Below are 115,343 nucleotides of genomic sequence, written 5' to 3' on the forward strand. Positions count from 1 at the left end.
GATTTTCAAGGTACGTAAGAGATTACGATCACTAAGGGCATCCAAACCTGAAGACGGTTCATCAAGAATAAAATAGGGACTAGGGCTAAGAAGCTCGATACCAATAGAGACACGACGTTTTTGCCCACCAGAAAGCTCTGAAATCTTCTTATTGGCAAATTCTGTCAACCCTAAATCGTCCATGATGCCTGCAATGCGATGCTTTTTAGTCAGCTTACCACCCCCTTTCAGATGGTGGTCCGCATAAAAATCAAAGGTCTCAGATACCTTAAGGTACTCACGTAGGAGATTTTGTTGGGGCACATAGGACCAAGAGCGTGAACCAGCAGTCACAGGTTTGCCATTTTCTAAAATACGAAATTGTTGGCAAGTCGGTTTGAGCTGACCCAAAAGAATCTCTGTCAAAGTTGTTTTCCCTGAACCAGAGGCACCCAAGATACCGACAACTTGACCAGTCTCCATAGTAACATCCAAATCTGTAAAGAGCTGGTTATCATTTCCCTTATATTTGAAACAGATATGTTCAAATGTTAATTGATTGGTTTCCATTAATATCTCCTAAGACATAAGTAACATCAAAGCCACAATTAGAATGGCTCCGATAATAAGAACGATGACATTGATATTGAAGAAGAGAATCAAGCTTAGTAGAATCACAAAAGCGAAGGCCGCAAAGAGGTAATTTTTAAGAGGCGACTCTTTAGTCTGAGTCACCGCAACAGGTTCAAAAGGGATTTCCTTTTTAGCTGATAGATTGCTAGCATCAGTGGTCGTCACCTTCTCAACTTCCAAGGCCTTTCTCTGAGCCTGTCTAAGTTTTCGGTCATATTGTAACTTCTCATGGTCTGAGAAAAAGATTGAGCGAATCGTGTAGAGCTCACTGCGCAAACGCTCACCTTCTTTATCCAAGGTACCATTTGTCCAGAGCTCCTCCAGCTCCTCACGTAAAAAGGAAAGAGCCACGAAACAATCTTGAGCCGACATCTCTGGAGAGATGCGGTTACTGACCTCTCTTAAATAGGTCACTTCCTGTCCTGTCTCTGTATCAATTGCTTTGTAGTAGTCTATCATGAGATGAATTTAGCAAAAATAGCTTGAAGTTCTGACAAATCTTCCTTAACCACTTCTTGGGTTTGGTTGACTTGTGCATTGACTGAAAAGCGTGCCACAACAGTATTACTTCGAGGATCCGATACTGTCACGGTAACAATTTGTTCTGAGTCAAAGGCATAGGTGACTTGTGCCAAGAGCTCGCCTTTCTGACGAGGTTGTGGCACTTGCCCTTCCACTTGTCCCAAAATCTTCACAGCAAATGGATTCTCGTAATTTCCTTCTGTGATACGAAGCTTGAACTTGCTCTGTCCATCCACGACCGCAAAGAGATCCTTAGTAACAGCCAAAGGCAAGACCGAGTTACGTGGAACCACGACACTATTATAGTAGTCACCCACAAAGCTGTAGTTCTTATTTGGATTTTTCTTGAAGAGCAGACCGATTCCCTGAGAGGTCACATCCTTAACAACTACTCTATCTGTCTCAGTTGTCTTACCATCCTGATGTTCAGAGAAGCTAACCTCATTATTGACGATAAGGTCAGCCAAAATAGAAGCTCCCTGTGCCACGATAGTGTCTGGATTAAGGTCAAACTTAGGTTCCAAACCACTCATCAAGCGAATCATTTGACGAATCATTGGCATACGTGTTGACCCACCCACAAGGAGAATATGATCAATCTCTTCCCATTTTAAGCCAGATGCTTGAAGAGTAGACTGCACCTTGATTTCAGTATCTTTGAGGAGGTCCAAGGTAATTTCATTGAAAATCGCTTGAGTAATCAAGACACCGTAACCTTGACCATTGACATAGTGCTCATAGAGAGCTTGGTCATTCACAGACAGACTAGTCTTAATCTGCTCAGCCTTATATTGAAGTTGAATTTTTTCCTTCTCGGAAAGGTTAGTCATATTGACCCCTTGTTTTTCCAACTCCTGCATGATGTAGCCCACAAGACGCTTATCAAAGTCAATCCCACCAAGACGTGAATTCCCATCAGTTGCCAAAATATCATAGGCATGATCAGCCACGCGCATGATGGTAACGTCAAAAGTTCCTCCACCTAGGTCGAAGACCAAGACATTTCCTTGAGCATTTTTAGTGTGGGCATAGGCAATAGCCGCAGCTGTAGGCTCATTGATAATACGCAAGACATTAAATCCTGCGATACGACCAGCATTCTTAGTTGCTGCACGTTGATCTGACGTAAAGTAGGCAGGCACTGTGATAACAGCATCCTTGATACCATCTGCTTGCCCCATCTCCTGACCAACTACATAAGCGCGTTTACGAAATTCGTTCAAAACCAAGGCAGAAAGAATAATAGAATTGACACGTGTGTGGTCTGGTGTATCACTGGCAATTGGACGCCCAATATCACGTTTAAAGTCAAATTTAAAATTTTCTGTACTTCCGATTTCTGTCCCACGCTCAATGGCTTCCTTACCAAAAGACACATGGTTTTGTCCACCAATATTTGAGAAATAAACCGCTGAACGTAAGACCTGATCGTCATTCGTCCCCATCGGAATAATCTCTGGCATATCTTCACGAACAACAGCCATAACGGAATTCGTTGTTCCTAAATCAATACCAATCGCTTTTTTTCTCATAACAATTTCCCTTCCAGCCTCATTTTGAGTTTACTTGACTATCGCTCCAAGCAGGCATCTGCTTAGATTGTCTCCATTCATCGCTGTCACATAAAACTCCAAAAGAGTAAAGTTATTCCAGTCTAGTTTTTTCACTATACTATAGTATCACAAATAAAGAGACTATAAAACAGGAAAAAAGGGGGTAGGACCGAACAACTTTTTACAAATTGTTCCTTGTCCCACTCCCTTGAGTGTCAATCAATCTGATAGATTGGATGAACTTATAAATACAGAGGATATGATCTTCCTCATTGTCATGTTTAGAGCAACTTCTCTCCTAACTTAATCAATCGAACTCTCACCAACATAAATGATTTCTAAATTCCCCAAGGAAACATCCCCTTTGATGTAGAAGTCCTTGCTAGTCAAGTTGCTAGGATTTTCCTCATGCTGTACAGCTGAGAGAGAATTATCCACATTCACATGTACTCGCCAATCACTAGGCACATAGAGACTAAGACTTCCAAGAGAAACGTCCACATCAAACTGGGCAGATGGCCCCTCAATACGGCAATTATCAAAATAGACGGAAGCCTGTCCTAAACTAACATCTGCACTCCCATGCGTAAATTGCTGGTCATTAAGATACTTGGTCACTGATGAAAAAGTGACATCAATATCATTTCCTCCATTATTAGCGTCTGAACCAGTTACACCCAATCCAAAACGATTCTTTGTTTTACCAGAAGAATTGAAGAGAATGTTCAAGCCAATAACTGCAAGAACAGAAGAAAAAATAACGACCGAATTAGATACTGGAAGAAAATGGAACTGTCCATTGAGTGAAAAAAGAGCCACAATACCATAGGCGAAACCAAGACCAAAATGTCGCTTCAAAAGACTAGAAAGAGATAAAATAGCTAATAAGACCACCCAGGCCAACATCCAAATACTAATTTCCCATTTTATAAAGTAGTCTTGTACAATTACCAAAGCTGCCAAAAGGATCAAGAGGATCCCAATTAATTTCTTTCTCATTATCTTACCTCATTTCGTTTAGTCGTTCTTTTAAAACTTGATAGTAGCGTCTTGATACATGGACCTGCTTGTGGGTCTGATAGAAATTCACCGTGCTGGTCCCTGAAAAAGACTTCTCCAAAGAATAAATCTGCTTAGCATTAACAATCGTCGATTTGGAAATCCGACAAAAGGCAATCGGAAGCAACTCTTCCAATTCGTAGAGTTTTTGCTTCACCTCATAAGCCTCATCCTTAGTATGACCATAAATTTTCTCCCCGTCTGTTTCAAAAAAGAGAATATCTGCCAAATCTAGAAAATATTCACTGCGATCCTTGTAAAAGGCTAAGGGAACTAACTTTTGCTTTAGAATAGACTCTTGGAGCTGGGCTAATTCCTGTGTTAACCGAGGAGCTCGAATCAAGATTTCAGGCTCATCCATGGATGGGTCTAATTCGATTCTAACTTTCATAAGACTCCTTTCCTGTCCTTTTGATGGTTCCATTATAACAACTGATTTACACAAAACAAGGTCTTTTAGGTAAGTGGCACGGTTTAGCCCCTAAGAGGTAAAAACAGACAAACAAAAGAACCTGGCAATTACCAGGCTCTCATTTTTAGTGTGGAGGTCTAGCCTCCTATTTGTAATCTGTTCAATGCTAACTAACTGAGAAAGTAACTGTTATTTCACAGTATCTTCACGACTCACTTTTTGTGATTCACCAGCCTTACCATTGATACGGTAGTCGCTGTAGTTAGAACCACTACTGCTAGAGTCACTATCGTCACCAACATATTCCACATTACATGACCAAGAGATTTTATCCTTGATATCTCCTGATGACTTGAATTTCGAATCATAACCATAATAGAAATCATAAACTGCTGTGAAGGTCACCTTGAAGGTCTTCTCACCAGTCTGAACGACTTCTGTGACGTCAACGTCTGAGAAAGAAATACTATCAGTAGCACGGTTTTTAGCACCCGTAGTGTTTCTATCAATATCAGCCGTTACATCCTTGTACATGGTATCATCAGTACCATTAAGAAAAATGTCGGATACACCATCTGGTGTCGTGTTGTGATTAGAAGCGTAGCTGCCAAATTTACCGTAGGCAGCAGTCAAGAGACGATCTGCCGTATCACGATCAAGAACACCATCAGCATCTAGAGTAACCGTTTGACCTTCAGAGATTTTCTTAATAGACAATGTCTCTGTCTTGATAGAGCTACCATCTTCGAAATTCTTCTTGACATAAACGGCTGATGATCCAGCTACTGCTACCTTGTTAACATCTAGTTTCCCTGAGTTAAGGGTTCCAACCTTGGTACCACCAACGTAGAGGTCTCCATCCTTAAGATTAGACTTAACAGTAAAGCTGAGATACTCTACAGAAAGATTGACTTCTGTTTTAGAGGTCACATTTTCCTCAGATGAGACAGTGATATCTTGATCATTAACCTTACCAGAAGCCACAAAATTGTAGGTCCCTGGATAGAGATGATTCAATTTAGCCGTGTAGTTATTACCATCTGTAGTAGCGTAAGAAACCCCGTTAATAGTCACATTCAAATCAGCTGTATTAACGGTCAAATCAACCGTTCCAGGATCTACCACGACTCTCCACTTAGGAAAAATAAGGAACTGACGTCCAACCTTTTGCATACGTTCGCCAGACATGAGTTGGCTCTTGCTATAGGCTTGTGTACTTTTAGTGTCTGTGTACTTGACTTCGGATGTTTTAATTTCCTTTTTAGTATCAGACCATACTTGGTATTCCAAGCTATCTTTAAAGCTCTTCTTAGCTGCTGCTTCATAACGCTCTGCTACTTGGCCACGTGAGTAGTAGTAAGAACCAAAGCCGTAACCAGCAAGTGCCAAGACTGCTGCAACAACACCAGCAATAATCAGGATTTTCTTCCCTTTAGCCATAGCTGGCTTGGCTGGTTTCGCAGCCTTACCATCTGAGATAAACTGATGGATAGTTGATACATCATAACCTGAAGACTTACCAAGTAGGAATTCCTCAGGAAGAGGCTGACGTCCAACATAGGTTTTAAAAGCCTTCATCCAGATAGCTTGTGCTTCTTTAGAAGCAGCCTCTGAATTTTCTTCAGCTTGACCTTGATTAGCTTGAGATACTGGTGCAAGCTCCTCAGTTTCTAAAGGAGTCGTTTCCTCTTCGTCACTCAGCGGTACATCTTCAAACACTTCCTCGGCAACGTCATACTCATCAACTTCTTCTGTTGATTCAGAAGGAGTGGCTTCTTTGTCCAAGCCCATTGCCGCAATGCCTTTAATAGCCTTTAAGTCAAAGTCTGCTTTCTGGCCTTCTTCAATCTCCAAAGCATGGGGCGGACGACCAACTGCCTTTTCAAATAAATCAATCCACTTTTCTTTTGTTGCCATAAAGACTCCTATAAACTTACTTTTTCAAAAAATGCTAGAGGTTTACTTAGATTAGAATAGAAGACCTACTGTAAATGACGACATGATAGCAAATACGATTGCAAACAAGATTGACAAAATCACACCATTCAAAAGTGCTGCCAAAATCATTTGATAGAATTTATCAGCCTTCCACGCTGTTGTTACAGGAACAATTGTAAAGAGATTAGCAATTGCAAATAAGAAGTAAACAACATAGAACAAGAATCCTGGGAAGGCAACAAGTCCAATAGCTCCCAACAAGATTGTTACAAGCAAGATTGGCAAGGCCAATGATGTCAAGCGACCAAAACGGTCAAAGCTATTCAAGAAAGTAGTCTCAGGATCACGGAAGATGGCCTTACGTGTTACAAATCCTGCCAAGATAAAGGCAAAGATAAAGAGGAAGGCAGCTAGGATACTTGCAAAGAAAGCTCCAAAACCAATGCTAGATGTATGACTTGAAAATGAAGATGAGTAACTATCTGTTCCGTAAGAACCAAACATACTAGACAATGCGTTTGTTGTTGATACAACTGGGCTAACAAATTTACGTGCCACAGCGCTCAAGATTGCAAAGAAGGCAAGTCCAGTGAAGAGTGACAAGAAGATATAGTTAAGCCAACCATTGTGTTTCCCATAATCTGTCATGTCAGCTGGACGACGCCATGCATTAAGCAACCATGTCCAGTAGTTTTTGAAAGTTGTCGCAAATGCTGATGGTTGTGCTGGAACAACTACGGCTTGGCCATTGATAAATTGAACGTTTTGACCTGGTTGAAGAGGTTGAGCGTTAGCAAAAGCTGCTTGTTGACCAGCTTGAGCATTGGCAAAACCAGCTTGTGGTTGCGCCGCTTGATTTGGTACTCCTTGTACTGGAGCAGTTTGAGCGCCCGCAAAGGTTGATTGAGGTTGTGCTGCCTGAGCATTTGCAAAAGGAGCTTGCGATTGCGCGTCTTGTGCACTCGCAAAAGTCGGCTGTGGTTGCGCTTCTTGGGCACCAGCGAAAGTTGGCTGTGGTTGCGCTTCTTGGGCACTCGCGAAAGTCGGTTGTGGTTGCGCTTCTTGGGCACTCGCGAAAGTCGGTTGTGGTTGCGCTGGTGCTTCTTGTGTTGGAGCAGTTTCTACTGCTGGTGCATCATCTTGGAACTCACCAGCTGCAAGTGCTGCTGCAATTTCTTCTTCAGTCGCTGAACGACCATTGATGGCTTCAAAAAAATCTAACCAATCTGCTTTAGTCATAACAATCTCCTTAAAAATACATAGAATGACTTCATTTTATCACAAATAAAGCCATTAATAAATGTCATTTTTATTAGAAAAAGGTTCGGAGCAAGCTGTCCAAACCTTTATATCTTCTTATCTGTTTCTTTGTAGAGATTTTTGAATCTGACGATCCAGCTCTCGTTTAATGTGTGGTTCTGGTGCAAATCGCTCTTCCCAGTCACTTGGTTTAAGAATTTTGTGGGTCACGGGATCAAAGTGAGCCTTGCCATCGGGGAAAATTTTCCCCATATTAGCCTCATGAACCGTATCAAAGAAAGGTTTAGGATCCACCCCCATAAGAACAAATGAACCATAGGTCAAGTAAAGCAAGTCAGTCAAAGCATCCACCTGACCAACCATCGTTGACTCTGAGTGCTCTTTAGAACTAACTTTGAGGGCCGCCTTATCAAGAGCAGCATGCAAATCCAGAACAGCCTGACCAAAGACACGCTTGTCCCCACCTGATGAAGCATAAAGAAATTCGACGATTTCTTCCAACTTGAAGTCCGCACGGTGACTAGCTTCCTCAATACCGTAAACACGAGGCATGTCGTTAGTTGAGCCATCCATCAAATGGTGGAAATCCTTAACCTTGTTGAAGTTGTCATCATCACTGGTAAATGAATTTTCTGTCTCAAAATGAATCAAACCGTAGTGTGACAAGGCTTTGGCAATCCCATTCTGGTTATTAGTATCAGTGACATGGGTAGCCTGGTCTTTCAGTTCGTCTTCACCATTACCCATGGCAACACCAATGCCGACACCAGACAGCATTTCTAGGTCATTTTCCGAATCTCCGAAGGCCATAACCTCACTGAGTTCGAAACCAAAAACCTCACCTAGATGAGCGATACCTTTCAACTTAGATTGGTCCGCTGAAATAATATCGGCTGAATAAGGGCTTGAACGGGTAATCTTCACATGAGGAAACTTTTCTTCAATATCTTCTGTTTCCCCCACCGTCGCTACCATAACCACCTGATAAATAGGCTCACGCATGATAGTCTTAAGAGTCTCAATACTTTGTGGCTTGAAACGACGAATCAAAGACTTGAAACTACGTTCCACCAGCTTAGCCCAGGACTTAGGGACAATACGGCTGACGATTTGTCCAAACTTACTCGTTCCCATACTAATAATATTGGAACCAACAAGACCTGTGCTAGTCCCTAGAGAAATCTCTCTACGGTGCTTGGTGGCATAGCGAATCAAGTTGTAGACTGTTGATTTAGGGAGCTGATTTTGATACAGGACCTTGTCATGAGTCAAAATATATTGACCATTATAAGTGACTGCAAAATCCAGACCCAGATTGTCCATGAAAGGCTGAACAAATCCTGGACCACGACCTGTTGCCAAACCAACCAAGATACCATCTTCCTTCATTTGACTGATAGCTTTTTGGGTTGAACTTGACACACGTTTTCGGTCATTTAGAAAAGTCCCATCAATATCAAAAAAGACTGCTTTAATGGCCACAGAACTCCCCTCCTTCTAACATATTATGCTAAAATAAATTATAACATATAATATAATGGTGAGTAATATAAATGAAAAAAAAAATCCTAGTCCTTCACACTGGAGGAACAATTTCCATGTCAGCGGATAATGATGGCAAGGTCAGTCAAAACGCTGATAATCCCATGAACCATGTGGGGCTTGATTTAGACAATTTAGAACTAACCGTTCTCGATTTTCTTAATATCCCTAGCCCCCATATCACACCCTACCACATGCTGGATATTTACAAAAAAATCAAGGAAACAGCTGGGCAATATGATGGTGTGGTCATCACCCACGGAACAGATACTCTGGAAGAGACAGCCTACTTCCTAGACACCATGGCCGTCCCTGAGATTCCAATCGTCCTAACCGGTGCCATGCGTTCGTCAAACGAACTAGGAAGCGACGGAGTCTATAACTATCTCTCAGCCCTACGTGTTGCTAGCGACGACAAGGCCGCTGACAAAGGAATCCTGGTCGTGATGAATGATGAAATCCATGCAGCCAAGTATGTGACTAAGACCCATACCACAAACGTGGCAACCTTCCACACACCAACTCATGGTCCACTAGGAATCATCATGAAGCATGACATCCTCTGGTTCAAAACTGCTGAGCCTCGGGTTCGCTTTAATTTGGAACAAATCACAGGAACAGTCCCAATCATCAAGGCCTATGCTGGGATGGGTATCGGAGATGGAATCATCAGTCTCCTAGACCCTGAGAAGATTGACGGTGTAGTTATCGAGGCACTAGGTGCTGGAAACCTCCCACCATTAGCCGCAAGAGAAATCACAAAACTGATGGAAAAAGGTGTTCCTGTTGTGCTCGTTTCCCGCTGCTTCAACGGTATCGCCGAACCTGTCTACGCCTATGAAGGAGGCGGGGTCAAACTCCAAGAAGCTGGCGTTATGTTTGTTAAAGAACTCAACGCACCAAAGGCTCGCCTCAAACTCCTCATCGCACTTAGTGCAGGACTCAAAGGCCAAGAATTGAAAAACTATATCGAGGGATAAGACATGAAACTTAGTATTGAAGCAACCGATAAATTGAAAAATAAAGATTTCCACTATGAGCTGACAGTCTCAAAAACATATATCGCCATAGTCTGTGGTACCGTGCTAGCCAGTGTAGCCCTGGTCGCATGGTTGAAGAAAAAATAAAAAAGCTTGAAGCATGGTCACTAGAGAAGTGACTGAACTGCTTCAGGCTTTTTAGTTTTCTTCGTCAGGTCTATATTCAAGAATATCTCCTGGTTGGCAATCTAACTCCTTACAAATAGCATCCAGAGTTGTAAAACGGATTGCCTTGGCCTTGCCTGTCTTAAGAACCGAGAGATTGGCTGGGGTAATACCAATACGTTCTGCCAGCTCACCCGAGCGCATCTTCTTCTTGGCAAGTTCAACGTCCAAATTGACAATAATCATAAGCCCCTCCTAAATCGTGTACTCATTTTCCTCAGCAATGGCATTAGCCTTAGTCAAAATCATAGCAACAGCATAGAGAACAAAGCTAACTAGCAAATAACTGATATTAAAGAAACTATAACTATGGTTGCCTGTCCCAAATGTAAAGATACCATTATGGATAAAGGCCCCAAGAACTAGCAAATGTGCTGACCAACGAACCAACTTAGCATTTTTAGCGATAAAAATATCAGAACGATAAAGATTAATCAGAAAGGCACGTAGACACAACAAGAAGCCTATGTTGACTGACATACGAAGGAAATCAATGGTTGCTGTAAAAAGCGTCAGACTAGTGCTAGTACTTTTCACGGTAACTCCCGAACCAAGAAGCATACGCAAACCTTGGTGTAAGAGTCCTTCATGACCAGTCAGGATAAAGGCATCAGTAAGAATGGTGATTACAAGACTTAAAAAGCCCACAAAAAGGAGAACATTGACGAATAGGAGAACACTACGCAGACGTTTTTGTTCTTGCGTTTCCTGGCGACTTTTGGCACTTTTGGCAGATCTCCAACCATAATAACTAGAACCAGCTAAGGCTAGGACGATTAAAACATAGAATAAGATAGTTTTCATGTGTTACCTCAATTGTAAATACATTTTGATTTTTTTGGAGAATAGACTAGAAAAAGCCAAGGTGCCTCTAGGAGCCCTTGACCTCGTTCTAAATCATTAGCTAACTATTAACAGTATCAATTATATCGAATATCAATATAAAATACTAGTTTTTAGATAAGATTTTACTACTTTTCAAATAAGAATTATTCAATTATTTGACCGCTGTTTGTCCCTTACGAAGACGAATCGCATCACAAGCTAGAGAGACCAAGAAGAGCCAGACTGATGTACTAAAATCCATTACAAGGTGATTAGTCATTCCCAACTGCAGGAAGATATTCAAGGCTGATGGCACAAAGGTTAAGAGGGCAACCTTTTTCAAGAAAAGAGAGAAATCTTCTGTCCAAAGTGCCTTCCAAGTAAAGGATTTAAGTTCTTTACGAAGGAACCAAATCAAGGCAAGATAGAAGGCAAATTGTAGCTCTGCGACCAGCCAGTAACCCCAACCAGAAAGGTAATGAACCTCTGCACCTGGGAAAAGGCTAGCCACATCCACAAAAGGAAGGATAGGTAAAGCAAGCATTGCAAGACCGTAGATTGCCATAAGAAGAATAAGAAGAGCGTTGATGATTAATTTAAGTGTTTTCATGATAAGTATTTCCTTTGTTAAATAGTTTTTAGTATATAATTTCTCTGATACTGTCAATAAAGTTCATTCTATCACGATCTGCTAAACTGCCCATAATTAAAGGCAAAGCAAGTGTAGATAAGGCACCGATAATACTTAGAATTAATCCTACTATAAATAAAAAGTACTCAGGTATAAGAAAGCGTCTAATTTGAGATAATACTGAAGAACTTTTTTTACTCTCCATAATAGTACCTCAACCCACTAATACTCAAGTCTACTGTAAAAATATAAAGAAGCAATATACAAAATTGCATAGTAGACTACAAATAATAACATAATAAGTAATATACTACTATTAAAAGACATATGACCTAACACATTAACATAACCGTTCGGAAACACATATTTTAGCGAAGCAAGTTGTGGAGCTATAAAAGAAAAAAGTGCAAAAATAATTCCTACAAGCATAGTGAATCCATTTGTCAAGATAATTGATGCCAGACTGGCAACTAATAAACACAACAAAAACACCAAAATAGTCCCTAAAATACTAATTACCGTATACTGTACATCATCAATTTTGGAAGGCCAAAACCTACCTGATGTATATGGTTTATGAACCAAATAAACATAATAAGTAAACAATGATGAAAAGAAAGTTATTACTATATACAATATTTGAAACAATAAAATCGCTCCTAACTTTGCATTTAAAATAACTTTTCTACTAATATCTTTGTAAAGATACATAATACCACTTGTAATTTCATCCCTAAAAATCGTACTTACAATATAAATAAAAACTACTAATGGCAAGGTCATTTGGTACTGAGTAAATAAAACTGCACTAAAAAACTCTAAAAAGCTTAGTGACCCTACTGGGGCGCTCAATTGCATAAAATTGGTATTAAATAATCCTACAACAATTAATAGCATTGGGAAAAAGCTAAAAGCTAACGCAATTTTTGATTCTTTTTTCTTCAACAATGCTTTAAAAAAAGGTAATGTTAAGTAATTCATTCCTATTCCTCCACAAATAATCTTTCTAAACTATCCTTTTTAGATAAAACATTATTAATTAGCTTAGCAACTGCAAGTTGTTCCAAGATACTATTTAATGCTTCATTATTTACAGAATTATCAATTTCAATATTATTTTCACTATACTTTAAGCTATATTTTTTCACAAGATTCTCTATCAAATGATTATCTTCATCTCTGAAAATCTCATTCAGCTCTATTATAATACTATTTTGCTCCGTACTGATTTTATCATCAATTATCCCTGATTCAATGAAAAGATAACGTGTACACAAGTCTTCTAATTCTGCTAACTGATGACTAGATATTATCATTGATGTTTTATTAACTTTTGACCATTGTTTTAAAATTTCCAATAAATTTTTAACACCGATAGGATCTAAACCCACAAAAGGCTCATCTAACAACACAAATTGAGGTTCCGTAACAAGAGCCAATGCTAAAGCAGTTCTTTGTTTCATACCAAAAGAAAAATCTATAGGTTTTCTATCTTTAGCTTCCCAAAGTCCGACTAATTTCAGTATTTTTTCGATATTATCTTGATACTGTTCTTTCTTATGAATTTTAAGATATAACTTTAAGTTTTCTTCAACACTAATTTGTGGAAAGAATACAGGTTCTATCATGATTCCAAAATCTTTAAGAATATTATCTTCTTTAAAAATGTCCCTACCATTAAAAAAAACATTCCCTTCTGTAGGATTTTGAGATTTTGCTAATATTTTGAGCAAAGTACTCTTCCCTGAACCATTTTTACCTACTAAACCTATAATATCTCCCTCTTCAATCGTAAAAGTAGCATTTTCTAAAGAATAAAAAGCATTACCCTTATATTTTTTTCCTAACCCTTTAACTTCAATTATTGCCATTTTTCTTCACCATACGTTCCATAACTTTTATACTAATATACTCTACCAAGAAATAAAGTAAGGCTACAAATACAATTTGAGAAGGCTCAATTAAACTATTATTTATCTTGATATACATTTCTCCACTTGTTATTGTATTTTTTTGAATAAAACTAGTCCAGACACTAGAACCTTTTAAAAATAGCCCTATAATAATGTAAGCAATTAAAGAGATTGCTGGAAAAATTCATCAATATCTTGCTTTTGGGCTAGGAAGTTAAGCAGTTCTGTGCTAAACTGAGTCATAGGAATAAATCTCTTTCTAGTAATGTGTTGCAACTCTACTATAACGGATTTATTCCTTTTTGTGTTTACACAACTTATTTTACACTATCATTTCTCTTTTTCGCGAATAAGATTGTCTTTATCGAAAACTTATTATCGTTTATCGATAATTATATATTACACTCTTTATTTCTCCTTGTCAACAACTTTTATCGTTTTTCGATATTTTTTATCTAAGATTCAAAAAAATAGAAAAACCAGCTAAGAAAATCTTAACTGGTTACCTTACTTATGTTAATCACCTAGACTGGTCATACTTCCGTCTAGACTTGTTATGATTTTAAGAAGAGGGGTTCTACGTTATGAAAAAAAGGAAAAAGGGATTTTGGAAAATGAGGGATGAAAGTTGTAGAATATGGGTAAATTTAGCCTCTTCCTGGCATCAATATTAGTTTTGATAAACCTTAAAGTCTTGAGGATGCTTTTGGAAATTTGGGTTGTATGTTACTTTAATTTTTACTGTCATTGTTGTTTCCTCCTTTTTAGGAATGGTTTGGCCTAGCCAAAACGTTTTATTATCAAAACCTATCTCGTTTTGATGGTTTTATTATAGGATCTCTAACTTAAAGAAAGCTTGTAATAAGCTTGAAGGAAACTTAAAACTCTCAGTGAGTTCACTGAGAGTGCTTGTGTTTATATCATGGATAAAATAAGATAAAACCTGCAAAATAAAATATAAGACCTATCAGTAGAAGAAAGAAGGGATGAAAGATAGCAAAAAAATCGAGTTTTAACCGCTTCTTTTTCATGGGTTTCCTCCTCAGTCAAACTCAGCTTGCCTTCTCAAATGAGCTCCAAGCACCTGCCAATCAGGATTCTCGCGCCAGTTAGGGTCAGACACAATTTGGCTGGCCACGCGCCTTGCTTCTTCTAAGATATTGTAGTCTTCCACAATATCAGCCACTTGAAATTCAGGAATTCCTGACTGACGTGTCCCAAAGATCTCTCCTGAACCACGCATTTTAAGGTCCTCTTCTGCTAGAACAAAACCATCCGTAGTCTCACACATGGCTTGCATGCGTTTTTTCCCGGTATCATTTTTAGGATTAGCCACCAATACACAGTAAGATTGCTTGTCGCCACGACCTACACGGCCTCGAAGCTGGTGAAGCTGGCTAAGTCCAAAACGATCCGCATCCATAATGACCATAACCGTAGCATTTGGCACGTTAACCCCCACTTCGATAACTGTGGTTGATACTAAAATTTGAGATTTTTTATCCTTGAAATCTTGCATAATCTGGTCTTTTTCATCATTTTTCATGCGACCGTGCATCAGAGCCACTGTAGCTGAATCCCCAAAGAAATCTGTGAGTTCCTGATGAAGGGCCACCGCATTTTTCAAATCGAGAGCCTCAGACTCTTCAATCAAAGGTGAAATAAAATAGACCTGAGCATCTTTTTCCAACTCTCCCTTGATCCAAGTCAGTACGGTATCTAGTTGCTCATGTTTAACCCAACGGGTAATAATGGGCTTACGTCCTGCTGGCATCTGGTCAATGATTGACACATCCATCTCCCCAAAGGCAGTGATCGCCAAGGTCCTAGGAATAGGGGTCGCTGTCATCATAAGGACATCAGGATTATCACCTTTCTCACGGAAAATACGACGTTGATTAACCCCAAAACGGTGCTGTTCATCAGTAATTACTAGCCCAAGCCTGTGATAAGTCACAGCATCCTGAATCAGTGAGTGAGTCCCCACGATCATCTGAGCCTCCCCAGATTCGATTTTGGAAAGAGCTACTTTTTTGTCCGCCGCCTTCATCCCAGAAGTTAGGAGCACTACCTCTAGCTCAGGAAAAAGCCCCTGCAAACTCTGATAATGCTGCTCTGCTAAGATTTCCGTCGGTACCATGAGGGCAGACTGCAATCCTGCCGTATAAGCCCCATACATAGCCAGGCTAGCGATAACTGTTTTCCCTGAACCCACATCTCCTTGCAAAAGACGGTTCATATGAGCTCCAGATTTCATATCAGCTAGGATTTCCGATAAACTGCGCTGTTGGGCCTCTGTCAAGGGAAATGGTAATTCTGCAATTTTGGCCTTAATTTTGGCTTCATCGTAAGCAATTGCTAGACCATTGGTTTCGGACTTATTCTCAGCCTTCAGCACCTGTAAATTCATCTGGAAATAAAAGAGCTCCTCAAACTTGGTCCTACGTAAAGCCTGCTTATATTCAGCCAAATCTTTCGGAAAATGCATAGCACGCACAGCCTCTTGGCGTCCCATAAGACGATACTTGTCCATAAGCACCTGTGGGAGACTCTCCTCCAACAAATTAAGAGCCCCACTATCAAAAGCTGCCTTTATTGCCTTTATCAGCTGGGCCTGACTAACACCCTGGGCCACATGATAGACCGGCTGCATATCGTCCTCAACTTGAGCCAATACTTTCATACCAGTCACAGCCGACTTCTTCTGGTCCCATTTGCCAAAAATAGCCACTTCTGCCCCCATCTCAATCTTGTCCACAAGATAAGGCTGGTTGAAGAAACTAATGGCAATCACTGCCTCTCCTTGCTTGATTTTAAAACTCAGACGATTACGTTTAAAGCCATAATATTGCACATTGGCAGGGGTCACCACCGTTCCCGTAATAACAGCCTTTTCGCCATCCATCAGTTCAAAGATAGACTTACTCTTAAAATCTTCATATCGGAAAGGAAAATAAAGCAAGAGGTCCCCAACCGTGTGCAAATCTAATTTGGTAAATTTTTCAGCGGACTTAGGACCAAAGCCTTTCAAATCCGCAATCGGTGAATCTAGTTGAATCATATCCTCTATCATTTCTATCGTGTTCTTCTCCTCGTGAAAGAGGAAGCCTTATCAGCTATTATAACACATGAAAATGGACTTCACTAAAATCAAAAAATCCAGTATCAAACTGGATTTCTCTTTATTTATATTAGTCATAGCTACGAGGTACACGATCACTAAGCAAACAAAGGACCTCATAGTTGATAGTGCCGCGTTTTTCAGCCACCTCTGTCGCAGTGATACTTGCTCCCCCATTTTCACCCATAAGAGTGACAGGAGTTCCTAGGGGATAAACCTTAGGAAGGCGAACAGTGATCTGGTCCATAGACACACGCCCAACAATTGGACAAAGCTGTCCATCCACAATAACGTGGAAACCTTGTAAATCTCTGGTCCAACCATCCGCATAGCCAATCGGAATGGTTCCAATAACCTCATCAGCTGTCGTCGTATACGTTGCACCATAACCCACATCTTGACCTGCTGGCAGAGTCTTAACATGAACAAGTGCTGTCTCCAAACTTAAAGCAGGACGAATGTTATATGGAAGGTCTAAAACACTGCCACTAGGATTGAGACCATAGATGACGACACCCAGACGTACCGCATTAAAGACTGTTTCTGCATGCCAGATACTTGTCGCAGAGTTGCTAGCATGTACCAAGCGAGGGCGGTCCACCAAGTTATTAACCAAATCCGTGAAGAAGGCCAATTGACGCTTGAATTTACTATCATCTGCTTCATCAGCTGTTGCAAAATGGGTAAAAATACCTTCGACATCCGCACCAAGTGCCTTCAGACCAGCAATCAAACTATCTGCATCTCCTTGGCTACGCACCCCAATGCGTCCCATGCCTGAATCAATCTTAATATGACAGGTCAAACCAGTCAAATCAAGCCCTTGATCCTTAGCCATTTTCAACCACTCAAGCGAAGCTACCGTCAGAGTGATGTTTTCTTGAATAGCCAAAGGAACCTCGTCTGGCAAGACGACTCCTAAAATGAGTATCGGTTGCTCCAAGCCAGCTTGACGAAGTTCAAGCGCCTCGTCTAGGTTGGAAACACAAAAACCATCCACCTGCTTAGATACATGCTTGGCCACTTCGACAGTGCCATGACCATAAGCATTGGCCTTAACAACTGCAAAAGTCTTTACCTGTTTAGGGATGTGACTAACCACTTGTTCAATATTTTCTGAAATTGCTGATAGATCAACCTTTGCCAAGGTTGGTCGATGTAAACTTGAGATCATAAGCTATCCTCTTCCAACATCTATCTCTTAGTTTTTTTCTAAAATGACACTTGCCTGAACAAAATCACCGCTATGGGAAATCGAGATAAAGACATTGCCTTCAAAAGGCGACTGGGTCACCACTGGAGCTCCCTTGTCATTGGTCAAAATTTCAATATCCTTAAAGCCGACTGCTCCAATACCTGTACCCCAGGCCTTTGAAAATGCTTCCTTACCAGCCCAGCGACCTGCTAAATAGGACATCTGACGATTGCCAGAAAGGGATTCAAAACGCTCCCACTCTTTTGGTGTCAATACCTTTTTTGCAAAGCGTGGATTGCGGTCATAAGCCTTTTTAACTGCTGAAATTTCCTGCAAGTCTATACCATGTCCAAAAATCATAATTGTTACGAAAGTCGATTGTGGATTTCACGAATAAGGCTATCTGTCTTATCCCAACCAAGACATGGATCTGTGATTGATTTACCGTAAACTTCAGGTGTGTCTTGACGACCATCCTCAAGGTAAGACTCAATCATAAAGCCACGCACGGCATCCGCGATACGCTCATCCCACTCACGGTTAAGAAGGACTTCACGTACAATACGAACTTGCTCCATGAAGTTTTTACCAGAGTTATCGTGGTTAGTATCAACAAGGATAAATGGATTTTTTAAACCAAGGGCACTGTATTTGTCCAAAGCCTTAACCAAGTCCTCATAGTGGTAGTTGACAATGCTCTGACCATTTTCATTGTTGGCACCACGCAAGATAGCGTGAGCGAGTGGGTTACCATCTGTTTTAACTTCAGCGCCATTGTATAGGAAATGCTGTTGGTTCTGCGCAGCATAGATACCATTAAACATGACATTCAAATTTCCTGACGTTGGATTCTTCAAACCAATTGGCACATCAATACCTGAAGCTACAAAGCGGTGTTCTTGGTCCTCAACCGAACGTGCTCCAACAGCGTGGTAGCTAAGTAGGTCATCAAAGAAGGAAAGATTTGACGGATAAAGCATCTCGTCAGCGATTGGAAGGCCTGTTTCAGTAATAATACGTGACTGAAGGTGGCGAACCGCCTTAACCCCAGCAAGAAGGTCTACATCACCCTCTGCATCTGGTTGGTGGATAAGCCCCTTATAACCATCCCCATTAGTACGAGGTTTAGCTGTATAAACACGCATAACAATAAAGATTTTATCTTTCACTTCTTCCTGAAGTTTGGCCAAACGGTGAGCATAGTCAAGAACGGCTTCTTCATTATCAGATGAACATGGGCCAATAACCAAGAGAATACGTTTGTCCTCACCCTTGATAATTTTTGCCAAAGCCTCATCATTAGCCTGTTTAGTTACTAGTGCGTCTCCCGTAAGAGCATGCAATTTCCTTACTTCCGCTACATCAATCAGCGGACTATTTTGATGAATTCCCATCTTTTTCCCTCTCTTTGTGAAAAGAGAGCGAACCGCTTGGTCATCCAAACGGTTCACTCCCCATATATGGTTTCTGTTACCTTATTATTTTGACAAAGTATCGTGGATTTCACGAATCAATTCTTCTGTCTTATCCCAACCAAGACATGGGTCAGTGATTGATTTACCATAGACATCTGGCGCATCTTGACGGCCATCTTCAAGGTAAGATTCAATCATGAAACCACGTGCAACTTTGTTGATTTTTTCATTCCAGTCACGGTTAATCAAGGTTTGACGAACGATACGGATTTGTTCCAAGTAACGTTTACCTGAGTTATCATGGTTTGTATCAATAACGATGAATGGATTTTCAAGGCCCATTTGTTCATAGTGTTCGATGGTTTCAAGAACATCATCATAGTAGAAGTTAGGCACGTTTTTACCATATTCATTCGTTGAACCACGAAGAATAACGTGTGCCAATGGGTTACCTGATGTTTCAACTTCTTCACCGTTAAAGAGGAAGTTTTGTTTGTTTTGTGCAGCGTAGATACCATTAAACATAACGTTAAGGTTCCCTGATGTTGGGTTCTTCATACCAGTTGGAACATCAATACCTGATGCAACAAAACGGTGTTGTTGGTCTTCTACAGAACGTGCACCGATGGCAATATATGACACAAGGTCATCTACCAAAGGAAGGTTTTCTGGGTAAAGCATTTCATCAGCAGTTGTGATACCAGTTTCAGTGATAACACGGTAGTGAAGATTACGCACAGCCTTGATACCATTGATTAGGTTTGGTTTACCTTCAGCATCAGGTTGGTGGACAAGCCCTTTATAACCATCACCATTTGTACGAGGTTTAGCTGTATAAACACGCATAACCATAAAGACTTTATCTTTAACTTCTTCTTGAAGTTTAGCCAAACGGTGAGCATAGTCAAGAACTGCATCCTCATTATCAGATGAACATGGACCAATAACCAAAAGCGTACGGTCATCTTCACCCTTGATGATTGCTTCAAGCTCTTTATCACGAGCTTGTTTCTTGGCAAGGGCTTCACCTGTCAATGTAGTTGATTCTTTAACTGCATCAAAATCAATTTTTTCACTTACTGCTTTAAAAACCATAATAATTACCTATTTCTTTTTTCCTAAAATTGTTTACGACCGTGACAATTTTTAAATTTCTTACCAGAGCCACATGGACAGAAGTCATTACGACCAACCTTACTAAAGTCAATTTCTTGACCATTAGCATCTGCTTGGTGAGCCTGGATATTGCCTGTTGCTGTTGTTGAAACACGTTCATTCACATTTTCACGAGATTGTTCATGAATTTGTGCTTTCATCATTGTACGTGTCACATCATATTCAATTGCCCCAATCATATCTTGGAACATCTTGAACCCTTCAGATTGATACTCAACGATTGGGTTGTTTTGGGCATAACCACGCAAACCAACGGCATTACGTAATTGATCAAGGGCATCGATGTGATCCGTCCACTTGTTGTCAACAACCATCAAAATCAAGACTTTTTGGAATTCACGGATAGCTTCCTCTGAACGCAATTTCTTGATTTGACGATCATAAACATCAGCTGCTAACTCATTCAAGTAAACTTTAATAGCGTCATAATTAACACTACGTTTCGTTACCTCTCCCACTTCTCGTAAATCTTCAAGTGAGATGGCATTCTCAGGAACCAAGGCCTGACGAGCAAAGTTCAAAATACCTTTAAGAGCTTCCTCTTGATCATTGCGGCTGTGACCATCTACTGTACGGTTAATCGTACGCTTAATCATAGCCTTAATCTCAGGTTCAAGGTCACGTTCCGCTGTGATAACATCATAACGCTCAGCGTAGATGATTTCACGTTGTTCACGCATAACATCATCGTACTGAAGGACTTGTTTACGAGTATCGTAGTTATTTCCTTCGACACGTTTTTGAGCCGCTTCCACTTGACGAGTCAACATGCGTGATTTGATAACGATATCTTCATCATCAGCGTTCAAACGTTCCAAGACTTGCTTGATACGATCAGAACCGAAACGACGCATCAATTCGTCTTCAAGTGAAAGGTAGAATTGAGATTCTCCTGGGTCCCCTTGACGTCCCGCACGACCACGCAACTGGTTATCGATACGACGGCTTTCGTGACGCTCTGTACCAATGACACAAAGGCCACCAAGGTCAAGAACACCTTCACCAAGTTTAATGTCGGTACCACGACCGGCCATGTTGGTCGCAATCGTAACGGCACCACGTTGACCCGCATTCATGATAATATGCGCTTCTTTTTCGTGGTTCTTAGCATTAAGTACTTCATGAGGAATACCTGCTTCAACCAACATCTTAGAAATCAAGTCAGATGTTTCAACGGCAACCGTACCAACAAGGACTGGCTGTCCCTTTTCATAACGACGTTTAACATCTTGTACCACAGCGCGGAATTTAGCATCCAAGGTTGGGTAAAGAAGGTCGTCGTGGTCAATACGTTGAATTGGACGGTTAGTTGGAATCGGAATGATTCGCATGTTATAGATTTCACGGAATTCATCTTCCTCAGTCTTACCAGTACCAGTCATCCCTGACAATTTCTTGTACATACGGAACATATTTTGGTAAGTGATTGAGGCAGATGTCTTCGTTTCTTCTTGAACCGGTACACCTTCTTTTGCTTCAATGGCTTGGTGGAGTCCATCTGAGAAACGACGACCTTCCATGGTACGACCTGTAAATTGGTCGACGATAAGAATTTCTTGCTCAGGACTTACCACATAGTCGATATCATGCAACATGATGTAGTTGGCACGAAGGGCATTGTCAATATAGTGAGTCAAGGCAACGTTGTCAATATCATACAAGTTGTCCAAGTTGAAGAATTCTTCAGCCTTGTCAATACCTGAGTCATTCAAACCAATTGTTTTTGTTGGAATATCAATGGCATAATCATCCTCTGTCAAGGTCTTAACAAAGGCATCTGCACGATGATACAACTGGTTAGTTTCTGAACTTACAGGACCTGATACAATCAATGGTGTACGAGCTTCATCGATAAGAACCGAGTCAACCTCATCGACCAAGGCATAGTTCAATGGACGTTGTACCATGTTTTCCTTACGAACAACCATGTTATCACGAAGATAGTCGAAACCTACCTCTGAGTTGGTTGAGTAAGTGATGTCACAGTTATAAGCTTCACGTTTTTCAGCTGGTGATTTGGCTGAAAGGTTAATCCCTACTGACAAACCAAGCCAACTATAAAGCTCACCCATTTCAGTCGCATCACGCTCTGAAAGGTATTCGTTAACGGTGATAACGTGTACACCTTCACCTGAAATAGCATTTAGGTAAACAGGCATTGTCGCAGTCAGGGTTTTCCCTTCCCCTGTACGCATCTCTGGGACGTCACCATGGTGAAGAACGATACCACCCATGATTTGCACACGATATGGGAAAAGTCCAAGGACACGTTTTGCCCCTTCACGAACAACTGCAAATGCCTCTGGCAAGAGTTGGTCTAGGCTTTCTCCGTTTTGATATCGTTTTTTAAATTCTTCTGTTTTTGCCTGAAGTTCTTCATCTGAAAGAGCCGCCATTGCATCAGCATAGCTCTCGACTTTCTTGGCAGTTTTTTCTAGTTTCTTAATTTCGCCTTTATCATTTTCAATGACTTTGCGTAATATATTTGCCATCTTTTTTCCTTTCGACAGTCTTTATCTCCATATTTTACCACAAAAGCCCCCTTTAAACAAGAAATCACTCAAGGATTGACAAAGAAAAAAGCCCTAGTTTAAGGGCTTTCACAATGGATTCGCAAATAAACTAAAACTTTTTTATTAGATTCACTGAAAATATCGACAATAATACTTTATGCCTACTTCTCAGAGTTTTCTTGGCTCTCTAGGATATCCTCAAAATCATGCAAAAGATTTTCAAAAGCCTGCTCAAAGAAGGCATGGTCGGTGCTACTATAAGCCTTCATTATCATAGGACTTGCTTCAAAATCAACGTAGAATTGATAGTCCAAGACACCATTTTTCCAGTAAAATTTGATGCTAGGGGAAGCTGTTTTTTCACCACACATACCAGGAATTGCCCGTTGTAAGCCATAAATGTGGTCGCCATAGTCTTTCAGACGATAATAAGCTCCTTCAAAATAATATGATTTGTTGATTTCAATACGCTCAAATAGGGCCGCTAAAACTTTTTCATTACTCATACTTAAGCCTCGTTAGGGTGACTGACAATCATCTCCAATTGTCCATCAATTTCCCAATCTGTCACATCATTTGGAAGAATGAAGTGATCACCTTTCTTTAGACAATAAATGCGTGAATCGATAGTCATGGTCCCATTGCCAGAAAGTACGGAACAAAGCAAATAGGGAGCTGCTTGCTTGAAGTCAACCAAGCCACTGAGTTTCCATTTATACACAGTGAAAAAGGAGTTTGATGTCAAACAAGTCGACTCTAATTGCAAGGTCTTAACAGTTGCTGGGACACTATTTTCTGGATTCCCTAGATTCAAGACATCAAGAGACTGTTGAATATGAAGTTCACGTTTATTTCCCTGATCATCCCTACGATCAAAATCATATACACGATAAGTGGTATCGCTAGATTGTTGAGTCTCTAAGATAAGGATACCTGGACCAATAGCATGCATGGTGCCACTTGGTACAAAGAAAAAGTCACCTTTCTTAACAGGAGTTTTCGCCAAAAGTCCATCCCAATCACCTGCTTCAATCAAGGATGCCAGCTCTTCCTTTGTCTTAGCCTTGTGACCATAAATAATTTCTGCACCCTCTTCAGCATCAATAATATACCAACATTCTGTCTTTCCTAGCTCACCTTCGTGCTCTAGCCCATAGGCATCATCAGGGTGTACCTGCACTGAAAGCCAGTCATTAGCATCCAAAATCTTGGTCAACAAAGGAAAAACACTAGTCTTGGGGTTCCCAAAAAGTTCTGGATTATCCTTGTAAAGCTCTGCCAGGTGGAAACCAGCATATTTTCCATTTTTGACATAGGATACACCATTAGGATGGGCAGAAATTGCCCAATATTCACCAGTGTGTTCACTGGGAATATCGTAACCAAACTCTGTCTTGAGGCGATTACCTCCCCAGATTTTCTCATGCATTGGTGAATCTAAAAATAAAGGTTCCATTACTTCCTCCTGTATAGAGCAAAACGCCTTAAGATTATCTCTTAAAGCGATTTTACATATTTTGTTTATTTGTTTGCATGCTTGTCAGCTACATCTTTAGCAAGTGCGAAGTTACCAAGCGTCGCAGAGCCATTACCTGAAACAGCAGGTGTCACAATATATTCATTTACATCTGGTACTGGAAGGTAACCATTCAAAAGAGCTGTGAATTTTTCACGAACACGACGAAGCATGTGTTCTTGCCCCATAACACCGCCACCAAAGACGATAACTTCAGGACGGTAAAGGACTGTTGCTTGGACAGCCGCTTGAGCAATGTAGTAAGCTTGAACATCCCAAACTTCAGAGTGCTGATCAATCAATTCACCACGAATACCTGTACGGGCTTCAAGCGATGGTCCAGCAGCCAAACCTTCCAAACATCCACGGTGGAATGGACAAGTACCGTTAAATTCATTGGAAACATCATTTGGGTGAAGCGGTACATATACGTGACCAGCTTCAGTATGACCCATACCACCAATGAATTCACCATTTTGAATAGCTCCAGCTCCGATACCTGTTCCGATAGTGTAGTAAACAAGGCTCTTAACACCTTTACGAACAAGTGTCTCACCATAAGCAGATGAGTTAACATCAGTCGTAAAGTAGAAAGGCACAATAAACTCTTTAGCAATCAAACCAAGAAGGTCGACATTTGACCAATGTGGTTTTGGTGTTGAAGTCACAAAACCATATGTTTCAGAGTTTGGATCAACATCAATTGGACCGAATGAACCAATAGCAATTCCAGCCAATTGGTCTTCATAACGTTTGAAAAATTCGATCGTACGATCAATTGTTTCATAAGGTGTAGTTGTTGGGAATTGAGTTTTTTCAACGACTTGGAATTTCTCATCACCGACAGCACAAACAAATTTTGTACCACCAGCTTCCAAGCTTCCGTATAGTTTAGCCATAGGTAAAGCTATCTCCTTTTATGATCAATAATAACTATTTATACTAATATAAAGAAAAGCTAGGCAAAAGACAATCTAAATGAGACCTTGTTTGAGGAGGTACAGACTACTCTGCTTCATACTTTTCTTTATGAGCCATTTAACTAAAAAAGCCGAATTGGCTTCGACTTTTTTAGCTTATTATTTAACTGCGATGAAGTTTGCACCTTCAGCAACTGAACCAGTCGCTACTGATGAAACATCTTCGAAGTCTGCAGTGTTTGTAACGATAACCATAGTTGTATCGTCAAGACCTGCTTCAGTGATTACTGAGCTATCGAAGGTAGCCAAGACATCACCTTTTTTAATGCGTTGATTTGCTTGAACTTTAGCATCAAATCCTTTACCGTCAAGTGAGACAGTGTCGATACCGATGTGGATAAGCACTTCAGCACCTTTATCAGATTTAAGACCGTAAGCGTGACCTGTTGGGAAGGCGATTTGCACTTCACCATCAAATGGTGCGACTACTTGGTTACCTGAAGGTTTGATAGCGGCACCCTTACCCATAGCTCCTGAAGAGAAGACTGGGTCATTAACATTTTCCAAAGCTACAACTTCACCTTTAAGTGGTGCAGCGATTGTTTCAGCTTGCAATGCAACTGGAGCTGATTCTGCAGATGCAATATCTTCAGCAACAACTTCTTTTTGAGCTTCAACTTCTTCCTCTTTGTAACCGAAGATCCAAGTAAGAGCGAAACCAAGAGCAAGTGTTACAAGTACCATAAGAACATATTTAAGTACTTGACCGTTAAGGTAAAGAAGTGTACCAGGAACGATTGTTACACCAAATCCTGTACCAGCAAGGTTAAGGATTGATGCCAACCAACCACCAGCAGCACCGGCGATAAGACCCATGATAAATGGTTTACCGAAACGAAGGTTAACCCCGAAGATAGCTGGTTCAGTGATACCAAGTACCGCTGAAAGAGTTGCAGGGAAAGCAAGTGCTTTCAATTTAGCATCTTTAGTTTTTACACCAACTGCAAGTGTCGCACCAGCTTGTGCAGTCATAGCAGCTGTGATGATTGCGTTAAGTGGGTCTTTACCAGTATTTGCAATAAGGTTAGCTTCAAGCAAGTTGAAGACGTGGTGAACCCCTGTAACGACGATAACTTGGTGAACACCACCAATAACAAGACCAGCAAGACCAAATGGCAAGTTAAGAATCCATTCTGTAGCAGCAAGAACATAGCTTTCAACAGTATGGAAGACAGGACCAATAATAAAGAGGGCCAAAGCTGACATTACAGCGAAGACGATAAGTGGACGCAAGAGTAGGTCAAGAACGTCTGGAACCCATTTACGAACCCATTGCTCAAACTTAGCACCTAGCAAACCTACGAAGAAGGCTGGAAGGACTGAGTTTTGGTAACCTACTACAGGAATAAAATCAAAGAAGTAGATTGGTTTAGCTGCACCTGACGCAACATCCCAAGCATTTGGAAGGGCGTTATTAACCATCATCAAACCAAGAACTAAACCAAGAAGTGGTGAACCACCAAAGACGTTAAAGGCTGACCAACAAATCAAGGCTGGGAAGAAGGCGAAGGCTGTATCTGTCAATACAACTGTGTAAGTATAGAAGTCTGTAGCAGCAAAAGCTTTAGATGTTGTACCGAACAAACCAAGAACTGTATCGTTATTGATTGCTCCACGGATACCCATGAAAAGACCAGTCGCTACGATAGCTGGAAGCAATGGAACGAAAACGTCACCGAATGAACGGATAGCACGTTGGAACCAGTTCCCTTGCTTAGCAGCTTCTGCTTTTTGCTCGTCTTTAGATGCTGTTGGAAGACCTTGAGCAACGACTTCGTCGTAAATCTTGTTAACAGTACCTGTACCAAAAATGATTTGGTATTGACCTGAGTTAAAGAAAGCACCTTGAACTTTTTCAATGTTCTCAGCCTTTTCTTTATTGATTTTGTTTTCATCTTTGACCATCACACGTAGACGAGTCGCACAGTGAGCAACACTGTTGACGTTTTCACGTCCACCAAGGGCATCGATGACTTCTTTTGCAATTTGTTTGTTATCCATTTGCAAAATTCTCCTTAATAAAATTTGGTATGAAAGCGTTTAGCTTTTCTTTACGATAACTATTTTAGCATCTTTCTGCCATATGTCAACCGTTTAGCATATTTTTTTATTTTTTGTTATAAATCGTTGATTTTTATAGGTAAAACGTTTACTATATTATTAACAAATAGATTAGGAGATTACTAAATATGAATCTACCAACAGAAGTTCGTTACCGTCCATACGCAGATTGGACAGACGAAGAAAAAACAAAGATTAGAGAAAATGTCGCTAAATCACCTTGGCGTGCAAGTTACCATATCGAACCAGAAACAGGGCTTCTTAATGATCCAAACGGTTTTTCTTACTTTAATGGTAAGTTCCAACTTTTCTACCAAAGTTGGCCATTTGGAGCTGCTCATGGTTTGAAACAATGGGTGCATACTGAAACTGAAGATTTGGTTCACTTTACAGAAACTGGTGTCAAACTCTTGCCAGACCATGAAAATGATAGCCACGGTGCCTACTCAGGTTCTGCTTATCAAATCGGTGATAAACTCTTTATCTTCTATACTGGGAACGTTCGTGATGAAAACTGGATTCGTGACCCACGTCAAATCGGCGCTTGGATGGATAAAGACGGCAAAATCGAAAAATTCGACAAGGTTCTTATCAAACAACCTGCTGACGCTACTGGGCACTTCCGTGACCCTCAAATCTTCGATTACAAGGGACAATTCTACGCTATCGTAGGTGCTCAAAACCACGATAAACAAGGTTATATCAAACTTTACAAGGCAGTAGACAATGATGTCGAAAACTGGGTTGAGGTTGGTAATCTTGACTTTGGTGGCACTGGGTCAGAGTACATGATTGAGTGTCCTAACCTTGTCTTTGTAGATGGCAAACCTGTTCTTCTTTATAGCCCACAAGGTCTCGATAAAGCTGAACTTGACTACGGTAACATCTACCCTAACACTTATAAGATTTTCCAAGATTTCGACACAGAAAAACCTGCCCTCGTTGATGGCACACCAATTATCAACTTGGACTACGGATTTGAAGCATATGCAACTCAAGGCTTTAATACTCCAGATGGTCGTGCCCTTATTGTCAGCTGGATCGGTCTTCCAGATGTGGACTATCCAACTGACAAATACGACTACCAAGGGGCTATGAGCTTGGTTAAAGAATTGTCTATTAAAGATGGCAAACTCTACCAATATCCAGTCGAAGCCATTACAAGCTTACGTGCTAGCCAAGAAGATTTCTCTGAAAAAACGGCAACAACTAACACTTACGAGCTTGAACTTAACTTTGAAGCTAACACTCAAACAGAACTTGTCCTCTTCGCAGACCAAGAAGGGAATGGCTTGTCACTTACAGTTGATACTGAAAACGGAAAAGTTATCCTTGACCGTTCTAAAGCTGGTGAACAATATGCTACTGACTTTGGCACAAGCCGTGAATGCGCTCTTGATGCCGGTCAAGCTGCAACAGCAAACATCTTTGTAGATAACTCAATCGTTGAAATTTTCTTCAACAAAGGTGAGAAAGTCTTCACTAGTCGTGTCTTCCCAAGTGCAGAGCAAACTGGTATCAAAGTAACGTCAGGAAACGTTTCTGGACACTACTTCAACTTGAAATACTAAGGTGATTTATGGTCGCAAAGCTTACTGACGTTGCCGAACTGGCTGGTGTGAGCCCAACCACAGTTTCTCGCGTCATAAACAAAAAGGGCTACCTCTCACAGAAGACCATTGACAAAGTTCACGCTGCTATGCAAGAACTCAACTATAAACCTAATAATTTAGCTCGAGGTCTTCAAGGAAAGTCGGCCAAACTCGTTGGCTTGATTTTCCCAAATATTTCCAATGTATTTTATGCCGAACTTATTGAACGTCTTGAGGATGAACTCTTTAAGCAAGGCTATAAAACCATTATTTGTAACAGTGAGCATGATCCTAACAAGGAGAGGGACTATTTGGAAATGCTTGCCGCCAACCAATGTGACGGCATCATCTCATCTAGTCACAATCTTGGTATTGAGGATTATGAGAAGGTTGAAGCTCCCATCGTTGCCTTCGACCGTAATCTCGCCCCAAAGATTCCTATTGTTTCGTCTGACAACTTTGAAGGTGGCAAGTTAGCCGCAAGAGCTATGGTCAAGGCTGGCTGTCAACGCATTGTCATGATTACAGGCTATGATAATTCGGATTCTCCAACAGAACTTCGTCAACTAGGTTTTAATTATGAATTGGACAAGAAAGGTATTATTTGTCCTGTTCCAAACGATTTGTCTCTCATGCGACGAGAATTAGAAATCAAATCTATTATCTCTCGTGAAAAACCAGATGGCATCTTTGTTTCGGACGATTTAACAGCTATCTTGGTTATGAAGATAGCTAGACAATTGGGACTTTCTATCCCAGATGACCTAAAAATCATCGGTTATGACGGTACCGCCTTTATCCGTCACTTCTACCCAGAGCTAGCAACCATCCAACAACCTTTAGATGAAATCGCTAAGCTTTGTGTCGAAATTCTTCTCAAGAAAATTAAAGGCAAAACAGTTAATCGTGATTACGTGCTTCCAGTAAATTTGATTGCCGGTGGTAGTATATAAATAAAAGTCGCAAGAAATCTCCGCTTGCGACTTTTTTTCTTGTTAAATTTGTAGAAAAAAGAAGTTGAAATAGTGTTCAACTTCTTTTGCTTATGCTTCATCTGTCACGAACTGACTAAGTACACCGTTAATGAACTTAGCAGATGTTTCATCAGAATATTTTTTAGCGATTTCAATGATTTCGTTGATAGCCACACGTCCTGGTGTTTCTTCAAATGACGTGATTTCATAAAGTCCTAAACGAAGGAGGGTACGATCTGTCACAATCAAACGTGAGAGACTCCAACCTTCTTTCAATTTTTCTTCAATTTGACTATCAAGTTGAGCCAACTCTTCACGGACGCCTGTTACTAGACTAAGGAGAAAGGCTGGTACATCAACTTCAGTTTCTTCGTCAATTGGCTTGTCATAAGTGTAAGCGAAATGTGCTTGTTCCAGAGCTTCACCACCAAATTCAAGGGCAAAAAGCGTTTGAAAAGCACGCTCACGAAGGTCACGACGTGAATCTTTAAAGATATTAGTCATTCAAAAAATCCTCGTTAAACAATTCAGCCAAGTCTGGTTTTTGTGACTTTTCAGTAACAATAGATTCAACGTGAACGTTGACTTCTGAAATTGCCACTTCTGCCATATCATAGACAGCTGCTTTAACAGCTTTTTGAATTTCAATTGAAACCGCTGGTACGTTAACCCCATACTGAAGTGAAACGTAGATATCAGCATTTACAGTACCATCTTCTTCTGTTCGGAGGTAAACACCACGTCCCAAGCTTGTTTTGCTGAGACTATCCGTAACATTTTTATTTTGAAGGGCGTAAACACCTTCCACTTTAGTTGCAGCGATACCTGTAATCACTTCGAGCACGCGAGGGGCAATTACAATTTCACCGATATTTTCTGTAGTCATCGCATGTTTCCTTTCCGTTAGTTTGGAAAATAAAGCCTTCAAACCAGTGGTTTGAAAGACTTAGTTGGGCTTAGGCACGTGATACGTAAGTACCTTCAGCTGTGTTGATAACCAATTTTTGACCAGCTTCGATAAAGTCTGGAACGTTAACCACAAGACCAGTTTCAAGTGTTGCAGGTTTACCTGAACCTGTAACTGTTGCACCCTTGATTGATGGTTGTGTTTCAGTAACAGTCAATTCAACAGTTGTTGGTACTTGCACACCGATAACTTCTGTTCCGTAGAATTGGATTTTTACTTCTGAGTTTTCAAGGATAAATTTCAATTCTTCTTGAACGTTGGCTACTGGAATTTCATATTGGTCATATGTTTCAGTGTTCATGAAGTATGCAGTATCATCCATTTGGTACAAGTATTGTGCTGGTACTGTTTCGATGATTGCTTGTTCAAATTTTTCTTCTGGACGGTAGCTAGTATCAAAAGTTGAACCTGAGCGAACATCACGCAATTTCATACGCATGATTGTATTACCTTTACCAGGTTTGTGGTGGCTAGCTTCAAGAACTTTGATCAATTTGCCATCGTTAGTTACGAAAGTCATACCCGCACGGAGTTTACTTGCTTCAATCATTATTAAATACCTCTTTGTAAAAAATTATTATCAGTTTATTCTACCATAAATGACAGCATGGCTCAAATGTTTTATAGATTCAAGCCCAATCCTCAAGCTTTTTTCAAAGAACAAGCTAGTCATTCATTCCTAAGTGAACCTCTGGAACATCATGTTGCAAATAAGAAACACCCTTTTGTTCCATCAACTCAATCGCAAATGGGTGCGGTCTATAATTGGCCTTGTAAGTAATCTTTACGATACCAGCTTGCAAGAGGGCTTTGGTGCAGTTGATACAAGGAAAATGAGTCACATAAATCTCTGTATTTTTGGTAGAAATCCCCTCTTTGGCACATTGGATAAGGGCATTCATCTCTGCGTGTACCGTACGAATACAATGACCATCTTCCATGTAGTGACCTACTTCGTTACAGTTATCAGTCTCAGAAACCCCGCCGTTATAACCTGTAGCGATAATACGCTTGTCCTTGACTAAAACAGCCCCAACAAAGGCACGATCACACGTAGAACGCTTAGAAATCAGCTCTGCATTAGCCATAAAATAATCTTGCCAAGATAAACGGTTTGGCATAAAGTATTCCTCCAAATCTTAGAGAACAATCAATTCCTTAGGCGCAAGGGTAATCAATTCACAACCATTTTCTGTGATAATGATGTCGTCTTCGATACGGACACCATATTTATCAGCCAAATAAACACCTGGCTCGTCCGTCAAGACCATACCAGCTTCGATGGTTTCATCAGAATTACCAAAGTAAGGAATCTCGTGAATGTCAAGACCAATACCGTGTCCGATACCGTGTGTAAAGTAGTCACCGTACCCCGCTTCGACAATAACATCACGCGCAACCTTATCATAGTCACGACGTGTCATGCCAGCCTTAGCCGCATCAATCAAAGCCTGATTAGAACGTAGAACGATATCATAAATTTCACGCTCCTCATCAGTAGTGTCACCAATATGGATAGTACGAGTCATATCGCTAACGTAGTGGTTGTAGTAGCATCCAAAGTCCATAGTCAAGGTCTCACCAGATTGGATAACCTTTTCTGAAGCAACCCCGTGAGGCATAGCTGAACGGTAACCTGAAGCAATGATAGACTCAAAGGAAATCCCTGAAGCTCCGTACTCACGCATACGGAAATCTAGGAAGTTTGCCACTTGTAGCTCTGTTGTTTGACCTGGTTTAATGAAATCAAGCACATCTGTAAAGGCACGGTCTGAGATAGAACAAGCCTTACGGATAGTTGCCAATTCTTTTTCGTCCTTGATCATACGCAACTCTTCCATGAAGTTGCTTTGTGGTGACAAAGTGTAGCCTTCAAAAATCGCTTGAAGACCTTGGTAGTAAGCAAATGACACCTGATTATCAAAACCGATTGTTTCAAGGTTATCAGCCTCGATAATTTTAACAATATCCTTAAGTGGATCCTTACTTTCGATAATATCAAAGCCATGCACAGATTGTTTGGCAATGAGGGTATAACGTGAATCCGTTAAGAAGAGGCGACGATTCTTAGTAATGAAGACAGTCGCATTTGTCCCCCAGAAATCTGTTAAATAATAGATATTTTTTTGTCCTGTCACCAACAAGGCATCAAGGCCTGATTGGGCAAGTTTGGCATCAAATCGTTCAAGTCTACGTTGCATTATGAATTACTCCTTTGGTATTTTAGGTTAATTATACCAAATTTTCAGACTTTAAAGGATTAAATTGACATTTTAGAGTGTTTTTTTGATGTCATAAAGAAAAAGCCAGATGAAACTCTGACTTTATTAGCATTATACAAAGGCTCGCTTTTCGTAGATAGTTGGTAATCATATTTGATAAATTCTTTTATTTCTCGACGTAGAAAGTAGTCTGTTAGATAAATTTCCCTAAAAGACTTATAAGCAGGTCTGTTAGATTCCTAAAAACTTGCTTAATTTGAAACATTAGGCTATTAACAGACTGGTCTGTATGATTAACTGTATTCTCGCCACCATCCTTGATAGTATCCTCAGAGGGGGATTCAGGTAAGGGATTTTCCGCCTTCTCTACTACCTCTGTTCCCTCTGGTGTCTCTGTTTTCTCAGTTTCTTCCTTGAAAACAGCCTGATAAATAGCTTGGGCATCCGGGGCACTGCCAAGATAGCCTGAAACCAATTGACCATTTTTGAGACGAATCACACTTGGAGTCCCTGGAATACCTAGCTTATCAAATAGTATTTTACGAGACTCACGGTCCAACTGATCCGAATCTGTATTGTAATAAAGAAGCTGACCATCAATCAGGGTATTGAAATCCTTCAAAACCGGAGAATTTTGACGACAATAATAGCAGGTTGGCCGGCCAACATAAAGGATATGGTCCCCACCATCTTCAGTCAACATATTTGTGACATCACTGTAAGAGACTTGCTTCAGGTTTTCAAGATTCTTTTCATAAGTTTCAACCGAAACCTCTTCGGACCTCACTTCTGTCTCAGCCACTCCTGTCTGTGATGACGGAAGAAGATAATTTTCCTTTGCCTCACTATTAGATTCAGCCTTCTCAACCACTTGTTCGGAGGCTGTTTCGGAAGAATTCTGTACATTATCTACCTGACTATTCTCAACAAAATTATTGGATAATTCGATTGTAGATTCCTTAACATCTAACTCGTCCGCTGCTCCACTAAGCACTGCTAACTGGCAAGTACCTAAAACAAAACTCGCCATCAAAATAAATTGTATTTTCTTCATGTGTTCTCCTTATTTGTTTACTGTGTGACATCTTACTTTTTACCCATTAACAATAGCAAGGGTACCATAACACTAATCACCATGTTTCTCTCCTTTTTCTATTTATATTAATACTTTAGCCACTAAGTCCAAGCTATGTCTTCATTATAAGAGCTTAACGAAATAAAAAATAGTGACATAAATGTCACCATTCCATAAGATTAAAGACAAAAAGAAAAGGCTAAGCAAGCAAGCTCAACCTGAGACTATAGCAATCAACAGAGAAAATCATTTCTCCTTGTCCCTACCCGCTACCATAAGCGCAAACAAAGAAAAAGCTAGCGAAAGTGTTGACCAGACGAGACAATGGTCAATAAAGGCATCGCCTTCGGTGAAACTTAGCGTAGCATTTATCATCACAATAAATAGCCAGACGATCACGATAACAATGCTTAAACTTCTAATAAGATTATTCTTCTGTTTATCCATATTTCTCTTTCCCATACTTGGTGCTCATGGTAACTTTTAATCACCATAAGGGTATTTTCTTTTCAACCACCATTTGTTCCAACCCAATCGTTCAGGTAAGGTTTGAGGTCTAGATACAAAATCACCCCCTGTGACATTTTCTAACGTTTCAGCAGTGAGCTCTTCGCCATATACCTTAGTTCGCATTCTTATTTCTCCTTTCTTTTCAAAAATAAATACAGCAATAACCACTTGGACTATTCAAAAAACTAGTCGTCTTGGTAACCTAGTGGGTTTGGGTATAAGGCCATTATAAGTTCTCTCTTTTCAAAAAAATAGTGACATAAATGTCACTATCACTGAATACAAAAATCCAGGCCTTTATAAGACCTGTTCCAAAACTTGTTTATTTCTACGGTGTTTCAGAATAAGAGAAAAAATAACCTCAAAAAGGAGAAAAGTAAAATAAAGTCCTAAAACGTAAAGCAAAGTTTCCCATTTATCTGTTGCTGATTGAAAATGGCCGTGATAATCCACTGTACGGATGCTAATCAAAAGACAAACATCTAGAAATAGGGCTAGAAGAATACCATTGAAGCCTATAAAAAAACGCTTTTTAACCATAGTCTGACTCCTGTATGTTTTTTTCTTAACAAGAGAATACCAAACTCAACTTAAACCAGCCTAAAGCAAAAAAAAGACTCAAAGAGCCTTTTTCCTTTATATCAATTTTTCTTTCAGATATTGTCCTGTGTAGCTTTCTGGAACAGCTGCTACCTCTTCTGGAGTCCCTGTAGCTACGATGGTACCTCCACCGACACCGCCTTCAGGACCCAAATCAATGATATGGTCTGCGGTCTTGATAACATCCAGATTGTGCTCAATCACGAGAACAGTGTTGCCATCATCCGCAAAACGCTGAAGCACCTTCAAAAGACGTGCAATGTCATCTGTATGGAGACCAGTCGTCGGTTCATCCAGAATGTAGAAGGACTTCCCAGTAGAGCGTTTGTGCAACTCACTAGCCAGTTTCATACGTTGTGCTTCACCACCTGAGAGGGTTGTTGCTGGTTGTCCCAAGGTCACATACCCAAGCCCCACATCCTTGATCGTCTGCACCTTACGAGCAATCTTAGGAATAGCCGCAAAGAAGTCAACTGCGTCATCAACTGTCATATCCAGAATCTCCGCGATATTTTTCCCTTTATAACGAACCTCTAGGGTCTCAGAATTATAGCGTGTGCCATGACAAACCTCACAAGGGACATAAACATCAGGCAAAAAGTGCATCTCAATCTTGATAATACCATCACCAGAGCAGGCTTCACAACGGCCACCCTTGACATTGAAAGAGAAACGCCCCTTCTTGTAACCTCGAATCTTGGCTTCATTGGTTTGGGCAAAAAGATCACGAATATCGTCAAAGACGCCTGTGTAAGTCGCTGGATTAGAACGAGGTGTACGCCCAATTGGACTTTGGTCAATATCAATCAAACGCTCGATATGCTCGATTCCTGTCACTGATTTGTGTTTACCTGGCTTCTCACTATTGCGATTGAGCTCTTGGGCAATTTTTTTCTTGAGAATTCCGTTAACCAAAGTTGATTTTCCTGAACCAGAAACACCTGTGACTGCAATCAACTTTCCAAGTGGAAACTTAACAGACACATTCTTAAGGTTATTTTCGCTAGCTCCTGTAACCTCGATAAAACGACCATTACCTACACGACGTTCCGTCGGTACAGGAATTGATTTGGCACCTGACAGATATTGCCCAGTGATTGACTTCTTGTTCTTAGCCACTTCCTCTGGGGTTCCAGAGGCCATGATTTGACCACCAAAAGCACCAGCACCAGGTCCCACATCGATAAGCCAGTCAGCCTCACGCATGGTATCTTCATCATGCTCCACCACAATCAAGGTGTTGCCCAGGTCACGCATCTTTTTAAGACTTGAAATCAAGCGATCATTGTCACGCTGATGAAGCCCAATAGAAGGCTCATCCAAAACATATAGGACTCCAGAAAGGTTAGAGCCAATCTGTGTCGCCAAACGGATACGCTGACTCTCACCACCTGAAAGAGTTCCAGCCATACGAGAGAGAGTCAAATAATTAAGGCCGACATTATTTAAGAAAGTCAAGCGATCCTTGATTTCCTTAACAATTGGACGAGCGATCACTCCCTCGTTTTCACCTAATTCAAGGTTATCGATTTCCTTAAGATGATCTGAAATAGACAAATCAGAGATTTGACCAATATTGAGACCATTCTCACCACCAACACGAACTGAGAGTGCTGCTTCGTTAAGACGATAGCCATGACAAGTTGGACATGACAGCTCATTCATATAACCTCGCATGACATTGCGAGTGAAATCACTATTGGTCTCGTGATAGCGACGATTGATATTAGTCACAACCCCTTCAAAAGGAATGTCAATATCACGCACCCCACCAAAATCATTAACATAATGGAAATGGAATTCACGATCCCCAGATCCGTAGAGAATCAAATCTTGTTCTTCTTTTTTAAGATCTTCAAATGGCGTATCCATATCCACGCCGAACTGCTCCATAGCCTGCTCAAGCATGGCTGGATAATAGTTGGACGAAATAGGATTCCAAGGCGCCAGAGCACCTTCACGTAAGGTCTTACTAGCATCAGGGATAACCAAATCCATATCAACTTCTAGTTTATTACCCAAACCATCACAGGTCGGACAAGAGCCAAATGGCGCATTGAATGAAAAGAGACGAGGCTCCAACTCTGGCACTGTGAAGCCACAAACCGGACAAGAATAATGTTCTGAGTAAAGCAGCTCATTATCATCCATAGTATCCACAATCAAGTAGCCATCTGCTAAACGTAGGGCCGCCTCAACCGAATCAAAGAGACGACTACGGATACCATCCTTATTCACCAAGCGGTCCACAACCACTTCGATATTATGCATCTTAGACTTAGACAACTCTGGCACTTCTGTGACATCGTAAATCTCACCATCTACACGAACACGAACATAACCGTCCTTTTGTACACGCTCAAAAACGGCCTTGTGTTGCCCTTTTCTACGACGAACAATCGGCGCTAAAATTTGCATACGTGTACGCTCAGGAAGAGCTAGAACCTCGTCCACAATCTGTTCCACAGAGGACGACTGAATGGCTCCATGACCATTAGGACAATAAGGGACACCCACACGCGCATACAGAAGACGAAGATAGTCATTAATCTCTGTTGCCGTTCCGACCGTCGAACGAGGGTTTTTGCTTGTTGTTTTCTGGTCAATGGAGATAGCAGGACTCAAACCATCAATCGAGTCCACATCAGGTTTCTCCATATTTCCCAAAAACTGGCGGGCATAAGCCGAGAGACTTTCAACATAACGACGTTGCCCCTCTGCATAGATGGTATCAAAGGCCAAAGAAGACTTACCAGAACCTGACAAGCCCGTCACCACCACCAGTTTATCACGCGGAATCTCCACATCGATATTTTTTAAATTGTGAGCTCTTGCTCCATGAATCACTAACTTATCTTGCATTTTTTTAAGAGGCCCTAGCCCAAAAGCTACTGCCGCTCCTTTCTACAGACGGATGGAAAATCCATCCCGACTTTCTCTCATAATTATAACAAAATTTCAATTTATCCAGCCCAAAAATGTTTCAAATGTAGTATAATGGTGGAGTGTCTAAAAAAGGCAAGGAACATCATCCCAAGCCTCTTTTGACAGCACTAAAAAAGCTAAGAGCAGTGTTAATTAGACTTAAAAGCGATTGTAAAAATCCTTTTATAATCAAGATGCCAGCGCTTACTTAATGACAAAGGAGGGGTTCCCATTGAAACAAATGTTCTTATCCACCGGAAAAGAATTCAAAGAAATTGAAACATTCGAGCCTGGTGCTTGGATTCATTTGGTGAACCCTTCCCAAGAAGAAGCCATGAAGGTCGCAGAACGGTTTAACATTGATATTCAAGACCTCCGCGCCCCTCTGGACGTGGAAGAAACTTCACGTATCGATGTCGAAGATGACTACACCCTGATTCTGGTCGACGTTCCAACCCAAGAAGAGCGTAATAACAAAAGTTACTACGTCACTATCCCATTAGGTATCATCGTTACCGATGAGGTAGTCGTTACTACCTGTCTTGAGGACATCAGCCTTATGGATAACTTCCTCAACCACCGTGTGCGTAACTTCTACACCTTCATGAAGACCCGTTTTGTCTTTCAGATTCTCTATCGCAACGCTCAACTTTACCTAACCGCCCTACGTTCTATCGACCGCCAGAGCGATAAATTGGAAGCTCAGTTGGAAAATGCGACTAAAAACGAGCACTTGATTGACATGATGGAATTGGAAAAATCCATTGTCTATCTTAAAGCATCACTTAAGATGAATGAGCGTATTGTCAAAAAGCTAACAGGTAACGCCTCTAGCTTGAAGAAATATATCGAGGACGAGGATCTCTTGGAAGATACGCTGGTTGAAACCCAACAGGCCATTGAGATGGCAGGCATCTATGAAAACGTCTTGAATGCCATGGCTGAAACCTCTGCCTCTATCATCGGCAATAACCAGAACACAATCATGAAAACACTCGCTCTCATGACTATGGCTCTGGATATCCCAACCGTTATCTTCTCCGCCTACGGTATGAACTTTAAAAACAATTCTATGCCACTAAACGATTTAGATAACGCCTTTTGGGTCATCTTCTTCATGGCAGTCTTCGGGTCATCCTGCGTTGTTATCTACTTTATCAGGAAAAAATGGTTCTAATATAGAGCCTCTTCTTTTCCCTAAACTACAAAACTAAAAAAATAATACTATTTATCGAAAGGTCATCTCATGGACATCCAAAAACTCACCAAGAAAAACCAAGAATTTATCCACATCGCAACTAACCAACTCATCAAAGATGGTAAATCAGACCAAGAAATCAAAGACATTCTTGGCAATGTCATTCCTGAACTTATCGAAAATCAGAAAAAAGGAATTACAGGACGTGGACTCCTTGGTGCTCCAACTGTTTGGGCAGCTAGTTTCTCTCCTGAAAAACACCAAAAACCTGAAACTGGTAAGCCTAACAAAGAAGTGCCAGAAACAGATAAAACTCCTTGGAAGATGTGGCTTGATACCTCACTCTTCCTTCTAGCCATCGTTGCTATCATGAACGCTATCTTTGGTTTCTCAGGTACACAAACTAGCTACGGCCTCACAACCCTTCTTTCAGTGTCATTCATTGGAGGCCTTGCTATGTATACCCCTTATCACTACATCTACCGTCACAATAACAAACCAAAAGAAGAACGTCCAAAATGGTGGTTCAGCATGACCGTCATCACACTCTCTTTTATTGCATGGTTTGCTCTCTTTAGTCTTACAGCCCTTCTTCCAAGCTACCTCAACCCTGGTCTTTCACCAATTGTAATCCTTATCATTGGTGTCATCGCTGGTGTTGCCAAATACTTCTTCAAACGTCATTACAACGTCCAAAGTACTTACGCACCTGCATCTTAATCAACCTCAAGCACCCATAAGGGTGCTTTTTTACGTCAGAAATCTTGACACAGTTGGCTATTCTATACTAAAATGTTAAAGTTAATAGACAAAAGAAAGAATTCCAATAGATGCGTATCAAATTCCCTCTACTAATCATTGCTTGCTGCCTACTACTTATGGCTTGTGGCCACAAGAATACTCAGAAAAACTATCAAGCTTACTATAGTTTTAACAATGTGACGACTTCCACTCAGGAAAAACAGCTAGCAAAAGCCTTAAAAAGCAAGGGTATTCCGACAAAAGACTGGGACAATCTAGCCCCTTATATTAGTCGTTACAATCAGGAAAATACAAATCTCCAACCTGTTGTCAAAAAATGGACCCAAAGTAAAATCGGCAAGGATCAAAATCAATTCGTCACCTTCCTTAATGAAAAAACTTTCGAAGATAACAAATCACATTTTACTGATGACTTAAACTGCCGACGAACATCGTTCCTCCTTCTTCATGACCTTATTACAAGCTCAGAGGACCTCACCAAATTGGACCTCCCCTCTCAAAACGAATTTATAGATCTTAAGTCACGCCACAAAGAGCTAACTTCCAAGGATCAAGCTCTCTATAGTCTCCTCTTTGGAGATAATATCAGCTACCAGTCTACGGATGACCTCCTTAAAGCTTGGAAAAAAGCTGGACTCAAGTTTCCAGAAAAGGTTAAACTCCTCTCAGTCTTTCAAAATAGCCCTGGTGATGTCAGCAATTTCCACACGGCTATAACTTACGAAAAAGATGGCAGTATCTATGTCTTTGAAAAACAGGACCCAACACTTCCTTATAGGTGGAGCCGCTTCAATAATTGGGCAGATATCAAAACACATTGGTTATCAAACCGCTTCAAGGTCTTCAAAGATAATGTCGATATCCTCGTTAACGACCAAAAATTTGATGATTTCTTAGAAAACACACTCTATATACCACAAAACAACCAACTAGCTCCTCAAGATAAATGAGAAGACCAGTTGGTTTTTCTTTTTCCCTAAAGTATAAAATAACACTCAACACACAAGCCTAAAAAGAAAAAAGCCCATAAAATCAAGCCAGAAAAAAACACCCTCAGTCGAGGGCATTATTTTTAGTCTTCGTTTACGTAAGGCATAAGTGCCATAACGCGAGCGCGTTTAATCGCTGTTGTTACTTTACGTTGGTTTTTAGCTGAAGTTCCTGTTACACGACGTGGAAGAATTTTACCACGTTCTGAAACGAAACGGCTAAGAAGCTCAGTATCTTTGTAATCAACATATTCGATTTTGTTAGCTGCGATGTAATCAACTTTTTTACGGCGTTTGAATCCGCCACGACGTTGTTGAGCCATGTTTATTTCTCCTTTATATATTTAATTCGTTTTGTCCATTCTTAGAATGGGAGATCGTCATCTGAAATATCCATTGGATTTGAATTACCAAATGGACTCTCGTCACGACCGAAGTTTGGTGTAGATTGTGCAGGTTGTGATCCACCAAATGAACCACCAGTTGAAGCTCCTCCACCGAATGAATTTGAATTATCAAATCCTCCAGCGTTGTAAGAACCACCACTGTGACCTTCACGTGCCGCACGGCTTTCCAACATTTGGAAATTATCAGCGACAACTTCAGTTACGTAAACACGTTGACCTTGTTGATTTTCATAGTTACGAGTCTGAATACGACCTGTAATTCCAATCAATGCGCCTTTCTTAGCCCAGTTAGCCAAATTTTCAGCTTGCTGGCGCCAGATAACACAGTTAATAAAGTCAGTTTCACGTTCACCATTAGCACCCTTGAAGTTACGGTTAACCGCAAGGCTGAATGTTGCAACAGCAACGTTACTTGGTGTATAACGAAGTTCCGCATCACGGGTCATGCGACCAACGAGTACGACATTATTAATCATAATTTACCTTCTTACGCGTCAAGTTTAACGATCATGTGACGAAGAATGTCACCGTTGATTTTTGAAAGACGGTCAAACTCGTTAAGAGCAAAATCGTTATCAGATTCAACGTTAACAACGTGGTAAAGTCCTTCACGGAAATCTTGGATTTCGTATGCAAGACGACGTTTTTCCCAATCTTTTGATTCAACAACAGTTGCACCGTTGTCAGTCAAGATAGAATCGAAACGTGCTACCAAAGCGTTTTTAGCTTCTTCTTCAATGTTTGGACGAATGATATAAAGAATTTCGTATTTAGCCATTGATATTTTCCTCCTCTTTTGGTCTAATGACTCATGGTCTTTCGCCACGAGTAAGTGAGGTGCACTCACAAGATATAATTCTACCAAAGTTTGAGGGATAATGCAAGGAAAAAGTAAAGAGTTAGAAATTTTCCCTCATAAAAAAATTAAGCCCTATGCGTCATCTTTTCTCCGGTCAAACTTCATGCTAAAATAAGAGAATGCTTTATCATAAAAAGAAATTAGGAGAAAAACTAGGACTTCCAACCTTTAACCACTACTATAATATTCCTATTACTTCCCTAGAATATAACCTTAAAAACTTAGGTCCGAGTGATACCTATATTATCACTTTTAAACAGGACAATAACCTCTTTGTTGTTGACATAAGACATTCGCTTGGACATACCAGTCATTTTGATACCGTCTCCCTCTTTGAACAAGACAAGGTCTTATCAGGCATCGCTGCTGTCCCTTTGGCCTCTGTTCATAGCATACAAATCTTGTCTTTTCCAGACAAGTTACACTCTCTGGACCCTAGTCAGCGTCTAAAAAATCTCGTCGCTCTTTACTACAAGGATGCAGAAATCATGCGTTACCTCAAGACGACTAAAAATATCGGTGATCAGGTGGCAAGATATCAATTAGAGGCTGATCGACTAGAAAGACAGGATAAGAGTTTTGACTTCTTCAAGTACGCCAGTCGTAGCAAAATACGAGAAGAAAACGGTCTTTCGGAAGTATCCAGCAAGGACTACGACTTCATTCCTGATTTTCATCCCTTCTTAACCTCACCAAGAAGCCAACAGGTTCTAAGCGTACCAGTAACCTACTGTGATGACAAAACGAAACAGACCGCTAAAATAGACATCATGGGGTGGTATATCAAGGACCAACAACTTAAGATTCGTTGGAAACCCAAGTACATGCGCAAACGTCGATGGCGCTCATCACGTATCTCAATTGATATCGTGACCGACAACTACTTCTTCCAAGGACAAATCTATAGAGACAGTAGCGCCCCCATATTTCTGAACAACCTAAGCTTTGATAGCAAGATTCCTAAGAGCTTCCTGCCGCATCTTAAAAATCAATACCAAATCTTTATGGCTCTAGTCGAAGAACAAAAAAGACTGGCTCTCCTACGAAAGGTCCAGTTAAACAATAAGGATTAAGTAACTTTCAGCAAAATTCAACATATCAAAAAGCTCATTCTTACACGCTAGAATGAGCTTTTAAGATTCTTCAATTGTCATTAGAACATCCTTTTGGAATTTTGTAAAAAATATTTTCATAAGGAGGAGTCATTGTGTGTCACCATTTTTATACCTAGCAATCATAGATTACCTCCATCAACTTACAAATAACTTTTTTGTATTGTAAATTTTCTATTACATTGGTATCACTCCCTAAGCTATTTTATGCAATAACTTGAAGTGTCTCCATTTTTATAACGTCCTAAATTCATCATCATAGTAATCACCTCTGATTCGTATGATTTGAGACCTATCTCCCCATTGACCACTCAATGAGATTTACTTGTCGCCGTTCTTATAACGACTTACATCAAACATCAACATAAGCGTCACCTCGGTACTTTGTTACAAGATTTAAGCATTTAACTTTTGTCGATAGTTTACTCATTTGGCATCGGTATCACTCCTTAAGCTATTTTACGCAACAGCTTAAGTGTCTCCGTTTTTATACCTACTAACATTTCTCATGAGCTTTACCTCACTTTTTGACGTTAATCTTGAGTTTAGCTTTCGATTTCTGGTGGTATCACTCCCTTGTAGCTATTTTATGCAACATTTTTAATCGCCGTTTTTATACCTACTAACATTTCTCATGAGCTTTACCTCACTTTTTGACGTTAATCTTGAGTTTAGCTTTCGATTTCTGGTGGTATCACTCCCTTGTAGCTATTTTATGCAACATTTTTAATCGCCGTTTTTATACCTACTGATATATTTCATGAACTCACCTCGTTCATCTTAAGAATATAGGATTTACGTTTCGTGTGGCATGGGTATCACTCCCTTGTAGCTATTTTATGCGACTGAATTAATCTCCGTTCTTGTAACGTCCTACTGTCATGCGGTCACGCTCCTCAGAGATGATTGATAAAGTTATTTGTTTTGCCTACTGTTTTGTTTAGAGATCTCAGTCTCCGTTTTTGTACCTTGAAATATTGACTCTCACCATGGCTTTTACCTCCTTGATGAATCCTTATCTTCTTTACACTCTTAGTATAATGTAAACGCTTACTTTTGTCAATCTTTTTAACAGAAAAACGCATAATTTTTTGAAAAAAGATTTCTTTGCTACAATAGAGACATGTTAGATTTAAAAGAATACGGCATTGTCATGTGGGATGCTGAGAAAATCGCCTCTTTTCGTCGTACCCTCCTGGACTGGTACGATCGAGAGAAACGAGACCTACCGTGGCGAAGAACTAAAAATCCCTACTATATCTGGGTCAGTGAAATCATGCTACAACAAACCCAGGTTCAGACTGTCATTCCCTATTACGAGCGCTTTTTAAACTGGTTTCCAACAGTTAAAGATTTGGCTGAAGCTCCAGAAGAGAAGCTTCTCAAAGCTTGGGAAGGGTTAGGTTACTATTCACGTGTCCGAAACATGCAAAAGGCTGCTAAACAAATCATGGATGACTTTGATGGTCAGTTTCCAGATACTTATGACAATATTGCCAAACTCAAGGGCATCGGGCCCTATACTGCTGGTGCTATTTCTAGCATCGCCTTTGGGCTCCCAGAACCCGCTGTTGATGGTAATGTTATGCGAGTCATGGCTCGTCTCTTTGAGGTTAATTACGATATTGGAGACGCCAAAAATCGTAAGATTTTCCAAGCGATTATGGACATTTTGATTGACCCTGACCGTCCAGGGGACTTTAATCAGGCGCTTATGGACCTTGGGACCGATATCGAATCGGCTAAAAATCCAAGACCAGACGAAAGCCCTATTCGCTTTTTCTGTGCAGCCTATCTCAATGGAACTTATGACAAGTACCCTATCAAATTGCCTAAGAAGAAGCCTAAACCTATGCAAATTCAAGCTTTTATTATCAGAAATGCAAAGGGTGAATTTCTGCTCGAAAAAAATATCGAGGGACGTCTGCTAGGTGGTTTCTGGTCCTTCCCTATCATGGAAACGGACTTTATTGGTCAACAACTCAGCCTTTTTGAAAAGGATGATTATATTCTCGAGACAGTCTCTCAAAAGGCTATTTTTGAAGAAAATTATGCCCTTAATCCAGAGTGGACGAACAATGATTTTACACCTGTAAAACATACCTTCAGCCACCAAAAATGGACCATCGAGATGGTAGAAGGTAGCGTCAATGACGACAAACTCACTACCGATAAGGAGTTATGCTGGGTAGCGGCTGAGGACTTCGACCAGTTCCCAATGGCCACACCACAAAAGAAAATGATTAAAACTTATGAAGACAGCAAAAAAGGATAGCATTGAGTGCTACCCTTTTTGTTATACGTCACGTTTAGCGTGCTTCCGGCCACGCAAAGCAAGGTATACCTTTGAAAGAACTACTCCCAAAAAGATATAAAACAACTCCAAATAAGTCACATTTTTTGACATCAAAAATTCAATCATAGTACGACACTCCTTTTTATTAAGAACTCCTGTCGCTGTTCTCAGTTATGGTTCTATTATAGGTAATACGGCCAATAAAAAATAGTGACATAAATGTCACTATGACGAAAACAAAAAAGCCGAAACGTTTCAGTTTCAGCTTGTTAATCATTAGTCTACTTTGTAGAAGAAATAACTATCGTCTGTGGTGCCATAAAGTGACTACCCACCCCAGATACGATCCTTACTTTTATCTGACTGATCATCGGCTTTCTCATTTGGCGATGACATTACAGAACCAGTCAAAGATACTCCTTTGGGTAAAAATGCTAATGTTCCACCACTAGGACCAACTTCTTTTGGCACAAGTCCTGCTTTAAAAAAGCCATCAGTAATTTTACCATATTCAATTGCTACCTTTGCCGTATACAATCCTATAAATTGGAATTAATTTACTTCATTGTCTCTTTCTTTTTTCTACATTTGTACACAATAAAATGGACTATACAAAATATAACGAACATAGACGTGAAATTTATCCAGATGTCCATATACGCGGACTGAGCTAAATTTTCTCTAAAGCTCGTAGACCATACATAAAAAAATGCAAGCAAAACTGTCGGTATGTACGAAACTGCATATCTTAGAACCATAGGCTTTATAATCAGCTCTGTAACAAGAGCATATGCCACTACACCTATTAAAACTATGATTGCTCTGTCTATTTCGTGCCAGTTTCCGCTCGGATCCTCATATATTCCGTTATATAAATACAAAATGCTGTTTAGCACCGTTACAAATGTATATAAAACCGTATATGCGAAAATCAAATTCTTATATTTATCCTTTTTCATTGCACTACTACTCCAGAAATTCAAATTTGTTTATCTAATTATAAAATAAAGGTTAACGACTAATCAATTTAATTATATAACTAAAATTAGAAATGTTTATTCCAAATTTATTTGAGAGCTGTTCTAAGTTATTCCTTCCTTTCTAAGTTCATAGATTAGAACTTGTAACTTGCTCTTCGGATGAAAGCCTCTGCTACCGGCCAAGGCTTAAAAAACCACCGAATAGTTCCACTTCAGCACCACCTTTGCTAGCTGACCCGACTAGCAAGTCTCATTAGTATATTAGCTACTGGTCGGGAACCCCTATCTAATATAACACTTTAGGGGGACTTTTTTGATACATCGTTAAAAACTTTTCGGAACCACTAGCATATCTGGTGTTTTTCAATAGGCAAAAAAGCCGGACCTCAGTCCAGCTTTTTTGCCTATTTCTACTTGGTCATAAAGTAGGTGATAATCACCAACACTGCTACGATAGCCAGAACAACGGCCAGAAATCCTAGCATGTAGCGCAAGAGAAAATAGGTAAATGGAAAATTTTCTTTCATGTTTTACTTTGCCTCATACCATGTGCGGCCGTCATTCTCATCTGCGATGAGAGGGACAGCGAGTTCGACTGCAGCTTCCATAGTTTCTTTAACCAAGGCTTTCATCGCTACAAGTTCGTCGTTTGGCACCTCAAGGACGATTTCATCGTGCACCTGTAGGAGCATCTTAGTTTTATAGCCACCTTCTACCAGAGCCTTGTCTAGGTTAATCATAGCAATCTTGAGGATATCAGCAGCACTTCCTTGGATAGGAGAGTTGATAGCTGTACGCTCTGCGAAGTTGCGGACGTTAAAGTTACGAGAATTAATATCTGGCAACTCACGACGGCGGTGGAAGAGAGTTTCTACGTAGCCCTTATCCTTGGCTTCACGAACCACATTATCCATATAGGCCTTGATACCAGGATAACGTTCAAAGTAGGTGTCGATATACTCCTTGGCCTTCTTACGGCTAATGCCAAGGTTGTTAGAAAGACCAAAATCAGAAATGCCATAAACAATCCCGAAGTTAACAGCCTTTGCATTACGACGGTCGTTAGGTGTGACATCCTCTGGCTTTTCAATGCCAAAGACACGCATGGCTGTAGAGGTATGGATATCTGCCCCCTCTTTAAAGGCTGCAATCAAATGCTCATCTCCCGAAATATGAGCCAGCACGCGCAACTCAATCTGTGAGTAATCCGAGCTTAAAAGCACTGCGTCCTCAGTCGATGGGACAAAGGCCTTACGGATGAGACGACCTTGCTCCAAGCGAACAGGAATATTTTGCAAGTTGGGATCCACTGATGACAAACGACCTGTCTGAGTTAAATCTTGCACATAACGGGTATGGATTTTACCATCCTCAAGGATATAATCCTGAAGCCCCAAGACATAGGTAGACTGAAGCTTAGTGATTTGGCGGTACTCCAAAATCTTAGCTACAATTGGAGCAATTGGTGCTAATCGTTCAAGGACATCCACAGCTGTTGAGTAACCTGTCTTGGTTTTCTTAGTGTATTCCAAAGGTAGACCCATCTTTTCAAAGAGGATAACACCCAACTGTTTAGGCGAGTTAATATTGAACTCCTCGCCCGCCATTTCGTAGATTTCTTGGGTCAATTTATCAATGACTACTTGGTTTTCCACTGCCATCTCGTTAAGGGTTTGTCCCTTAACCTTAATACCAGCGATTTCCATCTTAGCTAACACATTTGCCAGTGGTAACTCCATGTCAAAGAGAAGCTCTGATTGACCGTGTTCAGCCAATTTTTCAAGCATAACCGGTTTAGCAACCTGAAGGACCTTGACTTTTTTAGCTAGGTGGCTGAGTAAGACATCTTTTTCAGGAACCGCACGCTTAGCCCCCTTGCCATAGACCACTTCATCTGTTTCTAACGGTAGGTCCGTATAGAGACGGGCAATGGTTGACAATTCATTGTCTTCAACGGTTGAGAGCAGATACTTGGCCAGACGTGCATCAAAATTAGCCGTAGGCAAGTCAATACCTAGATGGCTCAAAAGGACCTTACTTCGCTTGAAATCGTAGATATTAACAGCTTTTGAAAGAGCTGCCTGGAAGGCTTCTGATTTGAGTAGGTCTGTATATGTAGACGCATAAATCTGCTTGTCATTCCCCCAAGCAAAACCGATGATAGGTTCTATGTGATAATTGTCACCGAGGATTTCAAAATAGAAGAAATCGTCAGAGCTAAAGTGAGCTTCTGTCACTTGACTAGGCTCTGCATAGGCCACATCAAAATCCTGCGGAACAGCCTCTCCACCAAGGGCATTTTTGAACTGAACAAAGCCCATCTCGTCATAAAAGGCTGCCAATTTTTCAAGGTCAGGTCCCGTAAAGGCCGTATCATCTAAGCCAATTTCAATAGGAGACTGGGTATCAATGGTCGCCAGAGTTTTAGAAAGGAAGGCTTGCTCCTTATCATTGATGAGATTTTCCTTCATTTTGGACTTCTTCATCTCATCAATATGCTCATAGATACCTTCAAGGGAACCGTGTTCCAAGAGGAGCTTGAGACCAGTCTTTTCACCAATCTTAGTAACTCCTGGAATATTATCGGACTTATCACCCATGAGAGACTTAAGGTCGATGAATTGCGCGGGGGTAATACCCATTTTCTCCATGAGGTAGTCAGGTGTGAAGGCCTCAAACTCAGCCACACCTTTCTTCGAAATCTCAACGACTGTGTTTTCGTCAGTCAGCTGAATCAAGTCTTTATCCCCAGAGACAACAGTAATGTGATAGTCCTCACTGGTATTTTCAGCCATCTTAGCCAAGGTACCGATAATGTCATCTGCCTCGTACTGAGCTAGGTCGTAATAGGCGATACCACGTGCAGCCAACATCTCACGGATATAAGGGAACTGCTCACGGAATTCCTCTGGTGTCTTGGCACGACCAGCCTTGTAGTCTGCGAACATCTCTGTACGGAAAGTTGTTTTACCAGCATCAAAGGCTACCAAGACATGAGTCGGTTGGATACGCTCAAGCAGGTTGTCCAACATGAGGTGGAAGCCATAAATGGCATTGGTATGAAGGCCATTATTGTTACGAAAACGGTCAATTTGATTATAAAGTGCGAAAAAGGCACGAAAGGCAACGGATGAACCGTCAATTAGGAGTAATTTTTTCTGATTAGTCATAGGTTTATTATAGCATAGATGAGAGCATTGGTTTTAATTGAAAATCTCTTATTTTAGGGAGACTCTTTTGTAAAAATAACTAGTCAACATCTGATGACAAGAGTCCGCTCATAAAACGACCTCAGGCATTTCCCACCTCCACGCCCCATAGGCAAATGTGCTATAATAGAAGCTATGAACACAAAGATTTTAGACCAATTAGAATTTAACAAGGTCAAGGACCAGTTCACAGAATACCTGCAGACTGAACAGGCTCAGGCGGAGTTACGTGACTTGGTACCTATGACCAATCCAGAAAGAATTCAAAATCAATTTACAGAAATTCAAGAAATGGCTGAGATTTTCGTAGAGCACCATGGCTTTGCCATTGGTAGCTTGCGAGATATTTCTGAGCCTTTGCGTCGCTTGGAATTGGATGCTGACCTCAACATTCAGGAGCTTATTGCCATCAAGAAGGTGCTGCAAGCTTCAGCTGACCTTGGTCGCTTCTACGCTGACCTTGAAAATGTTGAGCTCGTCGCTCTTAAACGTCTTTTCGAAAAGATTGAGGCCTTCCCAAGTCTACAAGGCAGCCTTCAAAGTATCAATGATGGTGGTTTCATTGAACATTTTGCTAGCCCTGAGTTGCAGAATATCCGTCGTCAACTCAAATCTTGCGATGATGCCATTCGCCAGACCTTGCAAGACATTCTCAAGAAATCTGGTCACATGTTGGCTGAGAGTTTGATTGCTAGTCGTAATGGTCGTTCAGTGCTGCCTGTCAAAAATACCTACCGTAACCGTATTGCTGGGGTTGTGCATGACATCTCAAGCTCTGGAAACACAGTGTATATCGAGCCACGCGCCGTTATCCAACTTAACGAAGAAATTACACAATTACGTGCAGACGAACGCCATGAGATGGCCCGTATCCTGCATGAATTGTCTGATCAACTCCGTCCACAAGCTGCTGCTATCGCTAACAACGCTTGGATTTTGGGTCACATGGACTTTATTCGAGGAAAATACCTCTATCTCCAGGATAAAAAGGCAGTTATTCCAAAGATTAGTGACAACCAAACACTCCAACTCCTTAACGTTCGTCACCCTCTTTTGGTCAATCCAGTAGCCAACGATTTACGCTTTGATGAGGACCTCACAGCTATTGTCATCACCGGGCCCAATACCGGTGGTAAAACGGTCATGCTTAAAACTCTGGGATTAGCTCAACTGATGGCTCAATCTGGTCTTCCAATTTTGGCTGATAAGGGTAGTCGTGTAGCCATTTTCCAAGAGATTTTTGCGGACATCGGGGATGAACAGTCTATTGAACAGAGTTTGTCAACTTTCTCTAGTCACATGACCCACATTGTTGAGATTCTGGACGCTGCCGACAGCAACAGTCTTATCTTGGTCGATGAGCTTGGGGCTGGTACTGACCCTCAGGAAGGGGCTAGTCTAGCCATGGCAATCCTAGAGCACCTCCGTTTGAGTCAGATTAAGACCATGGCTACTACTCACTATCCTGAGCTTAAGGCCTATGGGATTGAGACGCAACATGTGGAAAATGCCAGCATGGAGTTTGACACAGCGACTTTAAGTCCTACCTATCGTTTTATGCAGGGAGTTCCTGGTCGCTCTAACGCCTTTGAGATTGCTCGCCGCCTCGGTTTGAATGAGATTATTGTCAAGGAAGCGGAAAACCTAACGGATACTGATAGTGATGTCAACCGTATCATCGAGCAACTTGAAGCCCAAACTGTGGAAACACAAAAACGTCTGGAGCACATCAAGAACGTTGAGCAGGAGAACCTTAAATTCAACCGTGCGGTCAAGAAACTCTATAATGAATTCTCCCATGAGTACGACAAGGAACTCGAAAAGGCTCAAAAAGAAATTCAAGAGATGGTGGATACAGCTTTGGCTGAGAGCGATAGTATTCTCAAAAATCTTCACGATAAGAGTCAACTCAAACCTCATGAAGTTATCGACGCCAAAGGAAAACTCAAGAAACTTGCCCCACAAGTGGACCTCTCTAAGAATAAAGTCCTTCGTAAGGCCAAGAAAGAAAAGGCTGCGCGTGCCCCTCATGTCGGAGATGATATCATCGTTACCGCCTATGGTCAACGTGGTACGCTTACCAGTCAAGCCAAAAATGGTAACTGGGAAGCCCAGGTAGGTCTCATCAAGATGACACTCAAGGCGGATGAATTCACTCTTGTTCGTGCCCAAGCAGAAGCCCAACAACCTAAGAAGAAACAGATTAACGTGGTTAAAAAAGCCAAAAAGTCATCTGGCGGTCCTCGTGCCCGTCTAGACCTTCGTGGGAAACGTTACGAAGAAGCCATGCAAGAGCTTGATGCCTTTATTGACCAAGCCCTACTTAATAACATGAGTCAGGTGGACATCATCCACGGTATTGGTACAGGTGTCATCCGTGATGCCGTTACCAAATATCTCCGCCGTCATCGCCATGTTAAAAGTTTTGAATATGCCCCACAGAGTGCTGGTGGTTCCGGATGTACCATTGCAACCTTAGGGTAAATATAGTTAAGAAAGACTGAGACCTTGTGTCCGGTCTTTTTCATATCCTACCAAAACAAAGAACAAAAAAGTCTCCCTTAATCAAGGAAGACTTCTATTTTCTATATCACACTTGTCCACAAATGCTGGATAATCTGACTAACTGGAAAATAGCCATTAATCAAGATACGTAAAACCCAGCTCGATGACAAGAGCGTTTGAATGTTATTCATGGGAACAGTCGCAAGAATATTCCCCAACATAGTCAAAGGCACAAGACTCACTAAGGTGGCCAAGACCCCGCCCACCACTTGGTAACATCTCTGATCAAGTCGCTCAATTCTCACAAAATGGAAGAAAATACCAAGAAAGCGTAAGCCATAATAGGCTATACAGTAGATAGCAAAATAAGCAACGCCCGCATAATAGACACGGTCAAGTGAAAAGATGTTCTGATCTTTAAAGAAAGCTATACTAGCATCTTTGGTTGGATTGGTATAAGGTACCCAAAGATTGATAGCCTCTCCTAGCGACCGGTAGAAATAGGCCGCCACACACATGGCGATAATGACTGAAACCAAGTAATAAGCTTGCATAAAGAGGCCTCGACGGTAGCCAATGTAGAAATTCCAAGCCATAATGGCTAAGACAAGGAGTCCAATCATGCGTCATCCTCATCGTCATTTGTAGCTGTCGCCTTAACCTTGAGTTGCTCAAGTTGCTTAGCTCTCAACGTTTCCAACTCTTTTTCCATATCTTCAACTTGAATTTCGCGTTCCAACTGAGTCGACAAAGAATTGATAGCCATTAGGATAGCGATTGTTTCATTGTCAGCATTTTTCATCTGCTCTTTGATAATTTTATATTTCTCGTGGGTAACACGCTCAACCTCTTCCATGAAAAGGTTGTCCTTATCAGTTGTTAGCGTGAGGTTCTTCTCTCCAAAATGAAATTTGTAACGGTTCTTATTTGCCATTTGCTTGTTAGCTGCCAATCAATGGTGGTCGCGGATTCGCCACCGCAGCTTCTCCTTATTTTATTGCTTTTATATCGCCATTTGTTAGCAAGATTCAGACACTTACTCTGAGGCGTGTTCGATACTTAAATGCCAACCCATTTTCTCTAATTGTGGAAAAAAGAGCATGGTTAGGCATTCTCTTTCTAATCATTATATCCTAAATTTTAACTTTCGTAAATTTTAGACTTTGCACTTCTCTAGAAAAATAATTTTCAGGGATTTCGAGTCTGTAAAATATCTACCAATTCTCCTTTTTTGTGCTAAAATAGATTTCATGGGCACAATCGTATTAAAAATGACAGCAGAGCAGATTTCGACACTCCAAAAGGACCTGGCAAACTATGCAACTGCGACTAAAAATCCTTATGCAAGTTTTTCAGCCAAGGTCGATGGAATAAGTGTCATCGCCTATACTTCAGGAAAGGTAACTTTCCAAGGAGCTAAGCCAGAAGTCTTGGCTAGCCGTTTTGGATACCAAGCTGAACCTAAGCATTCACCTGATGGGCAAAACCTAGCCCTAATTGGATCAGACGAAGTCGGAAATGGCTCCTATTTTGGTGGTCTAGCTGTTGTAGCTAGTCTAGTTACCCCGGCTGACCATGTCTTTTTGAAATCTCTTGGGGTCGATGATTCTAAAAATCTTAATGATATCAAGATTCGTCAGATTGCACCTATATTGGAGGAGAAAATTCCTCACAAGGCACTCCTTCTTTCGCCTAGAAAGTACAATGAAGTGGTTGGAGACGGTAAGAGTCATAATGCTGTGTCCGTTAAAGTAGCTCTCCACAATCAGGCTATCTTTCTATTGTTACAATCAGGTGCTAAACCAGATAAGATTGTCATTGATGCCTTCACCAGTGAGAAAAATTATCAAAAATACCTCAGGAATGAAGGCAATCGCTTTGACTTTCCTATTACTTTAGAAGAAAAGGCTGAAGGGAAATACTTAGCTGTCGCGGTGAGCTCTATCATCGCTCGCAATCTCTTCCTGGAAAATTTGGACAAACTCAGCCAAGAGGTTGGCTACACCCTTCCTTCAGGTGCTGGTGCTAAATCTGACCAGGTGGCAACTAAGCTTCTTCAAGCCTACGGAGATCAGGCTCTCCAAGCTACTGCTAAATATCATTTCGCCAATACCAAAAAAGCCTACCAACGCTTAAAATAACCCTGAAAGGCCTTAACTATGAAAAACAAATGGACCCAATACTTCCTCATTTTACTTCGTGAATGGGGACTCTTTATCCTCTTTATCACATTTTTCCTTTTGACTCGCCTCTTCCTTTGGCTCCCTGTCCAAGTTGACGGCCACTCAATGGATCCTACTCTAGCCAATAATCAACGTGTTATCGTTTTGAAACACACATCCATTGAACGCTTCGATATTGTCGTTGCCAAGGAAGTCGAAGACGGTAAGACGAAACAAATCGTCAAACGTATCATCGGTATGCCAGGTGATACCATTACCTATCAAAACGATAAACTTACTGTCAACGGTAAAGAAGTCAAGGAAGAATACCTCAAAGAATTCCAAACTGCCTTTGCCAAGGATAAGCTACAAAAAGAATATGCTTACAACGATGACAAGAGCAAGAGTAGCTACTTCCAACAACTAGCTAAGGATGCCAAGGCTTTTACAACCAATGCTGACGGCAACACGACCTTCTCTGTCACTGTTCCTGAAGGCAAATATTTCCTACTTGGAGACAACCGTATTGTTTCCAAAGATAGTCGAGTAGTTGGTTACTTTGACAAGAGTGCTCTTGTAGGGGAAGTTAAATTCCGCTTCTGGCCACTCTGGCCACTTAATAAAATTGGTACTGTTGAGGACAACTAAAAACACTGAATAAGATAAGGTTGGGGAAACCCAGCCTTATTATGTATCTAGGAAAAACACATGCAAGAATTTTATTTTTCAGGAACTATCGAACGCGTCATTTTCGAAAACGCTAGTAATTTTTTCCGTATTCTACTCTTAGAAATTGACGAAACAGACAGTGATTTTGAGGACTATGAAATCATTGTTACAGGAACCATGGGAGATGTCATGGAAGGTGAAGATTATACCTTCTGGGGTCAGCTAACCAATCATCCCAAATATGGTGAACAACTCCAAATGACGCGCTACGAACGGTCAAAACCTTCTGCCAGCGGTCTTATCAAGTATTTCGCCAGCGACAATTTTAAGGGGATTGGTAAGAAAACAGCTGAGCGTATTGTCGAGATTTATGGTGAAGACCCTATTGACAAGATTCTCGAGGATCCTAGCAAGTTAGAACAGATTCCTAACCTTTCAAAGGTAAACCGAGAAGCCTTCGTTGCAAAGTTAAAAATTAACTATGGAACCGAGCAAATCTTGTCCAAACTTTCCAGCTATGGACTCACACCAAAAGCTGCCTCACAAATTTTCAACCAATATAAGGAAGAATCGCTCAATCTTATCGAAGAACACCCTTATCTCTTGGTAGAGGAAGTTCAAGGAATCGGATTTAAAATAGCTGACCAACTAGCCGAACGCCTAGGGATTGCTAGTGATGCTCCTGAGCGTTTACGAGCTGCCTTGATTCATTGTCTGCTAGAAGCCAGTATGGAAGAAGGCGACACCTATATCGAAGCCAAAGCCTTGCTTGAACGAACTATCATCCTTTTGGAAAGTGCTCGTCAGATTGAACTTGACCCCGCCTTAGTCGCGAAGGAATTAACCAATCTCATCCAAGAGGATAAAGTGCAAAATATAGAAACTAAAATCTTTGATAATACCCTTTATTTTGCGGAACAGGGCATCTATACCCACCTAACTCGTATCATGAAAGACCAACCTGACATCAGTGCAGAGGACAAAATCCAAGCAAGTCTTGAAGAGGTGGAAGAGGAACTTGGTATTACTTATGATAAGGTTCAAAAAGATGCCATTATCAACGCCCTACAAAGCAAGGTCTTCATCCTGACAGGTGGTCCCGGGACAGGTAAAACCACCGTTATTAACGGAATCATTAAAACTTATACCGACCTTCATGGTCTAGATCTCAAAAAGTCTGATTTGCCTATTATTTTAGCGGCACCAACAGGACGGGCTGCTCGTCGGATGAACGAACTCACCCAACTCCCTAGCGCCACTATCCATAGACATTTGGGCCTCAATAGCGAGGACGATTTCAAGACCTTGGAGGACTATCTCGATTGCGACTTGATTATCATCGATGAGTTTTCTATGGTTGATACTTGGTTGGCTAATCAACTTTTTGAAAGTATCTCTGATTCAACCCAAGTCATCATTGTGGGTGACCAAGACCAACTGCCTTCCGTAGGCCCTGGCCAGGTCTTGGCTGACCTTTTGCAGATTGATGACTTGCCTAAGGTTTCTCTGACCAAAATTTTCAGACAATCCGAGGACTCCACCATCGTTACCTTAGCTAGCCAGATGCGCCAAGGTCAACTACCTGCTGATTTCACAGAGAAAAAGGCTGACCGCTCTTACTTTGAGGCCAATGCCAACCATATTCCACAGATGGTTCCTAAAATTGTCTCTGCCGCTATAAAGAGCGGGATTGCTGCTCAGGATGTGCAGATTTTAGCCCCCATGTACCGAGGACAGGCTGGAATTAACAATCTCAATACCATTATGCAGGACCTACTTAATCCTCAAGAAAAGGCCAATCAGTTTGCCTTTAATGATATTTTCTTCCGTAAGAACGACAAAATTCTCCATCTGGTCAACGATACCGAACTCAATGTCTTCAATGGCGATATCGGAATCATTACTGATCTCATCCCTGATAAATATACTGAAAGCAAGCAGGACGAAATTTACATGTCCTTTGATGGCAATGAGGTTATCTATCCTCGTAACGAATGGAATAAGATTACTCTGGCCTATGCCATGTCAATCCACAAATCTCAAGGGAGTGAGTTCCCAGTCGTTATCCTTCCCATCACACGACAAAGTGGACGTATGCTACAACGCAACCTCATCTACACCGCTATCACACGCGCCAAGAGTAAACTAGTCATGTTAGGGGAAATCGCAGCCTTTGATTATGCCGTTCGCAACGAGGGAGCTAAACGAAATACTTATCTCATCCAACGTTTTGAACAAACTTATACACAAGCTGTTGATAAGTCTGTCGAAAAGATTGTTAAAAACGAGGCAACAGAGGCACCCGATCAAACAAAAACGAAAAACAACGATCCCTCAGAAACCCTTGAAAACAAAGACTTTTCGGAAAATATCAATCTATCCCAAGATCTTGTTAACACTTATTCACAACCTGTGGATAAGTCTGTTAACAAACCTGTGCAAACAGAAGAAAACTATCGCTTAACTGAAGAAAATTGGGCAACTATAGATCCAATGATTGGGCTCAGTGAAGACGATATTGCTGCCTTTTTTAACAATAACTAAAAAAGACTTGGAAAGCGACTCACTAAGAGCAACTCCAAGTCTTTTCATTTGCTAAAATACGAAACGAATCAGGGCCATAGATATTATACCGACGATTACTGCATAGAGCAGATTTTTGCTCTTAAAGGCTACAATTACCGTTGGCACAGTAGCCAGGATTTCCATCCACTTAAACTGTGGCAAGTGACCAATCTTCTCAGTCGTGAGACTAGAGAGAATCAGAGCAAAGAGGATAGAAACTGGTAAGTAGTGCAAAAATCGAACAACGATATCTGGTAGCCCCTTGTATTTCACTAAAACAAAGGGAAGCACACGAGGAACCCAGCTGACCAAAAAACCAAGTAGAATAGCAACGAGAATAAACTTATTGACGGCCATCACACATCACCCCCACACTACATCCAACCAAAGTAGCCACTAAAACAGCCAAAGATTCCGACAAGATGACACTAAAGCTCAGATAAGCCACAGCAATAGATAGTAAAATCAAGAGGAGCTTACGCACGCCTTCCCCTAACAAGGCATCAATCTGACTACTCAACAAACCAATAAACATGGCAATCAAAGCAAAATCCAAACCAAATAGCTCAGGATTAGGAATCATGGAACCAATCAAACAACCAATAACTGATGATACAATCCAAACCAAATAGCTGAAAATATTGTTACCATGCATCCAGTTAGCAGGAATATCTTTATGATGCACATATTCTCCCAACAAGACACCATAACTTTCATCCGTAATCAGACTACCAATTCCCAGCTGATTCCAGAGACTTGTTTTTGTAAAAATCGTCGTTGCATGTAAACTCATCAACATGTTACGCAAATTAACCAAGAAAACAGTCAAGGTTAACTCACCTAGACCAGCTCCTGCAACTACTAAGGCACACATGGCAAACTGGGCCGAGCCACCATAGACCAAGGCACACATGAGGCCAACCTCAAGGGCTGATAGACCCGAAGCAGCTGCTACAACACCAAAGGCTAGGCCAATAGCTACATAGCCTAAAGCTGTCGGTACCGCGGCTTTTACACCTAAACGAAAGTCAGACACACTCAATTCCTTTCTAAAGGAACCTCTTACCAAACTAGTAAGAGGCTCTTCTTATTCTTCAAATCCTGCAAAGGCTAGACTTGGTTTTGCATTCAAGTCCAACTCAGCAAAATGTTTTTGATCACATTCAATAGCGGCTGCTAGAGCAATCATACCAGCATTGTCACCACAGAGACGTAAAGGCGGAATAACCACATCTACATCTGTGATTTCTTCAGCCAAACGTTCACGTAATCCTTGATTAGCTGCCACACCACCTGCAACAACAAGTGTCTTGACAGGATAACGCTCCAAGGCTTTCTTAGTCTTAGCTAGGAGAATATCCAACACAGCAGCTTGGAAAGAAGCACAAAGGTCTTCTTTGACTAGAACTTCTCCCTTCTGTTCTGCATTGTGATGCAAATTGATGAAAGCTGACTTCAGGCCTGAAAATGAAAACTCCAAGTGGTCTTCCTTAATCATAGCGCGTGGAAAATCATAAACATCTTTCCCTTTATGAGCTAACTCATCAATTTCACGCCCAGCTGGGTAGGTCAAACCCATCACACGCCCGACCTTGTCATAGGCTTCACCAACTGCATCATCACGTGTCTCACCAACAATCTTGTAATTCCCCGGTTCTGACACATAAACCAACTCTGTGTGTCCCCCAGACACCAAAAGTGCTAAGAGGGGATATTCCAATTCTTTAACCTCACGCGCTGCCATAAGATGCCCAGCCATATGGTTAACTGGAATCAAAGGCAATCCGTGTGCCCAAGCGAAGGCCTTAGCCGCTGCCATCCCGACCAAGAGCGCCCCGACCAAACCAGGACCATAGGTTACCGCTACAGCATCTAGTTGTTCAGCAGTAATTCCCGCCTCAGAAAGGGCATCTTTAATGCAAAGAGTCACCACTTCCACATGATGACGACTAGCCACCTCAGGAACAACACCACCAAACCGTTTATGGCTTTCCACCTGACTGGCAATAATATTACTTAAAAGTTCTTTCTCATTTTTCAAAACGGCAACTGAAGTCTCATCACATGAACTCTCCACTGCCAAAATATATCTATCTGCCATTAGACTTCCTCTCGCCTCATGATAACTGCATCTTCTTGAGGCTCATGATAATAATTTTTCCGAATCCCTAGACTTTCAAAACCAAATTTTCTATAAAGTGTCTGAGCGACTTGATTTGAAGCCCTCACTTCTAGAAATATAGGCTCACTACGCTCTTCCAAATGCTTCATCAGCTGACTAGCATAACCACGCCCCTGATAAGCTTTTAAAACGGCGATATTGGTCACCTCGAGCTCACCCACCAAATTTTGAAGGGCTAAAAAACCAACAACTTCTTCCTGATCATAAACATAGAAATACTCCGTCGTATCCAAAGCCAAGTCTGCTACCACTTGTTCTATCGTCCACGGAGATTTGTCATAAACATCCGACAAAATCTGATAAATCAGTTGAGCTTGCTCATGGCTACTCAATCTAGACGCGCTTGATGTAGTTGTCACGGTTAGTCTCCTCATGCGTCTTAAGCCAATTCTCCTCCGCCTCAACTCGCTTCAAGTAATGTGGAACAAAAGCATCCACATCAACAGAAGGCAAGGACAAGCCTAAACGACCAATTAACTGGGCAGACGGAAGGCTGGACAAGATAGTTGCTTCTGGAAGGCTTTCCTTAATCTGATCCACAAAATTAGCCACTTCACCGACAAATGTCACCTTTTCAAAAGTTTTAGCTTGCTCCAGAACATCTACAAAAGATGCATGGCAATCTGGGACGAGGGCCTGACCATTTTCATAAAAACCAACGTAAACATTATTACGACGGGCATCCATGATAGGAATCACAACACCGTCAACCGAAAGGTCTGTCAGTGCCTGTAGGCTTGAAACTCCCACCAAATCAATGTCAAGGGCATAAGCTAAAGTCTTAGCTGTTGCGACAGCCACACGAAGCCCTGTGTAGGATCCAGGACCCTGTGCAACCACAATACGTTCTAAATCAGACGGTTGCCAGCCTGCCTGAGCAACTAAAAAATCAATGGTTGGCATTAGACTAATACTGTGGTTCTTTTTTACTGTGACAGTTGACTCTGCCACTAGTTTCTCATCTTCTAACAAGGCTACTGATAAAGCTGTGCTAGAAGTATCAAATGCTAATATTTTCATCTTTTTTCCTTGTTTCCTTTTATGCTTTTCTATTATAACACAAGTCACTGTTTCCCAGAAACGAACATTTTCCAACTTTTTCCGCCATTTTCTTTATCTAGCCCCTATCTTATGGTACAATAATAATAATTGTTAAACGAATCAAGGCTACTAGCTATTACTCATAAAGTGAATATCATAACGTCAAGTAAATCATAGAAAGATTAACTTGACCGGTTTTTTTATAGAATGGCAGAGCCTTTTGGAAAGAAAGGAAAACCATGATTTATAAAGTCTTTTACCAAGAAACTAAAGAGCGTAATCCACGCCGTGAACAGACAAAATCACTCTACCTAGATATTGATGCAGAAACTGAACTTGAGGGACGTATCCAAGCTCGTCAAATCATCGAAAAAAACACTGCCTATAACATCGAATTCATCGAGCTCCTTTCAGAAAAAGCCCTTGAATACGAAAAAGAAACAGGCGTTTTTGAAGTAACGGAGTTCTAAGACCATGGCATCAAAAATCAATCTAAAACCTGAAGAAGTTGGGGTTTATGCGATTGGTGGTTTGGGGGAAATCGGTAAAAATACCTATGGTATTGAATACCAAGATGAGATTATCATCGTCGATGCGGGTATTAAATTCCCCGAGGATGATCTTCTCGGAATCGACTATGTTATCCCGGACTATTCTTACATCGTTGAAAACGTTGATCGTGTAAAGGCACTAGTCATTACCCATGGTCACGAAGACCATATTGGTGGGATCCCCTTCCTTCTTAAACAGGCAAATATCCCAATTTATGCAGGACCACTTGCTCTTGCTCTTATCAAAGGAAAATTGGAAGAACACGGACTACTTCGTGATGCACAACTCTATGAAATTAATGCTAATACAGAGCTTACTTTCAAAAATATGAGCGTGACCTTCTTCCGCACTACTCACTCAATTCCAGAACCTCTCGGTATTGTCATCCATACACCTCAAGGTAAAATTGTTTGTACCGGTGACTTTAAGTTTGACTTCACCCCAGTAGGTGAGCCAGCAGACCTTCACCGTATGGCTGCACTTGGTGAAGAAGGCGTCCTTTGCCTCCTCTCAGACTCAACCAATGCTGAAGTACCAACTTTCACAAATTCCGAGAAGGTCGTTGGTCAATCCATCATGAAAATTATTGAAGGCATCCACGGACGTATTATCTTCGCCTCATTTGCCTCAAACATTTTCCGTCTGCAACAAGCTGCCGAAGCCGCTGTAAAAACTGGCCGTAAGATTGTTGTCTTCGGACGTTCTATGGAAAAAGCCATCGTCAATGGGGTTGAACTAGGCTACATCAAAGTTCCAAAAGGAACTATCATTGACCCTAGTGAGATGAAAAACTACCATGCCAGTGAGATTCTTATCATGTGTACTGGTTCTCAAGGAGAGCCTATGGCAGCCCTTGCACGTATCGCTAATGGGATGCACCGCCAAGTGACACTGCAACCTGGTGACACTGTTATCTTCTCATCTAGCCCTATCCCAGGAAACACAACTAGCGTTAACCGCTTGATTAATACTATTCAAGAAGCTGGTGTCGATGTTATCCACGGTAAAATCAACAATATCCATACCTCTGGACACGGTGGTCAACAAGAGCAAAAACTCATGCTTCGTTTGATCAAACCAAAATTCTTCATGCCTGTTCACGGTGAATACCGCATGCAGAAAGTTCACGCAGGCCTTGCTGTTGATTGTGGCGTTCCAAAAGATAATATCTTCATTATGGAAAATGGTGATGTCTTAGCCCTAACAAAAGACTCTGCTCGTCGTGCAGGTCACTTCAATGCCCAAGATATCTACGTTGATGGTAATGGTATTGGCGATATCGGAGCGACCGTTCTTCGTGACCGTCGTGATCTCTCTGAAGATGGTGTCGTACTTGCCGTAGCAACTGTTGACTTCAAGTCTAAGATGATTCTAGCTGGTCCAGACATCCTCAGTCGTGGCTTCATCTATATGCGTGAATCTGGCGATCTTATCCGTGAGAGCCAACGCATTCTATTCAATGCTATTCGTATCGCTCTTAAGAATAGGGATGCTAGCATCCAATCCGTTAATGGTGCTATCGTCAATGCTTTACGCCCATTCTTATATGAAAAAACAGAACGTGAACCAATCATTATTCCAATGATTCTCACACCTGATAAATAAAAAAATGGTAGCTGGATGGCTACCATTTTTTAAGTTTAAATACAGTCTGGAGCACAACCCTTCCAGCAAGTAAAAAAAGCGTTTATAACGCTTTTTTCATTTTATGCACCTGGATAAATGTAAGATACTGAACCTGGTGTAGTTGAGTTTTGTGGGTCAAACCAACCACGATAGTTATTGATTTGTTGTTGACCTTGATAATTTGACTCCAAGATTTGAATTTGACCATCTTGATCAACTTGTGTTACATAACCAACGTGACCATAACCACCATCAGTCCAACATACAATTGATCCTGTCACAGGTGTTGAACCTACAGCATAACCTTGGCTAGCAGCGCTTCCTGCCCAATCGCCACCATTACCCCACCAGTTACTTACCCATGGAGCAACTTCCTTAACACCCCATGTACATTGACCAACTGGGTAACGATTCCAAGTAGCATCTGAATCAGTAGCTGTTACCTCTGAAGAAGAAGCTTCTGTCGTTTCCTCAACTGCTGTCGTAGCACCTGAAACTTCCAAGCTTCCACCAGGAACAATTGTTGACCAAATAGTCATGCCATTTTCAGCTGCCAATTGATAAGGATCTACCCCATACTGACTAGCAATCCCGAAGAATGAATCTCCATTTTGAACTGTATAAGTATCAGCATTAACTGTTTGTGCGACTGTAAGACCGAGCAATAATGCACTTGAGGCTGCTACCAAAGCAGCTTTTTTTGTAGTTTTCATATTTCCCCCTGAATAAGATTAATATAAAATTAGTTTAACACTCACATATTTTAATGCGATTAAGGGTGAATAAAGAAATATGACAAAAGAAAACAGCTCAGTTAAAACTACGTAATTTGTCCAAGAACTTAATGAATTTAAAAGAAAAAGAAAACCAGGCATAACCTGATTTTCAAATTTAATTTCTTAATAAATATCCAAGTAGTTATCAATTTCCCATTGTGAAACAAAGGTAGCATAGCTTGCCCATTCCATACGTTTCGCATCAAGGAAGTTAGTATAGATATGATTACCCAAAGCTTGACGAACCACTTCATCTGTTTCCAATGCTTTAAGAGCGTTACGAAGTGTTGATGGCAAATCAATAATACCTGCTTCTTTACGTTCTTCAGGAGACATTGAGTAGATATTTGTTTCAACTGGATCTGGAGCATCAATCTTGTTGATAATACCATCAAGACCAGCTTCCAAAAGAACAGCAAGTGCCAAGTATGGGTTTGCCATTGGGTCTACTGAACGCAATTCCAAACGTGTACCCATACCACGAGACGCAGGAACGCGGATCAATGGTGAACGGTTGCTACCTGCCCATGCAATATATACAGGAGCTTCGTATCCAGGAACCAAACGTTTGTAAGAGTTCACTGTTGGGTTAATAATTGCAGTATAGTTGTATGCATGTTTCATCAAACCACCAAGGAAGTAGTAAGCATCTTGAGACAATTGCATACCACGTGGATCCTCTGGATCAAAGAATGCATTTCCTTCTTCAGTGAAGAGAGACATGTTACAGTGCATACCGCTACCAGCAATACCATATTTAGGTTTCGCCATAAATGTCGCATAAAGACCATGTTTACGAGCGATTGTCTTAACAACCAATTTGAAAATTTGGATATTATCACAAGCCTTCAAAACATCTGTATACTTGAAGTCGATTTCATGTTGACCAACCGCCACTTCGTGGTGAGATGCTTCAACATCAAATCCCATTTCTGTCAAGACATTAACGATTTCACGACGTGTATTGTCTGCAAGGTCAGTTGGTGCAAGGTCAAAATAACCACCTTTATCGTTAACTTCAAGCGTAGGATTACCTTGTTCATCTAATTTGAAAAGGAAGAATTCTGGTTCTGGTCCAAGGTTAAATGATTTATAACCAACTTCTTCCATATGACGCAAAGCCTTTTTCAAGTTACCACGAGGGTCACCGGCAAATGGTTCACCTGCAGAAGTATAGATATCACAAATAAGACCAGCTACTGCACCATTTTCATCACCCCAAGGGAAAACTGTCCACGTATCAAGATCTGGGTAAAGATACATATCAGATTCGTTGATACGAACAAATCCCTCGATTGATGAACCATCAAACATAGCTTTATTTGAAAGTACCTTATCCAACTGTTCATCTGTCGCAGGAATTTCAACGTTCTTCATAACACCAAGAATATCAGAGAACATTAAACGCAAGAAAGTAACATTCTTCTCTTTGACTTCGCGACGAATATCAGCTGCTGTGATTGCCATAATAGGGGTCTCCTTTATAAAAACCAAAAATAAAAGTTCAAAGCGTAATTAGATACGCAAGTTACCAAATTGTTGTGACGGGGTCGTAAAACGGCCTTGCTGAAGGAGTTCATCATGCAAGATACGTCGAACGTCCGCATCTGTTAAAGCCGCTTGTTTTTGTTGGGCACGAACTTCACGCTCTTCGTACTCATGCTTAATCGCTGCAATATTGTAACCATCATCCAAAAAATCTTTGATTTCCAATAAACGATCCATATCATTTAATGAGTACATACGACGATTTCCAGCTGTACGTTCAGGTTGAATTAAACCTTGATCTTCATAGTAACGAATTTGACGAGCAGTTAAATCCGTCAATTTCATAACTGTTCCAATCGGAAAAACAGCTAGAGAACGCCTTAATTCTTTCTCTCTTGCCATGATCATCCTCCTTTCCTAACAATTATATTCTGAATATTTCTACATGTCAACAGTTTATGTTACTTTTTCTTACACAATGAGTAATTCCCGAACATTATATTGTATATTCGCTCTAATTTAAGGATTTTATCAAAAAAACATAAAAAATAGAGTTCAATAGAACCCTATCATTCTTATTTTAAGTGTTTAAGTAACCAACCATAATCATAATTAACAAGGATTGCTATAAAGACTCCACAGAAAGTTTCAAAGACTCGAGCAATAACATAAGTGAAGGTATTATCAGGTGGAATAGACAAGGTAATAATCAAAAGTGCAGCCACCCCTCCAATAACACCAGATGCATTATTAAAGGACACATTAATGATAATCGTCAGCATTGTCAAAATTGGAACCAATAGCAAGGTCACCCAAACTGAATGATTAAACCACATATTCACAAAGTAAAATAATAGCGACAAAAGCCCTCCAACCGTATTCGCAAAAATACGTGATTTACCAAACTGAATACTTCTGTCAAAGTTTTCTCGAAGACTAAAGACTGCTGTCAAACAACCAATCTGAAGCCCTTCCCAGCCTAAAGCAGAAAAAAGACCTAAAACTAGAAAGACAGCAATCCCCGTCTTAAGTGTACGCATACCAAATTTAAATTTTTTCGGTTCAAATTTCAATCCCATTTTACTATTTTAACATGATTATGAAACTTTTGGCTACTTCTACAGTATTATGCCGTAAAGTTCAAACTAATAATCGCAATTTTTTGAGAGAAATTTACTTCCCAATAATAGTTTTAGCCTCTATCAAACAAATACTCAATGAGATAACACAAAAAAGAGTTGGTTTCCCAACTCTTTTCATTCTAATAGACTTATTTATCAGTAAGTGCAGCCAATCCTGGAAGTTCTTTACCTTCAAGAAGTTCCATAGAAGCACCACCACCAGTAGAGATCCATGAGAATTTATCTGCACGTCCAAGGTTGATTGCTGCGGCAGCTGAGTCACCACCACCGATGATTGATTTAACGCCTGGTTGTTTCACGATAGCGTCCATCACACCGATTGTACCAGCTTGGAAGTCAGGGTTTTCAAATACACCCATAGGACCATTCCATACAACTGTTTTCGCACCAGTCAAGGCTTTATCGAATTCAGCAATTGATTTAGGACCGATATCCAAACCAAGGAAACCTGGGTCTACTGCTTCACCTTCAGTGTCTTTCACTTCAGTGTAGTCAGCAAATGCATTAGCTTCTTTTGAGTCAACTGGCAAGATCAATTTACCGTTTGATTTTTCAAGAAGAGCTTTAGCAACATCAAGTTTATCTTCTTCTACAAGTGAGTTACCGATTTCGATACCTTGTGCTTTGTAGAATGTGTAAGTCATACCACCACCGATAAGAACTTTATCAGCTTTTGCAAGAAGGTTTTCGATAACACCAATCTTATCAGATACTTTAGAACCACCAAGGATAGCTACGAATGGACGTTCTGGAGTTTCAACTGCTTCTTTGATGTAAGCAATTTCGTTTTCAAGAAGGAAACCAGCAACAGCTTTATCAACGTTTGCTGAGATACCAACGTTAGATGCGTGTGCACGGTGAGCTGTACCGAATGCATCGTTTACGAAGATACCATCTCCAAGTGATGCCCAGTATTTACCAAGTTCAGGATCATTTTTAGATTCTTTCTTGCCATCAACATCTTCAAAACGAGTGTTTTCAACCAAGAGAACTTGTCCATCTTCAAGAGCGTTAACAGCTGCTTCCAATTCAGCACCACGTGTAACACCTGGGATAAATTTAACGTCTTGACCCAATTTAGCAGCCAAGTCAGCAGCTACAGGAGCAAGTGATTTGCCTTCTTTATCAGCTTCTTCTTTTACACGTCCAAGGTGAGAGAAGAGGATTGCACGTCCACCTTGTTCAAGGATGTACTTGATAGTTGGAAGGGCAGCAGTGATACGGTTATCGTTAGTAATCACGCCATCTTTTACAGGTACGTTGAAGTCAACACGAACGAGAACTTTTTTCCCTTTCAAGTCAACATCTTTAACAGTCAATTTAGCCATTTGATCAGACTCCTTAATTTTTTAATACGTTTTCATTATATCACAAAATGCATAAAAGAGATAGCAAAATCAGAAGGATTTCTAGCTTATTGCTAGTATGAGGCATTTAGCATATAATCTAAATAGAAAGGTCGAATATCCATGAAAAAACAGCTAAATAAAATTCAGAAAAAAGCTAATCAGGATTTACATATAATCCTCATACTTACACTTATTCCTCTTTTCTTCTTTCTTACCTTTAAACAAACTCTCGTTTCCTATATTAACCAAACCTCAGTCTCATTATGGACACGTTTAATCCTATTAGCCAGTTTGCAATTTGCCATTGCAGTTTTTGAAACGCCCTTTAACTTGCTTCAAAAGAGCCTTATTTTCTGTCTTGAATTGTCAAATTAAGTGCATACTTTCCCCATAGAATACTTCATAAGGTGTTTTCCAGTTAAGACATTTTCGTGGCCTATTATTAAGTTTGTTCTCCCATAGCTGAATAGTCTGATCATCAACCAATGTTAGATCACTACCCTTTGGAAAATATTCTCTAAGTAATCCATTCGTGTTCTCATTGGTTCCTCGTTGCCATGGAGCATGAGGGTCAGGAAAATAGACTTCAATGTTCAATTGATCACTCAATTTCTGATGATACGTGAATTCTTTCCCTCTATCAGGAGTTACTGTATACTTCGTCAAGGGTTCTAACAGTTTTACCATAGCTTCTATTACCAACTTGCTTTTCTTAACAGCTACCTTTTTGATTTTTAGAAAACGAGAATAACGGTCTGTTAGAGTCACTAAACAAGCTTTTCCAGTTTTACCTGCAACAGTATCGGCTTCCCAATCTCCTATTCTAGTTCGATTATTAGCTTCTTCTGGTCTTTCGTGAATTGTATGAGAAATGGATATTTTCCCTCTATTTTCAACATGACCTTTAGTATGACGTGTTTTCCCACGATGACGAAGTTTACGAATGACACCACGAGCACCATGAGATAGTGAGTTATCATCAAAATGACCTCTGTAAATGGCTCTATAGATTGTTTGATAACTAATAACAGTTTTTCCATACTCTATTCGCAACCGACCTTCTATTTCTTCAGGAGACCATTGGTAATCGAGAAATAGATGTTTGACGGTATTGCTTAAATTGTGATCTATTTCAAGCATACGTTTTCGTCCACAGTGTGATTTAGCCCTATGGTAAGATTCCTGTGCATGACTTGGAGAATAGCTTCCTTCTTTTAGATGCCGCTTCCACTCACGACTAATACTAGATGGATGACGATGAAGTAACTTAGCAATTTGAGAAAAATTTAGGCCTTGCGTACGGTAAATGAGAATACTTTCACGCTCGTCTATGGTAAAATGATGGTAGCTCATAAGATTTCCTTTCGTAACTAGTTCGTTCAATTCTATTTTACTAGAAAATCTTATGAGTTTTTATTGTGCACTTATATTGTATATTCAAGGTACAAAAAAAGAAGAGCCTAAGCTCTTCTTAATATACTATTGAATTATTTAGCAATTTTTGCGAAGTATTCAAGAGTACGTACAAGTTGTGAAGTGTATGACATTTCATTGTCGTACCATGACACAGTTTTAACCAATTGATGTCCATCAACAGTTTGAACTTTAGTTTGAGTTGCGTCAAACAATGAACCGAATGACATACCAACAACGTCAGAAGATACGATTGGATCTTCAGTGTAACCGTAAGATTCGTTAGCAGCTGCTTTCATTGCTGCGTTAACTTCATCAACAGTTACTTCTTTGTTAAGGACTGAAACCAACTCAGTTACAGAACCTGTTGGAACTGGAACACGTTGAGCAGCACCGTCAAGTTTACCGTTCAATTCAGGGATAACCAAACCGATAGCTTTAGCAGCACCAGTTGAGTTAGGAACGATGTTAGCAGCACCAGCACGAGCACGACGCAAATCACCTTTACGGTGTGGTCCATCAAGGATCATTTGGTCTCCAGTGTAACCGTGGATAGTAGTCATCAAACCTTGTTTAACACCAAAGTTATCTTGCAATGCTTTAGCCATTGGTGCCAAACAGTTAGTTGTACATGAAGCACCTGAAATAACTGTTTCAGTACCATCAAGTGTATCGTGGTTAGTGTTGAATACAATTGTTTTAACATCGCTTCCACCAGGAGCAGTGATAACAACTTTCTTAGCACCACCATTAGCGTGCAAGTGTTTTTCAGCAGCTGCTTTAGTTGCAAAGAAACCAGTTGCTTCAAGAACGATTTCTACACCGTCACTAGCCCAGTCAATTTGTTCTGGATCACGTTCAGCAGAAACCTTAACGAATTTACCGTTAACTTCAAATCCACCTTCTTTTACTTCAACAGTTCCGTTGAAACGACCTTGAGTTGTGTCATATTTCAACAAATGTGCAAGCATTGTAGGATCTGTAAGGTCATTGATGCGTGTAACTTCAACACCTTCTACGTTTTGGATACGACGGAAAGCAAGACGACCAATACGACCGAAACCGTTAATACCAACTTTAACTACCATTAGTGATTTCCTCCTTATGAAAATCAATTAAATATAATTTTGAGAGCAAGCTCTCCCTATTGTGAAAAGATTAACTTGAGCGCTTTCAATCTAACCTTTCAACAGTCATATTATATAATTTTTTTCAAAAAATTGCAAATAGAAAAGGCACTTACTTTCATAAGTACCTTAACTTTTATATGTGCTAATTAAGCTTCACCAGAGTTTTTCTTGATGATTTCTTCTTGAACTGATTTAGGAACATCTTCATAGTGGTCAAATACCATCATGAATGTACCACGTCCTTGAGTTGCAGAACGAAGTGTTGTTGCATAACCGAACATTTCAGCAAGTGGAACGTAAGCACGAACGATTTGGCTGTTACCGTGTGCTTCCATACCATCAACACGTCCACGACGAGCTGTAACGTGACCCATAACATCACCAAGGTTTTCTTCAGGAACAGTGATTGTTACAAGCATCATTGGTTCAAGAATAGTTGGTTGTGCAGTCTTAGCAGCTTCTTTAAGCGCAAGAGATGCAGCGATCTTGAAGGCAGTTTCAGATGAATCGACATCGTGGTATGAACCATCGTAAAGTTTAGCTTTGATGTCAACCATTGGGTATCCAGCAAGGACACCGTTAGCCATAGATTCTTCCAATCCTTTTTCTACTGCAGGGATGAATTCACGTGGAACCACACCACCGACGATAGCATTTTCGAATTCGAAACCTTTACCTTCTTCATTTGGAGTAAATTCAATCCAAACATCACCAAACTGACCTTTACCACCAGATTGACGTTTGAAGAATCCACGTGCTTGTGTTCCAGCACGGAATGTTTCACGGTAAGATACTTGTGGAGCACCAACGTTTGCTTCAACTTTGTGTTCACGTTTCAAACGGTCAACAAGGACATCAAGGTGAAGTTCACCCATACCAGAGATAACTGTTTCACCAGTTTCAGGGTTAGTTTCAACACGGAATGTTGGATCTTCTTCGGCAAGTTTTTGAAGACCGATACCCATCTTATCTTGGTCAGCTTTAGTCTTAGGCTCAACCATCAATTGGATAACTGGTTCTGGAACTTCGATTGACTCAAGAATAACTTTAGCTTTTTCATCAGTCAATGAGTCACCAGTTGTAGTATCTTTCAAACCGATAGCAGCAGCGATATCACCAGCGTATACTTGTTCAATTTCTTGACGGCTGTTAGCGTGCATTTGAAGGATACGTCCGATACGTTCACGTTTACCTTTAGATGTGTTCATTACATATGAACCTGATTGAAGGATACCTGAGTAAACACGGATAAATGTCAAACGACCTACAAATGGGTCAGTCATGATCTTGAAGGCAAGAGCTGCAAATGGCTCATCATCAGATGCTGGACGAGTTTCTTCTTCGTCTGTATCTGGGTTGATACCTTTGATTGCAGGGATATCAAGTGGACTTGGAAGATAATCGATAACCGCATCAAGCATCAATTGAACACCTTTGTTCTTGAAGGCAGAACCACAAAGAACTGGGAAGAATTCAACGTTGATTGTTGCACGACGGATAGCTGCTTTCAATTCCTCGTTAGTGATTTCTTCACCTTCAAGGTATTTCATCATCAAATCTTCGTCAGTTTCAGCAACTGCTTCGATCAATTTTTCACGGTATTCGTTTGCTTGATCAACGTAATCAGCTGGAATATCTTCTTCAAGAATATCTGTACCAAGGTCATTAGTATAGATTTCAGCTTTCATTTTAATCAAGTCAATGATACCACGGAAATCATCTTCAGCACCGATTGGCAATTGGATTGGGTGTGCGTTTGCTTGAAGACGATCGTGAAGTGTGCTTACTGAGTAAAGGAAGTCTGCACCGATTTTATCCATTTTGTTGGCAAATACGATACGTGGAACACCATACTCAGTTGCTTGACGCCAAACTGTTTCAGTTTGAGGTTCTACACCTGATTGTGAGTCAAGAACGGTTACGGCACCATCCAATACACGAAGTGAACGTTGTACTTCGATTGTGAAGTCCACGTGTCCTGGTGTATCGATGATGTTAACGCGGTGACCATCCCATTGTGCTGTTGTAGCGGCAGATGTGATTGTGATACCACGTTCTTGTTCTTGCTCCATCCAGTCCATTTGTGATGCACCTTCGTGAGTTTCACCGATTTTGTGGATTTTACCAGTGTAGTAAAGGATACGCTCTGTTGTAGTTGTTTTACCGGCATCGACGTGGGCCATGATACCGATATTACGAGTTTTTGCAAGTGAAAATTCGCGTGCCATTAGGTTCATTCTCCTATAAATATTTTAGTTTACTTATTTATTATAACATTATTGTCAAAAAACGGATAGGCAGGACCTACCCGTTTTTTCACTAATATTTAACTGGTTTTCAAATGATATGAATAATATTATTTGAATTCAGAGTCAGCCTATTACAAATCCATAATCTTAGCTTATGAATATATGACTGTAATTCAGCTTGAAACTTATGATTACCAGCGGAAGTGTGCAAAGGCACGGTTTGCTTCAGCCATTTTGTGAGTATCTTCACGTTTCTTAACTGATGCACCAGTGTTGTTTGCAGCATCCATGATTTCTTTTGCAAGACGATCTTTCATAGTGTGTTCACCACGCGCACGTGATGCGTTAACCAACCAACGAAGACCAAGAGTTGTACGACGTTCTGGACGAACTTCAACTGGGACTTGGTAGTTTGAACCACCGACACGACGTGCACGTACTTCAAGTACAGGCATGATGTTGTCCATAGCTGTTTCAAATACTTCAAGAGCATCGTTTCCAGTTGCTTCTTTAATTTGCTCGAAAGCATCGTATACGATTGTTGCAGCAGTACCACGTTTACCGTCAAGCATTACACGGTTGATAAGACGTGTAACGATTTTTGAATTGTACAATGGATCTGCCAATACTTCGCGTTTAGGCGCTCTATTTTTACGACTCATTTTATCTTATCTCCCTTCTTATCCTTTAGGACGTTTAGCACCGTATTTAGAACGGCTTTGTTTACGATCAGCTACACCTGCAGTATCAAGTGCACCACGGACGATGTGGTAACGTACCCCTGGAAGGTCTTTTACACGTCCACCACGGATAAGAACAACGCTGTGTTCTTGGAGGTTGTGTCCGATACCTGGGATGTAAGCAGTAACTTCGATAAGGTTGCTCAAACGTACACGAGCGAATTTACGAAGGGCTGAGTTAGGTTTCTTAGGTGTCATTGTTCCAACACGTGTTGCAACACCACGTTTTTGTGGTGAAGATACGTTAGTTTGAACTTTTTTGTGGCTGTTGTAACCAACGTTCAAAGCTGGTGATTTAGATTTTACAACTTTTGATTGACGTGGTTTACGAACCAATTGGTTAATTGTAGGCATCTACATTCTCCTGTGTTTTTTATTTTTGGTTGATATGGCACTTGGTGACAGCCCATATCTGTGTGTACTTTTGCAACTTATGTCAGCACGTCTCTGTACACTTTTGAGAGACCAAAAGTAAAAAGTACCGTCTAATATAGTATCATTTTTTGATGATTATTGTCAAGACTTTCTTGTTAAAAAGAAAAATTCCTAATCGTTAAATTAGGAATACTATCGTAGATTAATTATTTATCAAAAATATTACCGACTTCAACTTCTACCTTCTGTGCTTTTACATCGATGTCAGAAACAGTAAGTAATGATTTATATTCATGGATATCACGATCGCCTTTAGCATTCTCTGCGAATACAGCTACACCTACTAACTCACTATCAAATTCTGAAAGCAAGCTAATCATACCTGTAATGGTACCGCCACCTTTAAGAAAATCATCAACAATAAGGACGCGGCTATTTGGTTTCAAACTACGTTTTGAAAGGAACATCTTTTCAATACGATCACTTGAACCACTAACGTAGTTTACCGATACGGTTGAACCTTCTGTAATTTTCAAGTCACGACGAACGATAACAAATGGAATGTTCAAGACATCTGCTACTGCATTTGCTAAAGGAACTCCTTTGGTTGCAACTGTCATAACGGCATCAATTTTTTGTCCTTTAAAGGCACTGGCAATGATACGACCAACATTTTTCAAAATAGACGGTGTACTCAATAAATCAGATAGGTAGAGATAACCACCTGGTAAGATACGATCACTCTCGGAAAGACGCTTACAAAGATCTTCAACCAGACTTCTTGCATCTTCATCAGAAATAGTTGGTGTAAACATAACGCCACCAGATGCACCCGTTACTGTTTCGATTTCTCCTATTTGACTTTCCTCAAAAGCTTTTTTAATGATAGCAACATCTTCTGAGATTGAAGACTTTGCAACTTCATAACGCTCTGCAAAGGTGTTGAGGCTTGTCAATTGATAAGGATTATTAATCAGATAGTTTGAAATCACTACCATGCGCTCACTTCGTTTTAATTTCATATGTTACCTATATTTTCTGTACTTTTTAACTATTATACCATAATACAGCAAAAAACGAACATTTTCATATAAAATGCTCGCTTAATTTCGATTTTAATCAAATTTTGGCTTGTAGAAAGAACGATTATCCATAGCAAAGAGACGATTTGTCATTTCTCCTGGACCTACTAGATTAAGGGCTGTCGTCATCATCATCATACTGGCATCAAGATTATCAATCATATGAATAATTTCTGCTTCCATAATACGAGGTCGCACTGGGCTACCATACTCTAGTTGTCCGTGGTGGCTGAGAATGACATGACGCAAAACAACGACATCCTCACGCGTATCATCAATATTGAGCTCCATGAGCACCTTAGTGATTTCTTCATCAATCAAAGCAATATGACCAATTAAGTTTCCACGAACCGTATACTCAGTATTTTCAGGACCAGTAAGTTCAATAACCTTAGCCAAATCATGAAGCATAATTCCGGCAAAGAGTAGGCTCTTATTGAGCTCTGGATAAATATCTCCAATGCTGTCCGCTAGGCGAACCATAGTAGCTGTATGATAGGCTAGTCCACTTTCAAAAGCATGATGATTTGTTTTAGCAGCTGGAAAAGTGAAGAACTCTTTATTATACTTTCGATAAAGGGCACGAACAACACGCTGCCAAGTTGCTTCCTCAATCTTGAAAATCATTTGCTCTAGGTATTCGCGTACTTCGGAAGGATTTACTGGTGGTTTCTCTTTGAAATCAGCCGGATCATTTGGCTCACCAAATGTAGGCAAGCGTAAGGTAATTTGGTTTACCTGAGGAGTATTATTATAAACCTCTCGACGGCCCTCCATATGCACTACTTTACCTGTGGTAAATTCTTCGACATTATAAGGCTGAGCATCCCATAGGTTTCCTGAAATCTCTCCAGTATCATCCTGGAATGTAAAGGCAATGTAATCCTTTCCTGCTCTTGTCTTACGTACCTCTGCACGCTTAATCAGATAAAAACCTTCAAAATACTCGTCTTTTTTCATTTGATTAATCTTCATGCTTATCCTCGTTTTCTAATCGTGGTAAATCCAACAAACTTTGTGTCGCACTGTCTTGATAGGTTTCAATTGTATCAAGAGCTCTAACAATTGCCCTACTCCTTGTGTTGAGAAGACTATCGACTGTTTTACTCGCTGTATTCAATTGTTTCTGAGCTTTAGCTAACATATCTCCAAACCTGCCAAATTCTAGTTTGACGTTACCTAAAATCTTACTAATATCATCCGCATTCTTTTGAATATTCAAAGTTCTAAAACCTACAGACAATGAATTCAAGAGTGCTGATAAGGTTGACGGCCCTGCGATAACAATATTCTCCTCACGACGAAGGGCGTCAAAGAAGGCTGGTTGGCGTACTACCTCAGCATAAAGCCCTTCCGTCGGCAAAAATAATATGCCAAAATTTGTAGTTTCAGGTGGGTTAAGATACTTCTTGTTAATATCCTTTGCAAATCGCTTAATACTAGTCAAAAGTGACTTACGGTGATTCTCAATCTCCTCTTTATTACCAGACTCATAAGCATCTTCCAGACGATAGTAATCTTCCAAAGGAAACTTAGAATCAATGGGAAGGTAGATATATTCATCTTTATGGTTTCCTGGCATTTTGATTGCATATTCAACTCGTTCACTTGAACCTGATACCGTAGGAAATTCTCGCTCGTACTGATTAACAGTCAATATGTCTTCAATAATTTGTCCTAATTGAAGCTCACCCAGAATACCTCGTGTTTTTGTATTTGAAAGGACCTTGTTAAGACTTCCAACATCCTTGGCTACATTTTTCATTTCCCCCAAGCCCTGATTAACAGACTCTAATTGTCTTGAAACCGTCTCAAAAGAGGCTTGTAAACGTGTTTGTAAGGTTTGCTCAAGTTTCTCTTCAACTGTCTGACGCATTTGTTCCAAACGTTTCTCATTGGAATCCTGCATATCTTTAACAGCTTTGGTTAAGCTTTGGTTTATTTGCTCAAGACGTTGGTCAGAACGGTCTCGATTATCAGACAAATTTTGATGTAAAACCTCTCGGATATCTGTCAACTGTTGATATAGTTCCATCTGCAATTGGTTCAATTGCTTTGTCGTTTCCAGTTGGTTTGTCTTAGCAAAACTTTCCAATTGAAACGAAACTTGATCTGAAAGATTATCTGCATTTTCTTCCAAACTCTTATTAATCTGTTCTTTTAACTCCATATTCTTCAAGAAAAGAACAATAAGAATCCCCAAGCTTAATAAAGTTAAAAGTGTAAGTAGATAGATCATACTAACTCCTATCTTTAGTCTGGATGACAATCACATATCCATTTGGCACAATCACTTGAATTGGACCATCAACGAATTCATTGCTAGAATAGATTTTCTTCTGGAAATAATTCATACTAGTTAATTCGTATTTTGCTCCCAAAATCGTCAGTTCTCCATCACCCTCATGTAAAAAAGAAACATATGTCATTCCAGGTTCTGGTAAAACTTTATGACTTCCTTCTGGATAATAAGTAATCTTATTTTGCTTATCTCGCAAACAGATACGCCTCATAAAAGGAGCTAATTCAGGATCGCTGACCAAAAATATATTTGATAACATATGATCAATTCTGCCACCAAAAGCACCGAAAATAGTTACTTCCGCCTCAGGATATAACTGAAATGTAATTTTTAGGGCTAACTCTGTATCCGTGTCATCCTTTTCAGCCGGAGCAATCATACAATCTTTGGTAGCTGATTGGATCATCTCTAACTCTGACCGAGATACTGAATCAAAGTCTCCAACAGCCAAATCAATAGGTAAACCTAACTCCAACAAACGTAAGCACGCACGATCCACCCCAACAAAATAATCAAAATCGGTAGTGAACCACTCTAGCTCACCACCGACAAATAAAGCTATTTTAGGCATCGATAGCATCACGAAGCGTTTGAACTTGCGCTGTCAAATCAGGATTTTTGAAGAGGTAAGAGCCCGCGACAAAAACATTAGCCCCCGCCTTGGCACATGCTGCAATAGTGTTATTATCTACACCACCATCAACTTCAATATCGAATGAATAGCCACCTTTTTCGCGAAGCTCCACAACGCGCTCTACTTTAGACATCATTTCTGGAATGAACGCCTGACCACCAAAACCTGGATTTACAGTCATGATAAGTACTTGATCCACTAAATCAAGTACAGGAATAAGTGCCTCAACTGGGGTTCCAGGATTAATCACAACACCTGCTTTCATACCAGCAACTTTGATTTTCTGGAGGGCACCATGGATATGCCTAGTGGCTTCAACATGAATGGTCATGATATCTGCACCAGCTTGTGCATAGGCATCCACATAACGCTCAGGATCAACAACCATAAGGTGACAATCAAAAACTAACTTGCTATGTTTACGCATACTAGCAACCACATCTGCTCCCCAACTGATATTAGGAACAAATTGACCATCCATAATATCAATGTGAACATATTCCGCACCTGATGCATCAATACGAGCTAGTTCTGAAGCAAAATTAGCATAATCAGCAGCTAGGATAGAAGGAGCAATTTTATATGACATGAGAGACCTACTTTCTTTTTACAGTTTTTTTATATGTTTCACGACGATTTTCAATTTCACTTAGAAATTGAAGGTAATTATCATAACGGACTTGCCAGATTTGGCCATTTTCAACCTCTTCCTTAACAGCGCAAGAAGGCTCATGGGTATGAGTACAAGAACGGAATTTACAACCATGACTAGCTTGACGAATTTCCGGAAAAGCTTCACTCAAGTCCTCTGCATTATCCACTTCATAATCTAGCGAAGAGAATCCTGGTGTGTCAGCAATCTTCCCACCATGAACGTCATAAAGACTTACAGCCCTTGTAGTATGACGTCCACGACCTAAACTGTCTGAAATCTCACCTGTTTCTAAATGTAACTGTGGGGCAATACGGTTCAACAAGGTTGATTTTCCAACACCCGTCTGTCCCATAAAGACTGTTATTTTATCAGTCAAGAGCGGCAATAGTTCTTCCAAACTGAAGATAAAATCAAAACCAATTCTTTGATATTGTTTTTGAATGGCTTTCATTTCTGAATCATCTTCAACCAAGTCCATCTTAGAAATATAGATTACAGGCTTTATATTTTTATGCTCTAGTAGAACCAAAAAACGGTCCAAAAGATTACAGTTAAAATCCGGTTCCTTAACAGACATAATAACCACAGCCTGATCTATATTGACAATGGGTGGACGCACTAAACTATTGATTCGTTGACCAATTTTAAGGATATAACCTTCTGAATTTTCCTCTGCTGAAAATTCAACAAAATCTCCAACATAAGGTGTTTGTCCTTTTTTTCTAAAATTTCCTCGTGCACGCGTCTGGTATATAACACCATCATGCTCTACATAATAGAAACCTGCCAGTGCTTTGATAATTCTTCCTTGCAAGTGAACTCCTCATTCGTTTAATAGCCCTATTATATCACAAATTAGAAAGCTTTTCTGGAACAAAAAAACGGATTTTCCATTTCCCATGGGCCTCCTTGCATTTTCAATAGATTGCAGTATAATAGGCATATCATCTGCGGAGGTGGTGGAATGGCAGACACGCATGCTTCAGGCGCATGTGCTTTTTCAAGCGTGAGGGTTCAAATCCCTTTCTCCGCATAACTAATAATCCCACTGAGATTCAGTGGGATTTTTGAATTATAGGCCTGCTTCTCTCAAAGCATCTGATAAATGTGCAAAATCAGAAATAGATAAAGCCTCTCCACGAATAGAAGGTTTTATATCTGCAATTTCCAATGCCTTCTCAAGTTTGGATTTTACTTCTTCAGATTTACCAAAATGATTTGTTAAATTATTCCACAATGTCTTACGACGATGGACAAAGCTAGCCTTAGCCACTCGGAAAAGGAAATCCTCATCTTTAACTTCAACCAACGGTTGTTCACGACGCGTCATCTTCAAAATGGCTGAGTCAACATTAGGTGCTGGTACAAAGACTGTACGAGGGACAATGAACGCCACTTTAGCGGTCATATAATACTGAACGGCAATTGATAGAGAACCATAGGCCTTGCTATTAGGCTCTGCAGAAATGCGGTCAGCGACTTCTTTTTGCATCATAACAACAAATTCTGCAAAAGGAATCTTACTCTCAATCAAATGCATCAAGATTGGCGTCGTAATATAATATGGCAAATTGGCTACAACCTTAATTGGTAGTTCTGGATTTTTAAATTCTTTTACCCGTGTCTGCAAATCTGCCTTGAGAACATCTTCATTAATCACGTTAACATTATCATGATCATGTAATGTATCCTCTAAAATCGGAACCAATCGATCATCAATTTCAAATGCCATAACTTCCGCAGCATTTTCAGCCAAGAATTCTGTTAATGCTCCGATACCAGGTCCAATTTCGATTACATTGACATTTTTATCAATCTCTGCCGTATCAACAATTTTTTGTAAAATATTTGTATCTGTTAAGAAGTTCTGTCCGAAAGACTTCTTAAAGGTAAAGCCATGGCGTTCAAGGACAGCCTTGGTCACGCTATAATCTGCAATTCTCATTTATTCTCTTTTCTTGTTAATTTCACGATTTTTATATTTGGACACAAAACAAGTCCAAATCCTTAACTATCCCAACCTCTATAATAAGCTACTTAGTAGCGATTTGATTTTAAGATTACTGGTAGTCTAGTAATTTGACATAGCCTCTTCCAGCTCCTCTAAAGTAATTCCAAACAATTCCAAACGTTTTAGAAGCTGCTTGCCATTGCAGTAACCAATACGAAGTGCCTCACCCAAATATTCTCGACGCTTTCGGCTATCTGCTCCCATTAGTAGTCCTAACTTCATAAGATTTGATTTACTAATATCAAACTGATTATCATCATCGTAACTACCTAGAACTCCAGATAAGGCCTTTTGAAGATCCTCAAAACTCGCATGCTCAACACCCAATGAACGACCTTTAGTCTTAGATTTTGGTGTTGCTTCCCCACGGTTTAAGAAAGCATGCTTTGCTGTCGGAACAGCTTCCATGATGATTTTACGGATACGTTCACCATTATAGTCTGGATCAGTGAAAACAATCACTCCGCGTAAGTCATTAAGCTTATTGATACGCTCTAAGTCGTCTTCATTGATAGCAGAGCCTCTAGTCTCATAGGTATCCACCTCATAAAAACGTCTCAAATTTGCCGTATCATCCTTACCTTCTACCACGATGACTTCTTGAATTTTTATTTTATTCATCCAGACCAAAAATCCTCATCGCATTATCATAAGTAGCCCTAGCAACCTCTTCACTTGTTAAGCCACGAAGCTCAGCAATCTTGTCTACTACGTAACGTGTATAGCCTGTACGATTCTCTCGACCACGTTTGGGAACAGGTGCCAAATACGGTGCATCCGTTTCAACCAGAATCTTATCTAAAGGTAACTTCTGAGCAGCTTCTTGAACATCCAAAGCCTTCTTAAAAGTTACAACACCTGAAAATGAAATCATCATTCCAAGATCAACAAATTTTTGAGCCATTTCTAAGGATCCTGAGTATGAGTGCATAATCCCCCCACGAGGACCAACACCAACTTCTTTAATAACAGCGTAAGTATCCTCAAGTGCATCACGTGTATGGACAACAAAAGGTAGATTGTATTCCTTTGACAAAGCTATTTGACGCTTAAAGACATCAATCTGAATCTCTTTAGGATCTTCCATCCAATAATAATCCAAACCGATTTCCCCAAGTGCCACTACTTTCGGATTATCCAATTGTGATACAATCATATCCTCAATTTCCTGAGAATAGGACCCTGCTTCCGTAGGATGCCATCCAATCGTACTATATAGTTGATCATACTTCTCTGATAGTGCTAAAGATTTATCAATTGTTGGCTTATCAAAACCAACAATATTCATTTTAATAACACCTAGTTCAGCTGCAAAATCTATTTCTTCTTGTTCTTTTCCTGCAAAATTATCCACATTAAGATGGGTATGCGTATCAAAAATTTCAATCATAGGTCTATTATAACAAAAACGAGCGAGCATAGCTCACTCACCTTTTCATTTTATTAAACAAAGAGTCGCATATATTCAATCTTTGTACAACGATTCATTACAATATCCTGTCTATTCGCTTGACGAAGAATAGTCTCAGCTTCCTCATTCTCAAGACCAATTTGACTCCAAAAAACTTTTGCATCTGTCTCAAGAAAATCATAAGCAACATCTGGTAAAAACTCACTTCGTCTAAATACATCAACAATATCAATCGAAAATGGAATATCTTTAAGATAAGCATAAACATGCTCTCCCAGAAGCTCCTGACCTTCTAGTTTAGGATTTACTGGTATGATACGATAACCAGCAGCCTGTAGAAAATGAGCAACCTGATAAGATGCTGCCTCCTTACGATGAGATAAACCAACAATTGCAATCGTCTTTGCTGATTTTAGATAAGACTCTATAACCTCAGCACTAGGATTTTGAAATGAATAAGACATAAGACTCTCCTTGTCGTTCGAATAAAATAAAAATCCCTAAACGGGACTGTGACGATTAGTTAGCTAAGCTCTGCAACGATAGCTTTAATTTGTTCTTTTGTATGTACACCTGCAACTTGCTTAACAACCTCACCATCTTTTTTGAAGAGTAAAGTTGGGATAGACATAATTCCAAACTTCTGAGCTGTTTCTGGGTTCTCGTCAACATCAATTTTAACAATCTTAAGTTCATCTTCTGAAATTTCTTCAGAAAGTTGCTCAAGAATTGGTGCTTGCATCAAGCAAGGCCCACACCAAGTTGCCCAAAAATCAATCAAAACTAGCCCTTCAGCTGTTTCTTGTTCAAATGTAGCATCTATTACTACTTGTGTCATATATTCATCCTCCTAGACATTATAAAACTTTTGTAGACCTATTCTATATGATTCTAAAGGCCATTGCAAGAATTTGACACATACATAAAAAATTCTTATCAAATATTAGTCATTGCCTATCATAGACATCACTTGCTCACAGCCTATCTTGGGAGTATAATAATAAAAAACTAAAAAAATAGAAATGAGTAAATATGGATAAAGATGCAATGATTACCTATCTCATAGGTGAACTCAAAAAAGAAAATCTAGAATTACATGATTTGATTATCCCAGAAGAACTCGAGGAAAAGCAAAAGCTTCTCAGAGCCCTCTTTAATACACGTAAACCAATGGCAGCATCAACACAATTCTTGACAATACAAGATCTTTACCTACAAGTTAGGAAAGGGGAACGTGGATTTGTACAACTCAGTTCACTCCAGCCCATCCCTCAAGATGATCGAATCTACCTCTGGAAGGGTGATATTACAAGACTTGAAGTAGATGCAATCGTAAATGCAGCCAATAAAACCTTACTAGGATGTATGAAACCACTCCATGATTGTGTAGATAATGCTATTCATACATATGCAGGTGTTCAGTTACGCCAAGCTTGTTTCGAACTCATCTTAGAACAAGGATATGAAGAACCCGTTGGTATGGCTAAAATCACTCCAGCTTACAACCTTCCTTCTGCTTTTGTCATTCATACAGTAGGTCCGAAAATAGTAGACCAACCGACACAAATTGATGAGGATCTTTTAGCAAAAAGCTATCTCTCAGTATTAGCACTAGCCGAGAAAAATAACATTGAATCAATTGCTATTCCATGTCTATCAACTGGGGATTTCAATTTTCCAAAACAAAAAGCTGCCAAAATCGCCATTCAAACAGTCAAAACCTTTATTAATGAGTCAAGTATAATAAAAAAAGTCATATTTAACGTATTTGATGATGAAAATTTAGCAATTTATCAAAAACTCCTTGCTGAATAAAAAAGAAGAAAATCAAAATGATTTTCTTCTTTCAGATTGAAGACAAAGTCCTCAGAAGTTATACTTCTGGGGATTTTTCTTGCTTTGAAGGAGTATAATAAAAGAAAAAGGTATTTGATGAGGTGTTCCTATGTTTCACAAAGAAAATCCTGAATACAATCGACGTCAAGTAGGATTCTATACGCTTGATGAACTTGTGCCTAAAGACCATTTTCTAAGAAAAGTCGAGGAAACGATTGATTTCTCTTTTATTTATGATCTTGTCGAAGATAGTTATTCCTCGGATAATGGTCGCCCTAGTCTAGACCCTGTTTTATTAGTTAAAATTCCGTTGATTCAATGTTTTTATGGCATTCGTTCTATGCGCCAAACCATTAAAGATATTGAGGTGAATACGGCTTACCGTTGGTTTCTTGGCTTATCTCTGGACGATAAGGTGCCTCATTTTACAACTTACGGTAAGAACTATAGCCGACGCTTTGAAAACAAGGAAGTGTTAGCACACATTTTTAGTCATGTGCTTCATCATGTTTTGGAAGCAGGGCTCATTGATCCCTCAGAAATCTTCATTGATGGGACCCATATCAAGGCAGCTGCTAATAATCATAAGTACAAAACTGTTGTTATTGATCAAAAAGCTAAATTCATGAGTGAACAACTGGAGATTGAGATTAATTTAGATAGGAAAAAACACGCAAAAAAGTTCTTAAAGCCCGCCAAAAAAGGCGAGGCTAAACCTAAGAAACAATCAACGACAGACCCAGACAGTGGTTGGTTTCATAAGGGGGAACATAAGGAAGTCTTCGCTTACAATGCTCAAGTAGCTTGTGATAAACACGGCTGGGCCTTAGCTTATACGGTTGAAGCAGGAAACATCCATGATAGTCAGGCTTTCTCTGCTCTTTTTGTCAAACTAGAACCATTCTCACCTGAATTCATTATTGCGGATTCAGGCTATAAAACACCTAGTATTGCCAAGTTTCTTCTAGAAAAAGGGATTACACCAGTTTTCCCTTACACTAGACCAAGAGGTAAGAAAGATTTTTTACGTCCAAAAGACTTTGTCTATGACGAGCATTTTGATTGTTATCTTTGTCCAGAGAACCATGTATTAACTTATCGTACAACCACACGTGAAGGTTATCGAGAGTATAAAAGTAATCCTAAAATTTGTAAGACCTGTCCCTTGTTAGCGATTTGTACTGAAAGTCGCCAGCACCAAAAAGTTGTTGTGCGTCATATTTGGAAAGATGCCCTAGAAGTCTGTGAAGATATTCGCCATCAAAGTGGTATGAAAGAACGGTATCAACACCGGAAAGAAACGATAGAACGGTTATTCGGAACAGCTAAAGAATATCATAACTTACGTTATACCAGAGAAAAAGGAAAGTCCAAAATGGAAGCTAAGGTTGGGCTTACTTTAGCGTGTCTAAATATCAAAAAATTGGTAAAAATGATGACAGGAAAGACCTATAATTTTACCCAAATATCTCAATATTATTGGATTATAGGAGAATTAGGTAAGAATATAAAAAAGACAAACATCAAAAACGATGTTTGTCTTCATTCTGAAAGAAGAAAATCAAAATGATTTTCTTCTTTTTTATTGCATAACTGAATGCTCTTTTAAAAGATTAAAAAATGAGGGATAATCTCTTTTAAGATTAACAAAACCACCATTCTTAGACAAGAAACTATGTTCAGAAGCAGCTGTACAAACAAGAACACCATTCTGATTTACCATATGGTATACAAAAGAAAGTTTAGCAGATTTAACACTTTTAACATTAATCTCAATAGAAATCACATCTGCAAAAGTAGAAGTAGCTTTATAGTCACAGGAAATTGAAGTAACAGGAGAGATAATTCCCTCCTCTTCAATTTTTTCATAAGCCCAACCTATCTCTCTTAGAAAAAAAGTTCTAGCCTCTTCCATCCATCGTACATAATTGGAATGATGAGTAATACCCATTCGATCTGTTTCATAATACTGGACCTCGTGTTTACAAATAAACATAAGAACCTCCAAAAAGATTAAGAAATAAAATCTAAAATGTCATCCTCAGAAAGAGAAGAGTCGCAAACAACCTTAGCAGTTCCATTTTCTGAAACAAATAGGGCTGGAACGGTAGCAATACCATATCTTTTACGTAAAGCTTGGATATCTTCAAGTTCTTCACTATTTTCACTATTAATATAGAAAATAGTAAGATTTGAATTACAAGCAACATTTGATAATTTAGGTTCAAAAAGTTGACAATATGGACAGGAAGGACGGCCAATAAATAAAATAAACTTATCTGTAGAAGAAATTTTATCTTTAACAGTAGAAATAGAAATAGGTGTAAACGCTGACGCAAAATTCGACATAATAATACCTCTCAAATAAAATATAATCATATCATATCTGAAATTAAGAGTTTTAACAAGTAAATAACTTGACAAAAAAAGCTAGACCTAAATCCAGCAATGAAATCTATACTCCGCCAGTAGGACTCGAACCTACGACATCATGATTAACAGTCATGCGCTACTACCAACTGAGCTATGGCGGATAAACGCTAAGCGACTACCGTATCTAACAGGGGGCAACCCCCAACTACATCAGGCGTACTAGGGCTTAACTTCTGTGTTCGGCATGGGAACAGGTGTATCTCCTAGGCTATCGTCACTTAACTCTGAGTATTCTCAACTCAAAATTGAATATCTATACTGTATCAAGAAACCAAATCGTTGTCAATATGTCTCAGTTACTTTCTTTGGATAAGTCCTCGAGCTATTAGTATTAGTCCGCTACATGTGTCACCACACTTCCACTTCTAACCTATCAACCTGATCATCTCTCAGGGCTCTTACTGATATAAAATCATGGGAAATCTCATCTTGAGGTGGGCTTCACACTTAGATGCTTTCAGCGTTTATCCCTTCCCTACATAGCTACCCAGCGATGCTCTTGGCAGAACAACTGGTACACCAGCGGTAAGTCCACTCTGGTCCTCTCGTACTAGGAGCAGATCCTCTCAAATTTCCTACGCCCGCGACGGATAGGGACCGAACTGTCTCACGACGTTCTGAACCCAGCTCGCGTGCCGCTTTAATGGGCGAACAGCCCAACCCTTGGGACCGACTACAGCCCCAGGATGCGACGAGCCGACATCGAGGTGCCAAACCTCCCCGTCGATGTGAACTCTTGGGGGAGATAAGCCTGTTATCCCCAGGGTAGCTTTTATCCGTTGAGCGATGGCCCTTCCATGCGGAACCACCGGATCACTAAGCCCGACTTTCGTCCCTGCTCGAGTTGTAACTCTCGCAGTCAAGCTCCCTTATACCTTTACACTCTGCGAATGATTTCCAACCATTCTGAGGGAACCTTTGGGCGCCTCCGTTACCTTTTAGGAGGCGACCGCCCCAGTCAAACTGCCCGTCAGACACTGTCTCCGATAGGGATAACCTATCTGGGTTAGAGTAGCCATAACACAAGGGTAGTATCCCAACAACGCCTCACTCGAAACTGGCGTCCCGAGGTCATAGGCTCCTACCTATCCTGTACATGTGGTACAGATACTCAATATCAAACTGCAGTAAAGCTCCATGGGGTCTTTCCGTCCTGTCGCGGGTAACCTGCATCTTCACAGGTACTAAAATTTCACCGAGTCTCTCGTTGAGACAGTGCCCAAATCATTACGCCTTTCGTGCGGGTCGGAACTTACCCGACAAGGAATTTCGCTACCTTAGGACCGTTATAGTTACGGCCGCCGTTTACTGGGGCTTCAATTCATACCTTCGCTATTGCTAAGCACTCCTCTTAACCTTCCAGCACCGGGCAGGCGTCACCCCCTATACATCATCTTACGATTTAGCAGAGAGCTGTGTTTTTGATAAACAGTTGCTTGGGCCTATTCACTGCGGCTGACCATAAGTCAGCGCCCCTTCTCCCGAAGTTACGGGGCCATTTTGCCGAGTTCCTTAACGAGAGTTCTCTCGCTCACCTGAGGCTACTCGCCTCGACTACCTGTGTCGGTTTGCGGTACGGGTAGAGTATAATTAACGCTAGAAGCTTTTCTCGGCAGTGTGACATCACTAACTTCGCTACTAAACTTCGCTCCCCATCACAGCTCAATGTTATAGATATAAGCATTTGACTCATATCACACCTCACTGCTTGGCCAGACACTTCCAATCGTCTGGTTTAGTTAGCCTACTGCGTCCCTCCATCACTATATACTCTAGTACAGGAATATCAACCTGTTGTCCATCGGATACACCTTTCGGTCTCTCCTTAGGTCCCGACTAACCCAGGGCGGACGAGCCTTCCCCTGGAAACCTTAGTCTTACGGTGGACAGGATTCTCACCTGTCTTTCGCTACTCATACCGGCATTCTCACTTCTATGCGCTCCAGCACTCCTCACGGTACACCTTCTTCGCACATAGAACGCTCTCCTACCATACCTATAAAGGTATCCACAGCTTCGGTAATATGTTTTAGCCCCGGTACATTTTCGGCGCAGGGTCACTCGACTAGTGAGCTATTACGCACTCTTTGAATGAATAGCTGCTTCTAAGCTAACATCCTAGTTGTCTGTGCAACCCCACATCCTTTTCCACTTAACATATATTTTGGGACCTTAGCTGGTGGTCTGGGCTGTTTCCCTTTCGACTACGGATCTTAGCACTCGCAGTCTGACTGCCGATTATATCTCGTTGGCATTCGGAGTTTATCTGAGATTGGTAATCCGGGATGGACCCCTCACCCAAACAGTGCTCTACCTCCAAGAGACTTAACATCGACGCTAGCCCTAAAGCTATTTCGGAGAGAACCAGCTATCTCCAAGTTCGTTTGGAATTTCTCCGCTACCCACAAGTCATCCAAGCACTTTTCAACGTGCCCTGGTTCGGTCCTCCAGTGAGTTTTACCTCACCTTCAACCTGCTCATGGGTAGGTCACATGGTTTCGGGTCTACGACATGATACTAATACGCCCTATTAAGACTCGGTTTCCCTACGGCTCCGTCTCTTCAACTTAACCTCGCATCATATCGTAACTCGCCGGTTCATTCTACAAAAGGCACGCTCTCACCCATTAACGGGCTCGAACTTGTTGTAGGCACACGGTTTCAGGTTCTATTTCACTCCCCTCCCGGGGTGCTTTTCACCTTTCCCTCACGGTACTGGTTCACTATCGGTCACTAGAGAGTATTTAGGGTTGGGAGATGGTCCTCCCAGATTCCGACGAGATTTCTCGTGTCTCGCCGTACTCAGGATACTGCTAGGTATAAAGACTATTTCGAATACGAGGCTATTACTCTCTTTGGCCTACCTTCCCAGGTAGTTCTTCTATAATCTTTAAGTCCACGTTGCAGTCCTACAACCCCGAAGAGTAAACTCTTCGGTTTGCCCTCTTGCCGTTTCGCTCGCCGCTACTAAGGCAATCGCTTTTGCTTTCTCTTCCTGCAGCTACTTAGATGTTTCAGTTCACTGCGTCTTCCTCTACATTACCTTAACAGTAATGAGTGACAGGCATTACCTGCCGGGTTCCCCCATTCGGACATCTCTGGATCATTGCTCACTTACAGCTCCCCAAAGCATTTCGTCGTTAGTCACGTCCTTCATCGGCTTCTAGTGCCAAGGCATCCACCGTGCGCCCTTATTAACTTAACCTTATTTTGGTCTTTCGACCTAACTCATTAAATATTCACAGCGTTTCGGTTTATTTTCTTGTTACTATCTATATGTAATTAATTACATATGGAATTTGATATAGATATTCAATTTTCAATGGACAATACTTGAATCTTGCGATTCAATGGAGCCTAGCGGGATCGAACCGCTGACCTCCTGCGTGCAAAGCAGGCGCTCTCCCAGCTGAGCTAAGGCCCCACAAGACCTCTCAAAACTAAATAAGAAACTCAAGTACATTCCGTTTTTCCTTAGAAAGGAGGTGATCCAGCCGCACCTTCCGATACGGCTACCTTGTTACGACTTCACCCCAATCATCTATCCCACCTTAGGCGGCTGGCTCCAAAAGGTTACCTCACCGACTTCGGGTGTTACAAACTCTCGTGGTGTGACGGGCGGTGTGTACAAGGCCCGGGAACGTATTCACCGCGGCGTGCTGATCCGCGATTACTAGCGATTCCGACTTCATGTAGGCGAGTTGCAGCCTACAATCCGAACTGAGATTGGCTTTAAGAGATTAGCTTGCCGTCACCGACTCGCAACTCGTTGTACCAACCATTGTAGCACGTGTGTAGCCCAGGTCATAAGGGGCATGATGATTTGACGTCATCCCCACCTTCCTCCGGTTTATTACCGGCAGTCTCGCTAGAGTGCCCAACTGAATGATGGCAACTAACAATAGGGGTTGCGCTCGTTGCGGGACTTAACCCAACATCTCACGACACGAGCTGACGACAACCATGCACCACCTGTCACCGATGTACCGAAGTAACTTTCTATCTCTAGAAATAGCATCGGGATGTCAAGACCTGGTAAGGTTCTTCGCGTTGCTTCGAATTAAACCACATGCTCCACCGCTTGTGCGGGCCCCCGTCAATTCCTTTGAGTTTCAACCTTGCGGTCGTACTCCCCAGGCGGAGTGCTTAATGCGTTAGCTGCGGCACTGAATCCCGGAAAGGATCCAACACCTAGCACTCATCGTTTACGGCGTGGACTACCAGGGTATCTAATCCTGTTCGCTCCCCACGCTTTCGAGCCTCAGCGTCAGTTACAGACCAGAGAGCCGCTTTCGCCACCGGTGTTCCTCCATATATCTACGCATTTCACCGCTACACATGGAATTCCACTCTCCCCTTCTGCACTCAAGTTTGACAGTTTCCAAAGCGAACTATGGTTGAGCCACAGCCTTTAACTTCAGACTTATCAAACCGCCTGCGCTCGCTTTACGCCCAATAAATCCGGACAACGCTCGGGACCTACGTATTACCGCGGCTGCTGGCACGTAGTTAGCCGTCCCTTTCTGGTAAGCTACCGTCACAGTGTGAACTTTCCACTCTCACACTCGTTCTTGACTTACAACAGAGCTTTACGATCCGAAAACCTTCTTCACTCACGCGGCGTTGCTCGGTCAGGGTTGCCCCCATTGCCGAAGATTCCCTACTGCTGCCTCCCGTAGGAGTCTGGGCCGTGTCTCAGTCCCAGTGTGGCCGATCACCCTCTCAGGTCGGCTATGTATCGTCGCCTAGGTGAGCCGTTACCTCACCTACTAGCTAATACAACGCAGGTCCATCTTGTAGTGGAGCATTTGCCCCTTTCAAATAAATGACATGGGTCATCCATTGTTATGCGGTATTAGCTATCGTTTCCAATAGTTATCCCCCGCTACAAGGCAGGTTACCTACGCGTTACTCACCCGTTCGCAACTCATCCAAGAAGAGCAAGCTCCTCTCTTCAGCGTTCTACTTGCATGTATTAGGCACGCCGCCAGCGTTCGTCCTGAGCCAGGATCAAACTCTCATTAAAAAATTTAATAATTGTTCGAGCGTTAACTCATTACCGTCGTCTGACGATTTATTCTTGTAAATTGACAGGTTATAATTTCTTCTATAACCCTGCACTTGGTTTCTTATTCAGTTCTCAAAGGTCTTTGTCTCTCTTAAGACAACTTCTATATTCTAGCAAATCTAGAATGTCTTGTCAACACTTTTTTTGAAGTTTTTTCACTTCTCGTGTCCGCTGTCTCTCGCGAAACAGCTTATTTATAATATCATCTCTGACCTGTCTTGTCAATAACTTTTTTAAAGTTTTGGAACCTTTTCAAGTTTGTGGCAAGTCTGTTAAGACAACTTTTATATCTTAACACCCAAATTAATGCTTGTCAATAGGGTTTTGCAAAAAAATAAAGCAGTACAATCATGTACTGCTAAATAAATTATTTAAAAATTTCTTTTACTTGACTTGTAACCATACTTTTCTATAAAGTCTTGGCGGAACTCAAGTAAATTGTCATCTATAATAGCTTGTCGTACTTTAGCCATTAAATTCACCAAGAAGTAGAGATTATGATAACTTGTCAGGCGAATTCCAAACGTTTCATCCGCTTTCAACAAATGTCTCACATAAGCACGTGTGTAATTTTTACATGTATAACAATCACACTCAGGATCTATAGGGCTAAAATCTTCTGCATACGCCGCATTTTTAACCACGAGGCGTCCTTGACTCGTCATACAAGTTCCGTTACGAGCAATTCGTGTTGGGAGAACACAATCATACATGTCAACGCCACGAATAACACCGTCGATCAAACTATCTGGTGCCCCTACCCCCATAAGATAACGTGGTTTATTCTCAGGAAGTAAAGGTACAGTAAAGTCTAGAACTGCATTCATCTCTTCATGAGTTTCTCCTACTGCAAGACCTCCAATTGAATAACCTGGAAAATCCATGGAAACCAAATCCTGTGCAGATTGTCTACGAAGATCTTCAAAACCTGCTCCCTGTACGATTCCAAAAAGACCTTGGTCATGTGGACGACGATGTGCTTTCAGCCCTCGTTCTGCCCAACGACTTGTACGTTCAATAGAATTTTTCACATAGTCGTATGGTTGGTAAAATTGAGGGCATTCGTCAAAACTCATCATAATATCTGAACCGAGATTGTTCTGAATCGAGATCGCTTTTTCAGGAGATAAAAACATCTTACTCCCATTAAGGTGATTTTTAAAAGTTACACCTTCTTCCGAGATGTTTCGTTTTTCGGCCAATGAATATACTTGGAAACCACCGCTATCTGTAAGAATCGCTTGGTCCCAATTCATGAATTTATGGAGTCCTCCAGCTTTAGCAACGAGCTCATCACCAGGTCTTAGCCATAAATGATAGGTATTGGCCAAAATAATTCCTGAACCCATCTGTTTTAATTCTTCAGGAGATTGCGTTTTTACTGTAGCTTGGGTACCTACAGGCATAAACATCGGTGTTGGAAAAGTTCCATGAGGCGTGATAATTTCCCCCAGGCGTGCTCCTGTGTGTTTTTCTTTCTTTATAAGACGATATTTAATAGGAAAGTCAGTCATTTATACTCCTTACATTAGGAAAAACAGTCCTAAGTATTTTTTAGTAAGTGGTCATTATCCACAACCGCTTTAGTTTATCAAAAATTACAAGAATTGTCAGCTCTATATTTTCAAACTTTCGATGAACAACAGCAAACATCAACACTATCATTTATAGCAAAAACAAAAAGCAACAGTCTCGAGCACTGTTGCTTTCAATAATGTCTTAAGCTGAAAGAACTTTACGTCCTTTACGACGACGAGCTGCAAGAACACGACGTCCGTTTTTAGTTGACATACGGTGACGGAATCCGTGTTTACGTTGACGACGGATTTTACTTGGTTGATAAGTACGTTTCACGTTGAATACCTCCTGATAGATTTTCGTATTCGTTTAGCCGGCTATTTTTGATCAGTTACTAAACATACCATACTATTTTATAGCAATAGCTTAATCTTGTCAAGAATTACTTAGATATTAATTTCATTATATCTTCGATGCCCGGAGGCTAGTGATAACTGTAAACTACAATGCCGTTCCTATATCATCGCTTGCTCATAACCTTCTTGCTAGTTTAGCTATTTTCTTGAGTACCTCTTTTCGCTTATGATCACTCATATACTCAACAGGTGAAACCTGGGTAACTTTGACCGGTTTAATACCACAAGGTTTTAGGACTTGAAATTTTAGGACTTTGCTATAATCTTGAACTAAAGGTAGAACAATCTTTGGTGTATTGTGGGTTGTAATAATCCAAGCTTTCCCAGTCAATTTACCATCCAATCCACGGGGTGTATTTTCATAGGCAAAACCAGCAACAAAAACGCGTTCAATAAATCCTTTCAAGATAGCTGGCATTCCACTCCACCAAGTTGGAAAAATAAAAATCAACTGATCTGCCCAAGTTATTAAATCTCGATAGTCTTTCATAGCTACATCGTGCGCTAAGTCTCTTCTCCTATGTGTTGTATCAAAACGTAAAACAGGATTGAACTTCTCTTTATACAAATCTAGAATCTTTAACTCATGTTTAGACGATAAATTTTCTTTAACAGTCTCTAGTATAGAGGCATTGTAGCTCTTATCGTTTGGATGGGCGTAGATAATCAAGTTTTTCATTGTTTAGCTCCTTTAACATAGATGTCTAACATAGTACTAACAGTCTCTTCAATAGTGTTACTATTGAAATTATCACCAATAGGACTCCTTACCAAAACGGCTAATCCAGTAATAAAACTCCAGATATGAACTAATATTTCTGCCTCACTACCCGAAATATTCATGTTACTTTTCAGCTCCAGAACCACACTCTTAAAGTGCTCAAACCCTGGTAAATGGGCATTAACAGAGATACTGTCCCGAGTGAGCTCCATATAATTGAAAGGAAACTTAATAAACAAGGCCTCAAAACTATTTGTTTCTTTTTGAGCAAATGCCACAAAATTACAGCCCATTAATACTAATTGACCTCTTACATCAAGCGAAGAGTCTACCCCTTTTGTCAGATACTTCAAAAAGATCTCAGATAAATGCTCCAAAACTACCTGAAGATATACATCCTTATTTTCAAAGTGCTTATAGGGTGCCCCATGGGTGACCCCACATCTTTGAGCCACCGTTCGGATAGATAGTTGATCGACACCTCTTGTTCTTATCTCCTCGGCTCCAGTTGCGATTAACTTTTCCTTCAATTCAGCAGTATTACGTTTCATTTTGACTCCTATTTCCATCTAAGTAGACAGCGACTACCTTTTAAATAAAGTATACACCGTCTACTTTTTGTTGTCAAAAAAACTAGCCTTCAAATAAGACTAGTTTCTGTAAGCAATAAACGCTATTGTAATCATACTTTTGTCACAACAACGTAACGATTAGGATCGTCCCCTTCCGAGTGACTTTCAACACCTTCAATTTGAGAAAGTGCCTTATGGATAATTTTTCGTTCGCTATTCGTCATTGGATCCATAACGTACTCTCGACCTGTTTCTTTTACTTTAGCCGCCGTTTTTTCTGCTAAATCAATCAAAGTCTCTGTGCGTTGCTCCAAATAATCACGAACATTAAGAACAACACTAAAACGTTTAGAATGACGATCGTGCAAATAATTTTGTGCTAAAAGTTGTAAAGACTTGAGAACCTTGCCATGATAACCGATAACACGACCAGGTTGGTCTGTTTCAATCTGAATGATAATATTGCGACGATTGTGACTAACCTCTAGACTAGCATCAACATCCATTTCATAGATAATTTTTTCGAGGTAAGATAAAACATCATCTGCAGCCCCTTGAATATCTTCTAAATTATTTTCAGAAGACTCATCCGAACTAAACTCAGATGCCACAAAAGAACTGAAATCTCCTTCAGAAGTTTCCGGAGTTTGAACTTGAGCCACCGGTTCTAGTTGGGGCTCAAGCGAATTTGCCATAAATTCTGTAACATCCCCTTCTGATGACTCACGTTTAACAGATAGAGGAATAATTGTTGCCTTTGGTTGCTCCTGTTTCTTATCTGGCAACTCTTCATCAAGAGTCTCTGTAGAAACTGGTTGCTTTAAGTCTTCATGTGCAATTTCCTTATTATCTGAAACCGTAACAAGTTTTGTCACTTTATTGAAAGCAATCGTTTCGTCTTTTGGACTTGCGACAGAATCGTCTAATTGTTTTATAGCATCAGGAGCCACTTTAACGGTGTTTTGATTTGCTTCATGAGTTATCTTTTCATTTATTGGTTCAACACTAACTCGAGCTGGCTTCTTTCCGAACCCTAGAAAACCTTTTTTCTCACGAGAAATCACCTTAATATGAGCCTTCATACGAGGTAAATTAAGATCTTTCAAACCTTTTTCGATAGCTTGTTCGACTGTTCGTCCAGAATAGACAACCATAATAAGCCTCCTTATTTACGTTTATGCGCCTTTTTCTTGGCACGACGAATCTTAGCTTTACGTTCTTTTTCTTCCGCTTCCAAACGATTACGTTCTTCAATGATTTTAAACGGATTATTAAAAATCAAAATCTGAACAACTTGGAAGGCGTTTGAAACTGCCCAGTAAAGTGCTACCCCTGAAGAAATCTGAGTTCCAAACCAGAAAATAAAGATTGGAAGCATGATATTCATAACAAGAAGCATTGCACTACGATCTTTAGCTGCCTTATTTGTCAACCAAGTTGAAAGGAAGGTGAAAGCAGCCGCCAAAATCGGAAGAATAAAGTAAGGATCTTTCTGACCTAGGTCAACCCAGAGGAATATTCCTTCTCGCAACTCTGGCACTCGTGTGAGCGCTCCATAAAGAGCCATCAAAATAGGAAATTGGATCAAGAGAGGAACGAAGCTTGCGTAAGGATTTACACCATGCTCTTTATAAAGATCTTGTTGTGCATAAGCAAGAGCTTCACGATTCTCGCGTCCAGGATACTCACTCTGCAAGCGACGTAACTCTGGCTGCAACTCTTGTAGTTCACGGCTTGACTTAATTTGGCGATTATACAAAGGAATCATTACTGCACGAATTAAGATCGTGAAAATAATAATACCTAATCCAATAGAACCACCAAATGAAAGCCCTTGAATAGCCTTCCCAAACATTAAAATAAGACGTTCCCAAAGGCCTGTAGAGTGACTTGTAACATCACTTCGTCCACACGCGGACAAAAGCAAGAGAGCTCCTGCACCTAAAACAGATATATTAAGTTTTTTCTTCACTAAAAACTCCTTTTTAATACGATAAAGAACTGCTTCGCTTCCATTCATTAAGAGTATCTCAAAAATCAGGAGTGATCTTAGTTTATCCTACAATGTAAAGAAGCAAGACAATCTTCTAGTCCTTATATAACTTTGCTATTTTTAAGACATGAACGAGATTGCTATAAATGTCTTGATAACTTAAGTCTTCAACACCTTTACGAGCAATAACGACAAAATCTTGATGTTCTAACTGAGATGACATGTCCATCAGTGCATGTCGTAGACGACGTTTTACCCGATTCCGAGTAACCGCATTACCAAGACGCTTACTGACTGACAAACCCACTCTAAAATGAGGTAGATCACGATCCAGACAGTAGACAACAAATTTTCGATTAGCAACACTGTGTCCTGCATCAAATAATGCTTTAAAGTCTTTCTCTTTCTTAACGCGATAAGATTTTTTCAAAATGCGACTCCAAACTCAAAATTAGTACTATTATATCATAAATAGCAAAAAAGCCCAAAACCTTATGGTTAGGGCCTTAGAGACTTATTTTTTTAGAGCTTTTTGAGCTTCTTTGATTTGCCATTTAACCTGGTCAAAACCAGTTCCACCAAGGGAATGACGACGTTCAACAGCTGTATGAGATTTAAGTGTCTCATAGATGTCCTCTTCAATTAGGTCTGAAACTTCTTGATAACGTTCGAGAGGAACATCCTGAAGGTAATAACCAGCTTTGGTACACTCAAGGACAAGTTTTCCAACAATCTCATGTGCTTCACGGAATGGTAGGCCTTTAGATGCAAGATAATCAGCCAACTCTGTAGCATTTGAAAAATCTTTCTCTGTTGATTCTGCCATATGTTTGTCATTAACAGTCATTGTATTGAGCATGCCTGCGAGAATATCAATAGCGACAGTAATCGTTTCTACCGTATCAAACATACCCTCTTTATCTTCTTGGAGATCTTTATTGTAGGCCAAAGGTAATGACTTCATCACCGTCAACAATCCAATCAAATTGCCATAGACACGACCTGATTTCCCACGAATTAGTTCTGCCATATCTGGGTTTTTCTTTTGAGGCATAATAGAAGAGCCTGTTGAAAAAGTATCAGATAGAGTTACAAACTTAAACTCGTTAGAACACCAGTTAATGATTTCTTCACAAATACGTGTCATATGCATCATGAGAATACTTGAGTTTGACAAGAATTCGAGAATAAAGTCACGATCGGAAACAGCATCCAAGGAATTGCTATATGGTTTTGCAAAACCCATTAAGTCAGATGTCATATTACGATTAATCGGGAAAGTTGTTCCTGCTAGTGCAGCAGCTCCGAGTGGAGAGATATCCGTATGCTTGATATTAAATTCAAAACGTTCGGCATCACGTGTAAACATGTTGTAATAAGCCATCAAGTGGTGACCAAAAGAAATCGGTTGTGCATGCTGCAAGTGAGTGTAGCCTGGCATAATTGTATAGGTATGTTTGTCTGCTAGATTGACCAAAGTAGCACGTAAGTTATCGAGCTTCTCAATAACTTCCACTAGTTTGGCTTTTAGATACAAGTGCATATCCGTAGCTACTTGGTCGTTACGTGAACGTGCTGTATGAAGTTTTCCTGCTACTGGTCCAATTTTAGCTGTCAAAAGACTCTCCATATTCATATGAATATCTTCATTGGAAACATTAAATTCTAGTTTACCAGCCTTATATTCCTCAAGCAGTTCTTCCAAGCCCTGTTTAATTTGCAATGCTTCCTCTTTGGTAATAATTCCTGTCTCACCAAGCATCGTAACATGGGCAATAGACCCTTTAAGGTCAAACTCTGCCATTTTTTGGTCAAATGAAATTGAAGCACCGAATTCTTCTACCCATTTTTCAAGACTAGCTTCGAACCGACCGCCCCATAGTTTATGATTTTCTGCCATAGTTTTATTTTGAAGATTTCCCCTCACTGGGATAATCTTCTATCCTTTCTTAATACTTATAACAAGTAACGACCTCTTTGGTCACAATAACTTAAATGAAAAAAGCTAGATAGTATTTGTCTAGCTTAATTTGTCTCTCTGGACACTTGTTTTCCTAAAACCCGATCTCTGTCGTAGTTTATTTAGGCTCGTGACGCCTCTCAGAACGCCTTAACGATAATAATATAAGTTATAAGAAAAGAGTATCAGATGTGGCTCTCTGTCCACTTTTATCTGATAAGAAGCGTTTTTCTTCTAATAGCCTACTTTTCTTATGAAATTTGTCATTAATTGTCAAATGGATGGTTAACTTGTGAATTAACCTGAGTTGGAAGACCCCAAAGCTTGATAAATCCAATCGCAGCATCCTGATCAAAGCTGTCAGCTGATGTGTAAGTAGCCAAGTTTTCATCATACAATGAATTAGCTGATTGACGTGCTACTACTTGAGCATGCCCTTTGTAAAGTTTAACTTTAGCGATACCATTAACAACTTTTTGTGTTTCCTTAATATAAGCAATGATAGCTTGTGTTGCTGGGCTAAACCACAAAGCATTGTAGATAAGGTTTGACAATTCATTTTCAAGAATTGGCTTAAAATGAGAAACTTCACGTACCAAAGTTAAGTCCTCAATTTCTTTATGAGCTGTCAAAAGGGCGATAGCTCCTGGACATTCATAAATTTCACGAGATTTGATACCTACAAGACGGTTCTCAACGTGGTCGATACGTCCGACACCATGCTTACCAGCAATAACATTCATCTCTTGGATAAGGTCAGCCAATTTCATTTCTTTACCGTTAAGAGCAACTGGTTTCCCTTCTTTAAAGGTTACATCGACATATTCAGCTTCATCTGGCGCAGACTCTGGTGAATTGGTAATCCCAAAAGCCTCTTCTGGAGCTTGATTCCAAGGATTTTCAAGAACACCACACTCATTAGCACGTCCCCAAAGGTTTTGATCGACTGAGTAAGGATTATCAAGGTCTGCTGGAACTGGAACACCATTAGCCTTAGCATACTCAATTTCTTCCTCACGAGACCATTTCCATTCACGCACTGGCGCCACTACTTTAAGACTTGGGTCTAGGGCAGCAATGGCAACTTCGAAACGAACTTGGTCATTACCTTTACCAGTACAACCGTGAGCGATAGTCGTTGCTCCTGTTTTATGAGCAATCTCAACCAATTTTTTAGCAATAATTGGACGACTAAGCGCTGAAACCAAAGGATATTTTTGTTCATAGTAAGCGTGAGCTTGAAGTGCTGGAAGCACATAATCTTCAACAAACTCATCTTTAACATCAAGCACGTATGACTCAACAGCTCCAACTGTCAAAGCTTTGTCATGGATAAACTCAAGATCTTTACCTTCACCGACATCCATACAAACAGCAATAACATCATAATCTTTTTTAAGCCATGTAATAGCGACTGAGGTATCAAGACCTCCCGAATAGGCAAGAATAACTTTCTCTTTTGACATAATATTTTTCTCTTTTCTTATATTTTCTTGTGGTTGCTATCTCTATCAACCTTACGAGACTAATTATATTGCATATTTATTCACCTGTCAACACTTTTTTGTTATTTTTTTATATTTATTTCATTTTTATTTATTATTCTGACCTAAAAAATGCTTAATCCTTAATTTTTATTCAATTTTATGCAAGGAATGGTAGAAAATAAAAAAACACTCTTGAAACTATACAAATAGATTCAAAAGCATCTTTAACTATCTATCTTCTAAAATGCCAAAAGGCCTGTACAAAGTACAGACCTTTTGAACAACAGCATCATCGGTAGAGAACACAACAGCAATTTTAGATAGAATGAATGAGGGAAATTATTATGTTTAAGGGACTAACTTAAACCATACATTCTTCTTGCTCTCTAACCTTGATTACATTATAGCATGCAACCCCAGGATGTATGTCGCTATTTCCTAAAATGTCGGATTTCACTCACAGAATGTATTTTTTATCTTAAACTACAATAATTCCTTAAAAACAAAAAACAGCTTGATTTCTCAAGCCTTTTAATGTCTATAAAAAAGATATGTAATTGGACGAGCGGCCAATAAAAAATGGGGATTAGGAAAAAGTTATATAAAAGTACATTATTTATTTTCATAAAGTGTATGTAGATTTCAATAAGATTGACGATGTCTCATTCCGAATCACATATCTTGGTTATATCATAACCTTTTTCAATTTAATTGTCTATACGATTTCATAGAATGTCATTTTTTTGTCCTGAACTGTAATTCTTTAGTATTTTTTTTATAAATTATTAAATTTCATTACTAAAAGACATCTATTTAGTATTTTTATGAAAACCAATTACTTATAAAACAATCAATCATCTACAAAATAGTGATACATCACCCTTAAATTTAATACTCCCTGTCAACTGTAGTGGGTGACGAAAAGCTAACATCTAGAGAGGACCGAATAGGGAGCCCACTGAAAAAGTCATCAATCGATGGATTTTTTGTTATGCCCAATGCACACTTTCCCATAGAATACTTCATAAGGTGTTTTCCAAAGACATTTTCGTGACCTATTATTAAGTTTGTTCTCCCATAGCTGAATAGTCTGATCATTAACCAATGTTAGATCACTACCCTTTGGAAAATATTCTCTAAATAATCCATTCGTGTTCTCATTGGTTCCTCGTTGCCATGGAGCATGAGGGTCAGGAAAATAGACTTCAATGTTCAATTGATCACTCAATTTCTGATGATACGTGAATTCTTTCCCTCTATCAGGAGTTACTGTATACTTCGTCAAGGGTTCTAACAGTTTTACCATAGCTTCTATTACCAACTTGCTTTTCTTAACAGCTACCTTTTTGATTTTTAGAAAACGAGAATAACGGTCTGTTAGAGTAACTAAACAAGCTTTTCCAGTTTTACCTGCAACAGTATCGGCTTCCCAATCTCCTATTCTAGTTCGGTTATTAGCATCTTCCGGTTTTTCGTGAATCGTATGAGAAATAGAAATTTTCCCTCTATTTTCGACATAACCTTTTGTATGACGTGTTTTTCCACGATGACGGAGCTTACGAATGACACCACGAGCACCATGAGATAGTGAGTTATCATCAAAATGACCTCTGTAAATGGCTCTATAGATTGTTTGATAACTAATAACAGTTTTTCCATACTCTAATCGCAACCGACCTTCTATTTCTTCAGGAGACCATTGGTAATCGAGAAATAGATGTTTGACGGTATTGCTTAAATTGTGATCTATTTCAAGCATACGCTTCCGCCCACAGTGTGATTTAGCCCTATGGTAAGACTCCTGTGCATGACTTGGAGAATAGCTTCCTATAGTAACTAGTCCATTCAATTCTATTTTACTAGAAAATCTTATGAGTTTTTATTGTGCACTTATATTGTATATTCAAGAGACACTCAAAAAGCACTACAATCTCTACAGTGGTTTTACCCACTACAGAAATTATAGAGCCAAATTTAAAAGTCTGATTTAGTCACTCCCACTAATGATTTCTTACCTCTGACCATTTTTTAAGTAGGGCCTTCATTTTCAAGCGAGAAACCGGACATGAATCACCATTCTCAAAATAAATCATCAGTTGCGTCTTATCAATACGGGCAATATTATCCAGATTAACTAAAAAGGAGCGGTGACATGAAAAGAGTATTTTATTCACCGAAGTAATATCTCCAAGATTAGCATAAAACTCCAGGCGCTCTGTTTTAGTAATTAACATTACCTTATGAGGAGTTGCAGCTGTCGCAAAATAATAAATATCTCGCATCGGAACTTGTATTCTAGACTGAGCAGTTTCAAACACAAACATCTCATCATCGTCCACATCTCCAATTTTTTGATTTACAAAAGTCAAGGTTTGTTTCAATTGTTGTTTGAATTCCACATTAGAGACTGTCTTTTCAATAAAATCAAGTGCGGAAACCTTATACTTAAAACTAATTGGAGCAAATTCTGAGTGAGTTGTTACAAAAATAATAACCGCATTAGCATCTTGTTGACGAATTTCAGAGGCAACTTCTAACCCCTTCTTTCGATTGCCATCAATATCAATATCCAAAAGAAAAATCTGATGGTTCCCCTTCTCATTGATGCTGGACAATAGTTTATGTGGTTTAGAAAAAACTTCAAGTTTTCGTACAGAAAACGCACCCTCTGAAACCAATTCTCTGATGATATCACTAATACGTGTTTGTTGCATCAAATCATCTTCTAAAATATATATATTCATATTAGGGCCTCATTTCTAGTATTTGCATCATTTTATGTTTCTGACTTCGAACAGAGAAGGATGTATTCGGATAACGTTCCAAGATATCTTGAACAGCATTTATACCTGCGTCCCCCCCATTGATAGGAATTTGGGATGCCATCATTGAAAGTAAAGCTTTTTCATCTGAAATTGCACTTTCAACAATAAAACTCTGGCAGCCCTCTTCATCAAAATAGGCAATACTAATAAAGCCCTCGTGGGCTTTGCGAGCACCATCAATAGCATTATTCATAAGATGACCTAAAACAACTGCTAAATCTAAGTCAGTTAGATAGCTATGAATCACTGGATCAGGAATTTCTGCATGAATGTTGAGTTGATACATCTGAGCTTCATGATACTTTGATGAAAGTAGACTATGAATACTTGAGTTTTGGATATTATCCAAATCTGTAACACGAGTAGAGAGGTGGTACTGATCTCGATACACATAAAGATCAACCAAATCTTTTTTGTAAGAACGAATATCTCCTGTTCTTTCGATATCTCTCAGATTATTAAGCAGAAAATTATAGTTAGAGCGAACATGCATCAAGTCTCTATACAAACCTTCCACCCTAGTATTCTCGCGCTTCAAATCATCAAGATAGTTGGCTTGCTTCATCGCCAAATCCTGCTCTATTTTTTCCTTAGCAAACTGGTTCACAGCTCCTAATACAAAGAGGAGTAAGTAGAGATATCCCATTACCAATGGTACACGAAACCTACTCTCAAGATGTAACTCTGGAAAATAAGTATCAAATGTCGACACCAAAAAGATAACTAAATAATAAAGCAAAAGAAGCATGTTGACCAAACCCAGACGGTTCTTTTTTTCTTGTTGGGCAGCAACTTTCAAGATATCTGTAAAATCTAGACGTAAAATAAAATCTACTATTCTGACCGTCAACATGACAAAGGAAAGTGGTACCATAGACCACCAAATATTGTTGTTTAAAGTAGCAGCAGTTATGCCAAGTATCGGCGGGAAGAAGAAGGTAGCCAAAAAACGTCTTGCCAAATCGACTAGTACCACCGGGTAAAAACCTAGAAAAAAGCGCTCTACAGAAGTGACACTTTTATTCAGTTGGTAACTAAACGTCAATGTTACAATGGCTACTAAGGGAGGTACTATGCCTATGTAACGTCCAATAAGTTGTCCCCAAATGCATAGAGCAACATCAAATAACAAATAAAGCATACGATTTTTAAGATTAGTGTTTTGCCCACCAATACGTAAGTAGATATCCCAAATGATGACAAACATCAAAATTTGAAATAAGATGTTACCCAGCATAGTTATCCCCCCTTTCTACGATTATAGTCCTACCGTGACAATTTGATAGGTTTTAAATAATTCTTTTTTATTTGTTAAACCGATACCGTTTGACCAGCAAAACTGAGCAAAATCACGACTAATAGTCAGACTATCGTCGAGCTTCGGATCAGCTTCCTGGTTAGTATTTTCAAGAATAAAGCTGAGATTGCCATCCTCATTCTGTTGAATAAGGAAACCAATATCTGTCTCCGGCTCCTTGGCCCAAAGTTTTTCAGCTAAGTTCACGCAACGTTCTAAAACTCTAATAAGAACTGCAATATTTAAATTGTTAGGATAAGCATCAACGTTGACATCCAACCTAACGGTGATGCCCTTTTGTTCCAAAGGAATGATTTGGTTTACAATCCAACTTCTTAATACCGGATAAGGAATCTCGAACAGAGGAGCCAACTTATCATTTAAGTCCAAATTATCAAGTTTAAGATGATTCAAATGCTCATGATAAACAGATAAAACCTCTGATAATTGATTTTTAGCCAATGGAGTCTCAAGAGCTACCAAAAGACTCTCAAAATCTTTTTCAATAGGCTTTACTTTTGTAAAAAGATCCTCAATATGTTTATTATAGACTTCCAAGTTATAGACATAGGTCCCCACAGCTTCCTTACTACGTTCTCTGACAAATTTATGAGAATAGCGGTTCAAGGTTGTTACCATTAGGAGATAAACTGCCATCGCAATAAAAACCGGCCCTCCCACATCACTACCTGTTGATACCAAAAGAGTACTACAAATAATGTAGAGTGCAAAAGTCAGATCAACGGCTATCAACAGACGCTCACGACCACGTGAATAAATCAATTCCTTGACCTTATCAACATCTGAACTGGAAAGGTAATTGATATAGAGAAAGAATGGATAAATCAGTACAAACGATAACAATTTGAGGAAGAAGTTTTCTTGAATCTCACTCAAAGTCATATTTGTAAACAGATTATTGAATACATAATATGGAGTAAAAGTCGCAAATAAATCTGTAAAAATAACCGAGAAAGCTCCAAAAAAGAGGCTTGCCCAGATCGTCAAACGATGTTCCCGACGTTCCTTTAAGGCCAAAGCTAAAAAGATAACAACTTGATAATAGAAGCCATCACCCTTACCAAGTGATACCACTATACCTAAGAGACTTAGACAAAATACTTTCCAGTAAGCTAATGTGCTCCTTGTTAGTTTTTTATAAATAAACCAGGTAATATGAAAACTAATAATCTGAATAATACTATTTTCAAGGGATACCATGGTCCAAAGCTGTAAGTTCATGATAATATTTCCTGTTTATACTCAAGAGACATTTTCGTCATCTTCTTCAATGAGTTCTTGACCTGCCTTTTTCAAAATATCTTGATAGGTTTGTTCAATAAGGTCAAAATCCCCACTATCAATACTTGTCTGCATACTAATGAGTATGTTTTCATAATCATGTTTAAACGAACGTACACTCTTATAGGCAGTTTCGATTTTTTCATTATAAGCTTCCAGACTCCTCAAGTGCTCCTCTTGTTCTCTGAGAATTTTGCTATCACGTACGTCTTTACCGTAGGAAACAAAACGAACAAGAATATACATGTGTATAAGGAAACCAACCCAAATATAAATTTGAGGGTAACCTGGGAGATAGGTCTGACTAAGAAGCAAGGAGAATATCTCCTGCTTAAAGAGGATAAGAAGATAACTGATAATTAAAATATAATCAACTTGCAAGAGCATGCTCTTATATTTATCCTGCAAGTCCTGATAGGGTTCCTGGAAAAAGCTATCTAAACCGAACATTTTTTGCAAGCCTAGAAAGAAAGGAAGAACAACACTATCTACAGCCAGGATTCCTAAATGGTTTGGAACCAACTCGACCGGCTTATTAAAGAAAACTCGGAAAAGATAAAAACTAAAGAAACTTGTAATCAGAGTCCAAAAGACAGGGGAAAAGAAAGCATAAAAATACTTTTCTTCTCGTAGAGCCTGAGGTTTTTCAATAAAAATAAAGACTAGGAGATAGATTGCATCTGGAATGTCAATTTGCCATAGCACCTTGGCTAACCACTTAACGGCAGTTACTACGATTACATAAGGAATGTAACGGTAAGTAAAAACATCTAGATAAGCCATTCTAGCTAAAATCACAAGATGTGAAACGACAACAACCAAAGCAATAAGGCCATCAATCGCAAGTTGCATATGCTTTCCCCCTTTCTATTTCCCTCATCCTATCCTCCACAAATAGTATCTTTGATTTATCAATTATCCTGAAAAGATAGGACCTGTGTAAAATGATGGTCACAACTACGAGTCTCAAGATTTACTTTTGGATAGCGATTAAGTATATCTGCGACCTTAGACAAACCAAGCCCTCGGCCTTCACCTTTGCTAGAAACCCCTTCATCAAAAATCCTTGACACAGGAATACGTTCTTCTCTGGTTGTATTGTCAATAACCAAGATAAGATAACCTTGATTTTTAAAGAAAGATATAGTTAAAGTAGGATCTTCAGAATCCACCGCCGACTCAATAGCATTATTTAAGAAGACAGAAGAAATCACAACCAAATCTAAGGCCTCTATCTGAGTTGACGATATGACATCTGGCAACTCCAAGTTAACCTTAATTCCTAAGTTCTCTGCCTCAAGCACTTTAGCAGAAAAGAGACTCTTGAGAGATGTGATTTCTAAGTTGATCAAACGTGATAATTCATAATTTGACAACGTTAAGCTATTACCAGATTTCTCTAAAAGTTCTGCATACTCTTGTTTCAAAGCAGGTAAGTCTCGACGTTGGATACTAACCTCCATTGTCTTAAGCCCTTCGAGATAATCCTTCTTCACCTGAGAAATATCATTATAAAGTTTTTCTAAACGGTGACTATATTCTTCTAAACTTTCCTCGTGTCTAGCCATTTCTTCAGCCAACTGATCCTTCACTCTTCTCTTAGAATAAATATTAAGCTGAGCAAAGAGCAAAATAAAGAGGATGGAGTAGACAACCGTAATACTGCCTGCTAAATAAATAAAGAGCCCTGTGTAAGGAAAGATGTTACTGGCATAGAAAATAATTAAAGATAAAATAATATAAGCCAGAGTCACCCCAACCAATAAGCGTTGTCTAACTTGGTAAATATGGTTATTTCCCATAACATTGAGAGCACCAAAGTCAATAAAGAACACTTTGACAATCAGATGAAAAATTGGGTAAATCAAGAGATAAGACAAAGCAATGAGTACTGGGGTGTCTTTGACCTGTAAATAATTAATTTGAAAAATCCATGGGAAAAAGTAAAGTTGAAGCAGCTTCGAGGTGACTTCAACAAAAACCCACGGCAAAAAGGTGAAAAGAAAAGAATTCTTTTCACTACTTGATATTTTATTTAAGAAAAGATAGCAGAACAAAAGTGCTAAGAGCGACCCTGTAATGCCTCCAACAAATAGAGAGAGCAAGAGACTCCCTGCGATAAACCAGCATTTACTCTTCCAAGTTTTGAGCAAACCTGACATATCGTGACTAACAATTAAAATAGCCAATAGACGTAGAACCGTAAATAAAACGATCATCTCTAGACTCCCCCCTTCCTTTCAAAATCAACCTACTTTATTGTAACATAAATATATAATTTAGCGTCACTCCTATTAGAAAAAGCTAAAAATATAAAGCTATTTTTTCCTGATTGAGAACAATCTAACATCAGACGACCCCACATATCCCTTACTTTTCATAAACATAAAAAAGAGCTTAGAAAAACCAAGCTCTTCAACTGACTCATTACCTCTTTTTATGGGTACATGCCGATAACGTAGTAGAAATACCAACCAAATCTTCTCATAATGCTCACTCCTCCCTAATTTTTATTACCAATCTATTATAAAACTAATTTAAAGTTTTGAAAATGATGATATGGTTACGAAATATCATCATTATATTACAAAAGTAGGATTAGCAATTATCATATAATCATTGACATATCGCTTATGTGCATTCGAAAACCCAACAATTGTTGGGTTTGTTTTTATAGTGTTGCAAGAACTTGATCAATATGTTTGATTGACTTTTCACGTCCGAGCAAGAAAATAGTATCTGGCAATTCTGGACCGTGCATTTCTCCTGAAACAGCAATACGAATTGGCATGAAGAGATTTTTCCCTTTGATTCCTGTTTCTTTTTGAACAGCCTTAATTTGTGGGAAAATATTTTCAACAACAAACTCATCATCAGACATAGCTTCAAGTTTGGCTTTAAAGGCTTTAAGTACTGTTGGTACTGTTTCACCAGCCATAACTTCTTTTTCAGCCTCTGTCAATTCTGGGAAATCTTCAAAGAAGAGATCTGTAAGAGGGACAATTTCTTCTGCTGCTGTCATTTGTGGTTTGTAGAGTTCCACTAATTTTTCAGCTTTATCTGTCAAACGACCAGCTTCTTCCAAGAAAGGTTTGCAAAGAGCAAAGACCTTATCGAAATCTGCATTCTTAATGTAGTCGTTACTCATCCAGTCCAATTTTTTCTGGTCAAAGGCCGCTGGTGACTTGCTTAGACGGTTTTCATCAAAAAGTTTAATGAGTTCTTCACGAGAAAAGATTTCGTCTTCACCGCCAGGATTCCAACCAAGAAGAGCAATGAAGTTAAAGACTGCTTCTGGAAGGTAACCTTTTTTACGGTAATCTTCGATAAATTGAAGGGTGTTAGTATCACGTTTAGACAACTTCTTACCAGTTTCAGAATTGATGATAAGGGTCATGTGTCCAAACTCAGGGGCTTCCCAACCAAGAGCTTCATAAACCATGAGTTGTTTTGGTGTATTGGCAATATGATCATCTCCACGGATAACGTGTGAAATTTGCATATCGTGGTCATCAACAACTACCGCAAAGTTGTAAGTTGGGTATCCATCTTTCTTCTGGATAACCCAATCACCACCGATATTACCACCTTCAAATTCGATATCTCCCTTAACGATATCATGCCATTTATAAATCCCTGACTCATTAACCGCCAAACGAACTGTAGGTACAATACCTGCCGCTTCACGTTCTGCGATGTAGGCAGCTTTTTCTTCTTCAGTCATGCCAAGGAACTCGTTAATGTAACGAGGAGTTTCACCAGCTGCTTCTTGACGTTCACGCTCTGCAGCTAACTCTTCTTCAGTTACGTATGACTTATAGGCTTTACCTTCTGCCAAAAGTTGATCAATATATTTTTGGTAAAGCGGTAAACGTTCTGATTGACGATAGTTTTCGTGTGTTTCAGGACTTTCATCCCAGTCAATTCCCAACCAACGCAAGTTATCAAGCTGTGAACGCTCACCATCTTCAACGTGACGTTTACGGTCAGTATCTTCAATACGGATAATGAATGTACCACCATGATGACGTGCATAAAGGTAGTTAAACAATGCTGTACGAGCATTACCAATGTGTAGAAGCCCTGTTGGACTTGGTGCGTAACGAACGCGGATATCTTTAGCCAAGATAAATCTCCTTTTTTTGTTTCATTCTTCAGTCTTTGGATACCTATTGAGCCTAAAGTCCCTTCCTTAGGACTAACCTTAAGATGATAAGTACCAGTAGGCAACTCTATCCCCCAAACTTTCCAAATAAAAATCTAGAAGCGAGTACCAATCTTTCTTATTATATCACAATCTAGGGGTGGTTCGAGAAATTTTGTTAAAAAAACGACTACCTAAAGGTAGACGTTTTCGATAGATTACTTAACGTGTTTGGCAAGATCTTTTTGAGCTTTGTCATTAGATTTCGCTCTTTCTTTAAGCCAATCTTTATAAGCTGAATCGTATTGTTTCTTAGTCACAATATCATCTTGAGATTTAAGATACTTGAAGTAGTATGTAGAACCTTTATCACCAGCTTGAGCATAAGCACCTGAGAATGGCTTAATACGAGAAACTACAGCGGCTGCACCGTTATAAGTAGTCGTTGGGATATAAAGTGCACTATCCGTCAACCATGCCTGAGCTTTTGCATATTTTTCATAACGAGCCGTCAAGTCTGTTGTTTCCTTAGAAGCATCATCAACCAATTGGTCATATTCTTTAAGACCTACTTTTTCAACCGCTTGACTATTTGGATCGTCATAACCCATGAAAGATTTAGTATTTTCACTATTTGTAGTCTTCAAAACATCAAGATAAGTTGATGGATCAAGGTAATCAGGCTCCCAAGCCACACCTACTGACAAATCCCAATCCTCTGCCGCTGCATTTGAAGCAGAGTAGGTAATGTTATAGAAATCATCAGTTGACAATTGGTGAAGATCAAGTACAACATTATCTTTTCCAAGAGCTGATTCAATAGATTGTTTAAGTGACTGCACTTGGTTCACAAAGATTTTATTTGACTGATTGACAGGAACATCCAAATGGATTGGGAACTGAACCCCTTCTGCTTGAAGAGCTTCTTTGGCTTTAGCAAATTCAGCCTTAGCTTTTTCTGGATTATAAAGACCATCTTGACTATCTGCAAGATTCACACCAGACCACTCATCACCATAAGCTGGAAGTTGATCCATTACCATTGTTCCGAAATCCTTACCATCTGCTTGAACAAAGTCTGGTTTAACATAGATATTACGAACGGCAGTACTACCACCCTCTTTACCGTTAAGTTGTGCGGCGTAATTTGTACGGTCAATGGCAAAACCTAATGCTTGACGGAAATCTTTGTTAAGAAGAGCTGTCTTAGTTGATGTCTTTTGTTGATCATTTTCTTTAGATGTATGGTCATAAGTTTGACGATCGATATTAATACCGACACCTTCTACAGCTGCTCCAGGTTGTGTATAGAAAATATTGTCTTTGTACTGTTTTTCAACTTTAGAATAGTTTGAGCTAGTTGGGTATAGACGAGCTAAGTTATAGACTCCATCAGTGAAGTTACGTTCCAAGGATTCTTGGTCTGTACCATCATCGTAAGTCAATTTAACTGTATCAAAATAGACATTATCCTTATCCCAGTAGTTTTCATTCTTGGTGAACTCAATAGAAGATTTCGTTGTCAAAGATTTAAGAAGATATGGACCGTTATAAAGAATAGATGTTGGGTCTGTTGACTTACCAAAGTCTTTACCTTTAGATTTCAAGAAATCTTCATTAACAGGCCAAGTAACAGAGTAGGTCAATTTTGAATTCCAGTAAGGTTCTGGTTGGCTAAGCGTATATTGCAAAGTGTAATCATCAACTGCTTTGATACCAACATTTGAGAAGTCCTTGTTGGCACCTGACAGGTAATCATTCAAGCCCTTAACTGAGTTTTGTAGCAAATAAATCGCTTCAGAATTAGTATCAGCAGCATGCTTAAGACCTGTTACAAAGTCTTTAGCTGTTACATTGGCATATTCTTCACCGTCTGAAGTGTACCATTTGACACCCTTACGAATCTTGTAAGTATATGTCAAACCATCTTGAGAAACAGACCAGTTTTCAGCGACAGAAGGTTTTAGATTCCCATATTGGTCATTTTCAAACAAACCATCAACACCGTTACTAACGGCTGTCGTCATGTTTTTCTTATTTGTAGAAACATAGTCTAGGGTTGCAGGATCGCCACCGTAAACATAATTATAAGTCTTACCAGACGTCTTACTTGATGACGAGCAAGCCGTTAAAACACCTACAGATAACAGGCCTACGGTTGCTAGTAAAAATACCTTACTCTTTTTCATTCATTGCCTCCTTAATTCGCAACGTAAAAAGTTCAAAATCAATAATTATGTGTATACGCTTAAATTATACCATAAATTCGAAAAAGCAGCACTACTTTCTGAATATTTTTTATTTTCTACTCAAATTTCGTGTCTAGAGTAAGAAAAAAACCTATCCGAAGATAGGTTTTTTACTACTCTTACAATGAGTTAGGATCAACTTTGATACCAGCACCTTGTGTAGTAGTGATTGAAAGGTTTGTGATGTAAGTACCTTTCGCTGTAGCTGGTTTAGCTTTTTGGATTGCATCGTTAAATGCTTTGAAGTTTTCAACCAATTTTTCAGTTTCGAATGAAACTTTACCGATGATAGCTTGTACGTTACCTGCTTTATCAGCACGGTAAGTGATTTTACCACCTTTAGACTCTTCAACTGCTTTAGCAACGTCCATAGTTACTGTACCAGTTTTAGGGTTTGGCATCAAGTTACGTGGTCCAAGGACACGTCCAAGACGACCAACGATTGCCATCATATCTGGTGTTGCAACAACAACGTCAAAGTCAAGCCATCCACCGTTGATTTTAGCAACGAGTTCGTCTTCACCAACGAAGTCAGCACCTGCTGCTTTAGCTTCTTCAGCTTTAGCACCACGAGCAAATACAAGAACGCGTTGAGTTTTACCAGTACCGTTTGGCAATACCATTGCTCCACGGATTTGTTGGTCAGCTTTCTTAACGTCGATGTTAAGGTTGTATGATACTTCAACAGTAGCATCGAATTTTGCGAAGTTAGTTTCTTGTGCAAGAGCTACAGCTTCTTCTACGCTGTAAGCTTTTGTGCTGTCGATTTTCTCAAGAGCAGCACGCATTTGTTTGCTTTTTTTAGCCATGTTAATTATTTCTCCTTGTGTAATGTGGTCATAACGACTTTCATCTTCCACGTCACTCAGCGAAGTGAGACGACGTCTGTGGTTTTCTTGTTAACTGAATTAGTCAGTAACAGTGAATCCCATTGAACGTGCAGTACCTTCGATCATACGCATAGCTGATTCGATGTTTGCAGCGTTCAAGTCAGGCATTTTAGTTTCAGCAATTTCTTGTACTTGTGCACGAGTTACTGAAGCAACTTTAACTGAGTTTGGAGTACCTGAACCTTTTTCAACACCTGCAGCTTTTTTCAAAAGAACAGCAGCTGGTGGTGTTTTAGTGATGAAATCAAATGATTTATCTTCATACACAGAGATAACAACTGGGATGATCATACCAGCTTGATCAGCTGTACGAGCGTTAAACTCTTTAGTGAATCCCATGATGTTGATTCCGGCTTGACCAAGAGCTGGTCCAACTGGTGGAGCTGGAGTCGCTTTACCAGCAGGAATCTGAAGTTTTACGATGTTTTCGACTTTTTTAGCCATTTTGTAATTTCCTCCTATTGTGGTTTTGGCGGTAAGTAAGTTTTGTTACCTCCCACAAGTATGTTTTTACATACCTTATCTATTATACAGAAATTCTTTTTAGATGCAAGAATTTCTTATTAAGTTTAGGAAAAAATTTACATAAAGGACTTTTCGAGGTAAAATAGACTTATGATTCTATATAAATTCTTTGCTATAGCTTTTTTGATTTTAACACCTATCTTTGCTTTTATCATCCACCGATTCTTTAGTTTAAAATACCTCGGGCTTAATTTTGCTGACCTTACCTTCCCACTTTATTTTATTGAGGTGGTTGCTGTGTCAGCCCGTTTCTTCACCCATAGCTTTCTGCCTTACATCACTATCTTATTATCCTTGGCGGCTATAATTATCACAATTCAGATGCTAAGAAAAACACAATCTTTCAAGTTTAAACGTTTTCTTAAGTTATTCTGGCGTATCAGCTTTTTTATCACCAGTCTTTTCTATTTAGGGACTGTGATTCTCATTTTTATCGTTTCTTAAAAACTAGATTAACTCAGCATTTATATTTTATGCTGAGTTTTTTTATGTCAAACCATGAAAAAAGCAGGCAATCATGCCTGCTAAACTTTTCGGTATTAGGGATGAACTTGAGTCATTCGACCAGTATCTACATCATAAACCGCACCGGAGATGATAACATCCTCAGGGATAAGCGGTGACTGACGAAGAATAGCCATATCTTCACGAACACTCTCTTCTACATCTGTGAATGGAAGAAAATCTTGATCAGAAACATCAACACCAAGTTCCTTATTGAGATAGGCGGTAAACTCGTCGTTCTTAAAGGTCTGAGCACCACAATCTGTATGGTGAAGAACTACGATTTCTCGTGTCCCCATCTGTTGTTGAGAAATGACCAAAGAACGAATCATATCTTCCGTCACACGACCACCCGCATTACGCAAAATATGAGCGTCACCTAGGGCCAACCCCAAGGCCTGGGCAACGTGAAGGCGTGAATCCATACAAGTCACAATAGCCACCTTAGTCTTTGGTTTCAAGGGAAGATGGGCTGTCCCGTGGAGGTCAACATAGGCTTTGTTGGCATTGAGAAAGTTTTCAAAATAAGACATAATAACTCACTTTCTAATGAAGAAAATAATTTGACTATCAAATTATTTAAACACTATCTTATCATCTTTTTATTAACTTGTCAGCTATTGAGTTCGCAATATAAAAAGGAGAATAGATGCTAACAAGCATCCACTCTCCTTCAATTTATACTATGAACGTTTTGGTAAGTATCTATTAAGCAAGCCTGCAAAGGTTTGAAGATTGAGACTTTGAACATAAATTTCACCTGTTCCTCTAAAGGTATTCACAACACCCTCTCCTGTCCCAATAGACTGCCAGAAACCATTTTCCAAGTGAATATTGTAATCAAGTGTCTGACTCCAGGCAACGACATGAGCATTATCAATAGTCACTTCTTGGTTGTTTAGCTCAATTTTTTTAATAGAACCGTAGGCATTCGCCAAGAGTGTTCCTTGACCTTGGGTTGTCATCACAAAGAAACCACCCTGACCACCAAAAATAGCCTTACCAACTGACTGGAGCTCCATTGTATAGTAAGCTGTGCCATCAAGTGCTAGAAAGGCACCGTCATTTAGTCGGTACTGTTTTTCACCTAAATAAAGTGGAATCACTTGACCAGGAGAATCAGGGGCCAAGGCTATATAACCGTTATTGGACTGTGAGACAACCTGAGTAATAAAGCTACTTTCGCCCGAAACCATTGAACGCCCAACGGCTTTTACAAAGCGACCTAGACCTGATCCACTGGCATTCAATTTGGTACTCAGTGTCACATTTGGTGTGTGATATACCATACTGCCACGCTGGATAAAGACTGTTTCACCTTGATTAAGAGATAACTCTACTAAAGGGAATTGCATGTTGCTGTCTGTGAAAAATTGCATAATAAATACCTCCCTATCCTTATGAAAAGTATAGCATTG

Annotated in this window: 108 protein-coding genes, 3 tRNA genes and 3 rRNA genes (1 of these 114 only partly in view); 19 read left to right on the forward strand and 95 right to left on the reverse strand. The window is 40.0% G+C overall.

What is annotated here, in order from left to right; translation table 11 throughout:
* From NSQ79_RS08795 to NSQ79_RS08830, 8 genes are all read right to left on the reverse strand, one after another.
* Nucleotides 1-549 carry the 5' portion of an ABC transporter ATP-binding protein gene (locus NSQ79_RS08795; RefSeq protein ID WP_164332230.1) on the reverse strand. Its footprint begins 237 nt before the window's first position, so the window shows 549 of its 786 coding nt (coding positions 1-549); the start codon lies at nucleotides 547-549; its stop codon lies off the left edge, out of view.
* A 9-nt stretch (nucleotides 550-558) separates the two neighbouring features.
* On the reverse strand, nucleotides 559-1,071 hold the full coding sequence (locus NSQ79_RS08800) for a hypothetical protein (protein WP_004183424.1): 513 nt from the start codon (nucleotides 1,069-1,071) through the stop codon (nucleotides 559-561).
* Nucleotides 1,068-2,666, reverse strand: coding sequence for an Hsp70 family protein (locus NSQ79_RS08805; protein ID WP_004183425.1), 1,599 nt, complete (start codon nucleotides 2,664-2,666; stop codon nucleotides 1,068-1,070). The genes NSQ79_RS08800 and NSQ79_RS08805 overlap by 4 nt, the downstream gene beginning before the upstream one ends.
* A 324-nt stretch (nucleotides 2,667-2,990) precedes the next feature.
* Complete coding sequence (locus NSQ79_RS08810; RefSeq protein WP_045769177.1) at nucleotides 2,991-3,686, reverse strand: hypothetical protein; 696 nt, start codon at nucleotides 3,684-3,686, stop codon at nucleotides 2,991-2,993.
* A 4-nt stretch (nucleotides 3,687-3,690) separates the two neighbouring features.
* A complete protein-coding gene (locus NSQ79_RS08815; protein WP_004183428.1) occupies nucleotides 3,691-4,137 on the reverse strand; it encodes a LytTR family DNA-binding domain-containing protein in 447 nt (148 codons plus the stop codon).
* Nucleotides 4,138-4,347: 210 nt separating this feature from the next.
* Nucleotides 4,348-6,075 (reverse strand): hypothetical protein, encoded by a 1,728-nt coding sequence (locus tag NSQ79_RS08820; protein WP_164332231.1) that lies wholly within the window; start codon nucleotides 6,073-6,075, stop codon nucleotides 4,348-4,350.
* A 51-nt stretch (nucleotides 6,076-6,126) separates the two neighbouring features.
* Complete coding sequence (locus NSQ79_RS08825) at nucleotides 6,127-7,335, reverse strand: DUF6574 domain-containing protein (protein ID WP_004183432.1); 1,209 nt, start codon at nucleotides 7,333-7,335, stop codon at nucleotides 6,127-6,129.
* Between the two features lie 117 nt (nucleotides 7,336-7,452).
* On the reverse strand, nucleotides 7,453-8,838 hold the full coding sequence (locus NSQ79_RS08830) for a Cof-type HAD-IIB family hydrolase (RefSeq protein WP_004183434.1): 1,386 nt from the start codon (nucleotides 8,836-8,838) through the stop codon (nucleotides 7,453-7,455).
* Nucleotides 8,839-8,909: 71 nt separating this feature from the next.
* Between NSQ79_RS08830 and NSQ79_RS08835 the strand changes: the two genes are divergently transcribed.
* Nucleotides 8,910-9,878 carry an asparaginase gene (locus tag NSQ79_RS08835; protein WP_004183436.1) on the forward strand — a complete coding sequence of 323 codons (969 nt, stop codon included), beginning with the start codon at nucleotides 8,910-8,912 and terminating at the stop codon, nucleotides 9,876-9,878.
* 3 nt (nucleotides 9,879-9,881) lie between these two features.
* A complete protein-coding gene (locus NSQ79_RS08840; RefSeq protein WP_004183437.1) occupies nucleotides 9,882-10,025 on the forward strand; it encodes a hypothetical protein in 144 nt (47 codons plus the stop codon).
* Nucleotides 10,026-10,076: 51 nt separating this feature from the next.
* On the opposite strand, the gene NSQ79_RS08845 is transcribed toward NSQ79_RS08840, so the two are convergent.
* The 15 genes from NSQ79_RS08845 to NSQ79_RS08915 form a co-directional block, all read right to left on the reverse strand.
* Nucleotides 10,077-10,289 (reverse strand): helix-turn-helix transcriptional regulator, encoded by a 213-nt coding sequence (locus NSQ79_RS08845; protein WP_002884695.1) that lies wholly within the window; start codon nucleotides 10,287-10,289, stop codon nucleotides 10,077-10,079.
* A gap of 9 nt (nucleotides 10,290-10,298) precedes the next feature.
* Complete coding sequence (locus NSQ79_RS08850; RefSeq protein WP_004183440.1) at nucleotides 10,299-10,907, reverse strand: DUF2975 domain-containing protein; 609 nt, start codon at nucleotides 10,905-10,907, stop codon at nucleotides 10,299-10,301.
* A 193-nt stretch (nucleotides 10,908-11,100) separates the two neighbouring features.
* On the reverse strand, nucleotides 11,101-11,538 hold the full coding sequence (locus NSQ79_RS08855) for a hypothetical protein (protein ID WP_004183441.1): 438 nt from the start codon (nucleotides 11,536-11,538) through the stop codon (nucleotides 11,101-11,103).
* Between the two features lie 243 nt (nucleotides 11,539-11,781).
* The gene (locus NSQ79_RS08860) at nucleotides 11,782-12,540 is read right to left on the reverse strand and encodes an ABC transporter permease (protein ID WP_014632622.1); all 759 of its coding nucleotides are present in this window, start codon (nucleotides 12,538-12,540) and stop codon (nucleotides 11,782-11,784) included.
* Nucleotides 12,541-12,542: 2 nt separating this feature from the next.
* Nucleotides 12,543-13,430 (reverse strand): ABC transporter ATP-binding protein, encoded by an 888-nt coding sequence (locus NSQ79_RS08865; RefSeq protein ID WP_014632621.1) that lies wholly within the window; start codon nucleotides 13,428-13,430, stop codon nucleotides 12,543-12,545.
* Nucleotides 13,431-14,514: 1,084 nt separating this feature from the next.
* On the reverse strand, nucleotides 14,515-16,545 hold the full coding sequence (recG, locus tag NSQ79_RS08870) for an ATP-dependent DNA helicase RecG (RefSeq protein ID WP_260319146.1): 2,031 nt from the start codon (nucleotides 16,543-16,545) through the stop codon (nucleotides 14,515-14,517).
* Between the two features lie 118 nt (nucleotides 16,546-16,663).
* Nucleotides 16,664-17,767, reverse strand: coding sequence for an alanine racemase (alr, locus tag NSQ79_RS08875; RefSeq protein ID WP_049527467.1), 1,104 nt, complete (start codon nucleotides 17,765-17,767; stop codon nucleotides 16,664-16,666).
* Nucleotides 17,768-17,794: 27 nt separating this feature from the next.
* On the reverse strand, nucleotides 17,795-18,148 hold the full coding sequence (gene acpS / locus NSQ79_RS08880; RefSeq protein ID WP_014632616.1) for a holo-ACP synthase: 354 nt from the start codon (nucleotides 18,146-18,148) through the stop codon (nucleotides 17,795-17,797).
* Nucleotides 18,149-18,153: 5 nt separating this feature from the next.
* On the reverse strand, nucleotides 18,154-19,182 hold the full coding sequence (locus NSQ79_RS08885) for a 3-deoxy-7-phosphoheptulonate synthase (RefSeq protein WP_049527464.1): 1,029 nt from the start codon (nucleotides 19,180-19,182) through the stop codon (nucleotides 18,154-18,156).
* Between the two features lie 84 nt (nucleotides 19,183-19,266).
* Nucleotides 19,267-20,298 carry a 3-deoxy-7-phosphoheptulonate synthase gene (locus NSQ79_RS08890; protein ID WP_014632614.1) on the reverse strand — a complete coding sequence of 344 codons (1,032 nt, stop codon included), beginning with the start codon at nucleotides 20,296-20,298 and terminating at the stop codon, nucleotides 19,267-19,269.
* A 23-nt stretch (nucleotides 20,299-20,321) separates the two neighbouring features.
* The gene (secA, locus tag NSQ79_RS08895) at nucleotides 20,322-22,871 is read right to left on the reverse strand and encodes a preprotein translocase subunit SecA (protein WP_045769168.1); all 2,550 of its coding nucleotides are present in this window, start codon (nucleotides 22,869-22,871) and stop codon (nucleotides 20,322-20,324) included.
* A gap of 182 nt (nucleotides 22,872-23,053) precedes the next feature.
* A complete protein-coding gene (locus NSQ79_RS08900) occupies nucleotides 23,054-23,398 on the reverse strand; it encodes a hypothetical protein (RefSeq protein WP_014632612.1) in 345 nt (114 codons plus the stop codon).
* A 2-nt stretch (nucleotides 23,399-23,400) separates the two neighbouring features.
* Complete coding sequence (gene manA / locus NSQ79_RS08905; protein WP_045769167.1) at nucleotides 23,401-24,348, reverse strand: mannose-6-phosphate isomerase, class I; 948 nt, start codon at nucleotides 24,346-24,348, stop codon at nucleotides 23,401-23,403.
* A gap of 65 nt (nucleotides 24,349-24,413) precedes the next feature.
* Entirely contained in the window at nucleotides 24,414-25,307 is an 894-nt protein-coding gene (scrK, locus tag NSQ79_RS08910; RefSeq protein ID WP_013991169.1) for a fructokinase ScrK, read from the reverse strand.
* Between the two features lie 180 nt (nucleotides 25,308-25,487).
* Entirely contained in the window at nucleotides 25,488-27,389 is a 1,902-nt protein-coding gene (locus NSQ79_RS08915; RefSeq protein ID WP_045769166.1) for a sucrose-specific PTS transporter subunit IIBC, read from the reverse strand.
* Nucleotides 27,390-27,577: 188 nt separating this feature from the next.
* On the opposite strand from NSQ79_RS08915, the gene NSQ79_RS08920 reads away from it, so the two are divergent.
* Together NSQ79_RS08920 and NSQ79_RS08925 are read left to right on the forward strand one after the other, a co-directional pair.
* Complete coding sequence (locus NSQ79_RS08920; protein ID WP_045769165.1) at nucleotides 27,578-29,020, forward strand: sucrose-6-phosphate hydrolase; 1,443 nt, start codon at nucleotides 27,578-27,580, stop codon at nucleotides 29,018-29,020.
* 8 nt (nucleotides 29,021-29,028) lie between these two features.
* The gene (locus NSQ79_RS08925; protein WP_164332235.1) at nucleotides 29,029-29,994 is read left to right on the forward strand and encodes a LacI family DNA-binding transcriptional regulator; all 966 of its coding nucleotides are present in this window, start codon (nucleotides 29,029-29,031) and stop codon (nucleotides 29,992-29,994) included.
* A gap of 90 nt (nucleotides 29,995-30,084) precedes the next feature.
* Here the strand turns inward: NSQ79_RS08925 and nusB are convergent, their stop codons facing one another.
* The 10 genes from nusB to uvrA all read right to left on the reverse strand — a co-directional run bounded on the left by nusB (nucleotide 30,085) and on the right by uvrA (nucleotide 38,251).
* On the reverse strand, nucleotides 30,085-30,519 hold the full coding sequence (gene nusB, locus NSQ79_RS08930) for a transcription antitermination factor NusB (RefSeq protein WP_002884506.1): 435 nt from the start codon (nucleotides 30,517-30,519) through the stop codon (nucleotides 30,085-30,087).
* A complete protein-coding gene (locus NSQ79_RS08935) occupies nucleotides 30,512-30,901 on the reverse strand; it encodes an Asp23/Gls24 family envelope stress response protein (protein ID WP_002884704.1) in 390 nt (129 codons plus the stop codon). The genes nusB and NSQ79_RS08935 overlap by 8 nt, the downstream gene beginning before the upstream one ends.
* A 70-nt stretch (nucleotides 30,902-30,971) precedes the next feature.
* A complete protein-coding gene (gene efp / locus NSQ79_RS08940; RefSeq protein ID WP_002884532.1) occupies nucleotides 30,972-31,532 on the reverse strand; it encodes an elongation factor P in 561 nt (186 codons plus the stop codon).
* A gap of 115 nt (nucleotides 31,533-31,647) precedes the next feature.
* Nucleotides 31,648-32,103, reverse strand: a complete 456-nt coding sequence (locus tag NSQ79_RS08945; protein ID WP_149561176.1) for a deaminase — start codon at nucleotides 32,101-32,103, stop codon at nucleotides 31,648-31,650.
* Nucleotides 32,104-32,121: 18 nt separating this feature from the next.
* Nucleotides 32,122-33,183, reverse strand: coding sequence for a Xaa-Pro peptidase family protein (locus tag NSQ79_RS08950; RefSeq protein ID WP_164332236.1), 1,062 nt, complete (start codon nucleotides 33,181-33,183; stop codon nucleotides 32,122-32,124).
* A gap of 214 nt (nucleotides 33,184-33,397) precedes the next feature.
* Nucleotides 33,398-34,258, reverse strand: a complete 861-nt coding sequence (locus NSQ79_RS08955) for a thioredoxin family protein (protein WP_045769129.1) — start codon at nucleotides 34,256-34,258, stop codon at nucleotides 33,398-33,400.
* A 267-nt stretch (nucleotides 34,259-34,525) separates the two neighbouring features.
* Nucleotides 34,526-34,726, reverse strand: a complete 201-nt coding sequence (locus NSQ79_RS08960; protein ID WP_013991177.1) for a hypothetical protein — start codon at nucleotides 34,724-34,726, stop codon at nucleotides 34,526-34,528.
* A gap of 36 nt (nucleotides 34,727-34,762) precedes the next feature.
* The gene (locus tag NSQ79_RS08965; protein WP_013991178.1) at nucleotides 34,763-34,912 is read right to left on the reverse strand and encodes a hypothetical protein; all 150 of its coding nucleotides are present in this window, start codon (nucleotides 34,910-34,912) and stop codon (nucleotides 34,763-34,765) included.
* A 174-nt stretch (nucleotides 34,913-35,086) separates the two neighbouring features.
* A complete protein-coding gene (locus NSQ79_RS08970) occupies nucleotides 35,087-35,329 on the reverse strand; it encodes a DUF3923 family protein (RefSeq protein WP_045769128.1) in 243 nt (80 codons plus the stop codon).
* 96 nt (nucleotides 35,330-35,425) lie between these two features.
* Complete coding sequence (uvrA, locus tag NSQ79_RS08975; RefSeq protein ID WP_045769127.1) at nucleotides 35,426-38,251, reverse strand: excinuclease ABC subunit UvrA; 2,826 nt, start codon at nucleotides 38,249-38,251, stop codon at nucleotides 35,426-35,428.
* A 295-nt stretch (nucleotides 38,252-38,546) separates the two neighbouring features.
* Here uvrA and NSQ79_RS08980 point away from each other — a divergent pair, with 295 nt between their 5' ends.
* From NSQ79_RS08980 to NSQ79_RS08990, 3 genes are all read left to right on the forward strand, one after another.
* Nucleotides 38,547-39,491 (forward strand): magnesium transporter CorA family protein, encoded by a 945-nt coding sequence (locus NSQ79_RS08980; RefSeq protein WP_045769126.1) that lies wholly within the window; start codon nucleotides 38,547-38,549, stop codon nucleotides 39,489-39,491.
* Between the two features lie 69 nt (nucleotides 39,492-39,560).
* A complete protein-coding gene (locus NSQ79_RS08985) occupies nucleotides 39,561-40,232 on the forward strand; it encodes a DUF1129 domain-containing protein (RefSeq protein ID WP_013991182.1) in 672 nt (223 codons plus the stop codon).
* A 110-nt stretch (nucleotides 40,233-40,342) separates the two neighbouring features.
* Nucleotides 40,343-41,224, forward strand: a complete 882-nt coding sequence (locus tag NSQ79_RS08990; protein ID WP_004183473.1) for a DUF4300 family protein — start codon at nucleotides 40,343-40,345, stop codon at nucleotides 41,222-41,224.
* 122 nt (nucleotides 41,225-41,346) lie between these two features.
* On the opposite strand, the gene rpsR is transcribed toward NSQ79_RS08990, so the two are convergent.
* The 3 genes from rpsR to rpsF are packed head-to-tail and all read right to left on the reverse strand — an operon-like array spanning nucleotide 41,347 to nucleotide 42,448.
* The gene (rpsR, locus tag NSQ79_RS08995) at nucleotides 41,347-41,586 is read right to left on the reverse strand and encodes a 30S ribosomal protein S18 (protein ID WP_000068665.1); all 240 of its coding nucleotides are present in this window, start codon (nucleotides 41,584-41,586) and stop codon (nucleotides 41,347-41,349) included.
* Between the two features lie 41 nt (nucleotides 41,587-41,627).
* Nucleotides 41,628-42,146, reverse strand: coding sequence for a single-stranded DNA-binding protein (locus NSQ79_RS09000; RefSeq protein ID WP_002891844.1), 519 nt, complete (start codon nucleotides 42,144-42,146; stop codon nucleotides 41,628-41,630).
* Between the two features lie 11 nt (nucleotides 42,147-42,157).
* Entirely contained in the window at nucleotides 42,158-42,448 is a 291-nt protein-coding gene (gene rpsF, locus NSQ79_RS09005) for a 30S ribosomal protein S6 (RefSeq protein ID WP_002884188.1), read from the reverse strand.
* Nucleotides 42,449-42,648: 200 nt separating this feature from the next.
* Between rpsF and NSQ79_RS09010 the strand changes: the two genes are divergently transcribed.
* Nucleotides 42,649-43,602, forward strand: coding sequence for a hypothetical protein (locus NSQ79_RS09010; RefSeq protein WP_045769125.1), 954 nt, complete (start codon nucleotides 42,649-42,651; stop codon nucleotides 43,600-43,602).
* A gap of 1,162 nt (nucleotides 43,603-44,764) precedes the next feature.
* Nucleotides 44,765-45,916 (forward strand): A/G-specific adenine glycosylase, encoded by a 1,152-nt coding sequence (mutY, locus tag NSQ79_RS09015; protein WP_014632598.1) that lies wholly within the window; start codon nucleotides 44,765-44,767, stop codon nucleotides 45,914-45,916.
* 348 nt (nucleotides 45,917-46,264) lie between these two features.
* Here mutY and NSQ79_RS09020 read toward each other — a convergent pair whose 3' ends face one another.
* The 3 genes from NSQ79_RS09020 to polA all read right to left on the reverse strand — a co-directional run bounded on the left by NSQ79_RS09020 (nucleotide 46,265) and on the right by polA (nucleotide 50,087).
* Nucleotides 46,265-46,474 carry a hypothetical protein gene (locus NSQ79_RS09020; protein ID WP_014632597.1) on the reverse strand — a complete coding sequence of 70 codons (210 nt, stop codon included), beginning with the start codon at nucleotides 46,472-46,474 and terminating at the stop codon, nucleotides 46,265-46,267.
* A gap of 20 nt (nucleotides 46,475-46,494) precedes the next feature.
* Nucleotides 46,495-46,896, reverse strand: coding sequence for a DUF6608 family protein (locus tag NSQ79_RS09025; protein ID WP_004183523.1), 402 nt, complete (start codon nucleotides 46,894-46,896; stop codon nucleotides 46,495-46,497).
* Nucleotides 46,897-47,447: 551 nt separating this feature from the next.
* Entirely contained in the window at nucleotides 47,448-50,087 is a 2,640-nt protein-coding gene (gene polA / locus NSQ79_RS09030) for a DNA polymerase I (RefSeq protein ID WP_049527820.1), read from the reverse strand.
* A gap of 174 nt (nucleotides 50,088-50,261) precedes the next feature.
* On the opposite strand from polA, the gene NSQ79_RS09035 reads away from it, so the two are divergent.
* Nucleotides 50,262-52,610 carry an endonuclease MutS2 gene (locus NSQ79_RS09035; RefSeq protein ID WP_164332238.1) on the forward strand — a complete coding sequence of 783 codons (2,349 nt, stop codon included), beginning with the start codon at nucleotides 50,262-50,264 and terminating at the stop codon, nucleotides 52,608-52,610.
* Nucleotides 52,611-52,711: 101 nt separating this feature from the next.
* Here the strand turns inward: NSQ79_RS09035 and NSQ79_RS09040 are convergent, their stop codons facing one another.
* The gene (locus tag NSQ79_RS09040) at nucleotides 52,712-53,254 is read right to left on the reverse strand and encodes a CvpA family protein (protein ID WP_164332239.1); all 543 of its coding nucleotides are present in this window, start codon (nucleotides 53,252-53,254) and stop codon (nucleotides 52,712-52,714) included.
* A complete protein-coding gene (locus NSQ79_RS09045) occupies nucleotides 53,251-53,565 on the reverse strand; it encodes a V-type ATPase 116kDa subunit family protein (protein ID WP_164332240.1) in 315 nt (104 codons plus the stop codon). Before NSQ79_RS09045 ends, NSQ79_RS09040 begins: the two co-directional genes overlap by 4 nt.
* Nucleotides 53,566-53,881: 316 nt before the next feature.
* On the opposite strand from NSQ79_RS09045, the gene rnhC reads away from it, so the two are divergent.
* Genes rnhC through NSQ79_RS09060 form a run of 3 tightly spaced genes read left to right on the forward strand, consistent with a single transcriptional unit; the run spans nucleotide 53,882 to nucleotide 58,006 of the window.
* The gene (rnhC, locus tag NSQ79_RS09050) at nucleotides 53,882-54,772 is read left to right on the forward strand and encodes a ribonuclease HIII (protein ID WP_049527811.1); all 891 of its coding nucleotides are present in this window, start codon (nucleotides 53,882-53,884) and stop codon (nucleotides 54,770-54,772) included.
* Nucleotides 54,773-54,790: 18 nt separating this feature from the next.
* The gene (lepB, locus tag NSQ79_RS09055; protein WP_049527808.1) at nucleotides 54,791-55,441 is read left to right on the forward strand and encodes a signal peptidase I; all 651 of its coding nucleotides are present in this window, start codon (nucleotides 54,791-54,793) and stop codon (nucleotides 55,439-55,441) included.
* Nucleotides 55,442-55,501: 60 nt separating this feature from the next.
* Nucleotides 55,502-58,006, forward strand: a complete 2,505-nt coding sequence (locus tag NSQ79_RS09060; RefSeq protein WP_049527805.1) for an ATP-dependent RecD-like DNA helicase — start codon at nucleotides 55,502-55,504, stop codon at nucleotides 58,004-58,006.
* A gap of 51 nt (nucleotides 58,007-58,057) precedes the next feature.
* Here the strand turns inward: NSQ79_RS09060 and NSQ79_RS09065 are convergent, their stop codons facing one another.
* Genes NSQ79_RS09065 through tsaB form a run of 5 tightly spaced genes read right to left on the reverse strand, consistent with a single transcriptional unit; the run spans nucleotide 58,058 to nucleotide 61,229 of the window.
* Nucleotides 58,058-58,384: an AzlD domain-containing protein gene (locus NSQ79_RS09065; protein WP_049527803.1), complete on the reverse strand. Its 327-nt coding sequence runs from the start codon at nucleotides 58,382-58,384 to the stop codon at nucleotides 58,058-58,060.
* Nucleotides 58,371-59,063, reverse strand: a complete 693-nt coding sequence (locus NSQ79_RS09070; RefSeq protein WP_002884750.1) for an AzlC family ABC transporter permease — start codon at nucleotides 59,061-59,063, stop codon at nucleotides 58,371-58,373. Before NSQ79_RS09070 ends, NSQ79_RS09065 begins: the two co-directional genes overlap by 14 nt.
* 51 nt (nucleotides 59,064-59,114) lie before the next feature.
* Nucleotides 59,115-60,128, reverse strand: coding sequence for a tRNA (adenosine(37)-N6)-threonylcarbamoyltransferase complex transferase subunit TsaD (gene tsaD / locus NSQ79_RS09075; protein WP_049527802.1), 1,014 nt, complete (start codon nucleotides 60,126-60,128; stop codon nucleotides 59,115-59,117).
* On the reverse strand, nucleotides 60,128-60,583 hold the full coding sequence (gene rimI, locus NSQ79_RS09080) for a ribosomal protein S18-alanine N-acetyltransferase (protein WP_164332241.1): 456 nt from the start codon (nucleotides 60,581-60,583) through the stop codon (nucleotides 60,128-60,130). The genes tsaD and rimI overlap by 1 nt, the downstream gene beginning before the upstream one ends.
* A complete protein-coding gene (tsaB, locus tag NSQ79_RS09085; protein WP_013991204.1) occupies nucleotides 60,543-61,229 on the reverse strand; it encodes a tRNA (adenosine(37)-N6)-threonylcarbamoyltransferase complex dimerization subunit type 1 TsaB in 687 nt (228 codons plus the stop codon). Before tsaB ends, rimI begins: the two co-directional genes overlap by 41 nt.
* Before the next feature lie 260 nt (nucleotides 61,230-61,489).
* On the opposite strand from tsaB, the gene NSQ79_RS09090 reads away from it, so the two are divergent.
* Together NSQ79_RS09090 and NSQ79_RS09095 are read left to right on the forward strand one after the other, a co-directional pair.
* Complete coding sequence (locus NSQ79_RS09090; protein WP_002884752.1) at nucleotides 61,490-61,720, forward strand: DNA-dependent RNA polymerase subunit epsilon; 231 nt, start codon at nucleotides 61,490-61,492, stop codon at nucleotides 61,718-61,720.
* 4 nt (nucleotides 61,721-61,724) lie between these two features.
* On the forward strand, nucleotides 61,725-63,407 hold the full coding sequence (locus NSQ79_RS09095) for a ribonuclease J (protein WP_164332242.1): 1,683 nt from the start codon (nucleotides 61,725-61,727) through the stop codon (nucleotides 63,405-63,407).
* 101 nt (nucleotides 63,408-63,508) lie between these two features.
* Here NSQ79_RS09095 and NSQ79_RS09100 read toward each other — a convergent pair whose 3' ends face one another.
* The 16 genes from NSQ79_RS09100 to rsgA all read right to left on the reverse strand — a co-directional run bounded on the left by NSQ79_RS09100 (nucleotide 63,509) and on the right by rsgA (nucleotide 79,577).
* A complete protein-coding gene (locus NSQ79_RS09100; RefSeq protein ID WP_013991205.1) occupies nucleotides 63,509-64,141 on the reverse strand; it encodes a CHAP domain-containing protein in 633 nt (210 codons plus the stop codon).
* Nucleotides 64,142-64,327: 186 nt separating this feature from the next.
* Nucleotides 64,328-65,671 carry a type I glutamate--ammonia ligase gene (gene glnA / locus NSQ79_RS09105; protein WP_002884322.1) on the reverse strand — a complete coding sequence of 448 codons (1,344 nt, stop codon included), beginning with the start codon at nucleotides 65,669-65,671 and terminating at the stop codon, nucleotides 64,328-64,330.
* 48 nt (nucleotides 65,672-65,719) lie between these two features.
* Nucleotides 65,720-66,094 carry a MerR family transcriptional regulator gene (locus NSQ79_RS09110; RefSeq protein ID WP_004183576.1) on the reverse strand — a complete coding sequence of 125 codons (375 nt, stop codon included), beginning with the start codon at nucleotides 66,092-66,094 and terminating at the stop codon, nucleotides 65,720-65,722.
* Between the two features lie 173 nt (nucleotides 66,095-66,267).
* Nucleotides 66,268-66,771 (reverse strand): aromatic acid exporter family protein, encoded by a 504-nt coding sequence (locus NSQ79_RS09115; RefSeq protein ID WP_049527791.1) that lies wholly within the window; start codon nucleotides 66,769-66,771, stop codon nucleotides 66,268-66,270.
* Nucleotides 66,772-66,962: 191 nt separating this feature from the next.
* On the reverse strand, nucleotides 66,963-68,162 hold the full coding sequence (locus NSQ79_RS09120; RefSeq protein WP_002884739.1) for a phosphoglycerate kinase: 1,200 nt from the start codon (nucleotides 68,160-68,162) through the stop codon (nucleotides 66,963-66,965).
* Nucleotides 68,163-68,549: 387 nt separating this feature from the next.
* The gene (locus NSQ79_RS09125) at nucleotides 68,550-69,536 is read right to left on the reverse strand and encodes an IS30 family transposase (RefSeq protein ID WP_339313578.1); all 987 of its coding nucleotides are present in this window, start codon (nucleotides 69,534-69,536) and stop codon (nucleotides 68,550-68,552) included.
* 134 nt (nucleotides 69,537-69,670) lie between these two features.
* Entirely contained in the window at nucleotides 69,671-70,684 is a 1,014-nt protein-coding gene (gene gap, locus NSQ79_RS09130) for a type I glyceraldehyde-3-phosphate dehydrogenase (protein WP_013991208.1), read from the reverse strand.
* A gap of 188 nt (nucleotides 70,685-70,872) precedes the next feature.
* Nucleotides 70,873-72,954: an elongation factor G gene (gene fusA, locus NSQ79_RS09135; RefSeq protein WP_002884537.1), complete on the reverse strand. Its 2,082-nt coding sequence runs from the start codon at nucleotides 72,952-72,954 to the stop codon at nucleotides 70,873-70,875.
* 212 nt (nucleotides 72,955-73,166) lie between these two features.
* A complete protein-coding gene (gene rpsG, locus NSQ79_RS09140) occupies nucleotides 73,167-73,637 on the reverse strand; it encodes a 30S ribosomal protein S7 (RefSeq protein WP_002884746.1) in 471 nt (156 codons plus the stop codon).
* Nucleotides 73,638-73,655: 18 nt separating this feature from the next.
* A complete protein-coding gene (gene rpsL / locus NSQ79_RS09145; protein ID WP_002884809.1) occupies nucleotides 73,656-74,069 on the reverse strand; it encodes a 30S ribosomal protein S12 in 414 nt (137 codons plus the stop codon).
* A 227-nt stretch (nucleotides 74,070-74,296) separates the two neighbouring features.
* Entirely contained in the window at nucleotides 74,297-75,112 is an 816-nt protein-coding gene (gene purR / locus NSQ79_RS09150) for a pur operon repressor (RefSeq protein WP_049527624.1), read from the reverse strand.
* A 93-nt stretch (nucleotides 75,113-75,205) separates the two neighbouring features.
* Complete coding sequence (locus NSQ79_RS09155) at nucleotides 75,206-76,147, reverse strand: 3'-5' exoribonuclease YhaM family protein (protein ID WP_041817284.1); 942 nt, start codon at nucleotides 76,145-76,147, stop codon at nucleotides 75,206-75,208.
* Nucleotides 76,137-77,411 (reverse strand): DNA recombination protein RmuC, encoded by a 1,275-nt coding sequence (locus NSQ79_RS09160; protein ID WP_045771680.1) that lies wholly within the window; start codon nucleotides 77,409-77,411, stop codon nucleotides 76,137-76,139. The genes NSQ79_RS09155 and NSQ79_RS09160 overlap by 11 nt, the downstream gene beginning before the upstream one ends.
* A gap of 1 nt (nucleotide 77,412) precedes the next feature.
* Entirely contained in the window at nucleotides 77,413-78,045 is a 633-nt protein-coding gene (locus NSQ79_RS09165; protein ID WP_013991211.1) for a thiamine diphosphokinase, read from the reverse strand.
* The gene (rpe, locus tag NSQ79_RS09170) at nucleotides 78,038-78,697 is read right to left on the reverse strand and encodes a ribulose-phosphate 3-epimerase (RefSeq protein ID WP_013991212.1); all 660 of its coding nucleotides are present in this window, start codon (nucleotides 78,695-78,697) and stop codon (nucleotides 78,038-78,040) included. The genes NSQ79_RS09165 and rpe overlap by 8 nt, the downstream gene beginning before the upstream one ends.
* 7 nt (nucleotides 78,698-78,704) lie before the next feature.
* On the reverse strand, nucleotides 78,705-79,577 hold the full coding sequence (gene rsgA, locus NSQ79_RS09175) for a ribosome small subunit-dependent GTPase A (RefSeq protein ID WP_014632574.1): 873 nt from the start codon (nucleotides 79,575-79,577) through the stop codon (nucleotides 78,705-78,707).
* A gap of 136 nt (nucleotides 79,578-79,713) precedes the next feature.
* Between rsgA and NSQ79_RS09180 the strand changes: the two genes are divergently transcribed.
* Nucleotides 79,714-79,796, forward strand: a tRNA-Leu gene (locus NSQ79_RS09180).
* 39 nt (nucleotides 79,797-79,835) lie between these two features.
* Here NSQ79_RS09180 and rsmA read toward each other — a convergent pair.
* The 5 genes from rsmA to trxA all read right to left on the reverse strand — a co-directional run bounded on the left by rsmA (nucleotide 79,836) and on the right by trxA (nucleotide 83,023).
* Nucleotides 79,836-80,708 carry a 16S rRNA (adenine(1518)-N(6)/adenine(1519)-N(6))-dimethyltransferase RsmA gene (gene rsmA / locus NSQ79_RS09185; protein WP_049527628.1) on the reverse strand — a complete coding sequence of 291 codons (873 nt, stop codon included), beginning with the start codon at nucleotides 80,706-80,708 and terminating at the stop codon, nucleotides 79,836-79,838.
* Nucleotides 80,709-80,834: 126 nt separating this feature from the next.
* The gene (gene rnmV, locus NSQ79_RS09190; protein WP_013991215.1) at nucleotides 80,835-81,395 is read right to left on the reverse strand and encodes a ribonuclease M5; all 561 of its coding nucleotides are present in this window, start codon (nucleotides 81,393-81,395) and stop codon (nucleotides 80,835-80,837) included.
* Nucleotides 81,388-82,164 (reverse strand): TatD family hydrolase, encoded by a 777-nt coding sequence (locus tag NSQ79_RS09195; RefSeq protein ID WP_014632573.1) that lies wholly within the window; start codon nucleotides 82,162-82,164, stop codon nucleotides 81,388-81,390. Before NSQ79_RS09195 ends, rnmV begins: the two co-directional genes overlap by 8 nt.
* A 53-nt stretch (nucleotides 82,165-82,217) precedes the next feature.
* Entirely contained in the window at nucleotides 82,218-82,649 is a 432-nt protein-coding gene (locus NSQ79_RS09200; protein ID WP_014635075.1) for a CoA-binding protein, read from the reverse strand.
* Between the two features lie 59 nt (nucleotides 82,650-82,708).
* Nucleotides 82,709-83,023 (reverse strand): thioredoxin, encoded by a 315-nt coding sequence (gene trxA, locus NSQ79_RS09205; RefSeq protein ID WP_014632572.1) that lies wholly within the window; start codon nucleotides 83,021-83,023, stop codon nucleotides 82,709-82,711.
* Between the two features lie 194 nt (nucleotides 83,024-83,217).
* On the opposite strand from trxA, the gene NSQ79_RS09210 reads away from it, so the two are divergent.
* Both NSQ79_RS09210 and NSQ79_RS09215 read left to right on the forward strand, forming a co-directional pair.
* Nucleotides 83,218-84,000, forward strand: a complete 783-nt coding sequence (locus tag NSQ79_RS09210) for a protein-ADP-ribose hydrolase (RefSeq protein ID WP_002884817.1) — start codon at nucleotides 83,218-83,220, stop codon at nucleotides 83,998-84,000.
* A gap of 130 nt (nucleotides 84,001-84,130) precedes the next feature.
* The gene (locus tag NSQ79_RS09215; protein WP_061652421.1) at nucleotides 84,131-85,591 is read left to right on the forward strand and encodes an IS1182 family transposase; all 1,461 of its coding nucleotides are present in this window, start codon (nucleotides 84,131-84,133) and stop codon (nucleotides 85,589-85,591) included.
* 12 nt (nucleotides 85,592-85,603) lie between these two features.
* Here the strand turns inward: NSQ79_RS09215 and NSQ79_RS09220 are convergent, their stop codons facing one another.
* The 26 genes from NSQ79_RS09220 to rplK form a co-directional block, all read right to left on the reverse strand.
* Nucleotides 85,604-86,017, reverse strand: a complete 414-nt coding sequence (locus tag NSQ79_RS09220; protein WP_013991218.1) for an acyl-CoA thioesterase — start codon at nucleotides 86,015-86,017, stop codon at nucleotides 85,604-85,606.
* A 17-nt stretch (nucleotides 86,018-86,034) separates the two neighbouring features.
* On the reverse strand, nucleotides 86,035-86,370 hold the full coding sequence (gene traF / locus NSQ79_RS09225; RefSeq protein WP_049527782.1) for a conjugal transfer protein TraF: 336 nt from the start codon (nucleotides 86,368-86,370) through the stop codon (nucleotides 86,035-86,037).
* Between the two features lie 111 nt (nucleotides 86,371-86,481).
* Nucleotides 86,482-86,555, reverse strand: a tRNA-Asn gene (locus NSQ79_RS09230).
* Between the two features lie 5 nt (nucleotides 86,556-86,560).
* Nucleotides 86,561-86,676, reverse strand: a 5S ribosomal RNA gene (gene rrf / locus NSQ79_RS09235).
* Between the two features lie 83 nt (nucleotides 86,677-86,759).
* Nucleotides 86,760-89,659, reverse strand: a 23S ribosomal RNA gene (locus tag NSQ79_RS09240).
* A gap of 146 nt (nucleotides 89,660-89,805) precedes the next feature.
* Nucleotides 89,806-89,878, reverse strand: a tRNA-Ala gene (locus tag NSQ79_RS09245).
* Nucleotides 89,879-89,932: 54 nt separating this feature from the next.
* Nucleotides 89,933-91,480 (reverse strand): 16S ribosomal RNA (locus NSQ79_RS09250).
* Together the 16S, 23S and 5S rRNA genes with 2 tRNA genes alongside form the textbook arrangement of a ribosomal RNA operon.
* Nucleotides 91,481-91,893: 413 nt before the next feature.
* A complete protein-coding gene (gene tgt / locus NSQ79_RS09255) occupies nucleotides 91,894-93,036 on the reverse strand; it encodes a tRNA guanosine(34) transglycosylase Tgt (RefSeq protein WP_013991220.1) in 1,143 nt (380 codons plus the stop codon).
* Nucleotides 93,037-93,241: 205 nt separating this feature from the next.
* Entirely contained in the window at nucleotides 93,242-93,376 is a 135-nt protein-coding gene (rpmH, locus tag NSQ79_RS09260) for a 50S ribosomal protein L34 (protein WP_002885866.1), read from the reverse strand.
* A 195-nt stretch (nucleotides 93,377-93,571) separates the two neighbouring features.
* Nucleotides 93,572-94,135 (reverse strand): NAD(P)H-dependent oxidoreductase, encoded by a 564-nt coding sequence (locus NSQ79_RS09265; protein WP_013991221.1) that lies wholly within the window; start codon nucleotides 94,133-94,135, stop codon nucleotides 93,572-93,574.
* Nucleotides 94,132-94,728 carry a TetR/AcrR family transcriptional regulator gene (locus tag NSQ79_RS09270; protein ID WP_013991222.1) on the reverse strand — a complete coding sequence of 199 codons (597 nt, stop codon included), beginning with the start codon at nucleotides 94,726-94,728 and terminating at the stop codon, nucleotides 94,132-94,134. The genes NSQ79_RS09265 and NSQ79_RS09270 overlap by 4 nt, the downstream gene beginning before the upstream one ends.
* Before the next feature lie 131 nt (nucleotides 94,729-94,859).
* Nucleotides 94,860-95,903: an RNA-binding cell elongation regulator Jag/EloR gene (jag, locus tag NSQ79_RS09275; protein WP_013991223.1), complete on the reverse strand. Its 1,044-nt coding sequence runs from the start codon at nucleotides 95,901-95,903 to the stop codon at nucleotides 94,860-94,862.
* 11 nt (nucleotides 95,904-95,914) lie between these two features.
* On the reverse strand, nucleotides 95,915-96,721 hold the full coding sequence (locus tag NSQ79_RS09280; RefSeq protein ID WP_164332146.1) for a membrane protein insertase YidC: 807 nt from the start codon (nucleotides 96,719-96,721) through the stop codon (nucleotides 95,915-95,917).
* Nucleotides 96,722-96,836: 115 nt separating this feature from the next.
* Nucleotides 96,837-97,172 (reverse strand): ribonuclease P protein component, encoded by a 336-nt coding sequence (gene rnpA, locus NSQ79_RS09285; protein WP_002891957.1) that lies wholly within the window; start codon nucleotides 97,170-97,172, stop codon nucleotides 96,837-96,839.
* An 84-nt stretch (nucleotides 97,173-97,256) separates the two neighbouring features.
* The gene (argH, locus tag NSQ79_RS09290) at nucleotides 97,257-98,642 is read right to left on the reverse strand and encodes an argininosuccinate lyase (RefSeq protein WP_164332145.1); all 1,386 of its coding nucleotides are present in this window, start codon (nucleotides 98,640-98,642) and stop codon (nucleotides 97,257-97,259) included.
* Between the two features lie 326 nt (nucleotides 98,643-98,968).
* Nucleotides 98,969-100,168 carry an argininosuccinate synthase gene (locus NSQ79_RS09295; RefSeq protein WP_013991226.1) on the reverse strand — a complete coding sequence of 400 codons (1,200 nt, stop codon included), beginning with the start codon at nucleotides 100,166-100,168 and terminating at the stop codon, nucleotides 98,969-98,971.
* A gap of 991 nt (nucleotides 100,169-101,159) precedes the next feature.
* Nucleotides 101,160-102,038, reverse strand: coding sequence for an IS30 family transposase (locus tag NSQ79_RS09300; protein WP_241003668.1), 879 nt, complete (start codon nucleotides 102,036-102,038; stop codon nucleotides 101,160-101,162).
* A 151-nt stretch (nucleotides 102,039-102,189) separates the two neighbouring features.
* Nucleotides 102,190-102,933 (reverse strand): LytTR family DNA-binding domain-containing protein, encoded by a 744-nt coding sequence (locus NSQ79_RS09305; RefSeq protein WP_002886967.1) that lies wholly within the window; start codon nucleotides 102,931-102,933, stop codon nucleotides 102,190-102,192.
* 1 nt (nucleotide 102,934) lies between these two features.
* The gene (locus NSQ79_RS09310) at nucleotides 102,935-104,251 is read right to left on the reverse strand and encodes a GHKL domain-containing protein (RefSeq protein ID WP_164332144.1); all 1,317 of its coding nucleotides are present in this window, start codon (nucleotides 104,249-104,251) and stop codon (nucleotides 102,935-102,937) included.
* Between the two features lie 21 nt (nucleotides 104,252-104,272).
* Complete coding sequence (locus NSQ79_RS09315; RefSeq protein ID WP_164332143.1) at nucleotides 104,273-105,553, reverse strand: hypothetical protein; 1,281 nt, start codon at nucleotides 105,551-105,553, stop codon at nucleotides 104,273-104,275.
* A gap of 21 nt (nucleotides 105,554-105,574) precedes the next feature.
* Entirely contained in the window at nucleotides 105,575-106,465 is an 891-nt protein-coding gene (locus NSQ79_RS09320) for a hypothetical protein (protein ID WP_022496040.1), read from the reverse strand.
* 59 nt (nucleotides 106,466-106,524) lie between these two features.
* A complete protein-coding gene (locus NSQ79_RS09325) occupies nucleotides 106,525-107,832 on the reverse strand; it encodes a GHKL domain-containing protein (protein ID WP_073687793.1) in 1,308 nt (435 codons plus the stop codon).
* 452 nt (nucleotides 107,833-108,284) lie between these two features.
* Nucleotides 108,285-109,739 (reverse strand): glutamate--tRNA ligase, encoded by a 1,455-nt coding sequence (gltX, locus tag NSQ79_RS09330; protein ID WP_037611119.1) that lies wholly within the window; start codon nucleotides 109,737-109,739, stop codon nucleotides 108,285-108,287.
* 236 nt (nucleotides 109,740-109,975) lie between these two features.
* On the reverse strand, nucleotides 109,976-111,946 hold the full coding sequence (locus tag NSQ79_RS09335; protein WP_048790871.1) for a peptide ABC transporter substrate-binding protein: 1,971 nt from the start codon (nucleotides 111,944-111,946) through the stop codon (nucleotides 109,976-109,978).
* A 179-nt stretch (nucleotides 111,947-112,125) separates the two neighbouring features.
* Nucleotides 112,126-112,815, reverse strand: a complete 690-nt coding sequence (gene rplA / locus NSQ79_RS09340) for a 50S ribosomal protein L1 (protein ID WP_002885800.1) — start codon at nucleotides 112,813-112,815, stop codon at nucleotides 112,126-112,128.
* 99 nt (nucleotides 112,816-112,914) lie between these two features.
* Complete coding sequence (gene rplK, locus NSQ79_RS09345; protein WP_002885648.1) at nucleotides 112,915-113,340, reverse strand: 50S ribosomal protein L11; 426 nt, start codon at nucleotides 113,338-113,340, stop codon at nucleotides 112,915-112,917.
* Nucleotides 113,341-113,511: 171 nt separating this feature from the next.
* On the opposite strand from rplK, the gene NSQ79_RS09350 reads away from it, so the two are divergent.
* A complete protein-coding gene (locus NSQ79_RS09350; protein ID WP_002885872.1) occupies nucleotides 113,512-113,865 on the forward strand; it encodes a DUF3397 domain-containing protein in 354 nt (117 codons plus the stop codon).
* Nucleotides 113,866-113,960: 95 nt separating this feature from the next.
* On the opposite strand, the gene NSQ79_RS09355 is transcribed toward NSQ79_RS09350, so the two are convergent.
* Both NSQ79_RS09355 and NSQ79_RS09360 read right to left on the reverse strand, forming a co-directional pair.
* Nucleotides 113,961-114,458, reverse strand: a complete 498-nt coding sequence (locus NSQ79_RS09355; RefSeq protein WP_002885818.1) for a carbonic anhydrase — start codon at nucleotides 114,456-114,458, stop codon at nucleotides 113,961-113,963.
* Nucleotides 114,459-114,608: 150 nt separating this feature from the next.
* Nucleotides 114,609-115,304: a TIGR00266 family protein gene (locus tag NSQ79_RS09360; protein ID WP_002885783.1), complete on the reverse strand. Its 696-nt coding sequence runs from the start codon at nucleotides 115,302-115,304 to the stop codon at nucleotides 114,609-114,611.
* Between the last annotated feature and the right edge of the window lie 39 nt (nucleotides 115,305-115,343).

The sequence above is a fragment of the Streptococcus sp. FSL W7-1342 genome (assembly GCF_037966635.1).
GTDB classification, from domain to species: Bacteria; Bacillota; Bacilli; order Lactobacillales; family Streptococcaceae; genus Streptococcus; species Streptococcus salivarius_D.

Bases quoted from the DNA above. Each gene is read 5' to 3' on its own strand.
- NSQ79_RS09220 (WP_013991218.1), bottom strand. From the start codon at position 86,017: ATGTTTATTTGTAAACACGAGGTCCAGTATTATGAAACAGATCGAATG.
- gap (WP_013991208.1), bottom strand. From the start codon at position 70,684: ATGGTAGTTAAAGTTGGTATTAACGGTTTCGGTCGTATTGGTCGTCTT.
- secA (WP_045769168.1), bottom strand. From the start codon at position 22,871: ATGGCAAATATATTACGCAAAGTCATTGAAAATGATAAAGGCGAAATT.
- NSQ79_RS09160 (WP_045771680.1), bottom strand. From the start codon at position 77,411: ATGATCTATCTACTTACACTTTTAACTTTATTAAGCTTGGGGATTCTT.
- NSQ79_RS09040 (WP_164332239.1), bottom strand. From the start codon at position 53,254: ATGATTGGACTCCTTGTCTTAGCCATTATGGCTTGGAATTTCTACATT.
- rpsG (WP_002884746.1), bottom strand. From the start codon at position 73,637: ATGAGTCGTAAAAATAGAGCGCCTAAACGCGAAGTATTGGCAGATCCA.
- NSQ79_RS09060 (WP_049527805.1), top strand. From the start codon at position 55,502: ATGCAAGAATTTTATTTTTCAGGAACTATCGAACGCGTCATTTTCGAA.
- NSQ79_RS08840 (WP_004183437.1), top strand. From the start codon at position 9,882: ATGAAACTTAGTATTGAAGCAACCGATAAATTGAAAAATAAAGATTTC.
- NSQ79_RS08985 (WP_013991182.1), top strand. From the start codon at position 39,561: ATGGACATCCAAAAACTCACCAAGAAAAACCAAGAATTTATCCACATC.
- NSQ79_RS08990 (WP_004183473.1), top strand. From the start codon at position 40,343: ATGCGTATCAAATTCCCTCTACTAATCATTGCTTGCTGCCTACTACTT.
- tsaB (WP_013991204.1), bottom strand. From the start codon at position 61,229: ATGAAAATATTAGCATTTGATACTTCTAGCACAGCTTTATCAGTAGCC.
- NSQ79_RS09360 (WP_002885783.1), bottom strand. From the start codon at position 115,304: ATGCAATTTTTCACAGACAGCAACATGCAATTCCCTTTAGTAGAGTTA.
- NSQ79_RS08900 (WP_014632612.1), bottom strand. From the start codon at position 23,398: ATGAGTAATGAAAAAGTTTTAGCGGCCCTATTTGAGCGTATTGAAATC.
- NSQ79_RS09355 (WP_002885818.1), bottom strand. From the start codon at position 114,458: ATGTCTTATTTTGAAAACTTTCTCAATGCCAACAAAGCCTATGTTGAC.
- jag (WP_013991223.1), bottom strand. From the start codon at position 95,903: ATGGTTGTCTATTCTGGACGAACAGTCGAACAAGCTATCGAAAAAGGT.
- NSQ79_RS09270 (WP_013991222.1), bottom strand. From the start codon at position 94,728: ATGAAACGTAATACTGCTGAATTGAAGGAAAAGTTAATCGCAACTGGA.
- NSQ79_RS08835 (WP_004183436.1), top strand. From the start codon at position 8,910: ATGAAAAAAAAAATCCTAGTCCTTCACACTGGAGGAACAATTTCCATG.
- NSQ79_RS08915 (WP_045769166.1), bottom strand. From the start codon at position 27,389: ATGGATAACAAACAAATTGCAAAAGAAGTCATCGATGCCCTTGGTGGA.
- NSQ79_RS08890 (WP_014632614.1), bottom strand. From the start codon at position 20,298: ATGGTTTTTAAAGCAGTAAGTGAAAAAATTGATTTTGATGCAGTTAAA.
- NSQ79_RS09315 (WP_164332143.1), bottom strand. From the start codon at position 105,553: ATGAACTTACAGCTTTGGACCATGGTATCCCTTGAAAATAGTATTATT.
- NSQ79_RS08815 (WP_004183428.1), bottom strand. From the start codon at position 4,137: ATGAAAGTTAGAATCGAATTAGACCCATCCATGGATGAGCCTGAAATC.
- NSQ79_RS08935 (WP_002884704.1), bottom strand. From the start codon at position 30,901: ATGACTACAGAAAATATCGGTGAAATTGTAATTGCCCCTCGCGTGCTC.
- rnmV (WP_013991215.1), bottom strand. From the start codon at position 81,395: ATGAATAAAATAAAAATTCAAGAAGTCATCGTGGTAGAAGGTAAGGAT.
- recG (WP_260319146.1), bottom strand. From the start codon at position 16,545: ATGATAGAGGATATGATTCAACTAGATTCACCGATTGCGGATTTGAAA.
- NSQ79_RS08850 (WP_004183440.1), bottom strand. From the start codon at position 10,907: ATGAAAACTATCTTATTCTATGTTTTAATCGTCCTAGCCTTAGCTGGT.
- NSQ79_RS08950 (WP_164332236.1), bottom strand. From the start codon at position 33,183: ATGCAACGTAGACTTGAACGATTTGATGCCAAACTTGCCCAATCAGGC.
- NSQ79_RS08925 (WP_164332235.1), top strand. From the start codon at position 29,029: ATGGTCGCAAAGCTTACTGACGTTGCCGAACTGGCTGGTGTGAGCCCA.
- rplA (WP_002885800.1), bottom strand. From the start codon at position 112,815: ATGGCTAAAAAAAGCAAACAAATGCGTGCTGCTCTTGAGAAAATCGAC.
- NSQ79_RS09155 (WP_041817284.1), bottom strand. From the start codon at position 76,147: ATGAAGATTAATCAAATGAAAAAAGACGAGTATTTTGAAGGTTTTTAT.
- manA (WP_045769167.1), bottom strand. From the start codon at position 24,348: ATGGAACCTTTATTTTTAGATTCACCAATGCATGAGAAAATCTGGGGA.
- rimI (WP_164332241.1), bottom strand. From the start codon at position 60,583: ATGAGGAGACTAACCGTGACAACTACATCAAGCGCGTCTAGATTGAGT.
- NSQ79_RS08965 (WP_013991178.1), bottom strand. From the start codon at position 34,912: ATGCGAACTAAGGTATATGGCGAAGAGCTCACTGCTGAAACGTTAGAA.
- trxA (WP_014632572.1), bottom strand. From the start codon at position 83,023: ATGACACAAGTAGTAATAGATGCTACATTTGAACAAGAAACAGCTGAA.
- scrK (WP_013991169.1), bottom strand. From the start codon at position 25,307: ATGGCTAAACTATACGGAAGCTTGGAAGCTGGTGGTACAAAATTTGTT.
- NSQ79_RS09210 (WP_002884817.1), top strand. From the start codon at position 83,218: ATGGATAAAGATGCAATGATTACCTATCTCATAGGTGAACTCAAAAAA.
- NSQ79_RS09195 (WP_014632573.1), bottom strand. From the start codon at position 82,164: ATGATTGAAATTTTTGATACGCATACCCATCTTAATGTGGATAATTTT.
- NSQ79_RS09095 (WP_164332242.1), top strand. From the start codon at position 61,725: ATGGCATCAAAAATCAATCTAAAACCTGAAGAAGTTGGGGTTTATGCG.
- NSQ79_RS09305 (WP_002886967.1), bottom strand. From the start codon at position 102,933: ATGAATATATATATTTTAGAAGATGATTTGATGCAACAAACACGTATT.
- rsmA (WP_049527628.1), bottom strand. From the start codon at position 80,708: ATGAGAATTGCAGATTATAGCGTGACCAAGGCTGTCCTTGAACGCCAT.
- NSQ79_RS09035 (WP_164332238.1), top strand. From the start codon at position 50,262: ATGAACACAAAGATTTTAGACCAATTAGAATTTAACAAGGTCAAGGAC.
- NSQ79_RS09310 (WP_164332144.1), bottom strand. From the start codon at position 104,251: ATGCTGGGTAACATCTTATTTCAAATTTTGATGTTTGTCATCATTTGG.
- rplK (WP_002885648.1), bottom strand. From the start codon at position 113,340: ATGGCTAAAAAAGTCGAAAACATCGTAAAACTTCAGATTCCTGCTGGT.
- NSQ79_RS09110 (WP_004183576.1), bottom strand. From the start codon at position 66,094: ATGGCAAGAGAGAAAGAATTAAGGCGTTCTCTAGCTGTTTTTCCGATT.
- fusA (WP_002884537.1), bottom strand. From the start codon at position 72,954: ATGGCACGCGAATTTTCACTTGCAAAAACTCGTAATATCGGTATCATG.
- alr (WP_049527467.1), bottom strand. From the start codon at position 17,767: ATGATCTCAAGTTTACATCGACCAACCTTGGCAAAGGTTGATCTATCA.
- NSQ79_RS09010 (WP_045769125.1), top strand. From the start codon at position 42,649: ATGCTTTATCATAAAAAGAAATTAGGAGAAAAACTAGGACTTCCAACC.
- NSQ79_RS09200 (WP_014635075.1), bottom strand. From the start codon at position 82,649: ATGTCTTATTCATTTCAAAATCCTAGTGCTGAGGTTATAGAGTCTTAT.
- NSQ79_RS09125 (WP_339313578.1), bottom strand. From the start codon at position 69,536: ATGAGCTACCATCATTTTACCATAGACGAGCGTGAAAGTATTCTCATT.
- rpsR (WP_000068665.1), bottom strand. From the start codon at position 41,586: ATGGCTCAACAACGTCGTGGCGGATTCAAACGCCGTAAAAAAGTTGAT.
- NSQ79_RS08820 (WP_164332231.1), bottom strand. From the start codon at position 6,075: ATGGCAACAAAAGAAAAGTGGATTGATTTATTTGAAAAGGCAGTTGGT.
- NSQ79_RS08805 (WP_004183425.1), bottom strand. From the start codon at position 2,666: ATGAGAAAAAAAGCGATTGGTATTGATTTAGGAACAACGAATTCCGTT.
- argH (WP_164332145.1), bottom strand. From the start codon at position 98,642: ATGGCAGAAAATCATAAACTATGGGGCGGTCGGTTCGAAGCTAGTCTT.
- NSQ79_RS08855 (WP_004183441.1), bottom strand. From the start codon at position 11,538: ATGAAAACACTTAAATTAATCATCAACGCTCTTCTTATTCTTCTTATG.
- acpS (WP_014632616.1), bottom strand. From the start codon at position 18,148: ATGATTTTTGGACATGGTATAGACTTGCAGGAAATTTCAGCAGTTAAA.
- tsaD (WP_049527802.1), bottom strand. From the start codon at position 60,128: ATGGCAGATAGATATATTTTGGCAGTGGAGAGTTCATGTGATGAGACT.
- NSQ79_RS08810 (WP_045769177.1), bottom strand. From the start codon at position 3,686: ATGAGAAAGAAATTAATTGGGATCCTCTTGATCCTTTTGGCAGCTTTG.
- NSQ79_RS09350 (WP_002885872.1), top strand. From the start codon at position 113,512: ATGATTCTATATAAATTCTTTGCTATAGCTTTTTTGATTTTAACACCT.
- NSQ79_RS08945 (WP_149561176.1), bottom strand. From the start codon at position 32,103: ATGCCAAACCGTTTATCTTGGCAAGATTATTTTATGGCTAATGCAGAG.
- efp (WP_002884532.1), bottom strand. From the start codon at position 31,532: ATGATTGAAGCAAGTAAACTCCGTGCGGGTATGACTTTCGTAACTAAC.
- NSQ79_RS08865 (WP_014632621.1), bottom strand. From the start codon at position 13,430: ATGGCAATAATTGAAGTTAAAGGGTTAGGAAAAAAATATAAGGGTAAT.
- NSQ79_RS09025 (WP_004183523.1), bottom strand. From the start codon at position 46,896: ATGAAAAAGGATAAATATAAGAATTTGATTTTCGCATATACGGTTTTA.
- NSQ79_RS09000 (WP_002891844.1), bottom strand. From the start codon at position 42,146: ATGATTAATAATGTCGTACTCGTTGGTCGCATGACCCGTGATGCGGAA.
- nusB (WP_002884506.1), bottom strand. From the start codon at position 30,519: ATGACTAATATCTTTAAAGATTCACGTCGTGACCTTCGTGAGCGTGCT.
- NSQ79_RS09265 (WP_013991221.1), bottom strand. From the start codon at position 94,135: ATGAAAAACTTGATTATCTACGCCCATCCAAACGATAAGAGCTACAAT.
- polA (WP_049527820.1), bottom strand. From the start codon at position 50,087: ATGACTAATCAGAAAAAATTACTCCTAATTGACGGTTCATCCGTTGCC.
- NSQ79_RS09325 (WP_073687793.1), bottom strand. From the start codon at position 107,832: ATGATCGTTTTATTTACGGTTCTACGTCTATTGGCTATTTTAATTGTT.
- NSQ79_RS09215 (WP_061652421.1), top strand. From the start codon at position 84,131: ATGTTTCACAAAGAAAATCCTGAATACAATCGACGTCAAGTAGGATTC.
- NSQ79_RS08955 (WP_045769129.1), bottom strand. From the start codon at position 34,258: ATGAAGAAAATACAATTTATTTTGATGGCGAGTTTTGTTTTAGGTACT.
- NSQ79_RS08970 (WP_045769128.1), bottom strand. From the start codon at position 35,329: ATGGTTAAAAAGCGTTTTTTTATAGGCTTCAATGGTATTCTTCTAGCC.
- NSQ79_RS09065 (WP_049527803.1), bottom strand. From the start codon at position 58,384: ATGGCCGTCAATAAGTTTATTCTCGTTGCTATTCTACTTGGTTTTTTG.
- NSQ79_RS08885 (WP_049527464.1), bottom strand. From the start codon at position 19,182: ATGGGAATTCATCAAAATAGTCCGCTGATTGATGTAGCGGAAGTAAGG.
- NSQ79_RS09120 (WP_002884739.1), bottom strand. From the start codon at position 68,162: ATGGCTAAATTGACTGTTAAAGATGTTGACTTGAAAGGGAAAAAAGTT.
- uvrA (WP_045769127.1), bottom strand. From the start codon at position 38,251: ATGCAAGATAAGTTAGTGATTCATGGAGCAAGAGCTCACAATTTAAAA.
- NSQ79_RS08960 (WP_013991177.1), bottom strand. From the start codon at position 34,726: ATGGATAAACAGAAGAATAATCTTATTAGAAGTTTAAGCATTGTTATC.
- NSQ79_RS09045 (WP_164332240.1), bottom strand. From the start codon at position 53,565: ATGGCAAATAAGAACCGTTACAAATTTCATTTTGGAGAGAAGAACCTC.
- rpsL (WP_002884809.1), bottom strand. From the start codon at position 74,069: ATGCCTACAATTAACCAATTGGTTCGTAAACCACGTCAATCAAAAGTT.
- rpe (WP_013991212.1), bottom strand. From the start codon at position 78,697: ATGTCATATAAAATTGCTCCTTCTATCCTAGCTGCTGATTATGCTAAT.
- NSQ79_RS09100 (WP_013991205.1), bottom strand. From the start codon at position 64,141: ATGAAAACTACAAAAAAAGCTGCTTTGGTAGCAGCCTCAAGTGCATTA.
- lepB (WP_049527808.1), top strand. From the start codon at position 54,791: ATGAAAAACAAATGGACCCAATACTTCCTCATTTTACTTCGTGAATGG.
- NSQ79_RS08860 (WP_014632622.1), bottom strand. From the start codon at position 12,540: ATGAATTACTTAACATTACCTTTTTTTAAAGCATTGTTGAAGAAAAAA.
- NSQ79_RS09115 (WP_049527791.1), bottom strand. From the start codon at position 66,771: ATGGGATTGAAATTTGAACCGAAAAAATTTAAATTTGGTATGCGTACA.
- NSQ79_RS08800 (WP_004183424.1), bottom strand. From the start codon at position 1,071: ATGATAGACTACTACAAAGCAATTGATACAGAGACAGGACAGGAAGTG.
- NSQ79_RS08845 (WP_002884695.1), bottom strand. From the start codon at position 10,289: ATGATTATTGTCAATTTGGACGTTGAACTTGCCAAGAAGAAGATGCGC.
- NSQ79_RS09335 (WP_048790871.1), bottom strand. From the start codon at position 111,946: ATGAAAAAGAGTAAGGTATTTTTACTAGCAACCGTAGGCCTGTTATCT.
- NSQ79_RS09295 (WP_013991226.1), bottom strand. From the start codon at position 100,168: ATGTCAAAAGAGAAAGTTATTCTTGCCTATTCGGGAGGTCTTGATACC.
- mutY (WP_014632598.1), top strand. From the start codon at position 44,765: ATGTTAGATTTAAAAGAATACGGCATTGTCATGTGGGATGCTGAGAAA.
- glnA (WP_002884322.1), bottom strand. From the start codon at position 65,671: ATGGCAATCACAGCAGCTGATATTCGTCGCGAAGTCAAAGAGAAGAAT.
- NSQ79_RS09320 (WP_022496040.1), bottom strand. From the start codon at position 106,465: ATGCAACTTGCGATTGATGGCCTTATTGCTTTGGTTGTTGTCGTTTCA.
- rnhC (WP_049527811.1), top strand. From the start codon at position 53,882: ATGGGCACAATCGTATTAAAAATGACAGCAGAGCAGATTTCGACACTC.
- NSQ79_RS09165 (WP_013991211.1), bottom strand. From the start codon at position 78,045: ATGCCTAAAATAGCTTTATTTGTCGGTGGTGAGCTAGAGTGGTTCACT.
- NSQ79_RS08825 (WP_004183432.1), bottom strand. From the start codon at position 7,335: ATGACTAAAGCAGATTGGTTAGATTTTTTTGAAGCCATCAATGGTCGT.
- purR (WP_049527624.1), bottom strand. From the start codon at position 75,112: ATGAAATTAAAACGAAGTGAGCGCATGGTAGTGATTTCAAACTATCTG.
- traF (WP_049527782.1), bottom strand. From the start codon at position 86,370: ATGTCGAATTTTGCGTCAGCGTTTACACCTATTTCTATTTCTACTGTT.
- rpsF (WP_002884188.1), bottom strand. From the start codon at position 42,448: ATGGCTAAATACGAAATTCTTTATATCATTCGTCCAAACATTGAAGAA.
- NSQ79_RS08920 (WP_045769165.1), top strand. From the start codon at position 27,578: ATGAATCTACCAACAGAAGTTCGTTACCGTCCATACGCAGATTGGACA.
- NSQ79_RS09090 (WP_002884752.1), top strand. From the start codon at position 61,490: ATGATTTATAAAGTCTTTTACCAAGAAACTAAAGAGCGTAATCCACGC.
- tgt (WP_013991220.1), bottom strand. From the start codon at position 93,036: ATGACTGACTTTCCTATTAAATATCGTCTTATAAAGAAAGAAAAACAC.